Genomic DNA, 86,575 nt, shown 5'->3' on the forward strand with positions numbered 1-86,575 from the left:
GCCGGGGACGCGGGCCGTTGGCGTGCTGAGCCATCAGGGGATCCCTTCGGTCAGTTGGTGGTACGGCGGACGATGAGCCATGCGGTCTGGGCGGTGATCAGGTTCAGCAGCCACCACAGCTCCAGCGGCCCGGCCAGCGGCCCGAACCCCGCGGCCAGTGCCGCCCAGGCGAGCCCGGAGGCGCCGAGGGCGGCGAGCGTGATCCGCCAGCCCCAGACGGCCTTGTCAGCAGCGGGGCGGCGGCGCTGGACGAGGGCCAGCCACAGCGCCGGGCCCGCGGCAGCGGGGGCGAGCAGGAGAGCGGACCACCAGGCCAGCACGTGCAGCAGTGCGGTTACGGGGAAGGCCAGCAGCCCAAGGGCGAGCGGGGCGAGCGCGCGGCGGTGCTTCCACAGCCACAGCGCCGTGGCGTCCAGGGCCAGGCGGGTCAGGGTGGGGCGTTCGGGGACCACGACCACGAACGGGTCGTGGGAGCGGCGCCCGCGCTGTCGCGGGATGCGAACGGTCGTGACGCCCGCGGCCGTCTTCACGGTGCGGGCACGGGTACGGCTGGACACAGCGAATCTCCCTCAACAGGGCTGGAGTGAAGTGGTCAGGCGGCGCGCTGTTCCTCGGGGAAGGCGCAAAGGGTGCACATGCCGAGCGAGGGCGGGATGACGTACCCGGCGTCGCGTCGGCAGGCGGGGCAGATGCGGCGGGCAGCGTTCGCCTTGGCCAGCGCCGCCCACCGCGCCGGAGTCATCGGCCGGACCGGCTTCGCGCGGTCGATCCAGTACAGGTACGCGACCAGCGGGCCACGGCGGCGCCGGGGGCGTTGCAGCTCCGCGGCGACGTCCTGTCCGCCGGGGCGCAGGTCCATCGCGCGGAGCTGCCGACGCGTGGCCAACCCGTCCGGCGCCAGACGCCACCGGTAGACCGGCAGAGCACCCATCAGTCGGCCATGCGGATCAGCAGGTCAGCGGGTTCCGCCGGGGCGGGGTGAAGGGAGCGCTTCACGAGCGGGCTCCTTCCAGGACACGCCCTGTCGGCGGAGTGCTCGGGTGCCCGGCGTCCCGCAGTTCCTGGTAGCGGGTCGAGACCCAGCCGACCGACCAGCCGCACAGCTCGGCAGCAGCCCGCACCGCAAGCCCCGCCGCGAACGCGGCCTGAACGACATCGCGGGCCCGGTCCTCGGGGAACTTCTCCACCGCGGGCCCGGCAGCCAGCAGCGCAGCGCGTTCACGCTCGGCCCGCTCCTCGCGCTCCCGCTGTTCACGACGCGCGGCGGCTTCCCGCTCACGGGCCTCGTTCTCGCGGCGCTGGGCAGCCTCGCGTTCAAGGCGTTCACGCTCCCGCTCACGCTGTTCACGCTCGTGTTCATGGCGCTCACGGGCCTCGCGTTCGGCGCGTTCGCGGGCTTCGGTCCGATCCCGTTCCTGGCGGCGGGCTCGCTCCTCCCGTTCGGCTTGCTCACGGGCGAGACTCGCTTCGTGTTCACGCTGTTCACGCGCCAGCATGGCGGCGTGCTCGCGCTCCTCACGGGCCCGGCGCTCGGCCGCCTCGCTGCGGTCGGCTGCTGCCTTCTCGCGGGCTTCCCGCTCGGCGCGCTGCTCCGCGTCCAGTGCGGTCACGGCGGCGGTGATGGCGCGCCGGTAGGCCAGCCCGGTTTCCGCGGTGACGATGAGCAGCAGCGGCGCGACCGCGTGCACGGCCACCCCGACCAGGTCTTTTTGCAGCGCGGAGTCCGCGATGTTCAGGGCGAGGGTCATGCAGCCGGTCATCCACCGCAGTGCGACGGGCCACCGGCCGCCATGTCCGCCCAACCGGGCCAGCACCGCATCCAGCCGGACCACGATCACCACCGCCGCGTCCACCACCAGCGGCAGAATCGGCGCGGTCCAGTCCCACTTGTCGGGGGTGTGCTCCGCGGCGAGAGGGGTGACGGTGAGGACCGAGTAGAGCATGGCGCCCGCGACGATCAGCCAGGTGCCGATGGACAGAGCGCGCTCGGCTGAACGGATCTGAACGGCGTTCACTGGCCCACCCCCATGCGTGAACGCACCCGGACCGAGGCGATCAGGCGCACCGGGGAGGAGAGGTCGTCGGGGATGTCGGTGGTCTCGCACCACTCCCACTCGGCGCCCGGCACCGGCTCATAGCCCAGCGCGGTGAGCGCCGCCGCGCGTTCGGTGAACGTCGGCACCGGAGCGGCACGGCCGAAGTCGTGCTCCGGCCACACCTCGAAGGTGTTCAGCAACACCACGTACAGGCTCCACCCCCGAGTGCTGGTGAACATCTGCGCCGTGAACTCCTTGGCCATCAGGCCACCTCCGGCGCGGTCGCCCCGTCCCGGTTCGCCAGCGCCCGCCGTGCGGTCAGCACCTTGCGGCGGGCCCGCCGCAGCCGCCGCGCGTCCAGCTCGGACAGCGTGCGGTCAAGCGTCATGATCTGCGCGTCGAGCAACTCGACCTCGGCCGCGATGAGCGGCATCTCGTCCTCGATCGCGTCCAGCTCCGCGGCCGTCGGCTCACGGTCGGACAGGGCGGCGGTAACAACCGCCTGAACAGTGCCGATGTGGTTCATGGGTCGTGGTTCCTTCCAAGGTGGAACGGCCCGAAAGCGGCTCCGGTGTTGCAGCACCGGAGCCGCGCGCCGTTGGGAAAGGTGGGCCGGGTAGTTCGGCCCTTACCGCTCGGAGCTCCGAGCGGATGGCGGACGGGGAGGGAGTTGCACCCTCGTCCCCGCGGGGACGCTCTGCGCGCCGTCCGTTGGTCTGCCACCAGCCATGCCGTACACCTCCCATCAGCGGCTTTGGCTGGGACCTATGAAGTTCTTCAAGGAACGAGCGCTTCCTTTTCACCCCCTTGTGAAGGGCTTCCGGGCGCCTCTGGAACATCCGCGCATGCCGGATAAGCCCCCTGAAGGGCTCCCGGGCGCGAACCTCCCTAGGGATATTTAAAGCGCAGCTCCCTAGGGAGGTCAATGGGGGCATGCGAAAGGGGCCCGCCACTGGCGGGCCCCTTCGGGTTGAGATTGCGGCTCTGGTTAGCCGGTGACGTGGTACTCCATGACGTACACCCCGGCGTCCAGCAGCATTCGGTTGACCTCGACCGGCTTGCCTTCCTCGGTGAGGGCCGTGCGGTAGATCTCCACAACGGGAGTTCCCTCGGCCAAGTGCAAGCGCTCGGTTTCATCCTGGCTGGGCATCCGTGCCCGCAGCTCTTCCACGAAGCGGACAGGCTTGGCGCCAAGCTCGGCGAGGCGCGCGAACGTGCCGCCGGGGCCGGTGTCCTCCTGGGCAATGGCCGACTCCCTCACCAGCTCGGCAGGGAGGTACGAGACCGCAGCCTGTACCGGCTCGCCTTCCACGACGAACAGCCGGTCGCGAATCACCACGCTCGTACCCTCCTCCAAGTCGAGGGCGCGAGCCACGTCATCCGGCGCCGGAGCCTCGTAGACGCGCAGCCCGGTTACCGTCATGGGCCGCTCGCCGAGGTCGACGCTCCAGATCGAGCGGCCCTGGGTCCATCCTTCCTGGGCAAGTCGCCGGTTGGCGACGCGCCGAATCGGCTGGAACTCCCGGACGTACGTACCACTGCCGCGTCGGCGGACGGCCAGCCCCTCGGACACCAACAGAGTCAGAGCCCGGCGAGCCGTCTCCTTCGCGACCCCATACTGACGAACGAGGGCAGGCTCACCAGGAAGCCGGGCGCCGGGCGACAGCTCGCCCGAGCGAATGCGCTCTCGCAGATCATCGGCGATCTGCCTGGCGGTCTCCGCCATCAAGCTCCTCACTTCCCTAGGGTGGTCTCTCTCCAGCTTGGCATACGTGCGGCGGATTGCCTTCTGTGAGGGGAGTGGCGAGAGGGATCCCACTCCGAGCGGCTGGCCCTGGCCTGGCTGACGGAGGGATGGCACTGCCAGGTGCTGCGCGCCCCGGCGCTGGACGAGCAGCCGTGCGGCGCTCCTGAGGCGCGATTCGGGCGCCTGTGGGCCATGTGTGGGCCAGCTGCTCAGCGGCGACGCGTGGTCCCCGCGTATATGCAGCTCAGAGGCGGTATGGGCGCGGATACCGCATCGCTCTTGAAAACCGTCGTGACCACAGCGCTGCCAGCGCTGTGGTCACGACATCTGGGAGTAAGTATGGCGCAGGTACCCCCCGTATCGGGGCGGGCGGGCGCCGCCCCGATACGGGGGGTACCGGTCGCTACAGGGTCCTCCAGCGAAAGCACGGTGGCGCTGCCGAGCGATGCGGAACAGGCCCAGGAGCGACCAGTACTACAACTTGCCTCAAGCGGCAGTCGCTGCCGTCACTGCTTGCACGACCGCAGCCATCAAGGCCAACGTGGTCGCGAACGCGGCTCCCGCCGTGATGAGTGCCGTCGGGTACGAGGCTTCGCCCCGACGTGCCAGGTAGCACGCTGTCGCCCCCACCAGTGCCGCGATCAACACCGCGATAACGCAGCCCATCACGACCAGAACAGCCTTGTCCGACACGGCCTACCATCCTTTCAACTAGCGCAGCGGCAGTCGCTGCCGAACCGAAAGTGGCGGACGCGGCGTTCGCCGATGTTCACCGCGAACGACGACGAACAAGGATGAACGACAGCACCCGGAAAACGGAGCCGGACCTCATGGACGACCAACGCCACCCCGACGCGCAGACAGCGATCACGGCTGAGGGGGCACTCGCAGAGTTGCGCCGCCTCCTCAAAGCGGGTCGTTTGAAGAAGCATCTGACCATGGACCAGGTGAAGGCGCGTAGCGGTCTTGGGCGCACCGTAGTAAGCCAGGCCTTCAGTTCGTCCATGCCTCCGCCGAGCGGCGCGACCATCAGTGCGCTTGCCAGTGCCTTGGCTCTCGATACCGACCATCTGTTGCATCTACTCGATGTAGCGACTCAGGCGCGCAGCACGCCCCCCACGCCTGCGGCCGGCGTGGATGACGTGTCCGGAGCGGATCAACTGGGGCGGCTGATTACGGATTGGGATCCGCACGATCTGGAGATCCATCCCGCCGCTGATGCCCCTGCCCCCGGCAGTGGACGCGGGCGCCGCTGGTCGGCGAGACTGCCCACGTACGTACCTCGTCCTCACGACGATGAGCTAGCTGCTCTGGTCTCCGATGTAGGCATGGGACACAGCCGGATGGCGGTGCTAGTCGGTTCCTCATCGACAGGCAAGACACGGGCCTGTTGGGAAGCCGTTCAGCCACTGGCTGCGGAGGGGTGGCGGCTGTGGCACCCTTTCGATCCCACGCGTGCTGAGGCGGCACTCGCTGATATCGAGCGTGTCGGGCAGCGGACGGTGGTGTGGCTCAATGAAGCGCAGCACTACTTCGGTGCCAGCGGCGGGTTGGGGGAGCGTATCGCCTCAGCGGTCCATAGTCTCCTAACCGACCCGAAGCGCGGACCCGTCCTTGTTCTGGGTACATTGTGGCCGGAGTACGCTAATAGTTACACCACCCTCCCGGAAGCTGGTCGGACCGATCCGCATACGCATACCCGTGCACTGCTCTCAGGGCGGTTGATCGCACTCCCCGATAACTTCAATAGCGCTGAGATCGATAATGCTCAAGCCATTGCCGCGACTGGTGATCACCAGCTTTCCCATGCGCTGCAAAATGTACGCGACGGAAAGATGACGCAATTCTTGGCCGGAGCTCCCGAACTGCTGCGCCGCTACCAGTCGGCCTTGCCGCAATCCCGGGCGCTACTGCAAGTGGCCATGGATGCTCGCCGCCTAGGCATCGGCCCCCAAATTCCGGTCGCCTTCTTGGAGCATGCCGCAGAGGGTTATCTCGGTGACGACGAATACGATTCCCTTAGCGACAACTGGCTTGAACAAGCCCTCGCGGACAATACGCGACCTGTACATGGAAATCTAGCTCCATTGCGGCGCAACCGTCATCGTTCGCAAGGAACTGCCACGCCTTATCCCCAGGCGAACCCATCGTCGCCGACTTATCGACTTGCTGACTACCTCGAACAGCACGGACGCTATGAACACAGGCTTCGATGCCCTCCAACATCGTTCTGGCAGGCAGCCCACGACCACCTCGGTCCGGGGGATTTGATCAAAGCAGCCGATGGCGCCCATCAGCGCTATCGCACCCGCTGGACTCATCGACTGCTCCAACGAGCCGTCGAAGCAGGGCACGTTCCTGCTGTCACGCAACTTGCCTGGTTCCTGGAAATAATTAACCCTGAGCGGTCCCACCGGTTGTACGAACAAGCCGTAGAAGCTGGCGACACACACGCTATGAACTTGGTGGCCCACGCTCGGGACATGGATATGGATGCTCAGGGTGCCGATGAGATGCATTGGCGATCCGCTGACGCAGGCGACAGTGAGGCCATCGATGTTTTGGTTGACCGATTGGATATATACGAGGCTGTGGAGGGGATCGTACAGACCTATCAAAAACGCGTCGACGCGGGCGATACCCGAAATCTGAAACATCTAGTTGAATGGCGAAAGGAATTTAAGCGTCTAGAGAGTGTCGACTGGTCAGCTTGCCATTATCAGGATGGGGGGCGCGGCCAGGTGCTTATCTTGTTCGCGCAATGGCGCGAACAGGTTGGCGATAACAAGGGAGCCGAACGGCTATATCGGAAAGCTGCTGATGCGCGCAGCGGTATCACCGAGAGAGTAACTGGACGCGCCGACCGAGACATTTTCTCGGTTATCAGTGAAGGTCAACCCGAGCTTCAGAATTGGTTGAACGAGTTGGCAGAACAGGGCGTATCCCACAGTGGCGCCGAGCCAACTATTCTGAAAGTAGTTGATTCAGGAAATGTCGAGGCACTGCATTGGTTGCACTTCAATGTCAGTGACCGATGGCCTCATTTCATAGACCTCTGGCCCCATGGCTTGGAGCCGGATGGCAGCCCATCCCCACCGTGGTAACCGTCAACCCGTCGCTGGCTTGCTGAGGCCTCCACTTCCCCCAGGTGTTCCCCAAGGGTGGCGCAGACGGGTAAAGCGCCAGGCCACGGCGGTGGAAGGGGCCCGCTGTAAATCGGCCGGGTCGCTCCGACCCTGCCGCTAGCCGGGACGGGCCCTCGAAGAAGCATCGGTCCGCGGTTCTGCCGACGACGAGCTCCTCACCCAACCGTCCTGCGACGGGAGAAGGGCTGGTCCACACGCATAGCACTTGACACTTCTCGGACAGATTTTGGCGAGCGGTCCTTCAGCCGCTCGCGGTCTCCGAGACTAGGAGAAGTCGTCCCAGCCGTTCCCCCGGAGGTCTCATGCTCGTCCCGTCTGTGCCTACGGAAGTCGTGTATGTGAATGAGAACAACGTCACGCTGACCAAGCCCGTGCACGCCTGGGACGACGAAGGGCGGGCTTTGGTGCTGCTGCGGAACCGGCTGATGCGCGCCGACGAGATGGCAGGATTCAAGGAAGTCCGCGAGGCCAACCGGATCGTTGGGATTGCACCCGGTGGAGGATGGGTGATCACGTGGTTCGACAAGGACGAAGGCTGGGAGTCTTCCCAGCCGGTTGTGGCATGGGCAATCCGTGAAGACGGGTCCGCTGACGCCGTCGACACGGACCCGACGGGTGACGCGTGCGTCGTCTCAAATGTGGGCGGGGACCGGCGCTTCTCCCACCCCAATATGGAGTTCAAGAGCGCGCAGGGCGAGGAAGTCACTGGCAAGGAGTAGCAGCAGGCATCCAGTTGTTGTCCTGGTCTTTGTCCAGTGCGCTGACGTACGGCACCGTTCACCGACGTAGGCGTACCCCGTCTGAGCTGCTGCGTGAACGCCCACGTACGCCCCTGTACGGCGGTGCGGACAGTTGGAAAGCGTGATGAAGAGCCGACCGCACAGCGGTCGGCCCCTTCGCCACGTCTATCGGCGTGCCTTATGGGCTGGCCAGGACCGATCGGGGCGGCTACGAGCTACGCGGGGTCCCGGGGGGTGTCGAGCTGCCACTCCGGCCGGAAGCCGGGGTCGCTGGCCGCGATGGTGGCCAGGTGCCGCAGTACGCCGTATGCGCCGCCACGCAGGTTGGCCTCAGCCGAGGTTGCTCGCAAGGCCGCCTCACAGCGATCGGCGACGTAAGCGGCTGCATGGGCCCAAGGCTGGTCATCGCGCCATGCAAGCCACCGCGCTATGGCCTCGCGGACGAAGGTCAGCAGATCAGGCCAGTCTTCGTTGCTCTGTGTGCTGGCTGCAGCGTTGAAGGCGTACCCGGAGGTGATGATCACCTTGGCGAGTGCCTGGGCAGCGCGGAGGCGGGCGATGTCCCCTTCGCTGAGGTTCGTTGGCTCGGTCTTCATCTGCCAGACCAGCGTCGCCGCTGTGGGCAGTGGGCCATCTGCCGAGTAGCTCCGAACCTGTCGGTCGTTGCCGTAGAGGAGCTGGATCGCCCACGTAAGTTCGTCGCGGACTGCAACGGTGTCGAGAAGGGAGTCGCTGGGGCTCATTGAGTTCATGGTGAACCCTTTCGTGGTCGGCCCCGCGCCGACTTCAGTGTACGAAACGGCGCTGGCAGGGCTGCTGCGAGTTGCGGACTACCGGGTTATGGGGCTTCCGTGGCGGTCTATCTGCCTTGCCCTGGTAACCGTTCGGTGTCAACGTGCCGCGTGGACAAGCCCCTGCTGCCCCGGGCGGTCTCATTTCTGGTCTCGGTTGCCGCTCATTCTGTGGTCGTCCGGGACCGTCCACAGACGTCCGTCGCGTCACCTGACCTGCTGCGATGCCTGGTGGGCGGACGTCTCTGGACCACCTCGGACGAAGATCGGACAACTCGTAATGCGCAGGTGACCCGGTCGTGGAGTTCCATCGGAGTGCTGAGCACGCCCCGCTTCTGGGGACTACCACCGGGTGCACCACGAGTTCCGGCCCAGCCGTACTCGCGGTCGGCCCGGGTGGCCACGAAGGCGCTCACGTCCGGGCCCTTGGGTCCCCCCATAACGGCCCAGACACCACTGGCAACGTCCTCTGCCTGTGCCCGAACTGCCACGTGATGCTCGACGTCGGCGCCATCGTCATCGAAGACGACCTCACTGTGATCCGCAGCGGCCAGCCCACCGGCAGCCTGCGCACCCACCCTCAGCACACCATCGACATGGAATGCCTGCGGCATCACCGCGAACGCTGGCGTCAGTAGGCCCACGCTCGCACCCAATCGCGGCGGGCAGGATCATGTCCCAGTCTTGTATTACTCCCGCCGTAGGCGCCCCGTTGACCTGGCAACCCGGCATTATCCCGCCATGCAACCTGAACTGATCAGTGCGCTGGTCGGCGCGGGGGCCGCGACCCTCGTCGGTGGCCTTGCCCTGTACGGCGCCTTACGCCAGGCCCACGCCGCCCGTCGCGCTGCCGAAGTTGCCGCCGAGGCCTCCCAACAGGCGGCCGAGCAGGCGACCCATGCCGCGTACGAACAGTGGCGCCGTGCCAGTCAGCGCGATGCCGCCTTGGCCTTCACGCTGGCCGCCGACGAGGCCGCAGTCACCGCCCGCGACCTGCTGAATGGCTGGAACTCGGTCACCATGACCGACGAAGAATCAACCTTCCGCGCCATGTTCCGGGCCTTCGCCGTCGTTCGCGCCGAAGGCCCGCAAGCACTGATTGACTACGGCGAGGAGATCACCAGCATCGTGACCATCCTCTCGGAGTCAGCCGCGCTGTCCTGCATGGAGGTCGACGAAGGAGGGGCCGATCCAGACGGCGGGTGGACGCCGGATTACGGCGACTGCGAGAACGATTACAAGCAGACGATTGAAGAGTTCCGTCAGGCGCTGCGCGCGTTCCTGGATACACCGCCCACCGACCGCCCCGAGGACGACGAGCGGCAGGGGCTCATTCCCGCACCACGTCGCGCTTCCGCGTGACGCCGGCCACGAGCGGGCGAGTTCGCTGCGGCCCGTCCAGGCAGCGTGGGGTCCGCTACGACGGCGGGTGTTTGTCTGATTAACGGTGGGAGCCCCTGCGACGATGTCAGCATGCCGACGCCTGGAACGCCTCTCCCCGCTGCACTCATCCCCGACTGCACCAAACCGGACGCTCACCACGCGGCCTACAGAAGCGCCAAGACCAACGATGCGATCTTTGTGTGCATCGCTCGCCAGGGATCGCGCTGGAAGGTGGAGCTTGACGCTCTGGCCGGCAGTGGGCCCACCATCCCAGACGAGGCAGTGGCAGTCCTGCGGTCCGCGGTTGAAGTATTGGTATCTGCTGGCACGGTGACGCAGGCCAACATTGCACCTGACTACATCTCCATATGGGCGATCGAGAGCGAGCAGAAGGCACGCGAGATCGCGGCTGCGTTCCATGCCGCCATGCAGGGACTCCGGCAGCTATACATGGCCGTTCCAGTCCCGCGTAGAAGGGCCTAGCCTCCGAGGCTCGCGGTGCCTCAGGCCGAGGCGGGCGGTGCGGCCAGCGGAACACGGATCTGCGGACCACAGGCCGGCTCCGGCATCGCGCGCAGTGAGCGTGAGCGAGCCTTGCAGAATTCCTGGAGATGATCTTGCGTCGGGATTCCTGAGGCACTAACGGAGACCGATGCCCTCCAACCCTCTGACCTGCACCTTTGACCTAGTACAGATAGACGATCTTCCAGGGCCTAATTCGGGAAAAGAGGTCACCAGGTCGAGATGGTGTCATCACGCGGGAATGCTGACGCCCGACAGCAGATGGGCCCTCAGTTGCGAAAAGTCTGCAACTGAGGGCCCATCTGTGAGTCAGCCCATCTCCGACGAGTTGCGGGGTCCTCCACGGCCCCAGGGGCGTGAGGCTGTTTCTGGCGGGTTCCACCAGTCGATCCAAGGCGGGATCCGCGGCGGCGGCCCTCAGGTACAGCAAGGCTGCGGGCTAAGGACTGACGGCCACTAGATCAGCGCCGACCGGGGCGTGGGTGTCTAGTTGATGGACTCGGATTCGTCACTAGTGAGCTCGGTCCAGGTGTCGGAAAGGATCTTGTTCTCGACCTGGCCGATGTGCGCCGGCGTGTTCGAGGCTGCCGCTGCGACGACGGCCTCCCCAGTACTCTTCAGCTTCACCGTCTTCTTGGTGCCGCTTTTCTCCTGCAGGCAACCTGTGATCCGAATCCAATGCCGGCGGTCACGCCGCCAGTCGATGGCAGCCAGGCGCTGCTTGAACTCGTCAAAGGACACCGCCGGAGTAGGCACCGACTGTTCCGCGATGATCTCGGTGAACCTCTTCACCAACTGCTCAGTCGTGTCGTCTCCGGTTGCAGTCTCCTTCTGCATCGCGTCCATGATCGGCCCGAGTTTGTCGCGCCGCACCTGGTTGTAGGCCAGTGCGAGGGCCTTGAGGGCGAATGCCCATCCATGGACGTACAGCCGTCGGTAGGTGTCGGCCTGCTTGGTGTCGCTCCAGGCGCCGCCGAATTGACCTTCCAACATTTGCAGGAACTCGCGGCAGTACGGCAGCACCGCCTCGATGTGGTGGTGCTTGATGTGCTCGCGCTTGCGGTTGCCGTGGGAGATCACGTTGAGCAGCATCTGCTCGAGCGTCGATGCGTCGACGATATTTTGCACCGCGGTGAGCGTGGCTCCCGTACTGCGGCCATCGGCGACGCGGTTCTCGAAGATGGTGCCCTTGACTGCCTGGTTGCGCAGCTTGGCCAGGGCGGACGAGGTGTCGAAGGTCGCCACCAGGTTGGTGTTCTTCTTCGTGCCGCGTCCATTGCGATCTGCGAAACTCTGGGCCGCCGCGTCGACGTCAACCTTTAGTTCGACCTCAAGTGTCACGAAGAAGGTGTCAAGCGCACCGTTCTGGAGAGCGAGACGATTCTGCGCTGCCTCGAAGAGGGCGGCGGTCTGGGTCTGTCCGTCGGCCTGCATGATGGGCCGTTTGGGCAGGTAGATCTCGCCGTAGATGGCCACCGGGTTCGCTTCATCGAATGCGACGAAAATGGGCTGCGGGTCCTCCTCGAACTCCTCGACCGACTGCCATCCGGTGACGGTAGGCAGGTATGCGACCCGCTCACCGCGGATGGCCTCCAAGATGTACCGACTGAAGTCACCACGGTTGGCGGCCTTCGCGCCCTTGAAGTCGCTCTGCGTCTTGAGGTGGGCGGCCTTCATGCCGTTGGCCTCGTAGTCGACAGCGCGTGGCGGATCGGAAGGGTTATACCTTACGAGGTCCGTAAACTGCCGCAGGCTGGGATGGACTGTGACGCAGATGCGGTATCCGTCCTCCGCACCTTTTAGGCACAGCGTGCCGCGGATAGCGTGCCGCTTCTCACTCTCATGCTGGAAGCGGTAGCGATGCTGCTCGAAGTTGGCTCGTGCCTCCTCGTCAGAACTGACACGCAGGATGCGCAGGCCCCCGTATCTCTCGTCCTCGGGGATGTCGTCGGTGTTGATCAGCTTCTGCTGACTGATGAACGGCGTACTCATGGCGTCTCCTGCTGGTTGGGCTCGGCTCCCGTCGAGGCGAGCAGCCCGGACTGGCGGGGAATCGCGGGAAGCGATGTGGGTTCTGCATCGGTCGGGATGCCGCCTGCGTGGGCGAGGACGGGCGGCAGAGTGACTAGCTCGATCGAAAGGTTCAACCTTTCAACGGTGTAGACGATCTCGGGTTGAAATTCGAACGCTGCGATGACGCCACGGATTAAACAGTCCCTGCCGGCGGCTTCCTCAGCCCGGCGTGCCATGGCCACGTACACCAGGATCTGCCCAAGCGCCTCGTAGCTCGCACTGATCTTGAACTCCCACAGGCGAGTGACGTTGCTCCGATCGATCGTGCGCATATCCGCGCGCACGGCCGTGCCGTCGTAACTGTTCTCCCGGGCGATAAGCAACTCGCCTGGACGGTGCTGGGCCAGTTCCGAAGCGTAGTAGTCCCGCACTCTGCCCTCGCGCTCATGCAGCACTATTCGATCTCGCGTCATTGCGTCCAACTCTCGCGTCCGTCAACCCATGCCTCAAAGAGATTAATTGACATCTCTTCACATCGCAAATCCATCTCGGAGATGGATGCACACACCGCCGAGACGCTGCGTGCATGCACGGCTGGACATGGACCGGCAGCCTGCGTGAGTACTGCGCCCGGTACTCCACCCTCCGCAGACGCCGCGGGCCTCCGTTCTGTCCCGTGGCGACCAGACTCATCAGAGCGTGGAGGGTGTCGGTACCGATCGCGTCTGAGGACATGCGACAGCCTCATGACGGTGGGGGCTGGGACTGTGTGCAGTCGACTTCCCCGCCATCGTGGCTGACTGTCGTCAACCGAGGTTCTGACGGGGCGTGTCGAAGATCCTGGCCGTCAGTTGAGCGGGCCCAAGCTGGGTGGGGAGCTCCCGCGCGGGCTGTGACAAGGCGGAGTTGAACTGCTTCGCGGAGGGCACTTACCGCGTCCATGGAGAAATCCTGGAGATGATCTCGAGGTTGAGACCCCGGAGCGCCAACGGAGACCGGCGCATCCCGACACTCTAACCTGCAGTTTTGGCCTGGATCCCTGGTCGGCGATCTTCCAGGGCCTAATTCGGGACGAAGAGGTCGTGGGTTCAAATCCCGCCACCCCGACTGAAGGAACACAGGTCAGGGGCCTGATCCGCGAAAGCGGATCGGGCCCCTGACTCGTTTGGGGCGACCGGGGGACTGCCACCGTTCGCTACGAATTCGAGGAGCGCGGAGCGGGGTGGCGTCGCGCAGCCACATTCCGCGATGGCGGCGCTGCTGGCGCCCAGTGGATACCGTCAGGCTTGGCCAAGCGGGCCTCTGCCAGGTCCAGTTGACCGGGTGCGCGAGCGCTGCGCTGCGCCGGTGAGGTCATCGGTAGACGACCCTTCGGCGTCACCGGCGAGGTGGTGTGGCACGCCGAGCACAATCACCAGGTGGGCATCGTGCTCCGCGAGTGGGCTGAGCACGTGGACCTGCTTCCTCGGTTCCTGGAGCGTGTCGGTCAGGTTGTCACCGGATGTGTCACGAAGATCGCGCCGATCGGATTCTTCGTGCGCATCGCCGACTGCGTCGAGGGGCTCGTTTGAAGGCATCGCCCAGGATCTGCCCGCCCGGGAGGAGTTGGGCTGAGAGTGGGGCTGGCTACAGGGGTTCGCCGGGGATGGTCAGGTAGGTGTCTCGCAGGCGGGCGAGCTGGGGGTGTTCCGGGGGCAGCGGGGTCTCGTCGATGGTGGAGAGGGCGCGCACGCCGATGCTTGTGTTCGTGGCGAAGGCCGCGTGCAGGTGCTGGGTGTCGGCGGGGGTGATCGGGGCCGTGGTGTGGGCGGTGTGGTGTTGGAGCAGGGCCATGGTGACTCCGGGGAGGACGGATGCTTCGGGCCAGATCACGTCGTCGTCGCTGATGAAGCCGACGTTCCACGTCGGGCCCTCGGAGATCCGGCCGTCCGGGGTGGTGAACAGGGCGTCGTCGTAGCCGTCGAGCTGTGCGGCGCGGCGGGTGTGGAGGGAGCCGAAGAGGCCGGTGTGCTTGATGGCCGGGGCGTCGCGTTCGTAGCGGATGGTTTTCACCCGCAGGGGAGGCAGGGGCAGGGCGGGAGCGGGCCGGGCGGTGACCAGGATGTTCGGGGTGTTCGCCGTCGACGGGTGGCCCAGGTCGATGCCGGGGTCGAAGATCGTGACGCGGACGACGGACGCGCTGCCGCGATCGGCTGCCGCCTGGCGCACGTAGCGCCGGACCAGGTCGGGGTCGAGGTCGGCGCCGAAGACCGCCGCGCAGTCCCGCGCCAGGCGCTCGAGGTGATGGCTCAGGCCGCGTACACGCTGGTCATCGACGCGCATGCTGGTGAAGTGGCCGTAGTTGGTGAGCGCCAACGTCGCCAGGGCGTCAGGGTCTGCAGGCTGTCCGTTCAGTTCCGCCATGCGTTCAGGATGGCAGGGAGAGGTACGGGAACGGGGTCGGCCAACGTCCGGCGGGTGCCGAGTGAGAAGGCGATCACCTATCGGGAAGGACGTGCCCGGACCGACCCAGGCGCGGGTCTCGAGAGGTAGTCGGGCCGACCCCGTACCGCTTCAGCTTGCTGCATGGCGATCGCTATTGCAAGAGATTCGCAATAGTGGGGAGGTACGGCGGCGTGCGGTGGGGGTTGGGGTGGGGAGTAGAAAGGGCCTATGCCGCCCGATCACTTAGGCCCCCAGCCCGATACCGAGGCCGCCGAGCCCGACATTCCCGAGTCCGACGCCGAGGCGATGGTCACCGCCGTGCTGACCGCGTCCCGGCTGCTCATCGCCGTCTCCGCCCGGTCGTTGGCCGCGGTGGAGGAGTCCCTGACGCTGCCGCAGTTCCGGATGCTGGTCGTCCTGGACGCCGGAGGGCCGCTGAGCCTGTCCGGGCTGGCCGGGGAGCTGGGGGTCCAGCCGTCGACCGCCATGCGCATGATCGACCGCCTGGTCACGACGGGCGTGGTCGCGCGCGGCGTCTCCGCCGAGGACCGGCGTACCAGCATGATCTCGCTCACCCCGGACGGGCGGCGGGTCGTGGCCGAAGTCACCGATCGGCGCCGCCAGGAGATCGCGCGCATCGTCGACGTCATGCCCGCCGGACAGCGCCGTCATCTGATCGAGGCGCTGCAGGCGTTCGCCGAGGCGGGCGGCGAACCGTCCGTCGAGGCCGGGCCGCAGGCGCACGCCGCCTGGTGAGCCGGACGAACGTAACCCTGCGAGAATGATCAACTGCTCTGGGAGACCGTAAGACCGGTGGGTGGCCGGGGGGATGGGGACGTGTGATGAGGCTGCGGGACCGGCTGCGGTATTGGTTCGACGGCACGATGGACCGCGGGACGCCCGCCCTGATCGGCTGGCTCGGCCTCGCCTCGCTCGCGCTGATCGCCTTCGTCTCCACGCTGGTCGTCGCGTTCAGCCACGAGGACACCCGCAAGAGCGGCGGCTGGTCGGGCGTGGTGTGGATGAGTCTGCTGCGTACGCTCGATCCGGGCACCATGGGCGGGGACGAGGGCCGCCCGCTGTTCCTGGTGCTGATGCTCACCGTCACGATCGGCGGCATCTTCATCGTCAGCGCGCTCATCGGTGTGCTCACCACGGGTCTGGAGAACCGGATCCAGATGCTCCGTAAGGGCCGGTCGCGGCTGATCGAGCGCGGCCACACGATCGTGCTGGGCTGGTCGGACCAGGTGTTCACGGTGATCGCGGAGCTGGTGGAGGCCAATCAGAGCGCCCGCCGCTCCTGTGTGGTGATCCTCGCCGACCACGACAAGGTCGACATGGAGGACCAGATCCGCCACCGGATCCCCGCGACCGGCCGCACCCGGGTGGTCTGCCGTTCCGGAAGCCCGCTGGAGCGCGGCGACCTGGAGCTGGTGAGCCCCGACACCGCCAAGTCGATCATGGTGTTGCCGCCGGTCGGGGACGACACCGACACGGACGTCATCAAGGTGCTCCTGCTGCTCAACAGCCGGAAGTGGAAGGGCACGCGGCCGAACGTCGTGGCGGCCGTGGAGAGTTCGGACAACCTGCCCGCGGCCCGGCTCGCGTCCGGGTCGAACGCCCTGATCGTCGACGCCGACGACATCGCCGTACGGCTCATCGCCCAGGCGCACCGGCAGTCGGGTCTCTCCAGCGTCTTCAACGAGCTGCTCAGCTTCGAAGGCAACGAGTTCTACTTCCACGAGGAGCCCGCGCTGGCGGGTTCGACGTACGCGGACACCCTGGTCCACTACGGGCTGGGCATGGCCGCCGGGCTGCGCAGGAGCGACGGTGAGGTGCTGGTCAACCCGCCGATGGACACGGTCGTCCGGGCCGACGATCAGCTGCTGGTGATGGCCGAGGACGATCTGCTGATACGTCGCGCCGAGACCCGGCCCGAGATCGTCCCGTCGGCGATCACCACCGCGCCCGGACGGCCGCCGGTGCCGGACCGCACCCTGCTGATCGGCTGGAACTCCCGGGCGTCGAAGCTCATCACACTGCTGGACAGCTTCGTCGAACCCGGCTCGGCGGTGGACATCGCGGCACCGCGGCGGCCGCGCAAGGGCGTACCGGACGGGCTGAAGAACCTGACGGTCGGCCACCGGCGGTGCGAACCGACCCGCAGGTCGTCCCTGGAGACCCTCGACCTCGGCCGCTACCAGCACATCGTGGTGCTGTCCGACGACACCATCGACCCCAAGCGCGCCGACGACCGGACGCTGGTGACGCTGCTGCACCTGCGCGACATCGAGGTGCGGCTCGGCGACCCGTACTCGATCGTCACGGAGATGAACGACGACAGCAACCGGGAGATCGCCCAGGTCACCAAGGCCGACGACTTCATCGTCAGCACCAAGGTCATCAGCCTGCTGCTGACCCAGCTGACCGAGAACCGCGACCTCTACACGGTGTTCATCGACCTCTTCGACCCGGACGGATCGGAGATCTACCTCAAACCGGCCGCCAACTACCTGGTGCCCGGGGCCGAGGCCAACTTCGCGACGGTCATCGAGGCGGCGCGGCGGCGCGGCGAGACCGCCCTCGGCTACCGGCTGGCGCGCCACGCCGACGTACCGCCCGCCTACGGGGTCTTCCTCAACCCCGACAAGGCCGCGCCGCTGGTCCTGGACGAGGGCGACGCGATCGTGGTGCTCGCCGAGGAGTGACGCCGGTCTTTATTGACGGCTCAGGGAGCGGCTGACGCCCGCCGCCGTGGTGGTGGCCAGGATCCAGCCGGTGACGATCAGGAGGTACGAGAGCCACTGGTACCCGCCCTGCGGGGCGAAGGCGCCCTCCTGCCCGAAGCCGATGATGGGGAGGAGCAGGTCGAGGGTGTAGAAGACCGGGTTGAAGTCGGGGGCCTCGCCCGCTTTCAGGGGCCGCGGGTGGTGGACGGCGAAGGCGAGGGTGCCGGTGAGGAGCAGGGCGCCGAGCCAGCCCGCGGCGCGCAGGGGGCGGAAGCCGTAGCCGACGGTGGCGTCCTGGAGGTGGCCCCAGGCGCGGGCGTAGCGGGGCAGGGTGCGGCGGTGGCGGCGGAGCTTGGCGAGCTGGACGGTACGGGCGGCGGCCTCGTCGCCCGCGGCGCGGTAGGCGGTGGTCAACTGCTCGTACGAGGCCGGGAGATAGCCCTCTCTCTCGCGCTCCAGGAGCGGCAGCCGCTCTTCGGCGGGGAGGTGCGGGGCCAGGCTGCGGTAGCTGAGGCCGTCGATCCGTACGCGGTCGGGCCAGACCTCGGGGCGGATGTGCAGCAGGTCGATCTGGGAGCGGCGCAGGTTCACATCGCCCTCGATGAGGGCGGCTTCGCGGAACCACAGCTCGCCGATGACGCAGCTGCTGGCGCGCAGGGCCTGGTCACCGGGGTGGGACAGCCGGGCGTAGGCGAGGTTGAGGTGGCGCGGCACCCGGGCCCCGCTGAGGTTGACGCGGCCGTGGGCGCGCAGCCGCATGGCGCGCAGATCGGTGCCGACGGACAGGTTCTCGGCGTGCAGGGCGGTGCCGCCGGGGGCGTGGAGTTCGCTGTTGTCGAGGTTCACCTGGCCGGTGACGGTGGCCTCGTTGAGGCGTATCTGTCCGTGGGCGATGAGCTTCGTCGCCCAGATGTCAGTGCCGATGGTGGCGTGGTTGAGCTGCAGAACCGCTTCCTCGGACTCGGCCCCCGGGGTGCCCAGCCGCACGCTGTCCACGAAGAGCGCGCCGGATATTCGCGCACCGGCGAGCCGTACGGGGCCCGCTGTCCGGGAACCGGTGAGGCGCAGCGCCCCGTCCACGCGGAGGGCTCCGGCGTCGAGCCCGGGGAGTACGGAGTCGCTGATCACCAGCGCCCTCGTCTGCGCCCCGTGCAGGCTCGGCCGCTGCTCGAAGTGGCAGGACCGCAGGATGACGGGGTGCTCGGCCACGCCGAAGGTGAGCCGCAGCCGTCCGGTGACGCGTGCGCCGATGAGCCGCAGGCCCGCGACCTCGCCGTCCCTCACCGGCCCGGCCAGCAGCAGCGCGCGCAGTACGTCGCCGCGTATGGTCCGGTCGGGACCCCAGGACGCGCCGTCCTCGGGGTCGTCGTCCTCGCTGTCACGGAAATCGACGCCTTCACCCAGCGGGAAGGCCCGCCAGACGCGCCGCTCCGCCGGTGTCAGGTCCGTGATCTCCACCGGCGGGATCGTGTCGCGGCGCTGTCCGGAGTGTCAACCGCGTTGCGTTTCGCGGGCTTTCGGCTCGGTGGGTGCGGTGTCGGCGGCGGGGGCCGCGGCGGGCCCCGGACGGATGAGGCGGCGCGCCAGGGGCTCGGTGTAGCGCGCGGTGAGCGGGCCGATGATGACCAGGATCAGGACGTACGCCGTGGCCATGGGGCCCAGCGACGGTTCGATGCCCGCGGTGACGGCGAGTCCGGCGATGACGATGGAGAACTCGCCGCGCGCCACCAGGGTGCCGCCCGCGCGCCAGCGGCCCTTGACGGAGATCCCGGCGCGGCGTGCGGCCCAGTAGCCGGTGGCGATCTTGGTGCAGGTGGTGACGACGGCCAGGGCCAGGGCGGGCAGCAGGACCGGCGGGATGCTGGCGGGGTCGGTGTGCAGGCCGAAGAAGACGAAGAAGACGGCGGCGAACAGGTCGCGCAACGGGCTGAGCAGGTTGTGGGTGCCCTCGGCGACCGAGCCGGTGAGGGCGATGCCCACCAGGAAGGCGCCCACGGCGGCGGAGACCTGGAGCTGCTGGGCGATCCCGGCGACCAGCAGGGTCAGGCCCAGCACCACCAGCAGCAGCTTCTCGGGGTCGTCGCTGGAGACGAAGCGCGAGATGTGGCGGCCGAAGCGGACGGCGACGAAGAGGACGAGTCCCGCGACGCCGAGCGCGATGGCCAGGGTGACGCTGCCCGCGGCCAGGGTGACACCGGCCAGCAGGGCGGTGACGATCGGCAGGTAGACGGCCATCGCGAGGTCTTCGAGGACCAGGATGGACAGGATGACCGGCGTTTCGCGGTTGCCGAGCCGCCCGAGGTCGCGGAGGACCTTGGCGATGACACCGGACGAGGAGATCCAGGTGACCCCGGCCAGTACGACGGCGGCCACCGGACCCCAGCCCAGCAGCAGCGCCATGGCGGCGCCTGGCAGGGCGTTGAGCGTGGCGTCGACCAACCCGGCCGGGTACTGGGTCTTGAGGTTGCTGACCAGATCGCTCGCGGAGTACTCGAGCCCGAGCATCAACAACAGCAGGACGACGCCGATTTCGGCGCCGATCGCGACGAACTCCTCACTGGCCCCGAGCGGCAGCAGCCCGCCCTCGCCGAAGGCCAGCCCGGCGAGCAGATAGAGGGGTATGGGCGAGAACTGGAAGCGTCCGGCGAGTCGGCCCAGCAGCCCCAGCCCGAGGATGACCGCACCGAACTCGATCAGGAAGAGGGCAGAAGAGTGCATCCGTCTGTCACTCCCGCCCCAATATCGCCGCGGCGGCTTCCACGCCCTCGCGCGTGCCGATCACGATCAGGATGTCGCCGCCCGCCAGCCGGAAGTCCGGGGCCGGGGAGGGGATCGCGTCCGCCCGGCGCAGCACGGCCACGATGGAGGTGCCGGTGTCGGTGCGGGTCCGCGTCTCGCCCAGCACCCGCCCGTTCCAGTACGAGTACGGGGACAGCTCGATCCGCTCGGCGACCAGCCCCAGCTCGGTGGTGGACAGCAGCGTGGGGCTGTGGTGCGCGGGCATGAGCGCGCTGATGAGCGCCTCCGCCTCGCCCGGGGTGAGCCGGGTGGACAGCGCGCATTCGTCGGGATCCTCACGGCGGTACGCGCTCAGCGTCCGCCCGCCGTCCCGGTGCGCGACCACCGACAGGCGGCCCTTGTCCCGTGTCGTCAGGTCGTAACGGACTCCAATGCCCGGCAACGGCGTACTGCTCAACCGCGGAACACCCACAGCCATCCCCTCGTTCGAGCGCGCCTTCGCGCAGGTCGCGCAGGTCGAAGTGTCGTCCCGCCACCGTAACAAATGGTAAAGAGTAAGTAATGGGCGGAAGTGCTCCGGGGCCCGGTGGAACAATCCGCGTTCGGGTGTTCCTACCCCCGGAGACGCGCGAGAAAGACGGTGATCATGATCGAGTGGCGGCAGCTCAGCGTCGGTATGAGGCCCGTTCCCGAGCCCGTCGCCACCCCGGTCATCTGGTCCGCGGCGGTCGCCGGGGCCCTGCTGCTGGTGGCCGTCCTCAACTCGCTGGGCGGGCACGGGCGGCCGACGCTCGCCCTGATCGCGCTGTCGCTGTTCGCCTCGGTGCTCGGGCTGTGCGCGCGCTTCGTGGCGGCGCCGGGGACGGCCGTGCTGTGCTGGCTGTTCCTCAACGCCTTCGCCATCCCGCCCACCGGGGAGCTGACCTGGGCGGGCGGCCGGGACGGCGCCTGGCTCGCGTGCCTGCTCGGCGCGACCGTCGTCGGTACGGCGTGCGCCCGCGTCGTCAACGCCCGGGCGGGCTACCGGCGGATCACACCGCACGACCGCTGACGCGCCGAGACCAACGGGCCGGGGCGCTGGGCCCCGGCCGCGCCGGAATGCCCCTTACGAGGGCTCGTTGCCCTTACGAGGGCTCGTCGCCGTTAGGCGGGCTCGTTGTCGTAAGGCTGGGTGATGATCTCCATGCCATGACCGGCCGGGTCCATGAAGTACAGCCCGCGGCCGCCGTAGTGGTGGTTGATCTCGCCCGGCTGCTTACCGTGCGGATCGGCGTAATACGTGATGCCCTGTTCCCGTATCCGCTGGAACGCCGCGTCGAACTCCTCCTCGGAGATGAGGAACGCGTAGTGCTGCATGGTGATCGACTCGGCCGGGATACTGGCGAAGTCCAGGGTGACCCCATTGCTGGTGGAGACCGGTATGAACGGCCCCCAGGCGTCCCCCACCTCCAGGCCCAGAATATTGGCCAGGAATTCGGCGGATTCCCGATTGTCGCGGGAGTGGACGATGGTGTGATTCAGCTCGACTGACACTGTGGAATGCCTCCCAATAAGGCAATCTCACGGGCACCTCCATGCCTCACCCAGCCGGTGACCGACACGCGATGCCGTATCTCCGATCCTAGGCGCCGTCCCGCTCACCCGTCGAGCCTCGCTGAACCGTCGTCTGAACCGCCGCCACGCTGAAGATTCCGCCCTCGGCGTCGCGGAGCGCCGCGATGCGGCCATAGGGGGTGTCACCCGGCGGGGAAACGACGCTTCCGCCCAGTTCCACGGCGCGTTCGGCGACCCGGTCGGCGTCCTCGACCCGGAAATAGGCATGCCAGCGGGGGCGCACACTCGGATCGGGGGCGGCCTCCAGGGCGCCCCCGCGCAGCCCGGCCACCGCCTTCCCGTCGATGTGCAGGACCACCCGGTCATGCTCGAAGCGGACGTCGCACCGCTCGCGCGGCTGGGCGTCCCAGCCGAAGACATGGCCGTAGAAGAGCGCCGCGTCGAACGCGTCACGCGTACGCAACTCCAGCCACACCGGAGCACCCGGCCTGCGCTCACCCCACCAGGCGGAGGTGAGGTCCCCCTCCCAGATGCCGAAGATGGCGCCCTCCGGATCGGACGCCCAGGCGACCCGGCCGTTGCCGAATTCCAGCGGCCCGACCGCGACGGTGCCGCCGCGCTCCTGGACGCGCCAGGCCACCTCGTCCGCGCTGTCCGCCGCGAAGTACGTCGTCCAGGTGACGGGCAGCGCCACATCCGCCGACGGGGCGGACGCGCCGATGCCGACCGTCGCTACGCCATCGTCGGTGCACGCGATGGTGTAGCGGCCGTGCCCGTACCGCGTGGGGCGGAACGTCCAGCCGAAGAGATCTCCGTAGAAGGCGTGCGCGCGGTCCAGATCGGCTGCCATCAGGCTCACCCAGCACGGTGCTCCCTGGACAGCACGGAACCTCTCCCGCAAGCCGCTCACCTCACTCCGCTCACTCCGCCGCTCACTCCACCGGGCACTCGGCCGCACTCGGCCGGGGCGCATACCTCATCGACCGCGCGTCACGCCCGATATCTTCACTTTCCTCCGATCCCCCGGCCCGCGCCACCGCACTGATCACGAAGCGGCCCGGGCGGGCGGGCGCGGCAGGACCGCCGCGCGGCTGTGGTACATCACACCGGGACGCGTCTGCCAACGTGTGACGGACGACCCGCCGCGGCAGGGCAGTATTGCGCCCATGTCGAATCTCCGCTCGAACATCGTCACGTGGCTGGGCCGCAAGTACTTCACGAAGATTCAGAAGAACGGGTTCGATCTGTCCAAGATGTCGTTTCTTCCGGATGCCACGCTGGCACCGCTGAAGCGGGACGGACTCGACCCCGTGGCAGATCTCTCCATAACTAGGGCAAAGGAACCTATCAGCAAGATTTGGCTCCCTTTCGGGATCAATGGCTGGCTCGTCACCGGCTATGACGAGACCAAGGCGGTGCTGGGAAAGGCGAAGGGGTTCAGCTCCGACTTCACCAACCTCGCCGAGAAGACCGTCGGCCTCGCCCAACAGCAGAATCCCGGCGGTCTCGGCTTCAGCGATCCACCGACACATACGAGACTGCGGCGGCTGCTGACGCCCGAATTCACCATGCGGCGGCTCAGCAGGCTCACCCCGCGCATCCACGCCATCGTGGAGGAGCGGCTGGACGAGATGGCCGCGGCCGAGGGGCCGGTCGACCTGGTGGAGATGTTCGCGCTCCCCATTCCGGCCCTCGTCATCTGCGAACTGCTCGGCGTTCCCTACGAGGACCGCGAGGAATTCCAGCGGCACAGCACGGCGCGATTCGACCTGGGCAGCGGGGCGAACGCGTCCTTCGGCGCCATGTCGGACTCGCTCGCGTATCTGCACGGAATCGTCCGCAAGCAGCGTGAATCACCGGGTGACGGGCTGCTCGGCATGCTGGTGAAGGAGCACGGCGACGAAATCGACGACCAGGAGCTGGCGGGGCTGGCCGACGGGGTGCTGACCGGCGGTCTGGAAACCACCGCGAGCATGCTGGCGCTCGGCACGCTCGTACTGCTCCAGGCCCCCGAACAGTTCGCGGCGATACGCGACCAGGAGGACGTCGTCGACCGTTTCGTGGATGAGCTGCTGCGTTATCTCTCCGTCGTCCAGGTGGCGTTCCCGCGGTTCGCGCGCGAGGACATGGAGATAGCGGGCACGAAGATATCCGCCGGGGATCTGGTGCTGTGCTCGCTGAGCGGCGCCAATCGCGACGAGAAGCTGGGCCCGGACATGGATCGGGTCGATCCGCACCGGCAGGCGTCCTCCCACCTGGCATTCGGCCACGGCATTCACCGCTGCATCGGCGCCGAACTCGCCAAGATGGAACTCCGCGCGGCCTACCCGGCACTGATCCGGCGATTCCCGGAGATGCGGCTGGCCGTCGACGCCGACAAGCTCAAGTACCGGAAGCTGTCCATCGTCTACGGCGTCGAGACGCTGCCGGTGAAACTGCGCTAGACGAGCGCCGGGAGGGGTGGAGGGGGACGGGGCGGGGAATCGCGGGGTGGGTACGGGGAATTGGGGGATTGGGGGCTGGGGGTCTGACAGGTGGAACCTGACAGATCGAATCTGTCAGGTGGGGATCCGTCAGAAGCGCTCGGTCAGTTGGTCACGCCCGGCCGGAGGCTCGTACGCGGCGGGCCAGAAATCGGTGATCGTCTGGATCTTGCCGTCCGGCGCGGCGGTGAAGAAACTGATGCCCTGCGTCTCCTCCTCCTCGTCGCTGAACCGGACCCAGGAGACCGCCTGGGTGGCGTCGGCGACCACGCGCTCGACCTCCAGGCTCCACTCACCGAGCTGTTCGGCGTTGAAGCGGACCACACCGTCCCGGCCGACCACCCGCTCCCGGGTCTGTGGAAGCTCGTAGCGAACATCGTCGGCCAGCGTCGCGCCGAACGCCCTCCAGTCCCTGGCCTGGGCCGTCGCCCAATATGTCTCCACGGTCGCGGCTATGTCGCCCATCATCTCCCCCTCCATTACGGCCCCGTCTGTCCATGCCCGCCGCGAACGTTATCCACAGGCGCGAGGGGACGCCAGCGCGGATGTCGGGGTGCGGCGCAGAATGGGGTCATGACTGAGAGCACGGAGTCCATGCCGGACTGGGAAAAGCGGTTTCGGGCACCGCGAGTGGGGTTGCCGGAGTGGGCGGAGGACGCCCCCGACCGGTCGCTGTTCGTCTCGAACGCCACGGGCACATATGAGCTGTACGCATGGGACCGGGCCACCGGCGCGCAGCGCCAGGTGACGGACCGGCCGAACGGGACGACGGACGGGGTGCTGACCCCGGACGGCCGGTGGATCTGGTGGTTCTCGGATACCGATGGTGATGAGTTCGGGGTCTGGCTGCGCCAGCCCTTCGAAGGCGGCGCGGGCCGCGAAGCCGGGCAGCCGGAGACGGACGAGCCCGCCGCGCCCGGTCTCGAACCCTCCTACCCGGCGGGTCTCGCGCTCGGCCGGGACGGCACGGCGGTCGTCGGCCGGTCCACGGACGAGGAGGGCTCGACGATCCATGTGGTGCCGCCGGAGGGCGAGCCCCGGGAGATCTACCGGCACCGGGAGTCGGCCGGGGTGGGCGACCTGTCGCACGACGGGACGCTGATCGCGGTCGAGCACACCGAGCACGGCGACGCCATGCACTCGGCGATCCGGGTCGTCCGGCTCGACGGCACGGCGGTCGCGGAGCTGGACGACACCAAGGGCGGCACCGAGGAGCTGGGCCTGGCCGTCATGGGCTTCGCGCCGGTCGCCGGGGACACCCGGCTGTTGGTCGGGCACCAGCGGCGGGGCCGGTGGGAGCCGATGGTGTGGGATCCGCTGACCGGGGTGGAGACGGCCCTGGCCATCGACCTGCCGGGCGATGTCGGCGCGGACTGGTTCCCGGACGGCTCGGCGCTGCTGGTCTCCCACGACCACCAGGCGCGCGGCGAGCTGTGGCGGTATGAGCTGGCCTCCGGTGAGCTGACCCGCGTCGAGACCCCGGCCGGGTCGGTCGGGGGCGCCTCCGCGCGGCCGGACGGCGCGATCGAGTTCCTGTGGTCCTCGGCCGAGCAGCCGCCGCAGGTGCGGTCGACAACCGGGCGGACCGTGCTCGACCCGCCCGGGTTCAAGGCCCCCGTGTCGGTGCCGGTCACCGACGCCTGGGTGGATGGACCGGGCGGGCGGGTGCACGCGCTGGTGCAGAAGCCCGAGGGCGAGGGCCCCTTCCCCACCGTCTTCGACATCCACGGCGGGCCGACCTGGCACGACAGCGACTCGTTCGCGGCAGGCACGGCGGCCTGGGTCGACCACGGTTTCGCCGTCGTCCGGGTCAACTACCGCGGCTCGACCGGATACGGGCGGGCCTGGACGGACGCGCTCAAGCACCGGGTCGGGCTGATCGAGCTGGAGGACATCGCGGCGGTCCGGGAGTGGGCGGTGGCCTCAGGGCTGGCCGATCCCGAGCGGCTGGTCCTGTCGGGCGGCTCCTGGGGCGGCTATCTGACGCTCCTGGGTCTGGGCACCCAGCCCGAGGCCTGGGCGCTGGGCCTGGCCGCGGTCCCGGTCGCGGACTATGTGACGGCCTACCACGACGAGATGGAGGCCCTGAAGGCGATGGACCGCACGCTCCTCGGGGGCACCCCGGAGGAGGTGCCCGAGCGTTTCGAGGCGTCCTCCCCGCTGACCTACGTGGACGAGGTGCGGGCCCCGGTCTACATCTCGGCCGGGGTGAACGACCCGCGCTGCCCGATACGGCAGATCGACAACTACGTGGACCGGCTGGTGCGCCGCGGCGCCCCGCACGAGGTCTACCGCTACGACGCGGGGCACGGCTCGCTCGTGGTCGAGGAGCGGATCAAGCAGTTGCGCTTGGAGATCGATTTCGCTCAGCGTCATCTGAATCCGCCGAGTCCGAATCTTCCGAAGCCGAGCCTTCCGAAGCCGAGTCTTCCGGAGCCGCAGGCCCGTCAGGAGTGAGGCCGAGCGCGAGGTCGCGGGCGGCCTCGACCTCGCGCCGGAAGAGCCGGAACCACATGAAGACCACGAAGCCCGCGAAGACGAACCACTCACCGGTGTAGCCGAGGTTCTGGAACGCCTTGAGGTCCAGCCCGGTGCCCTCCGCCACCACGGGGGGCACCGGCCGCAGGGCCCCGGGGGCCTGGGAGGAGGTGATCCACGCGTCGTACACGGTGTACGGCACCAGATTGACCAGCGAGGCGTCGCTGATCATGCCCAGCTGACCGCGCGGCAGCGCGCCGCTCGCGGCCGACCCGCCGCTGCCCTCGTGCTCGGTCGCCTGGAGCGCTCCGGTGACCGTCACCCGGCCGGACGGCGGCGCGGGCACCTTGGCGGTGTCGGCCTTGGAGTCGGCGTTCCCGGGCAGCCAGCCACGGACGACGGGCAGCGCCTTGCCCCCGTCGGTGCGCAGCAGCGTCAGCACATAGAAACCGGTACGGCCGCCGAGCCGCCGGTCGGGTACGAGGAGTTGGTGTTCGGTGTCATACCGGCCGGTGGCGGTCGCCCGCCGCCCCGAGGTCTCCGTGGTGACCGGCAGCAGGTCGCCCAGCGGCTTCACCGCGGCCTTCTCGGCACCGGCCGCATCGTCCTGCTGCTGCTCGTGCGTGTCGATGCGCGTCTCGAAGCGGCTGAGCTGCCAGCTGCCCATGAAGAGGCAGAACGGGATCGCCAGCACGGTGAACACGTTGATCACCCACCAGCGGGGTGTCAGCAGAAACCGATACACACCCCCACGGTACGGGCCCCGCGCCGGGCCCCCGGCGGCGGGCCCCGGCTTCACGCCGCCGGGAGAACGCCGCGGACGGCGCTCAGGAGGAGGCCAGCAGGCCGGTGCCGTAGACCGTCCCCGCGCAGGCACCGTTCAGGGTCACGCCGCCGATCGCGGGCTCGCCCGCCTCCGGCGTATAGCTGACCTGGACACTCGCGGCAGGCTGCTCGCCACCGCCGCCCGGGGCGCCGCTCGGCTCACCCGAGCCGGGCTGGTCCGCCGGGCCGCCCGCGGCGTCCGGGGAGGGGCTGGTGGTCGGCGTATCACCGCCGGATGTGGGGCATCCGCTGGTGCCGCCGCCGGACGCCGGTATCCAGGCGAAGCGGACGTCGTAGCCCTGGCCAGGCTGCAGGATCAGAGTGCCCGGCTCGGTGGCCGGGTCGGGCAGCCCGCTGGCCGCGTCCCCCGCCGTGTGATCGACGAAGAAGACCTTCGCCGGGTCCGCCGCGCCCTGGGCGGCCACCCCGTAGGTGCCGTCGCCCTCGACCACGCAGGCCTGACCGGAGGTGTTCACGACACGGAACGAGCCGTAGATCCGGCCCTCGCCGTCCGCCGCTCCGGCCGACCCGCCGCCCCCGCCGAGCTGGGTGCGCGAGCAGGTGGGCGAGGTGGCGTTCAGCGTGCTGGTGGGGTCGGGGGCGGTGCCGCCCGAGTCGCCGCCCTGGGCGCCCTTGGACGGCTTGTCCTCGCCCTTCTCGCCGTCCTTGCCCTTGTGGTCGCGGTGCTCCGTGCGGGCCTTGTCGGAGGGCCCGTCGGGGTCCTTGCCGCCGCTGCCCTCGCCGCGCCCGCCGTTGTCGCCCCCCTGCGGGGTGCGGTGGCTGCTGGCCGCGTTGGCCGGGCGGTCGTTCGAGGCGTTGCTCGCGGACGTCACATGCACCAGGGCGGGCAGCGCGGCGCCGCCGAGCACCACCGCCGCCGCGGCCCCGACCAGGGCCTGGCGCCGCCGCGCGCGGCGGGCGGGCACCGCGCGCCGCAGCTGCTCCAGGGAGTGCGGGGTCGGCTCCAGGTCGTCCACCGCGTGCCGCAGCATCCGCCGTAGCGCCTGCTCGTCCATGCCACCCGCGCCGTCCGCGCCGGTGCTGTCCGAGCCAGCGCCGCGAGGACCCGCGCCGTCAGGACCCGCGCCGTCAGGACCCGCGCCGTCAGGACCCGTGCCGTCAGGACCCGTGCCGTCAGGACCCGTGCCGCCGGGGCTCACGTCGTCCCTCCGGTCGGGGTCCTCCGGGCCCGGCGTGTCGTTCTCGTGGTTCATGCGGGGGCCTCCATGGCGACGCGGAGCGCCGCGATGCCGCGCGAGCCGTACGCCTTGACCGAGCCGAGCGATATGCCCAGCGTCTCGGCCACCTGGGCCTCGGTCATATCGGCGAAGTAGCGCAGCACGAGGACCTCGCGCTGGCGGCGCTGCAGCCCTTTCATCGCCTTGATCAATTGGTCGCGCTCCAGCTGGTCGTACGCGCCTTCCTCGGCGCTGGCCATGTCGGGCATCGGCTTGGAGAGCAGCTTCAGCCCGAGGATGCGGCGGCGCAGCGCGGAGCGGGAGAGGTTGACGACCGTCTGCCTCAGATAGGCGAGGGTCTTTTCGGGGTCGCGGACTCTTTTGCGCGCCGAGTGCACGCGGATGAACGCCTCCTGCACCACGTCCTCGCAGGACGCGGTGTCGTCGAGGAGGAGCGCGGCGAGACCCAGCAGCGACCGGTAGTGGGCGCGGTAGGTCTCGGTGAGGTGATCGACTGTGGTCCCCGCTGCCATCGCCATCGCGTCGTCAGCGTCCTCGCGCCCTGTCGCGAGGGTGGCGGGGCGGGCGGTCGACCATGGCGCGATCACCGGCATGCCGCCTGATGTGCGCGGACGCGGGGGCCGCACTGCCGTGCCGCCGCGCCCTGGAACCGTTGCGATGCCGAATGCCTCTGCCACGTCTGTTGGACACGCTGTCCCCCGTCAGGGTTGTACGCGCGAGGCACCGCTTTTGACGCTGCACCAGATCCCCCCATGCGCCCCAACTCTCCCCTATGCCCAGTTTTCACAGCGCCCACTGGTGGGCGACCAGAAAGACGCTCCCCGCTCGCTGTCGGTTGCAGCAAGCGGGGAGCGGTTCGTCGGACAGGCCAGCTGGCCCGGATCAACTGGTCCAGGCCATTACCCAGATCACAGGATATTCACATTGTCCGGGGTGTGCACCTCGTGCGGCGCACTCTCCACGGGCGATCCACGGGGAGCCGCACGGGGCGCTACGCGGCGGTCAGTTCCGCCGCGACGACCTCCCCGATCTGCGCGGTGTTGAGCGCCGCGCCCTTGCGGAGGTTGTCGCCGCACACGAAGAGTTCGAGCGCCTTCGGGTCGTCCAGCGAGCGCCGCACCCGGCCGACCCACGTCGGGTCGGTGCCCACGACATCGGCCGGCGTCGGGAACTCGCCCTCCGCCGGGTTGTCGCACAGCACCACGCCCGGCGCACCGGCCAGGATCTCGTGCGCCGCCTCCACCGTCACCTCGTTCTCGAACCGCGCGTGCACGGCCAGCGAGTGGGTGGTGATCACGGGCACGCGCACACAGGTCGCGGTGACCCGCAGACCGGGCAGCCCGAGGATCTTGCGGGATTCGTTCCGTACCTTCAGCTCCTCCGAGGACCAGCCGTCCTCCTTGAGCGAGCCCGCGAACGGCACCACGTTGAGCGCCATCGGCGCCGGGAACGGCCCGGTCTCGCCGACCGCCCGCCGTACGTCGCCCGGGTGCGTACCCAGCTCCGTACCGGCGACCAGCGCGATCTGCTCGCGCAGGGCGTCGATGCCCTCCTTGCCCGCGCCGGAGACGGCCTGGTACGAGGAGACGATCAGCTCGCTCAGCCCGAACTCGGCGTGCAGCGCGCCCATCGCGACGATCATCGACAGTGTGGTGCAGTTCGGGTTGGCGATGATGCCGCGCGGCCGGACCCGCGCCGCGTGCGCGTTCACCTCGGGCACGACCAGCGGCACGTCCGGGTCCATCCGGAAGGCGCCGGAGTTGTCCACGACGATCGCGCCCTTGCTCACCGCGACCGGCGCCCACTGGGCCGAGACCTCGTCGGGGACGTCGAACATCGCGACGTCGACGCCGTCGAAGGCGTCCTCGCCCAGCGCGATCACCTCGACCTGCTCGCCCCGGACGGTCAGCTTCCGGCCGGCCGACCGCGGCGAGGCGATCAGCCGGATCTCGCCCCAGACGTCGGCCCGCTCGGACAGGATCGAGAGCATGACTGTGCCGACGGCACCGGTAGCACCGACGACGGCGAGCGTCGGCTTCCGGCCACCGGCGCCGCCGGCCCGGGTCATCGGCCGGTACCTCCGTACACGACCGCCTCGACGCTGTCGCTGTCCAGGCCGAACGCGCTGTGCACGGCGCGGACCGCGTCCTTCACGTCGTCGGCGCGGGTGACGACCGAGATGCGGATCTCGGAGGTCGAGATCAGCTCGATGTTGACCCCGGAATTCGACAGCGCCTCGAAGAAGGTCGCGGTCACGCCCGGGTTGGTCCGCATCCCGGCGCCGATCAGCGAGATCTTGGCGATCTGGTCGTCGTAGCGCAGCGAGTCGAAGCCGATCTGCGGCTTCGCCTTGGTCAGCGCCTCCATCGCCCGGTGGCCGTCCGTCTTGGGCAGCGTGACCGAAATATCGGTCAGTCCGGTCGACGCGGCGGAGACGTTCTGCACCACCATGTCGATGTTGATCTCGGCGTCCGAGATCGTGCGGAAGATGGCCGCGGCCTCACCCGGCTTGTCCGGCACCCCGACGACCGTGACCTTGGCCTCGGACGTGTCGTGCGCGACCCCGGAGATGATCGCCTGCTCCATGCCTTCTTCTCCTTCTCCCGCTTCCTGCCGATTGCGCACCCAGGTGCCCTGATGGCCGGAGAACGACGACCGTACGTGGATGGGGATGTTGTAGCGGCGCGCGTACTCCACGCAGCGCAGATGCAGCACCTTGGAGCCGCTCGCGGCCAGCTCCAGCATGTCCTCGTACGGGATTTCGTCGATCTTGCGAGCCTTCGTCACCACGCGCGGGTCGGAGGTGAACACTCCGTCCACGTCGGTGTAGATCTCGCACACCTCGGCGTCCAGGGCCGCGGCAAGGGCCACCGCGGTGGTGTCCGAGCCGCCCCGGCCGAGGGTGGTGATGTCCTTGCTCTCCTGGGACACGCCCTGGAAGCCCGCGACGATCGCGACCGCGCCGAGTTCGAGCGCGTCGCGGATGCGCCCCGGCGTGACATCGATGATCCGTGCTTTGTTGTGGACCGCGTCGGTGATGACTCCTGCCTGGCTGCCGGTGAACGACAGCGCCTCGTGACCGAGGTCTTTGATCGCCATGGCGAGCAATGCCATGGAGATTCGCTCTCCCGCGGTCAGCAGCATGTCGAACTCGCGCCCAGTAGGAATCGGGGATACCTGCTCGGCGAGATCGATCAGCTCGTCCGTCGTGTCGCCCATCGCGGAAACCACGACGACCACCTGGTGGCCGTTCTTCTTGGCTTCGACGATTCGCTTGGCGACCCGCTTGATGCCCTCAGCATCGGCAACGGAGGAGCCTCCGTACTTCTGCACGACAAGGCCCACGTGCGCTCCTCGCAGATCTCAATGTTGCGGTCGGCTCAGTCTAACGAGCGGCCGGAAAGTGCCCTCCCAATATCAGATAGCGAGACACACGCCTCACCACCCGACCAGGTCGGACCAGACGGACCCGGGCGGACCAGGGGGATCATGCGGCACAACGTCCCCGTACCGCGGATACTCCTGGCATCCCGCACCACTCGTTCAGCGACGAACCCTGCCCGCTTCCCGGCGAAGCACACGGGAACGTAACCCAGCTCACAGGGCGCGCGGGGTTCCCTGGGGCGCCTCAGGGGCGCCCCAGGGGCGCCCCCGGGGCGTCTCAAGCGCGGCTCTGGGGCGGCTCAAGGGGCGGCTCAGGTGCGACTCAGGGGCGCAGGGAACGCAGCCCCAGCGGCTCCGCGATCTCCGCCGCCATGACCCGCCCGGCCTCCTCCGCCAGCGCCTCGTCCCCGCCCGCGTTACTGTCCGTGTCCAGCCCGTCCAGCTCGTCCAGCGGGCTGTCCAGCCGGACGTGCGCGACGAGCGACTGGAGCGCGCGCAGGGCGGCGGAAGCGGTCGTACCCCAGTTGGAGAGGTACGAGAACTGCCACCACCACAGCGCCTCGCTGATCCGGCCCTCGCGGTAGTGCGCCATGCCGTGCCGCAGATCCGTGATGATCAGGGCGAGGTCGTCGGAGATGCGGCAGGGGACGGGCTCGCTGCGCGGTACGTACGGGTCGAACACCTCCGAGTAGATGTCCACCGGCTCCAGCAGCCGGGCGAACCGCTCCCGCAGCTCGTCGACGTCCGGCTCCGGACCGGCGTCCGGCTCGTACCGCTCGTCCGGTACGAAGTCCTCGTGCGCGCCGAGCCTGCCGCCGGCGAGGATCAGCTGGGAGAGCTCGAGCAGCAGGAACGGCACAGCGCTGTCCGGTTCGTCGCCCTTGGCGACCTCGGTGACCGCGACGATGAAACTCTCGATCTGATCGGCGATCTGGACCGCGAAGTCGTCCGGGTCCGGGTGTGCGTCGTGCAACGTTGCGTCAGACATCGAGAAGTCTTCTCCCTTCGAAGGCACGACCCAGCGTGACCTCGTCGGCGTACTCCAGGTCTCCCCCGACGGGAAGACCACTGGCCAAGCGCGTGACCTTCAGCCCCATGGGCTTGATCATGCGCGCGAGGTACGTGGCGGTGGCTTCACCCTCCAGATTCGGATCGGTGGCCAGGATCAGCTCGGTGACCGTTCCGTCCGCGAGCCGGGCCAGCAGCTCCCTGATCCGCAGATCGTCCGGGCCCACGCCCTCGATGGGGCTGATCGCCCCGCCGAGCACGTGATAGCGGCCGCGGAACTCGCGCGTCCGCTCGATCGCGACAACGTCCTTCGGCTCCTCGACCACGCAGATGACCGCGGGGTCGCGGCGCGGGTCCTGGCAGACCCGGCACTGCTCGGCCTCGGCGACGTTCCCGCACACCGCGCAGAACCGCACCTTCTCCTTGACCTCGGTCAGCGCGTGAGCGAGACGTCGGACGTCGGTGGGCTCGGACTGGAGGATGTGGAAGGCGATCCGCTGCGCGCTCTTGGGACCGACGCCGGGCAGCCTGCCCAACTCGTCGATAAGGTCCTGGACCACGCCCTCGTACACGCCTGCATCCAATCTCGCGCCGCCGCGCGGTGGCTGTACCGCATATGAATATTCGGTTGCGCCGGTCGAAACGGGGCACAGCGCCCGTCGAACGGTCTCAGAAGGGCAGGCCCGGCATCCCGCCCAGTCCCTGTGCCAGCGGGCCGAGCTTCGTCTGCTGGAGCTCCTGCGCCACGTGGTTCGCGTCGCGGACGGCCGCGACGACGAGGTCCGCGAGGGTCTCGGTGTCCTCCGGGTCCACCGCCTTCGGGTCGATCACCAGACCCTGCAGCTCACCGGCACCGGTCACGGTCGCCTTCACCAGCCCACCACCCGAAGACCCCTCGACAGGGGTACGGGCCAGCTCTTCCTGGGCCGCGGCGAGGTCCTGCTGCATCTTCTGCGCCTGCTGCAGCAGCTGCTGCATGTCAGGCTGGCCACCACCGGGAATCACGAGTTCGCTCCTGGCTGTCGACTGCGGTTCTCTTCGATAGCCCGAGCCTACGTGCTCCTACGGCGCCTTGCCCTACGCCGTACGGAGGAGACGGCCACGGCCCGCCCCTCCCTTACACGGCCCGTACGCGGCCGCTAGGTGACTGCTACGCGGCCGCTACGTGGCCTACTCGTTCGCGATCTCCTCGATGACCGTGGCGCCCAGCTCGCGCACGATGAGGTCATGCCCGCTCAGCGCGGTCTCGTCGAGATCCGGGTCGTCCTCGGCGGGCATGTCCTCCTCCGGCGAGATGGGCGGAGGCTCGGGCTCCCGGTACTCCCGGTACGCGGACGCCTCGGCGGGCGGCCCCGCGTCGGCGGGCGCGGAAGCCGGGGCCGGGGCCGACGGGGCGGCGGGGGCGGACGGGGGCGCGGGGGCGGGCGGCCGGGGCGGGGCGGGCTGACCGCCGCCCGCGCTGGCGCCGCCGCCTGTGCCTGCGCCGCCGCCTGCTCCGCCGCCTCCGCCTCCGCCACCGCCACCGCCGAAGAAGCTGCTGCTGCCGCCTCCGCTTCCGCCACCGCCGAAGCCGCCGGGACCGCCGGACGCTCCCGGCCCGGGCCCGCCCGGACCGCCGCCCGGACTGCCCTGTCCTCCGGAAGGATCGACGATCGCCTCGATGCGCCACTGCACGCCGATCGCGTCGTTGAGGGCCTGCCGCAGGATGTCCTCACTACCGCCGTTGGCGAAGCTGTCACGGGCGCCCGCGTTGGGGAACCCGATCTGGAGGGTGGTGCCGTCGAAGCCGGAGACCGTCGCGTTCTGGCTCAGCAGGATCCAGGTGAAGCGGCGGCGGTTCTTGACCGCCTCCAGGATGTCCGGCCACATCTGCCGCACCTGCTGGGCGCCCTGCGCCATGCCCGGTGTCGGCTGCGGCTGGCCGGGCCCACCGGCCGGACGCCCCTGCCCGGCCGCTGCCGGGGCCGGGGCCGGGGCGGGCGCGGCAGCCCCCGACCCCGGCGCGGAAGCCGAGGGCCAGGCCCCCGGCCGCTGTCCCCCGCCGCCCCCGCCCGCAGCGGGCGCACCGCCGGGCTGCTGCCCGCCGCCGCCCGCACCGGGCTGAGTGCTCGCAGGCCAGGCCCCGGGCCGCTGCCCACCGCCCGGCGCCGCCGTCTGTCCGGCCGCGCCGCCGCCTCCGCCGCCGCCGCCTGCCGCAGGCCAGGCGCCGGGGCGCCGCGCGCCACTGTCTGCGCCGCCGTCGTCACCGGCCGGACCGCCGCCGGGCGCGGGCTCCGCGCCCCCGCCGGAAGCGTCGTACGCAGGCGCGGAGCCCGCAGCGGGCGGCCCCTCGTCCGGCGCGCTGGGCTGTGCCACCGGGGCACCCGCGTCCGGCCCACGGCCGCCGGACATCGCCGCACGGGCGGCCGCCGGACCGGCGGGCCCGGCCGGTACGTGGGCGTCGGGCCCCGGTACGTACCCCACAGCAGGCCCAGCGGGCCCACCAGCGACACCGCCGCCACCGCCCAGACCGCCCGCCAGGGCACCCCGCTCCAGCCGCTCCAGCCGCGACTGGACGGACCGTTCGTCGTCGAAGGCGGCGGGCAGCAGCACCCGCGCGCAGATCAGCTCCAGCTGCAGCCGAGGCGAGGTGGCGCCGCGCATCTCCGTCAGCCCCGTGTTGACGAGATCGGCCGCCCGGCTCAGCTCGGCGCCGCCGAAGACCGACGCCTGCGCCTGCATCCGCTCGACCACATCGGCCGGGGCGTCGATGAGCCCCTTGTCCGCCGCGTCCGACACGGCGGCGAGGATCACCAGGTCACGCAGCCGCTCCAGCAGGTCGGCGACGAAGCGCCGGGGGTCGTTGCCGCCCTCGATCACCCGGTTCACGACCTCGAAGGCCGCCGCGCCGTCGGTCGCCGCGAACGCCTCCACGATCGCGTCGAGCAGCGAGCCGTCCGTATAACCGAGCAGCGAGGTGGCCATGGCGTACGTCACGCCGTCATCGGTCGCGCCCGCGAGCAGCTGGTCCATGACCGACATGGAGTCCCGGACGGACCCGGCGCCCGCCCGCACCACCAGCGGCAGCACCCCGTCCTCGACCGGAATGTCCTCGCGCCCGCAGACCTCGCCCAGATAGTCGCGGAGCGTCCCCGGGGGTACCAGCCGGAACGGATAGTGGTGCGTACGCGACCGGATCGTGCCGATGACCTTCTCGGGCTCGGTGGTCGCGAAGATGAACTTCAGATGCTCCGGCGGCTCCTCGACCACCTTCAGCAGGGCGTTGAACCCCGCCGAGGTGACCATGTGGGCCTCGTCGATGATGTAGATCTTGTAGCGGCTCGACGCGGGCCCGAAGAAGGCCTTCTCCCGCAGCTCCCGCGCGTCGTCCACACCACCGTGCGAGGCGGCGTCGATCTCGATGACATCGATCGACCCGGGCCCGTTCCGCGCGAGGTCCTGGCAGGACTGACACTCCCCGCACGGCGCCGGGGTGGGACCCTTCTCACAGTTCAGACAGCGGGCCAGGATGCGCGCACTGGTCGTCTTGCCACAGCCGCGCGGACCACTGAACAGATACGCGTGGTTGACCCGGTTGTTGCGCAGCGCCTGCTGCAAGGGATCGGTGACATGCTCCTGCCCGATGACCTCCGCGAAGGTCTCGGGGCGGTAGCGGCGGTACAGCGCGAGGGACGACACGCTTACGACGATATCGGGGCCCACCGACATCCGGACGCCGCCCGGGTCCCCGCCCACAACGCCCCCACAAACGAAAGGGCCCCCCACGCACCCGCCAGAGCCCACTTACCCTTGCTGCCTTCCGGCCCTGGGGGAGTTCGGTGAGATAGCGCCACGTGAGGGGCTGGCCCCCACCCTAGCGGATAGACCGGGGTGGGAACGAGTTCGCGAGCACTCCCGATCGTCTTGTAGAGTCTCCAGCGGAGGATTCGCCTAGAGGCCTAGGGCGCACGCTTGGAAAGCGTGTTGGGGGCAACCCCTCACGAGTTCGAATCTCGTATCCTCCGCCATTGCCTTCACCGGGCAATACGTCGAAGGGCCCCACCGCTCGCGGTGGGGCCCTTCGGCGTTCGTGGTCGCGGTTGGCGCCGGGGCTGCGGGGCGTCGTCGCAGTGGGCACCGGCTGGGTGCCCGCCGGGTCCGGTGCTCGGGGTCGCCTTCTATCCTCGCCGGGTGAGTACCACCAGTCACAGCCGCCGGCTCGGGAACACGCTGCGCGGCTGGGCGTTTCTGCCTCCCGGCGACGGGGGCACGGCGCAGAGCCTCGCGGCGCGGCCCGTACCGCGCTCGTCCCTCCTGCCGGCGCGCGCCGTGGACTTGGGGCTGACGGTCGTCGCATTGCTGCTCGCGGTGGGGAACAGTTTCCAGAACCCCTACCTGGGGCCGGCCGCTCCCTGGGCGAACCTGGTGATCGCCGCGGTGAGCGCACTGCCGCTGCTCGTACGGCGCCGGGCCCCCGAACTGGTACTCGTCGTCGGACTGCTGGCCAAGGTCCTTCAGGTCTCGCCCTTCGTATCGCCCCTCGCCTACTACGCGGAGGGCGCCTATCGCGGCCCGCACAGCCGCCGGATCGCCTGGGCCTCGGCCGGTGTCGGGCTGGTGGCCCTCGCGCCCTGGAACGCGGCAGCGTGGTCCAGCCTCCGGACCGTGGTGACCTGGTTCGCGGTGAACTTCGTCTTCTCCTGTCTGGTGCCGCTGCTGCTGGGGCTCTACGTGGGCCAACGGCGCGCCGTCGTCGCCGGTCTCGTCGAACGGGCGGAGCGCGCCGAGCGGGAACAGCGGCTCGTCGCCGAGGCCGCGCGGGAAGAGGAGCGACGGCGCATCGCCGGAGAGATGCACGACGTGGTCTCCCACCAGGTGAGTCTGATCGTCGTACACGCCAACGCGCTCAGCGTTGTCGCCCACGATCCGGAGATGACGGGCGAGACGGCGCAGATCATCCGGACGGCCGGTCAGCGCGCGCTCACCGAACTCCGCGAGATGCTGGGGCTCCTCAGAAACCGCCCGGCCGGTGACCCGGCCGATGGCCCTGCCACCGGGGCCGGGGAGCCGCCCGTCCCCGGCGCGGCCGTCGACAGGATCGCCGAGCTGGCCGACGGCTCCCGGACCGCCGGGCTGCCCGTCACCGTGATCGTCGAGGGCGCGCCGCAGCCGCTGGCAGAGCCGGTCGAGCGTGCCGCACACCGGGTCGTGCAGGAGGCTCTGACCAACGTGCACAAGCACGCCCCGGGGGCCCCGACACAGATCCACCTCGCGTTCGGCCCGCGAACCGTGCGCGTACGGATCGTCAACGGCCCGCCCGAGAAGCCCGCCGAGCCGACTGCCGACGGTGGGCCTCTGCTCCCCAGCGGGGGACACGGGCTGATCGGTCTGACGGAGCGGGTCCGGCTGGCCGGCGGCACCATCGGGTCCGGGCCCACCGGTGACGGCGGCTTCCGGATCGATGCCGCGCTGCCCACGTCGGTGACCGGAGCGCCCACAACCGGAGGTTGACTCTGCACCCGCCGCTCCGGCGATGAGTCAGGCGTTCAGGTCAGTCCGGCGTCGTGGGCGATGAGCGCGACCTGGGTGCGGTTGGCGGCGTCGAGCTTGGTCATGATCCGGCTGAGGTGGACCTTGACCGTGGACTGGCTCACGAACAGCTCGGTGGCGATCCTGGAGTTGCTGTGGCCCTGGGCGACCGCCACGGCGACCTCGCGCTCACGGGTGGTCAGCTCCGCCATCCGCGAGCGCGCTTGCGGGGCGACCGCGCCCGTGGCGAAGGCGGCCAGCAGCTTGGTGGTGATGCGCGGTGAGAGCATCGCCTCGCCGCGCGCGAGGACCCGTACCGCGTCGGCCAGTTCGCGCGGCGAGGTGTCTTTGAGCAGGAACCCGGCCGCGCCGTGCTGGAGTGCGGCGTAGACGTATTCGTCCACGTCGAAGGTGGTGAGCACCGCGACGGCGGGAGGATCGGGCAGCGCGGCGAGCTGCCGGGCGACCTCCAGGCCGCCGACGCGGGGCATCTGGATGTCGGTGAGCACGACGTCCGGGCGGTGCCTGGCCACCAGCTCCACCGCCACCGAGCCGTCATCGCCTTCGGCGACCACCTCGATGTCCGGGTCGGCGTCGAGGATCATCCGGATGCCCTTGCGCACCAACTCCTCGTCTTCGAGGAGGACCACCTTGACGGTCACTCACGCCACCACCTCGTCCGCGTACGGGCAACATCGCCTGCACACACGGTATCCGCCGTCACCTCGCGGTCGTCCCACGGCACGATCCAGGCCGACGTGCCGTACGACTTTCGGGCACGTCCAGCCGAGCGGAAAGGGGGACGCACCGAGGGTGCCGACCGGGACAGGCTGGAGGACGTCGGCGAGATACAGGAGGACAGATGGCCAAGCGTGGCAAGTGCGGCAAGGCGGCACTGTGCGCGGTGGCGGGGGCGATCACGCTCACCATGGCAGTGACACCAACGGCATCAGCGATCATCGGGGGACACGAAGCCACCTCTCCGTACCCGTTCATGGTGAGCGTGCAGAAGGACGGCCGCCACTACTGCGGAGCCTCCCTGATCAAACCGGACTGGATCGTGACCGCCGGGCACTGCACGGTGAACGTCAAGCCCCAGCAGCTTTCCGTGCGGGTCGGCGACCACGATCGCACGAAGGGTGCCCAAGCGAAGGTCACCAAGGTCATCGCGCACCCGGACTTCTCCTACGAGCCGTTCCGCAACGACGTGGCCGTCATGAAGCTGGACCACCCCGTGGACGCGAAGCCCATCAAGCTGGCCGCGAAATCCGCGCCGACGGGTGCCGACACGCGGATCCTCGGCTGGGGAATGACCTGCGAGGACGGCAGCGAGTGCCCGGACCTCCCGATCCGTCTGCAGGAACTGGACACCAAGATCGTCCCCGACGACCTGTGCAGCGAGAACTACAACGCGGACAACGAGCTGTGCACCGACAGCCCCACCAAGAACGCACAGGCGTGCATGGTCGACTCCGGCGGGCCGCTGATCAAGGGCCGTCCCGGGCGGTGGGAACTCCTCGGGGCGACCAGCCGCGACGGCGACGCCGATCCGAAGTGTGCCACCGGCCCCGGCATCTACACCGACCTGACGGCCCACCGCGAATGGATCGAGCGGGCCACCGCGAAGTGATCCGCGACGACTCCGTCCGCCACGGGCCCTTCGACATCGTGCCCAGTGAAGGCACTGGCGCAACCCGGGCTGGTTGGTATCGGTAGCGATAGTGTCTCTATCGGGACTATCTGCCGAACACGGCCCTACCCGCCGCCCCGGCGATCTGCGGCTACTGGACCCGCAGCAACGACATCGAAATCGACCTGGTGGGCGGCGATCACCGACGAGCCGGTACCGCTCGTGGCGGTCTCCCGCAGCGGGGTCGGCTGTTCCGGCCTTCAGGCGGCGTACGGCCCTGAGGAACTGCTCAGCGCTTGGCGCGGCACCCAGCAGCTGACCTGAGGCTCCATTCAGGGCAGGGGTGCGAATCCGGCCGACTGGTCGAGGTGGAACGCGGAGCCCGGGGCCGTCGGGGTCAACCGTCGCGCAGGGCGAGCTGAATGGCCTGGGCGACGGCTGATGGCAGTACGGGGTTGGCCTCGCGGCCGAGCCAATTGCCCGGGTGAGGTTGGTTGCTGGTCACCACGAGCGTCGTGCCCGGGTGGTCCGCGTGCTCGACCGCGTACGTGCACGGGGACCACGCCAGGCCTTGGCAGTAGGTGGGCCTGCGTCGCAGCCGCCAGCGGTAGGCCGTTCCGCCGACGACGAGGCGCCGGGCGCCCGTCCCCATTTCCTTCTCGTCAGCACCGTTCAGGACTTGGGCCTGATGCGGTGGGCCGTCAGGGCGGCGAGGGCGGCCAGGGTCAGGGTCAGGGTGAAGGTGGCTGTCAGGGCTGTGGTGGTGGGGGCTTCGTGGGCGTGGGACAGGGCTATGGCCGCGCCGCCGAGGCCGGTGAGGACGGCGGTGGCCAGGGTCTGGGCGAGTTGCATCGCGCCGCTCGCCTCGCCCTGCCGGTCGGCGGGGGCCTGCTCCATGGCGTCGGTGGTCGCGGCGTTGAAGGCGATGCCCATACCGACGCCGCCGACGGACCAGCCGATCACGGCGACCAGGGCGGACACCGAGTCGATCAGGATGCCCGCGGCGATGATCGCGACGCCTGCGGCCAGGACCGTGCAGCCGACGGCGATCGGCAGCGCCCGGGAGCGCCCGCTCCAGCGGTCGTCCGCCCGGCCCTGCCAGGCCGCGCCGAGCACCCAGGCGATGGCCCCGGCGGACAGGCCGAGGCCCGCCTCGGTGGTGGTCAGGCCGCGCAGTTCGGTGAGGCCGAGGGGCAGGAACGCCTCGCTGCCGAAGTACGCGCCGCACAGCAGGAACCGGATCAGCACGCCGGTCGGTACGCCGCGCCTGCCGCTCAACGTCCCCGTCGGCAGCACGGTACGCAGGCCCAGCACCGCGGCCACGGTGCCGAGCAGCGCGAGCGGCAGCAGCAGGGCGAGGTTGGTGAACTGCAGGCCGCCGAGCAACACAGCGGTGCCCGCGCTGACCAGGATTCCGCGGGCCACCGGGCCGCGCCACCACACCTCATGCACAGCGTCGGAGGCGGCGGGCGGGTTCGGGTGGCCACGGCGTGCCAGCGGGGGCACCGCCATGGCCCAGGCGAGCGCGATCAGCGGCAGGAGCAGGACGAACACACCGCGCCAGTGGAGGTGTTCGGCGATCAGCCCGGCGACGGCCGGACCGGCGAGCGAGGGGACCGTCCAGGCGCCGGAGACCAGCGCGAACATCCGGGCCCTGAGGTGTTCCGCGTAGTGCAGGCCGATGACGGTGTACGCCAGGGCCATCACGGCGCCGACGCCGAGGCCCTGTACGAAGCGCCCGGCGAGGAAGACCGGCCAGTTCGGCGCGGCCCCGGCCAGGGCGCAGCCGACCGCGAAGACGGCCAGGCCGACGCCGAGGGGCCTGGCCGGGCCGTGGCGGTCGGCTGAGCGGCCCGCGGCGACGGTGCCGATCAGGTTCGCGAGCATCAGCGCGGAGAAGCCCCAGCCGTAGGCGTTCAGGCCGCCCAGCTTGCCCGCGATCTCCGGGAGCACCGTGGCCACGCCCATCGACTCGAAGGCCACCAGGCCGACCGACAGGACGATTCCCCAGGTCAGGGCCGTGTACGGGGCCTGGAAGACGCTCTGCGCCTGGGCCGGGTCCGGTGATTCCGCGGCCGCGTCGGCGGCTCCCTCTTCGGTCAGTTCCCGCCGTGGCATAGGGGCCTCCGTTAATTTCATTACGTTACGGAACGGAACGAAAATGCATGCTACCTATACTGGGCGCCATGGCAAACCCCGGCAGCACCTCCGCCCGCACCGCCGAGCCCAGGGCGGCAGGGCGGCCTCGGGACGCGCGGCTCGACGGCGCGATCCTGACCGCCACCCGGGAAGTGCTCGCGGAGGTCGGCTACCCCGGCCTCACCCTGGAGGGGGTCGCCGCCCGGGCGGGGACCACCAAACCGGCCATCCGGCGCCGCTGGGCGTCACGGCAGCTGCTGGTCATCACGGCCCTGGGCGAGATCATGGGCACCGCCCCCACCCCCGACACCGGGTGCACCCACTGCGACCTGATCCTGGGCATCGAGACCATCGGCCAGGCCTTCGGGGGCGCCTTCGGCCGCCGTACGCTGCCCGCGCTGATCGCGGATCTGGCCGGGGACCCCGAGCTGGACCGGGTCTTCGCCGAGACGATCTTCCACCCCCGGCGGGCCACCACCAAGGCGGCGCTGCTCCGCGGCATCGAACGCGGTGACCTCCGCGCGGACGCCGACCTCGACCTGCTGCTCGACCTGCTGGCCGCCACCACGTACCACCGGGTGCTGTTCGGCCATATGCCGATCGACGACCGGCTGGCGCACGACGTGGTGATGACCGTCCTCGACGGCGCCGCGACGCCGCGCTGGCGCGAGCACTACCGGCAGCGCCACGACGGGTGACGACGGCTCTTCCTCCAGACGCTAGAGCCAGCCGTTGCGGCGGAAGCCCCGGTGGATGCCGAAACACGCGGTGACGATCACGATCAGGACCAGCGGGTAGCCGAAGCGCCACCGCAGCTCCGGCATGTGGTCAAAGTTCATCCCGTACACCCCGCACACCATCGTCGGCACGGCGATGATCGCCGCCCAGGCGGTGATCTTGCGCATGTCCTCGTTCTGGGCGACGGTCACCTGGGCGAGGTGGGCCTGGAGTATGGAGTTCAGCAGGTCGTCGAAGGCCGCGATCTGGTCGGTGACCCGGTCCAGGTGGTCGGCGACATCCCGGAAGTACTTCTGGATGTCGACGTCGACCGCCGGGAGGCGCTGCGTGGAGAGCCGTTCCATCGGACGGTCCAGGGGCGCCACGGCGCGCTTCAACTCCAGCAGCTCGCGCTTGAGCTGGTAGATCCGGCCCGGGTCGGCCCGGTACGCGGGCTCGCGGGCGAAGACGTCGGTCTCGACCTGGTCGATGTCGTCCTGCACCGCGTCGGCGACCGCGAGGTAGTCCTCGACCACGTGGTCGGCGATGGCGTGCAGCACCGCCGAGGGGCCCTTGGCCAGCTGGGCCGGGTCGGCCTCCAGCTCCTCGCGCAGCGGGCCCAGCGATCCGTGGCGGCCGTGCCGTACGGTGACCACGAAATCGGGCCCGGTGAAGATCATGACCTCGCCGGTGTCCACGACCTCACTCGTCGTGGTCAGCTCGTCGTGATCGACGTACCGGACCGTCTTGAAGACGGTGAACAGCGTGTCGCCGTACGTCTCCAGCTTCGGCCGCTGATGTGCCTGGACGGCGTCCTCGACGGCCAGCGGGTGGAGGGCGAACAGCTCGGCGATCCCGGAGAACTCCCGCTCGGTGGGTTCGTGCAGCCCGATCCACACGAAGCCGCGCCGCGCGCGCCGCACCCGCTCGATCGCCTCATCGGCCGGACAGTCGCCGGGCTGGCGCTTGCCGTCGACGTACGCCACGCAGTTGACGACCGACGTACCGAGCGGTGAGCGGGCGGGGTGGTTGAGATCGACGCGGCGGCGCCGACGGGCCAGGCGCGCCACTTTCCGGAGGTTGCCGACCATCGACATGCGGTACTCCTTCGGCTGAGCTGCGACCGGCGCCTACCCCCTCGCGAAGGGACGCGCCGGCTGCGACCACAGCGTACGTCCCGGCTTCCGTGTCGCCAGGGCCCCCACCGATGAGTTTGTGCGGGGTCCGCGGTCTGAGGGGAGGAAGGGTCATCCGTACCGCTCGTGGAGGGGCATCATGAGGAAGATCATCGCCAGCCTGTTCATCTCGCTCGACGGCGTCGTAGAGGCGCCCGATCAGTGGCACTTCCCCTACTTCAATGACGAAATGGGCGCCGCCGTCGACGCGACCTTCAGCGCGACCGACACCCTCCTCCTGGGGCGCGAGACGTACGACAGCTTCGCCGGGGCGTGGCCGGAGCGGGAGGCCGCCGGGGGCGAGGACGCCGATTTCGCGAAGAAGCTCGGTGACGCCCGCAAGATCGTCGTGACGCGTCAGGATCTGTCGCTCACGTGGCGGAACTCCGAGCAGATCAAGGGCGGGCTGGTGGACGCCGTCACCGCACTGAAGAACGAACCGGGCAATTCCGGCAAGGACATCGCGATGAGCGGCTCGGTCTCCGTCGTCCGGCAGCTGCTGGCGAACGGGCTGCTGGACGAGTTGCACCTGCTGGTCCACCCGATCGCCGTACGCAAGGGCATGCGGCTGTTCGAGGAGGGCGAGACCACGCTCCCGCTGCGGCTGCTGTCCTCGGCGACGTTCCGCACCGGGGTGCTGCACCTGGTCTACGCCCCGGCCGAGGCGCCCGGGGACGCCACGTACGAGGACGCGAAGGCGCACTTGCCCCAGGGCGAGGGGCAGTAGCGGCCGGGATCCGGTCTCAAAGGGGGTGGATTCGGCCCCATGTGTCCGTGGTCGGTGTCGGCCATGCCGCTGCCTGGTGAGGCTTCACCGGAGACGGCATCGACCCATTGACCGGGCAAGGGGAACCGTATGGGCAAGCAGGTGAAGTGCGGGTCGACCAAGACGGCTACGGGGAGGCCCTGCCAGAACCCCGCGATGATCGGCTACTCCCGCTGTCAGAAGCACCGGGGCGACTGGAGCAAGCCGCAGAAGAAGAAGGGCAAGGGGCGCTGATCCCGCCCCCCTCGACCGGGTCCCGAGGTGATCACCCGCCCCGGGGCCCATGCGCGGGGGTCGCGCGCCGGAGGCGCGGTGGCGCACCGGGCGGGCCTGCCGCGCCGCCGTTCTCGCTAACCTGCCCCGGTGACCATCGAGTTGACCGTCCTGTCGACGGTTTCGTATCGCGGGGAGGTGATCACCGCCCCGCGGCTGCGCGGGCTGCTCGCGCTGCTCGCCGGTGATCTGCGGACCGGGTGCAGCACCGGGCGGCTGGTCGACGGGCTGTGGCCGGAGCCGGACGAGCAGCCGGAGAATCCCGTCAAGGCGGTGCAGATCCTGGTCTCGCGGCTGCGGTCGCGGCTCGGGGCGGAGGTGGTGGTCAGCACGCCCAGCGGGTACCGGCTGGGGCTCGGTGAGGAGCGGGTGGACGCCTCGGCCGTTCTGCTGCATGCCGCCGCGTGCGCGGAGAAGGCACGGGCCGGGGACCATGCGGGGGCGCTCGCCGAGGCCGAGGAGGGGCTGACCCTCTGGGACGGGGGCGGGGGCGGGGTGGCGGGTGCCGTTTTCGGCGATCCGGTGGCGGCGCTGCGGGCCGAGCGGGCGGCGGCACACCTGACCCTCGTACGGGGGCGAGCGCTGGGCCTGGCTCGCACCGGGGCCCGGGAGGCGGCCGCCGGGCCGCTGGCGGAGCTGGTGCGGGAGTTCCCGAGGGACGAGGAACTGCTGCTGGAGCTGGTGCGTTGCGAGGCCGCGACCGCTGGCACGGCCGCGGCCCTGGCGACGTACGAGCGCTACCGGCGGCGGCTGCGCGACGAACTGGGCGCCGACCCGGGGGCGGGGTTGCGGGCCCTGCACGAGGAGCTGTTACGGGGCGAGGCGCCGGTGGTGCGGCGCGGGGTGCCGCACGAGCCGAACGCGCTGCTCGGCCGGGACGGCGACATCGCGGCCGTGGCCGGTCTGCTGCGGTCGTCACGGGTCACGTCGATCGTGGGCCCCGGCGGCCTCGGCAAAACCCGGCTGGCCGCGGCGGTGGCGCGGGCGGCCGAGCAACGGGTGGTGCACCTGGTGCCGCTGGCGGGTGTGACGAGGGATGAGGACGTGGTGTCCGAGGTCGCCTCCGCGGTGGGTGCGAGGGATGCGTGGCGACCGTCGGGTGGCGGTTTCGCGGCTGTGGTGGAGGGTGGCGGCGGTGCGTCTCCGGTGGCGGGCGGCGGTGCTGCCCCGGCGGCGGGTGGCGGCGGTGCTGACCTCATCGCGGGCGGCAGCGGTGCTCCCCCGGCGGTACGTGGCGGGGGTGTTGCCTCGGATGAGGTGTTGGGTGGGGTTGTCGGGGTGCTGGGGGTGGGGCCGGGGCTGTTGGTGCTCGACAACTGTGAGCAGGTGGTGGGCGGCGTCGCCGAGCTGGTGCGGGGGCTGGTGGCGGCGACCCGGGATCTGCGGGTGCTCACCACGAGCCGTAGGCCGCTCGGGATCGCCTCCGAATCGGTCTATCTCCTGCCGGAGTTGGACCCCACGACCACGGTCGAGCTGTTCGAGCAGCGGGCGAGGGCAGCGCGGCCGGATGTCGAGCTGCCCGCCGAGACCGTCGCCGGGCTCTGCCGCCGTCTCGACGGGCTGCCGCTCGCCGTCGAGCTGGCCGCGGCGCGGGTGCGGGTGCTGTCGGTGGGGGAGATCGCCCGGCGGCTGGAGGACCGGTTCGCGTTGCTGCGGGGCGGCTCGCGGGACGCGCCGCAGCGGCACCGCACCCTGCGCGCGGTGGTCGACTGGAGCTGGAACCTGCTCGCACCGGACGGGCAGGCGGCCCTGCGGGCGCTGTCCGTGTTCCCGGGTGGGTTCACGGGCGACGCGGCCGAACACCTCGTAGGGCACCTCGTAGGGCACCTCGTAGGGCACGAGGCGCTGGAGATCCTGGAGGATCTCGTCGGGCAGTCGCTGCTCAAGGTGACGGACACCCCGTCGGGCGGCGTCCGGTACCGGATGCTGGAGACCGTACGGGAGTTCAGCGCCGCGCACCGGGCGGAGGCGGGCGAGGACGAGCAGGTCACGGCGCGTTTCCTCGCCTGGGCACGGCACTTCGGTACGGCGTACCACGACGCGCCCTTCGGCCCGGACGCCGTCGCCGCCTGGCAGCGGATACGGGCCGAACAGGACAACCTGCTGCGGGCGCTGCGGATCGGGCTGGACGCGCGCGACATGCCGACGGTCGTGGCGGCCGCGGCCGTCCTCGGCGCGCTGTGGGCCACCGAGGCCCACTACACCCGGCTCAACGCACTGGCCGAGGACACCGGCCCGCTCCTGTCCCACTACCGGCCGGAGCCCGATGGCGTCGAGCCGGTCCGTACGCTCGCGACGCTGGTAACCGTCAACGCGTTCCTCGGCGCGGCGGGTTCGGGCGCGCCGCGCTTCCTCCGCGTCCTGCGACGGCTGCCCCAGGCCGCGCCGTCCACCCTGATCGGCGCGCTGGCCACGGTGCTCGGCCGGATACCCGAGGTGCTGGGGCCGGACCGTACGGTCCTTGAGCGGCTGTGCGCGAGCGACGAACCGCTGGTGGCGGGGGTCGCGGAGGGGGTGGCGGGCTATCTGTGGGAGAGCGAGAACGAGCCGGAACGGGCCATGGCCGCCGCCCGCCGGATGCTCGGCGCGTTCGAGGGACGGCGCGTGCGGGGCGTGCGGCGCGTGCCGTGGCTCGCGATCATGGCGCATTCGCGGCTGAGCGAGCTGTGCCTGCACGCCGAGCGCGGCGCGGAGGCGCGGGTCCACATGGCGGAGGCCATGCGGGTCATGGACGAACTCGGCGACTGGAACGACATGCTGGGCCTGCGCTGGGGCATGGTGCTGGCCAACCTCCAGACCGGCGACCTCGACGCGGCCGAGCGCTGGCTGGAACAGGCGGTGCTGCACCGGCCGGAGGAGGCCGTGGCCCTGCTCACGCCCGACCTCGGGGCACGCGCGGAGATCGCCCTCGCGCGGGGTGAGACGGAGCGGGGTCTGGCGTTGTGGCGGCGGGCCACGGGCGCGCTGGAGGCCGACGACGGCCAGGTGCTGGATCCCTGGGCGTTGGAGATCCATGCGGTGTCGGTGGCCGCCCACGCGCAGCACGGACGCCTCGACCTCGTGACGGAGCGGACGGCGGCGCTGCCGGAACGGCTGGCGGCGCTCCTGGGCGCGCGGGCGGACTTTCCGGTCTGCGGGGTGCTGCTGCTGGCCCTGGGGTACGTCGACCTGGCGGCGGGGCGGTGCGGAACGGGCGTACGGCTGATCGCGCTGGCGGAGCGGTTCCGGTGTCTGCGGAGCTTCCAGCCGACGACGGCGTCGGCCCGCTCGCGGAGCGCGGCGGAGGCCGCCGACGGGGCGGCGTACGAGGAGGCGGTGTCGGCGTACGCCACCCTGAGCCGGGACGAACTCCCGGACGCGGCGATCGCATTGCTGAAGCTCCGCGACTGAGCGGGGGGGGCGGGGTCGGGGCCGGGGCCGGGGGCCGGGGCCGGGGGCCGGGGGCCGGGGCTTCCGGTAGCCGAAGGGCCCGGCGCGGAGCGCGGCGTACGACGACGCGGCGTCGGCGTACGCCACCGTGAGGCGGGACGAACTCCCCGGTGCGGTGGTCGCGTTGCTGAGGCTCCGCACCTGGGCCGGGGCGCGTGAGCCGCGATCCGAAGACCGTGGCCGAGCCCCGGTGGCGGGGGCCGGGTACCGGGGCGCCTGGGCTGGTGGGGCCCGGTCGGTGACCGCAGGCCGGTGGCTTCCGGTGCCTGCCCCGGGACCGACGGCCCGGGAGCCGGTGTACGGCGACCGGGCGCCTGAGCCGATGGCGGGGGCGGTGGCCGGAAGCCGATCGCCAAGGGGCCGGGGTCAGTGGCCGCGAGCCGGTGGCTTCCAGAAACCGCAGGCCGGTGGGTCTCGGTGGCCCGGAGCCGGGGGCCGGGGCGCCTGAGCCAGTGGCGGGGGCAGGTGGCTTCCCGAGGGCCAGTGGCCGGAGTCTCGGTGGCGGGTAGCCAGTGGCTGGTGGCGGGGGTGGCTGCGGCCCCGTTGGCGGGTGGCGCATGGCCGGAGGTCGCAGGGCGGAGGTCGCAGGGCGGGGGGCAGGCCGCCGAGGGCCGTCCCCCGAGGCGGGTCGTCATAGGTGTACGGGGAGGCGCAGCAGGTGGAAGCCGTCGCCCGGCCAGTGGGCGAACTCCAGGGCGGGGCGGGCCACGGCGAGTCGCAGGGTGGCGCGGTGGACGAAGAGGCGGTCGAGGACGACGGTGGTGATGAGGCGGCCGAGCGCGGCGCCGATGCAGTAGTGGGCGCCGTGGCCGAAGGCCACGTGGCCGTCGCCTCGGCCGAACTCCCGGGAGATGTCCAGGCGTTCGGCCTCCGTACCGAACTCTCCCGGGTCGTGGTCGGCGGCGAGCAGCGCCACCGTCACCGCCTCGCCCCTGCGCAGCGCGGTGCCCGCGAAGTCGAAGTCCTCGGTGGCGTAGAGGGTCGCGCCGACGCGGACGATGGAGACGTACCGCAGGAGTTCGGGGACGGCGCGCGGGAGGAGGGCGGGGTCGGCGTGCAGCCTGGCCGCCTGTTCGGGGTGGTCGAGCAGGGCGAGGGCGGCGTGGGCCAGGAAGAGCGCGGGCGGGGTGATCCCGGTGTTGATGAGCAGGAAGACGATGCCGATGAGGTCGTCCTCGGAGAGCGGGTCCTCGTCGGCGCGGACGCCCTGGAGGAGGGCGGAGATCAGGTCCCCGGTGGGCTCGGCCCGGCGGCGGGCGATGAGTTCCCTGGTGTACTCGACGAGGGCGACGAGCGCCTCCCCGGCCCGGCTGCCGTCGCCGAAGGCGAAGTCCCGCATCCAGGAGCACACCTGGTCGCGGTCGCGTGCGTCGACGCCGATCAGTTCGCAGATGACCTGGGTGGCGAGGGGGTAGGCGAACTCGCCCAGGAGGTCCGTACCGCCGCCGCTCGCGTCGGCCTCGGCGATCAGGGCGTCCGCCGTCCGCTCCACGAAGTCGCGCAGGGCCGCGATGCGGCGGGCGGTGAACGCGCGGGTCAGCGGGGCGCGGCGGCGGGTGTGCTCCTCGCCGTCGAAGAGGGCGAGGTGTCCGGCGAAGTACTTCACGTACTCGGCGGGGAGCCCGGCGGAGGCCGCCTCCATCAACTCGTCCTGGGCGTCGGAGGCTTCGGCAGGCGGGCCGGGGATCCGTGTGCGGTCGCGGATCAGCCTCGGCTCGGTGAGCGCGGCCTTGACGTCGGCGTACCGGGTGACGAGCCGGACGGGGGTGTGGAGGCCGGGGAGGACCACGTGCGGGAGTTCGTCGCGGGTACGGAGGTCGGCGTAGCCGCGTACGGGGTCCTCGACCTGCTCGGGGGTGAGGTGGACGGGGGTCGCGGGGGTGGTGGCGATGGCCGGTGCGTTCGCTTCGTCTGGTGAGGTCATGCCTCAGAGAGTGCGGGCGGTCGGCTTCAGCCCGGCTTCATTCCGGTTCCAGCGCCGGGCCCGCGGGTTTCAGCGGGGGAAACCCGCGGGTGAGCGCTCAGAGGGAAACGGCGACCCCGTTGAACGTCGTCTCCGGCGTCTGCGGGCTGGTGAAGCGGGCGTTGACGAGGTACAGGCGGTCGCCCCAGCGGGCGGCGGTGGTGGGGACGTCGAAGCGGGGGTCGGTGATCGTGCGCCGCAGGGTCGCGGAGCGGGCCCCGGCGTCGAGGTCGAACACGCTGATGAGGTTCTGCCGGTTCTGCACGACGTACAGGGTGCGGCCGATACGGACGAGGCCGTCGCCGCCCGCGACGTCACCCGCGCCGTGCAGCGCGATCCCGGTGGCGTAACCGGTCCTCAGGTCCACGCGGTAGAGCCTGCCGGGCTGGCTGCTGACGACGATCAGACCTCGGCCGTCGGGGGTGGCGACGATGCCGTTGGCGTTGTTCACCTCGGGCGTCTGCACCCAGTCGCCGGTGAGCGGCAGGGAGCGGATCTCGCCGTCGCGGCCGCGCGGTACGCCGTGGAGCACGCTGTCGCGGGAGTCGGTGAACCAGGCGCGGTCGCCGAGCAGGACGACGTCGTTGATGAAGTGGCCGGTGGGGTCGGTCAGTTGGTGCGTGGCGACGAGTCGTCCCGTGCGGGTGTCGACGATCCGCGCGGTGCCTCCGCCGCCTCCGGCGATGTAGAGCAGGCCGTCATGGTCGGCCTTCAGCCCGATGGCGGCGGTGCCGGTGGCGCCTTCGTAGAGCGTCGTGCCCTCGCCGGTGCGCAGGTCGGTGCGGTGGACGGCGCCGTTGGCGCGCGAGCCCATGTAGGCGTACGGCCTTCTGCCGATGGTGATCCCCTCGGGGAGGAAGCCGTCGGGCAGCGGGAACTCGGTCGGCCACGCGCCCGCCGGGCCCGCCGGGGCGGCGGCGGAGGGGGCGGCGTGCGCCGGTGCGGTGGCGGCCGCCGTCACCGCGAGCGCGGCGAAGGCGCCACCGCCGAGGATGGCGCGCCGGGACGGCTGAGATGGGTTCCGGGTCATGGTTCCGGGCCTCCGTGAAGGTGGGCGAACTCAGCAACTCAGTGACTCAGTGACTCAGTGACTCAGCGAACTCTGTGAACTCTGTGAAACGTGCTGCGCATGCGGCGTTCCGTTCGCTCGTAACGAGGCGCCCCCGGCCGGAGTTCCCCCGGCTGTGCGTTGGCCATGAATGCCCCATGAATGCCGCGAAAATTGTTGACGATATTGCGGACGATCCATACGTTCACACACCGACGGGGTCACGGACAAGGACAAGCGGCAGGGAGATGTCAGTGAAGCGCAGGACCATGGTCATGGGAGGACTCGCCGCGGCCACCGCGGCGTCGACGGCGGGGGTCGGCGTCGGCGTCGCCGCCGCCCGCTCGCGGCAGCCCTCGGACACGGACGCGGAAACGGACACGCTGGTCTTCGACAAGGACGACTACACGGTCCTGACGACGACCATCGCCACGGCCGACGGCGACAAGGCCGTGACGTACCACTTCTACAAGGCCATCACGTACGTCGCACACCCGGTGGACGCGAAGTACCAGTGCCTGAACGTCAGCGTTCCCGTCGCCATCGACGGCACGGCGGTCGACACCACCCGCGCGCCGATCCTCTTCGCCAACTCGGTGGGCGGCTACATGCCGTCGTCCGTGGCGGACGCCACCGGGGTCGGCGGTTCCCCGATGACCCCGCCCGGCGGTGGCGGGGGCGGTGGTGGCGGTGGTGGCGGGCAGGCCGCCATGGTCAGCAACGCCAAGCTGGCCGTGGCCGCCGGTTACGTCGTCGTGGAACCGGGCGCCCGCGGCCGGACCCTCGTCGACGCGGACGGTACGTACTACGGCACGGCGCCCACCGCCATCGTGGACCTGAAGGCCGCGGTGCGGTACGTACGCTTCAACAAGGGCCGCATCCCCGGGAACACCGACCGGATCGTCTCCTCCGGAACGAGCGCCGGAGGCGCGCTGTCCGCCCTGCTCGGAGCGTCCGGCGACAGTCCCCTGTACGAGGCCCACCTCAGGGAACTGGGCGCGGCCCCCGCGAGCGACGCCATCTTCGCGGGCGGCGCCTGGTGCCCCATCGCCGACCTCGAACACGCCGACATGGCGTACGAGTGGAACTGGGGCGGCAACGCGCTGAGTTCCGGCGACACCGTCGACCAGGCCATCTCCGGCGCACTGCGCTCCGCGTTCGCCGAATACCAGGCCTCCCTGAAGCTGAGGACCCCGCGCGGCTCCGGCCCCCTCACCGCCCGCAACTACGACGCACACCTCGTGAAGACCTACCTCGAACCGGCCGCCACCACCTACCTCAAGGCCCTCCCGGCCGCCGACCGTTCGAGCTATCTGGCCAAGAACACCTGGCTCACCTGGTCCGGCGACCGGGCCAGCTTCGCGTGGGCCGACTTCCTCACCCACGTCGGGGCCCGGAAGAAGAACACCCCGGCTTTCGACCCCTTCGACCTCTCCGCACCGGAGAACAACCTGTTCGGGACGGGAACCACCAAGGCCCGCCACTTCACCCTCTACAGCCTGCGCCACGCCACCGGCAACGACAGCGCACGCCTCGACGGCGACCTGCCCCGCAAACTCGACCTGATGAACCCCATGTTCTTCATCCGCCACCGGAACCCCGGCCGGGCGAAGCACTGGTGGATCCGCGTCGGTACGAAGGACACCGACACCTCCCTCACCGTCGTCGGCAACCTCGCCGCCGGTCTGGAGAACCTGGGCGACGACGTCAACGCCCTCATGTACTGGGACGCCGGGCACGGAGCCAACCAGGACGCGGCGGACTTCATGACGTGGATCGGCCGGGTGACGGGCTACACGACGTGACCTGACGCCGGGGGCCTGTGGCGACGAGACGGCCGTCCGCGTAGAGGCCGCCGAGGAGGGCGCGGTGGGCCGGGCGGGCGAGTCTGTATCGGCCGATACACCGGCGCCGGGCGCTCACCCCGTGCACCGTGCGCAGGCTGCGCCGGGACCGCTTCCTGGCGCTGGTCGAGGACGCCGCCCCGGACGCGGCCCCGGTACGCGCTCACGTCCTGCGCGTCCTGGCCGGGCAGGCGCGGCGGCAGCAGGAGCGGTTCATGGCCACCGCCGCCGGGTCCGCCGAGGCGCGGCTGGCGGCCTGGCTGCTGGAGGAGGCCGCGACGGCCGCCGGGGGCCGGGTCCCGCTGCCGGGCACCCAGCAGGTCCTGGCCGACCCGGAGCTGCTGGGGCGCCGCGCCGCGGGCTGAGCCGCCCGAAGGCGGGGGCTCAGTAACGGCGGGCGGGGCGTACGGCGGCGGTCGCCGAGCTGGGCTGGTACGGGGCGGACGTGCCCGCGTACGTGGCGCGGTAGCCGTGGTGGCGCAGGTCGTCGTAGCGGGCGCGCGACCCGGTGCGGAGGGTGGCGTCGCAGCGCGCCTTGCCCTGGGCGTTCGTCACCGCGGTGCACAGCTTGCGGGCGCCGGTGGAGTCGGTGAACCGGACCGTCTGGCCGCGCAGCGGGGCGCCGTCGGCGGTGGTGAGGGTGGCGGACAGCCCCTTGACCCGCAGGGACGCGGGCGAGGTGTGCCGTTCCACGGTGGCCGGGCTCGCCGTGAGGCGGGTGGGCGCGGGGTGGGACGGCGGGAGGGCCAGTCCGACCGGGCTGCTCAGCCCGGCGATGGGCACGGTGGACTGTTCGCCGCCGTCCGCGGGGACCTGCACCACCCGGTCGTTGCCGAAGTCGGCGATGAACAGGTTGCCGTACGCGTCGACCGCGAGCCCCTGCGGGGTGTTGAGGCCGGTCGCGGGGACGGTCCGCTGCGGGCCGCCGTTCGCCGGGATCTTCACCACGCGGTCGTTGCCCGAGTCGGCCACGTAGAGGTTTCCGGCCCGGTCGAACGCGAGCCCGGTGGGCTCGGAGAGCCCCGCCGTGGGGACGGTGAACTGTGGCCCGCCGTTCGCGGGCACCACCACGACGCGGTCGTTGACGAAGTCGGCGATGTAGAGGTTGCCGCGCGCGTCGAGCGCCAGGCCGTCCGGGTGCATCAGGCCGGTGGCGGCGACGGTGGTCTGTTCGCCGCTGTCCAGGGAGACCTCGACCACCCGGTCGTTGAAGCTGTCGGCGATGAACAGGTTCTCGTCGGCGTCATCGGCGTCACCGGCGTGGTCGCGCTCGACAGCGAGACCGATCGGGCGGGAGAGGCCGGTGGCCGGGACCGTCTCCTGGCCGCTGCCGTCCGCGGGCACCGTCACCACCCGGTTGTTGCCGGTGTCGGAGATGTAGAGGTCGCCGTCGCCGTCGAGGGCGAGCCCGGTGGGCCGGGCGAGGCCGCTGGTGGGGACGGTGGACTGGCCGCTGCCGTCGGTGGCCACCTTCAGCACCGTGTTGTCGGTGTACTCGGAGACGTACAGCTGCGCGGGGCTAGGCGCCGCGGCCGCCGAAGCGATCCCGGAGGCGAGCCCGTACGCACACAGCGTCAGAATTCCTGCCAGCGCGGTCAGTCGGTGCCGTACGGAGAAGCGGCTCATTCCACACCCACCCGTGGTTTCTGGACGGTCGGCCCATTGCCGTGGGACGACAATAAAAACCCACCGCCCGCCCCGCCCCACACCACGCCACCACCCCACCCGGATTCCACCCGAGCGGCAGGCGCCGGAACGGCCGTACCCAGGTGGCGGGGACGTCAGAACACTGGCATGGCGGTCACGGAGCCCATGCGCGCCAGGAAGACACGATTGCCCGCACCCGTCATCAGCCACTCACCGCCTTGACCTCGTGAGTACGTCCAGGCCAGGTCGCCCGAATCCTTGTTGAAGACGGCGACGCCCTCCTCACCAGCGATGTCCTGGGTGGCCCAGAGCGATTTGCCCTGCACCACCGGGGATACAAGCTGCGGCTTGATGTCGCCCTTCGTGTGCCGCGTCCAGTCGGTCTTCCCGTCCCGCTTGTCGCGGCGGCTGATCTCCGTACCGTCCTGGGCGTACAGCGCGTCGCCGTCGATGACCGGAGGTCCCCAGCCTCCCGTGGTCTTCGACTGCTCGCTCTTCGCGGGCAGGGACCACACCTCTTCCCCACTGACGGCCTTACGGGCCGTCAGGGTCGGTCCGCCCAGGTAGACGACTCCCTCGGAGACGGCGGGAGCGACCGGGTAGATCACCGTCGTGCGCCGGGTCAGCTTCCAGGCCACTTTCCCGGTGCGGGTGTCGAGCGTGACCACCTTTCCGTTCTGCCCGCAGATCACCAGGCGTCCGCTGCCCGCGGCGATCAGAGGCGGGGAGACCGTCGAGCACTTCACGGGCATGGGCACCGTCCAGCGGACGCGGCGATCCGCGATGTCCAGCGCGCCCAGGCGATCGGGGTCGGCGCTGCTCTCGTCCGTGCCCGACGCCATGAAGTAGACACTCTCGGCATCCGCCCCGATGACCTGCAAGGCGTCGGCGGACACCTTCCACTTTCTCCTTCCGGTTCCGCTGTCGAGCGCGATCAGCGCCCCTTCACTGTCGTCCAGCGAGGTGCCGATGGTCACCACGAGCCCGTCCGAGGGCGCGGCACAGCGGGCGTTGTAGCCGCATTCCACCGTCCATTTGCTGCTGCCGTCGGCCACGTCATATCCGCCCAGGACCGTGGACCTCTCCACCACGACCACGCGGTCACCGGCGACCACGGGCCGGGGAGCCATGGGGCTCGCGCCCTGCGGCCCCCACAGGCTGGGCGGCGCGGTGCCCTTCTCGTACTGCGAGGGCTTCAGCCGCTTGGCGTCCCACGGCTTGCGCGCCACCACGGCCTCCTTCTCGTCCGCGATGGCGTTCCGTACGGCGTCGTCGTCCCCCGACAGCAGCCACCAGGCGGCCCCGCCGCCGCCCGCCGCCAGCACCGTGCCGCCCGCCGCGAGCGTGGTGAGGAGCCTGCGGCGGGACGGCGCGGCCGGGTCGGCGGGGGTGGGTATCTCCGGGAAGGTGGTCAGCCGCTTCGCCGCCGCCTCGCGCCGCTTGATCTCGGCGGCCAGCGACCCCAGCTGCCACACCCGCTTGGCCTTGGCCTTGGCTCCCGGCGGCGGGGCGAACGCCGCCGCGATCTGCTGCGGGAGCGGACGCTGCGCCGGATCCTTGACGAGACAGGGCCCGATGAGCACGCGGACCGACTCCGGTACCTCCGACAGCTCCGGCTGTCCGTGCACCACAGCGTACTGCACCGCCGCCACATGCCCGCCCTGGTACGCGCGCTCCCCGCTCGCCGCGTACGCCAGCACCGCGCCCAGCGAGAACACGTCACCGGGCGGCCCGACGCGCTGCCCCATCACCTGCTCCGGCGCGCCGTAGCCGGGCGTGACCGGGATCTGGCCGGTGGAGGTGAGGGTGAGGCCGTGCTCGGGGCGGGCGATGCCGAAGTCGATGATGCGCGGGCCCGAGGACGTCATCACGATGTTAGACGGCTTGAGGTCGCGGTGCACCAGCCCGGCGGCGTGGATGTCCTGGAGCGTACGGGCGAGTTCGCGGGCCAGCTCCGCCACGCCCGGCTCGTCGAAGGGCCCCTGCTGCTCGATGGCGTCGTCCAGCGTGGGCCCGGCCAGGAACTCGGTCGCGAGCCACGGGCGGCCGCCCTCGGTCCACGCCCCGAGGACGCGGGCCACCCCGGTGCTGGTGACCGCCTGCGCGGCCTGGGCCTCGCGGACGAAGCGCTGGGACATGTGCGCGTCGTGCGCCAGCTCCGGGCGGAGCACCTTGACCGCGGCGGCCCGGCCGGAGCCGTCCCGCCCGAGGTACACCTTGCCCATGCCGCCCTCGCCGAGCACACCGAGGAGGCGGTAGGGACCGAGGCGGAGGGGGTCGCCGGATGCGAGGAGGTTCATGAGGTGGGTGTCTTCCTGCCGGTGATCCGGCTGCCGTTGACGGACGTGGGCGTACTCGAACGGGAGTGGGCTTAGCCGAAGCGGACGTGGGCCTACTCGAAGCGGATGGCGCAGACGAATTGCCCGCTGGTCCACGCCAGGGTCCCGGCCCGTTCATGAGCCACCAGGCCGAGGTCGAAGTTCCCGGGTACGCGGAGGACCCAGGCGACCTTGTGCGTCCGCAGATCGACGGCGCCGATCTTCGCCCGGCCGTCGAGGGCGACGTAGGCGTACTTCCTGCCGATGACCGGCGTGACGTTGCTGTTGGGCACGGCGTCGCCGAAGCCCGTCTCCCACAGCGGCTTTCCGGTGTCCGCCGCCACGGCGACGAGCCCGCGGGTGCCCTCGGTGACGTACACCACGCCGTCCCGCACCGCAGGCCTGCCGTACGGCCGGTCGCCGTCCTCGACATCGCCCTTGTCGCGGCCCTCGCCGAACTCCCAGGCCTTGACCCCGTCGGAGACGCGGAACGCCTTGAGCTGCCAGCCGACCACGTAGACGCGTGCGTCGTCCGCGACCAGCTGCCCCGGATCGAGGAACGAGTCGTCAAGCCGTTCCCTGGGCAGCGTCCAGCTCCACAGCTTCTCGCCGGTGCGGGTGTCCCGGGCGCCGAGCGCGTCCTCCTCCGTCGAGTGGTCGACGCGCCGGACCAGCAGAAGGCGCTTCCCGGCGACCTCGGCGACGGTGTTGTCGTCGAGCGCCTCGGGGCTGTAGGTGCCCGAGAAGGGCTGGCGCCATAGCTCCTTACCGGTGCGCAGCCGGATGGCCACCGTGTGCCAGCCCTCGTCGTCCTCGACATTGGAGTCGCTGTCGCTGGAGTTCCTGAACTTCCTGGCGATGACGTACAGCACGCCGTTCGCGACGAACAACGGATGCGCCGGGCCCGTGAGGGACACGTCGAAGTCCCGGAAGGGCCCCGCCACGAGGTGTGGCTCACCGTTCGCGGGGTCGATGGAGTGGACCGTGAGCCCCGGCCCGGACTCCTGCTCGGGTATGCAGGCGTACGCCCGCTTGCCGTCCGAGACGACCCGCCACTGGGCCTTCCCCCGGTCGCGCACGGTCTCCCACTCCCGGGTCCAGCGTTCCTCGCCGGTCTTCGCGTCCACCGCCACCAGCGCGTTCTCGCACAGCACCAGGATCAGGTCACCGGCGAGCAGCGGATTGAAGCCGTCGTCCGCCTCATCGACCTTCGCCCACCACACCGCGCGCGAGGGCACATTGGCCGGGCGGGGTCCGGGCCCCTTGTCCCGGGTGGACCACGCCCACGCCCCCGCGCCCGCGGCGGCCACCCCCAGGGCCGACCCCCCGCTGAGGGTCAGGAACTTCCGCCGGGACAGCCGGGACATACGGGCCTTCGGCGCCGCGCCCGGCATCACCGTGCCGGGCGGTGCGGGCAGCCGCTCCGGCTGGATCCGCCACACCTCCGTCGCCCGCCGGGCGATCTCCGCGAGCACCGGGGCGGGCAGCAGCTCCCGGAACGCCTCCGGGTCGTCGGGGAGGCGGGCGTCGAGGAGGCGGTCGTCGGGGAGGCGGGCGTCGGGGAGGCGGGCGTCGGGGAGGCGGGTGTCCAGCTCCCGGGCCAGCTCCGCCGTACCGGGGCGCTGGGCGGGGTCCTTGCTGAGGCAGCGGGTCAGCACCGGCAGCAGGGCGGTGGGTACGCCGGTGAGGTCGGGTTCCGCGTAGCGCACCCGGTACAGCAGGTCGGCCGCCTGGCCGCCGCCGAAGGGGCCGTGTCCGGTGGCGGCGAAGACCAGCACCCCGGCGAGGGCGAACACATCGCCCGCCGCGGTGTGTTCCATCCCGGTCGCCTGCTCCGGCGACATGAAGGCCGGGGTGCCCGCGGTCGCGCCCACCCGGGTGAGCCGGTCGTCGCCGAGGGCACGGGCGATGCCGAAGTCGATGACCTTGGGCCCGAGGTCGGTGAGCAGGAGGTTGGACGGCTTGAGGTCGCGGTGGACGACGTCCGAGCCGTGCAACTGACCGAGCGCCGCGCACAGGGCGGCGCCCAGCGCCCGTACGGTCCGCTCCGGAAGCGGACCGCACACCGCCACCGCGTCGTCGAGCGGCGGGCCGAGCACATACTCGGTGGCCAGCCAGGGGATGTCGGCGAACGGGTCGGCGTCCACGACCGCCGCGCCGTGCCGCCCCCCGATGACGCGGGCGGCGTCGATCTCCAGCCGGAAGCGGGTGCGGAACTCCGCCTCGGTGGCGATGCGTTCGTGCATCGTCTTGACCGCGACCGTACGCCCCCTCGGCGAACGGCCGAGGTACACGTTGCCCATACCGCCGCCGCCGAGCCGGGAGATCAGCCGGAACGCGCCGAGCTGCTCGGGGTCGTCATGGTTCAGGGGGTGGGCCATCAGATCCGCCCCAGGGCCGTGGGCTCGTACGACGGGCCGCCCGGCGTCTCGCCGCCCGCCACCGGTCCACCCGCCACGTCCGTCTCCACGGCCAGCAGCTCGGCGGACTGCCGGACGAGCGCCCCGATGACCGCGCCGGGCAGCCAGCCGGGCCCGAGGGCCGCGACCGCCCCGCTTCCGGCCGGTGCCTCCTCCGTACGCGTCAGCTCCGCCAGCAGCCGGCCGCCCTGCGGGCGGGACGCCGGGTCGCGGGCCAGGCACCGCGCGATCGTCGTACGCAGCCCTTCGGGCAGTTCGCGGCGCTCCGGGACGGTGTGCCCGGTCGCGGCGTACGCCAGCACCGAGCCCAGCGCGTAGATGTCGCCCGGCGGCAGCGTCTGCCCGCCCGCGACCTGCTCCGGCGGCAGACTGCCCGCGCCCGCCCCGGGCGGCCCGGACCGGTGCGCGCCGAAGCACGTCAGCCACGGCCCGTCGGCGGTGAGCAGCACCGCGCCGGGCGAGACACCGCCGTGCGTCACGCCCCACGCGTGCGCGGCCGCCAGCGCCTCGGCGAGCGCGGCGCCCACGGCGCGGACGGTGCGCTCCGGCAACGGCCCGCCGTGCGCGGCGAGGGCGCCCGGGAGCGGCAGCGCGGGCAGATACGGCGAGGCGTACCAGAGCGCCTCGCCCGTCCCGCCGAGGTCGGCCACCGGCGCGATCCAGTCCCCGGCCAACCGCCGCCGCGCGGCCTCCGCCTCCACCGCGAACCGCGCCGCGTCGGCGCCGGGCAGCGGGGTGCTGATCACGACCGTGCGGTTCCCGCCCGGCAGCCGCCCGATGAAGCGCCGCTCCGGCACCGCCACCCGCCCGCTGGCCCCGGGCTCCTCCGTATCGAACCGGGCCACCAGGTCATACGGACCGATCCGCCGCGGATCGTCCGAGCGCAGCGGTTCCATGACGTACGACTCCCCCCACTCACGACACAAGCCCGCCAACCCTACTCACGCCGGACGGACAGCCCCGGAGCCGCCCTCACGGGTTCGGCATCGGGCGGGCGCAGCTCATGTACAGGACGAACACCGAGGCCGGGGCCAGGGAGGCGTAGAGGACACGGCGGCCGATGTGGCGCCGCCGCCGGGGTATGGCCCAGGCCGCGGTCAGCAGGCCCAGCGGGAGGGCGAGGGCGCAGCGGAAGACCACGGAGCCGGGGGTGAACACGAGGGCCCAGAAGGCCAGGAAGGGGGTGACGACCGTGGAGAGCAGTGGTGCGATCCACTGCCAGGAGACCCGGTCGTCGGGGCCGCGCTTGGGTGGCGCGTTCTCGCACACAGCGTTGTCAGCCATGCGTACCAGCCAACCCGAGGGCGGGGCGGGGTGCATGAGTGTGGGTACTCAGGTGCCCCGCCCGGGGCGGTCAGTCGATGACCAGGCCCTTGGCCTTCAGGACCGGTTCGAGGCCGCAGACCTCTATGACGCTCTTGCCGGAGCGGTAGGCGGCGATGAAGGCGTCCTCGGCCTCGACGCGGGCCTGGCATTTGGCGATGACGTCCGCCAGGTCCTCGTGGCGGACGATCACGACACCGTCGGCGTCGGCGCGGACCACGTCGCCGGGGCGGATGATCTCGCCGCCGATCAGGACGGGTTCGGCCATCGGGCCGACGGTTTCCTTGACCGTGCCCTTCATGCAGACGCTGTAGGAGAACACCGGGAAGCCGAGTTCGCGCAGCTCGCGGGTGTCGCGGACGCCGGTGTCGGTGACCAGGCCGCCCAGGCCCTTGGCGACGCAGGCGTTGGCCAGGACGTCGCCGAAGGAGCCCGCCTCGGCGTATTCGCCCGCGGAGACGGTGATGACGTCGCCGGGGTGGGCGTAGGCGATGGCGACCTGGAGCATGATGTTGTCGCGGGGCGCGCAGACCACGGGGAAGGCCGGGCCGCACAGGGACATCGCGGGGTCGACCGGCTTGATGGTCGAGTCGAGGGCGCCGAGGCGGCCCTGGGCTTCGTGGATGGTGGCGGCGGAGTAGCCGCTGAGCTGCTTCACCAGGTCCGGGTCGGGGCGGGTGAAGGCGGTGTTGACGCGGATCATGCGGGCGATGGCTCCTTCGGGAGGTCAGGAGAGGTCGGCGCGGGCGCGGGCTATGGCCTCGCAGGCCGCGGTGAGGACGTCGTTCGAGGTGGCGAAGGAGATGCGGAAGTAGCCCGGCGAGCCGTACGCGGCGCCGTGGATCACCGCGACGCCCTGCGACTCCAGCAGATGGGCGGCGACGTCCTCGTCGGTGCGGATCTCCTGGCCGGAGGGGGTGCGGGTGCCGAGGAGGCCGGTGCAGTTGACGAAGGCGTAGAAGCCGCCGTCCGGCGGGGTGCAGGACAGTCCGGGGATGTCGTTGATCAGCTTGACGACGGTGTCCCGGCGGCCCCGGTAGACGGCGACGCTGTCGCGGACGAAGGACTGGTCGCCGCTGAGCGCGGCGGTGGCGGCGGCCTGGCTGATGGAGGAGGGGCAGGAGGAGATCTGGGACTGGAGGGTGTTGATGGCCCGGATCAGCTCGGCGCTGCCCGCGCCGTAGCCGATGCGCCAGCCGGTCATGGCGTACGTCTTGGAGACGCCGTTGGTGTAGAAGACTCGGTCGGCCAGGCGCGGTTCGACCGCGGCGAGGCTGTGGACCTGGCCCGTCTCGTAGAAGATCTCGTCGTAGATCTCGTCGGTGAGCACGTGGACGTGCGGGTGGGCGAGCAGCACCTCGGCGAGGGCGCGCAGCTCGTCCGCCGTGTAGACGGCGCCGGTCGGGTTGGACGGGGAGTTGAGGACGACCCAGCGGGTGCGGTCGGTGAGGGCGGCGGCCAGCCGGCCGGGGGTCAGCTTGAAGCCGTCGGCCTCGGGGCAGGGCACGATGACCGGGGTGCCGTCGTTGGCCAGCACCATGTCCGGGTACGAGACCCAGTACGGGGCCGGGATGACGACCTCGTCGCCCGCGTCCAGGGTGGCCATCAGGGCGAGGAAGATGATCTGCTTCCCGCCGCCGCCCACCGCGATCCGGTCGCCCGGGTAGTCCAGCCCGTGGCGCCGAAGGAGCCGGTCGGCGATGGCGGTCCGCAGTGCGGGGGTGCCGTTGACCGGGGTGTATTTGGTGACGCCCTGCCGGATCGCCTCGATGGCGGCGTCCTTCACATGGTCCGGGGTGTCGAAGTCGGGTTCGCCCACGGTGAGGTCGAGGATGTCCCGGCCCTGGGCCTTCAGTTCGCGGACCCGCTGGGCTGCCGCGGTGCTGGGGGAGGGTTTGATGCGCCCGACGCGCTGAGCGGTGCCGTGCTGAGCGGTGCTCATCTCAGTCGGCCCTCCGCTCGAAGTTGAGCCCGCCCGGCACCTGGAAGGTGGGCAGGATCTCGATGTGGCCGATGTTGACGTGGCGGGGCGAGGAGACGGCGAATTCGATGGCGTCGGCGATGTCCTCCGGCTTGAGCGATTCGTAGCCGTCGTAGAACCGGCGCTGGGCCTCTTCCATGTCGCCGAGCAGCCGTCCGAAGATTTCCGTCTCGACCCGCCCGGGGCAGATCTCGGTGACCCGGATCCGGCGCCCGTAACCGTCCACCCGCAGCTGCCGGGAGAGGGTGTGCACGGCGGATTTGGTGGCGTGGTAGATGGTGTTTCCGCCGAAGTTGTAGACACCGGCGATGGAGCTGATGTTGACGATATGGCCGAGGTCGCGCTCCACCATTCCCGGCATGACCAGCCGCACCAGATGCAGCACCGCCTGGATGTTGACGGCGACCTGCTCGTCCACGGCGAACTCGTCGGCCGTGAGGATGTTCCCGGTGCGCGACACCCCGGCGTTGTTGACGAGGATGTCGACCTTCAGGTCCCGCAGTTCCGCGGTGAGCGCGGCGGTGTCGGTGATGTCGACGGCGTGCGGGACGCAGCCGGTGCGCCGGGCCAGTTCGTCGAGCCGGTCGGCGTTGCGGGCGACGGCGTGGACCTCCAGGCCCTGCTTGACCAGCCGCTCGACGACCACCGCGCCGATTCCGGTGGAGGCACCGGTCACCAGTGCGGTCTTGTAGTCGGAAAAGGGCATCGTGACTGCGCTCCTCTGTCAGAAACGGAAGTGGGGAAAGCAGGGGGGAATTACGCGTCGCGCAGCGGCAGATGCGCCTTGTCCGTCACCCGGGATACGGCGATGAGCGTGCCCAGGGCGGTGACGACCGCGTAGAAGGCGGGCATGTTGACGTTTCCGGTCTCGGCGATGAGATACGTCATCAGCAGCGGCGCGGTACCGCCGAAGAGCGCCGAGGAGACGTTGTAGCCCAGCCCGTAGGCGGAGTAGCGCACCCGGGTCGGGAAGAGTTCGACCAGCAGGATGTGGATGACGCCGGTGTGACCCGCGAAGACGACGGCCATCACGCATGCGCCGATAACGGCCAGCGCCACATTGCCGGTGCCGATGAGCAGGTAACAGGGAATGCCCAGGGCGGCCATGGCGATCGCGGCCCCCGACAGGACCTTCTTCCGCCCGATCCGGTCGGACAGCTTGCCCATGAACGGAATGGCGAGGGAGATGGCCACCAGGCTGGCCGAGGTGACGAGCAGCCCCTGCACCTTGCTGAAGTGCAGCTCGGTGCTCATGAAGGTGGGCATGTAGCCGAACAGCACGTAGTAGCCGGAGCCGTTCATCAGCGGGATGAACAGGGCGAGCAGCATCGCGCGGCGGTGCTCGGAGGAGGTGAACGCCTCCTTGAGCGGGTTCTTCGACAGCCCACCCGATTCCTTCAGCCGGTTGAAGTTCGGGGTGTCGCTGATGCGCTTGCGGATGTAGAGGCCCGCGACGCCCAGCGGGACGGCCAGCAGGAACGGAATGCGCCAGCCCCACGACTCCATCGCGTCCGACCCGAGGCCGCTGTTCATGCCCGCGGCGACCAGCGTGCCGGTGAGCAGCGACAGGAACGAGGCGATCTGGGCGTAGCTGGTGTAGAGGCCGCGCTTGCCCTCGGGGGCGTGCTCGGCGAGGAAGCTCATCGCGCCCGACGCCTCACCGCCGACGGAGAAGCCCTGGAGCACCCGGAGCAGGATGAGGAGGATGGGGGCCGCTATGCCGATACTCGCGTACGTCGGCAGCATGCCGATCGCCGCCGTCGCCACGCTGATCAGCATGATCACGAAGACGAGCATGCGCTGGCGCCCGATGCGGTCGCCGAGGTGACCGCAGATGATGCCGCCGAGCGGGCGGAAGAAGAACGAGACGGCGTAGCCGAGGAAGACGAGCTGTACCTGCACCGCGTTGGACGCGTCGGGGAAGAAGACGACACCCAGGGTGCCCGCCATGAAACCGAAGATGCCGTTGTCGTAAAGCTCGGCGAAGATCCCCACGCATCCGGCGAGGGTCACCTTCCGCGCGGTTCTCGGATCGACGACGTTGGGGGTTGGCTGAGCGGCGGCGACGGCGGTCATGATGTCTCTTTTCTGCAGGCGGGGTCAGCCAGGTGGGGACGGGTCACTCACAACGGGGGAAGGGGACGGGATTTCAGACGGGGGAAGGGGCAGTGGGGGCGGGGATGCGCAGCTCGTGGAAGACGGTGCGGACGCGGGCGGCGAGGGCCCGTACGGCGTGGCGCTCGGCCCGGTACGCGGCCACCGCCTCCTCCACCGTCCGGTGCCGGAACCGGACCGACTGGCCGGGCCGGGCCTGCCCGAGCGCGGACAGGCCGGTGGCGGTGACCACGGCGAGCACCGGGTATCCGGCGGTGACGCCGCGGCCCCGGTGGAGGACGAGCAGTTCGTCGCCCGCGGGCACCTCGACCGCGCCGACCGGCACACCGCGCGAGAGCACCTCGCCGGTCGCCACCCGCCTCGGTACGTCGCCGCTCATCCGCAGGCCGATGTGGTTGCTCCGGGGGGTCACGGTGAACGGCGACCGGAACAGCCGCTCGGCGGTGTCGCCGAACTCGTCGAGGTCCGGCCCGTCGGTCACGTCGACCGTCCATGTCTCGCCGTCGGGCCCGGGGTCGGCGAAGCGCGCCACCGGGGCGTGCACCCGGAACAGCGGAATGCCGAACACCGGGTGGTCGACCGGCGGGCAGGAGGCCCGCAGGGCCAGCTCGTCGCCGTCGCTCAGCGTGGGTCCGAAGCCGAGGATCGTGTCGGGGGCGCAGCTGCCGAGCAGGGACGGGGTGTCCACCGAGCCGAGGACGGCCAGATAGACGCGCAAGCCCAGCCGGATGCCGGAGACGGTGATGCTCTCGCCCGCCCGCACCGGCAGCGGTTCCCACTGCGGCCTGGGCACACCGCCCACGGTGACGTCGGCGGGCGCGCCGGTGACCGCGATGAGGATGTCGGTGGAGGGGGTGCAGCCGAAGTCCAGGGCGGTGATCTCCAGCAGCGGCGCGCCCTCGTCGTTCCCGGCCAGCACGTTGGCGACGCGGGCGGAGTGCTGGTCGAGCGCGCCGTTGACCGGCAGGCCGTAGCGGGAGTGGCCGAAGCGGCCGAGGTCCTGCACGGTCGTCAGGCCCGCGCGGTGCACGGTGAGGGAGCCGGTCGCCTCGAACGTCTCGGGCGCGGTGAGGGTGTCAGTCATGACACGCCGCCAGGGGTGCGCCCGCGTGCTCGTCCCACTGCTCGGGGGCGATCGGTACGAACTGGAACGTGTCCCCCGGCCGGTACGGGGTCAGCGGCCGGGCGTCGAGGTCGAGCACCCGCAGCGGGGTACGGCCCAGCAGCGGCCAGCCGCCGGGGGACGGCATCGGCGAGATGACGGCCTGCCGCCCGGCCACGGCGACCGACCCGGGGACGACGCTGGTACGCGGCGAGGCGAGCCGTGGCACCGGCCGGGGGAACGCCGGGCCGTCCATCATCGGGGCGGCGGCCGGGGCGCCGAAGCAGCGGACGGTGAGCGGGGCGCGCGAGTGCAGCGCCACCACCTCGTCCTCGGTCAGTCCGAGCTGACCTGCGACGACGGGCAGATCGGGGCCGTACTCGCCGCCGTACACCACCGGCACCACGAAGCGCCGGGGCGTGGGCCCGGGGCGGGGGCTGTCGGCGAGCCGTCCGCTCTCGTAGCGCAGCAGCCGCCGGAGCGTGGTGTGGTCGGTGGTGGCGCAGTCGAACTCGACGAGCAGCGTGTCGTACGTGGGCACGATGCCGTACACCCCGCCGGGGCGGGCGGCCTCGACCGCGTCGGCCAGCGCGTGGACGGTCTCCCAGGCCCGGTCCGGCGCCAGCCCTGTGGCCTTGACGACGACGGCCGAGTCGCCGCAGTCCGCGATGGTGACCTCGCCCGCCATGTCAGGCGCTCCCGTCGGCTATGGCGCCGTTGGCGTCCAGGACCTCGGTGAGCGGGGCGATCTTCACCCCGGCGGTGAGCAGTTCGTCGCGGATGCGGCGGGCGAGGGCGATGGCGCCGGGGGTGTCGCCGTGCAGCAGGACGGTGTCGCACGCGACCGGCAGGTCGCGGCCGCCGACGGTGCGGATCACGCCCTCGGTGACCATCCGGACCGTCCGCTCGGCGATCTCCCGCGCGTCGTGCAGCACCGCCCCGGGCTCGCTCCGGGGCACCAGCGTGCCGTCGTCGCGGTACGCCCGGTCGGCGATGCCGACGATGCCGACCCGCAGGCCCAGGGCGCGGGCGGCGTCGGCGAGTTCACCGTCCTGGGCCAGGACGATCAGCGACCGGTCGAAGGACGCCACGGCCCCGGCCACCGCCTCCGCGTAGTCGGGCCGGGTCGCGACCAGGTTGCCGAGCCGCCCGTGCGGCGCGATGTGCCGTACCGGGGTGCCGTACGCGGTCGCGAAGCCGTGCAGCGCGCCCAGTTGGTACAGCGTGTCCGTGCGGACCTCGTCCGGGGTCAGATCCATCGCGCGGCGGCCGAATCCGACGAGATCGGGAAAGCTGTGATGCGCGCCCACGGAGACACCGATTTCGGCGCAGCGGCGGACGGTCGCGTCCATGATTCTCGGATCTCCCGCGTGGAATCCGCAGGCGATATTGGCCGATGTCAGCACGTCCAGCAGCGCCTCGTCGTCGCCCATGGTGTAGGCACCGAACCCCTCGCCGAGGTCGGCCACGAGATCGACGGCATGCTTCATGACGTGCCTCCGGGAAAAGAAAGAAAGCGGCGTTGTCGCCATTCATGGGAGAGCTGCGCTAGAGGGATCTGCGCGACGAGAAATTCGCGTTCCGGTGAACGTAATGCGCACAGGAGAAGGCGGCAAATATGCGTTGGGTGTGACGTAATCGCCGCTGGTTATGACCTGGCCCACTCTCGACGCCGCCCGGCGGTCGTACGGCGCCTACCATGAGGGCCCCCCGAGGCTGGAGGACCGTGCATGGACACCAGGCGTCTGTACTCGTTCGTGAAGATCGTCGACGCCGGGAGCATCACGCGCGCGGCCGACATCCTGCACATCGCGCAGCCCGCCCTCAGCCAGCAGCTCTCCCTGCTGGAGTCCCACTTCAAGCAGCAGCTGCTGATCCGCAGCAAGCGCGGCGTAGCGCCGACCGAGGCGGGCCGGGCGCTGTACCGGCACGCCCAGCTCATCCTGCGCCAGGTCGAGCTGGCGCAGGCCGCCGTCGATGTGTCCGGGCGGGCGCCCGCGGGCAGCGTCTCGGTGGGCCTGGCCCCGTACAGCATGGGCGCGGCGCTGGCGCTGCCGCTGCTCACCAGCGTGCGCGAGCGCTATCCGGACATCGTCCTGCACATCAACGAGAACTTCGGCGGGGTGATCAGCGAGGCGATCATGACCGGGCGGATGGACATGGCGTTCATCTACGGGGCGGGGCCGCTGCGGGGCGTGCAGTTCGAGCCGCTGCGCACCGAGGACCTGTTCCTGATCGCGGCGCCCGGCCGGACGATGGAGCCGGGCGGGGGCGCGGACGTCCCGCTGGAGGAGCTGGCGGACGTGGAGCTGCTGCTGCCCAGCCGCATCCACACCATCCGCCAGGTCGTGGACGCGGCGTTCCAGCAGGCCTCACTGCAGCCACGGGTGGTCGGCGAGATCGAGTCCGTCCTGACGCTGGTCAGCGCGGTGGGCGCGGACATGGGGGCGACGGTGCTGCCGTGGTCGGCGGCGCGCGCGATCCTCGACGTGCAGAAGCTGGTGGTGCGGCGGATCGTGAACCCGGCCATCCCGGTCAAGCTCAGCCTCTGTACGTCCGACAGCCAGCCGCTGTCGGAGCCCGCCCACGCCGTACACGATCTCTTCCATGAACTGATCGCCGACTTCGGCTAGCGGACCGGTTGGCGGACCGCCAGAGATCCGCTGCGGTCCTGGGCGGGCTTGCGCAGCAGCAACAGCGCCGCGTCGTCGTGCAGCCGCCCGCCCACGTGCGCCAGCAGTTCGTCGTGCAGCCCGGCCAGGGTCCGGGACGGCTCGTCGCTGACATGTCCGGGCACCCGCTCGACCAGCGGGAAGTACTCCCGGCCGCCGTCGCGCGCCTCGATGACCCCGTCGGTGTACAGCAGCATCTGGTCGCCGTCGGCGAACGGCACCACCTGGAGGCTCGGCGCCTCGCCGCCCAGCGAGGCCAGGCCCAGCGGCGGCGCCGGGCGCACCGGCTCGACGGGGACGACCGCACCGGCCGGGCCGATCAGCAGCGGCGGCGCGTGGCCGCAGTTGACGATCTCCATGCGCCCCTCGGCGGGGTATCCGGCGACGACGGCGGTGACGAAGTCGTCGGCGGCGAGGTTACGGGCGAGGCTGCGCTCGATCCGGCCGACGACGTCCAGCAGGTCCGGTTCGTCGTACGCGGCCTCCCGGAACACGCCGAGCACCAGCGCGGCGGTGGACACGGCGGGCAGCCCCTTGCCGCGCACATCGCCGACGATCAGCCGGACCCCGTACGGGGTGGACACCAGCGCGTACAGGTCGCCGCCCACCCGGGCCTCCGCCGCGGCGGCGCTGTAGCGGACCGCCACCTGGAACTGGCCGACCCGCGCGGGCACCGGCCGCAGCAGCGCGTTCTGCGCGGCCTCGGCGACCGAGCGGACGGCGGCCAGCACCCGTTCCCGGCGCCTGCGCAACACGCTGGCCAGGCAGCTCGCCAGGGTCACGGCGACGAGCGTCGACAGCACGACCGCCTGCCCGTGGACCGGCGCCGCCAGCCACGAGCCGAGCACCGCGCCCAGCGCGACGGCCAGGAAGCCGATCCGCAGCACCGCCCAGGGGCGGCACGCGGCGGCGGCCAGCGCGGGGCCGACGGCGAGCAGCGGCAGCCAGCTCGTCCCGTCGCCGGTGACGAAGGCGATGACGGCGACCACGCCCAGGATGAGTACGGGAACCCCGGCCGCGAACGGCGCGGGGGGATAGGGCTGGTCCAGATGGGTGCGGGCCTGGATCATGTCCGGGTCGACTGCTCTCTCTCGCTCACTGGGGCTACACGGCGTGATGCCCGTTATCTCCAGAGAAACAGCGGTTCACGGTGAGCGACAAGGGCCGGAATTTCAGATAGTGAGCGAAAGGCCCCTGGTCACGCGGTCGGCCGTCGGCAGCAGCCGCTCGCGTATCTCCTCCAGCCGGGCGGCCCGGTCCGCCTGACCGGCCTGGATCGACACCCCGAGCGAGCCGAGCTGGTCCCCGCTGTAGACGGGCACCGCGAAGCAGACCGTCCCCAGCGCGTACTCCTCCAGGTCGGTGACCGGCGCGCCCGTGGCCAGGGTGTCCAGCCGCCGCAGCAGCTCGGCGGGGCGGGTGACGGTGCGGGGGGTGAGGTCGGCGAGCGGATGCCGGGACAGATAGTCACCGCGGGCCTCGTCGTCCAGCTCGCGCAAGACGCACTTGCCGAGCGCGGTGGCGTGCCCGGCGTCCTCGAACCCCACCCACAGATCCACCCGCGGCGCCCGCGGGCTGTCGACGATCTCCGCGACCCGGATCTCGCCGTCCTCGTAGAAGGTCAGATACGCGGCCGCCGACAGCGCGTCCCGCAGCCCGGCCAGCGTCGGCCGCACCCGGTTGAGCAGCGCCTGCCCCCGGCTGCCGACCTGGAGCGTGTGCAGCTTGTCGCCGACGACGAAGCCGCCGTCGGGCAGCCGGTGCACATAGCCGTCGTGGACGAGGGTCCGCAGCAGGTGGTACGCGGTGGCCAGCGGCAGCCCCGCCTCCCGCGCCAGCTGTTTCGCGGGCGCACCGCCCTCATGCGCGCCCACGGCTTCCATCAGGCGGAAGGCTCGCTGCACGGAGGTGATGAGCGTAGGGCCTCCTGGAGTCCCCATACGACCAGCTTGCGCCTGGCGGGGCGGCCGGGCAAGGGCGTACGGGGCGGGGCCGTGGCGTACGTACGCGAGGGCGTCGGCCGACCCGGATAGTCGGCCGACGCCCTCGGCTCCGGGGCGAAGGCGGTCAGCCGGGGCTGATACGGCCCCGCCAGCCGCCCTCTTCCTGGCCCCGGTGCTCGATGAAGTCCTTGAACCGGTGCAGGTCGCCCTTGATCCGGCGGTCGAGCGTCCCGGTCATGTCCGCGGCCTTCTCCGCCATTCCGGTCGGCTCGAAGACCAGGGCCAGATTGACCTCGGTGTGGGTGGCGTCCAGGGACCGGAAGGTCACCAGGCCCTGCTGCTGGACATCGCCCGAGGTCGTACGCCAGGCGATGCGCTCGTCGGGGAGCTGGTCGACGATCTCGGTGTCGAACTCGCGGTGCACACCGGCGATGGAAGTCGACCAGTGGTTGTGACGGTCGTCCACCTGGGTCACCTGGTCCACGCCTTCCATGAACCGCGGGAACTCGGTGAACTGCGTCCACTGGTTGTAGGCCGTGTGCAGCGGAACCTCAACCTCGACGGTCTCCCGCACGGTGCTCATCGGTGACTCCTTTCGACGCTGTCACCGCACCGGGTAACCGGGCCCGCGCCCCCTAAAACGTCAACGGACGTCACCGGAGCGGATGCAGCGCGGCCAGTTCGGCGGGCGCGGTGCCGGTCGCGATGGCGTCCGCCAGCAGCCGCCCGGTGAGGGGGCCGAGGGCCACGCCCCACATGCCGTGGCCGCCGTTCACGTACACCCGTGGCGAGCCGGTCGGGCCGACCAGCGGCAGCCCGTCGGCGGTGCAGGGGCGCGAGCCGACCCATTCGTCCCGGCGGGCGTCCCAGTCGACGTCCCGCAGCAGCGGGCGGGCCGCGCCGATGATCGCCTGGATGCGGCGCGGGTCGACCGGCCGCTCCGGGGGCGCCAGCTCCATCATCCCGGCGACCCGCACCCGGCCGTCGCCCAGCGGGGTGCACACCACCTTCTGCCCGGCCAGATACGTCGGGCGCGCCGGTGCGCCCTCGGCGGGGACGCTGAAGCTGTAGCCGCGTCCGGACTGCACGGGCACCCGCACCCCGAACGGCCGGACCAGCCGGTCCAGCCAGGCCCCGGTCGCGACGACGGCGACGTCCGCGCGCAGGTCGCCCTGGGACGTGCCGACCGCGACGCCCGTGCCCAGGTCGCGGATGCCCGACACCTCGGCCCGCTCCACGATCTTCCCGCCGCGCTCCCGGACGGAATCCGCCAGCGCGCGCACGAAGTTCCCGGGGTTCAGCCGCCGCTGGCCGTGCAGCGCGAGGCCCGCGCCGACCGCGTCGCTGAGCACCGGCTCCAGGGCCCGCGCCCGGTCGCCGTCGAGGACGTCGTACGGGATCTCGTACCCCGCCGCCCGGGCGTGCTCCAGCTCCTCGACCATCCCGGCGCGCTCGGCCGCCGTCCCGAAAGCGAGCAGCATCGGGTCCACGGGCACGGTCGGCTCCGCGACGCCGCCCGCCGCCAGCTCGTCGTACGCCGCGAGCGCGTGCCGGTTCAGCGTGGCGAACGCGGTGGCCAGCACCCGCCAGCGGCGCGGGGTGCAGTGCCGGGTGAACGACAGCAGGAATCGCGCCAGCCGTGGGTCCGCCCGGGGCGGGATGTAGACGGGCGAGGTCGGCGAGACCAGGCTCCGCACCCCGTACCGCAACGCGGCGGGCTCGGGCAACGGCAGCGCCAGCGCGGGCGTCAGCCACCCCGCGTTCCCCCACGAGGCCCCGGCCGCCGGTCGCCGCCGCTCGGCGACGGTGACCTCGACCCCACGCCCCTGCAACGCCCAGGCGGTAGCGAGCCCGACGATCCCGGCCCCGACGACGACGGCACTGCGCGGTGTGGACACGGTGGCGTTCCCCTTCCCCTGGCTTCCCCTGGTTTCCCTGGCTTTGCGTGCTGCGTACGCATCATGGGCGCGCGGGGACCCCCACCGCACTGTCCCCGAGACCGATGCCGCAGGTCCGGCTGTTGTAACCCGGCACAAAGGGGGGCGGCAGGCGGCCGGGCAATCCCCCCCCCGCCCCTCCCCGAACCCGGGGCTCCGCCCCGGACCCCGAGCCCCGGCGAGCGAAGGCGCGGGGCGCAGACCGTGGGCCGGAACGCGCTCAGTCGCAACGCCGCGTGTAGCGGGCAGCTCCCCCCGGGGGCGTCCGGGGACGCCCAGGCGAAAGGCGAGAGCGCACCCGGCCCGCCGGGGCGAGGCCCAGGCGTGCGCCATGTGCCGGGCACAGGGTGCGGGGCGCAGCCCCGTAGGCCGGGACGTGCCAGGTCGCCCCCGGGCAGCTACCCGGAGACGCCCGGGCGAAGGGCCGGAGCGCAACACCCGATCGGCCGGGGGCGGTGCCCACGTGTGGCGCGAGCGAGGTGCCGGGGCGGGCCCGCGTGCGCCGGGCGTCAGGTGCGGGGAGCGGGTGGCGGGCTTCAGCGCGCGGGCCTTCGTGCGGGCATGCACCGGTTGCCGAACGCGGTACGCCGCATGCGGGCCGGGGGCCCGCGCATCGTGTACCGGGGGCCGGGGCCGGATGGCCCGCCCCCGAGGCTCCGCACCGGACCCCGGGCCTGGGGCGAAGAGCCGGGCCACCCACCCGGTGCGCCAGGGCGGGCCCGCGTGCGCCGGGCGTCAGGTGCGGGGAGCGGGTACCGGGCTTCAGCGCGCGGGCCTTCGTGCGGGCATGCACCGGTTGCCGAACGCGGTACGCCGCATGCGGGCCCCACGGGGCCGGGTTCCGCCGGGGGCTACGGGAGGCGGAGGGATCGTAGGCGGAGGCGGAGTTGGATTTCGAACTTGGCGGCTGGGTCGGCCAGGTCAAGACCGGCGATCTCGTGGGCGCGCCGCAGCCGGTAGCGGAGGGTGTTGGGGTGGATGTGGAGCTGGCGGGCGGCCAGGCGGGCGTCCTCGCCGGAGGCGAGGTAGCGGGCCAGGCTGTCGAGGAGGTCCGTGCCGCGCTCGCGGTCGTAACGCTCCAGGTCGGCGATCGCGCCCAGCGGGTCGTGTCCGGCCTCGTCGGCCAGGTCCACCGTCTGCATGAGCAGCGCGTCCAGGTGGACATCGCGGATGTGGGCGGCGGTCCCGCCCGCGCCGCCGCCCAGCCGGGTGAGCAGCCGGACGACCAGGTCGGCGTCGGCCCGTGAGCGGTCCAGCAGGTCCGGGCCGGGGACGGTACGGCCCACCCCGGCCAGCAGCCCGGCCCGGCCCGGGAGTTCGCGGACCACGCGGGCCAGCCGCTGTTCGTCGCGTACCGGCAGGACGGCATAGCCCGCGCTGTCGGCCTCCCCGTAGACACCACCGTCGGTGAGCGCCGCGAGGGCACGCCGCAGCGGCTCGCCCGATGGGGCCGGGGTCGTCGGGCGCAGGGCGACGACGGCCAGCGGCCCGGGCGGCAGCGGCAGTTCGGCGGCGGCCTCCGCCGCCTGCGGCCCGCCGCCCAGGAGGGCCCGTACCGCCTCGGTCCGCCGCGCCTCCTCGCCGCGCCGCCGCGCGATCTGCCGGGCCAGCACCGGGGCGGCCAGCGCGGCCGACTCCTCCAGCGCCGCCCGCTGCTCGCGGGAGGGCGCGGTGGGCACGATCGCCCAGATGGAACCCACCGACAGGTCGTCCACCCGGATCGGCATGACCGCGCGCGGCAGCAGCCCGGACGCGCGGAAGTCCGCGTACAGCGGGGCGGACGAGCCCGCCAGCCGTACGTCCAGCCGCTCGTGGCGCAGCAGCGGCCGGTACCGGTCGGGCACCCGGCGGCTGAGGATCGTCGCGACGCGGGCGTCGTCCGAGTACTCCTGGCCGGGCGAGTAGGTGATCAGCTCGGACGCGTCGTCCTCGATGGTGACCGGCGCGCCGACCAGCCCGGCGATGCTGTCGGCCAAGGCGAGGAGGCCGTCCGGGGAGTCGTCGTACATGGCTCCTCCGCTCATGAGCGCGCCGCCGGTTCCGGGATCCCGGGTCAGCTACCCGGGTCGGACCGCGTCGATGCGCTGAGGCGGAGGTTATCCATCCGCGGTCACACGCTGCCAGGGGTGTCTTACCCCTTGATCTGGCCCTTAGTTCTGGCCCTGGAGCCGCGGGCGCCGCCGTCCGTACCCGGTGGCCTGCTCGAAGGCGTGGCCGATCTGCAGGACGGCGAAATCCGCCCGGTGCGGGCCGACGATCTGCGCCCCCACCGGCAGCCCGCCGGGGGTGAACCCGGCCGGGACGGACAGCGCGGGGCTGCCCGTCGCCGTGACCAGGTACGCGGAACGCATCCACTCCAGGTAGTCCCGCATCGCCACCCCCGCCACCTCCGCCGGGTACTCGACGCCGATGTCGAACGGCGGCACCTGGCTGACCGGGAGCAGCAGCACGTCGTACCGCTCGAAGAAGGCGCGGACGCGGTGGAAGAGGGCTGTGTGCAGCACCTCCGCGCGGGCCACCTCGGGCCCGGTGAGGCGGCGCCCCACCTCCGCGTTCTCCCGGATCGTCCGCTTCAGCTCCTCCGGGTGACGGTCCATGAGCGGGCCGAACGCCACCTCGAACAGCGCGGCCCGCTGCGTACGGAACACCTCCTCGCCCTCCGACAGGTCCGGGCACGCCCGCTCCACCGCGCACCCCAGGTCCTCGAAGACCCCCGCCGAGGCCTCCACGACCGCCGCCACCTCGGGTTCCACCGGCACCAGCCCGCCCAGATCCGGCGACCAGGCCACCCGCAGCCCGGCCAGATCCCGGTCCAGCGGCCGGGCGAACGCGGCGCCGGGCTCCTCCAGCGCGATCGGCGACCGGGCGTCCGGGCCCGCCATCGCGGACAGCAGGAGGGCGGTGTCCGCGACCGTACGGGCCATCGGGCCCTTGACCGAGAGCGTGGTCCACGCGTTCGACGCGGGCCAGGTCGGTACGCGGCCGGGCGACGGGCGCAGCCCGACCACGTTGTTGAACGAGGCCGGGTTGCGCAGCGATCCGCCGGTGTCGCTGCCGTCCGCGATCGGGATCATGCCGCTGGCCAGCGCGGCGGCCGCGCCCCCGCTGCTGCCGCCCGCGCTGCGGTCGGGGTCGTACGGGTTGTGGGTGGCGCCGAAGATGGGGTTGAAGGTGTGCGAACCGGCGGCGAACTCGGGCACGTTGGTCTTGCCGAGGGTGATCGCCCCGGCGTTCCGGATCCGTTCGATGATCAGGTCGTCCTGGTCCGGTATGCCGTCGGCGAGCGGCGAACCGTGGCTGGTGCGGATGCCCGCCGTGTTGTGGGTGTCCTTGTGCGCGATGGGCAGCCCGTGCAGCACCCCATCCGCCCCTTCGGCCACGATCCGCTCGTCGGCCGCCGAGGCGGCGGTGAGGGCGCGGTCGGCGACGAGGGTGACGATCGCGTTGACGCCGGGGTTGACCCGCTCGATCCGGTCCAGATGCGCCCGGACCACCTCGCGCGCCGACAGCTCACGGCGCCGCAGCAGGGCGCTCAGCTCGCGCGCGGTCTTGTAGCACAGCTCGTCGTCGTGATCCGTCACGGTTGCCCACTCACTCTCGTAGCTCGTCGGATTGTCCCCGGAGGCCTGCGGCGGCGTTGTTCCCCACCCCGCCCCTTCCCGAACCATGGGCCCCGCCCCTGGACCCCGCCCCGAGCCGCCGGGACACGGCCCGGCAGCGCGGCGCGGCAGGCAGCCGCAGGGACACGGGCACCGCGGGGCAGCGCGAAAGCACACGCCGCAACGGCAGGCCCGGGGCGGCCAGCCCAGGGGGGCGACCGCCAGCCCCGAGGCGGGGTACGGCACCCCGCGAGGGGATACGTCGAGGCGCCCCTGCGGCGCTGACCGCCGCACCGCGCGCACCGAGTTCCGAGGCGGAGCCTCGGCGGGGTCCGGGCGCGCGCCCCCGGTTTCGGGAAGGGGCGGGGGACACAACACGCCCCCGACCACCACGAGGGGCCTGCCGACCGCGCGGCGCTGCCGCACCTCGGCGGGGTCCGGGGCAGGGCCCCGGTTTCGGGAAGGGGCGGGGTGGGGGAAACAACACTCCCCCGGCCACCGCCAGGGGCCTGCCGACCGCGCGGCGCTGCCCGCGCCTCGGTGGGGTCTGGGGCGGAGCCCCCGGGGTGGGCGCGCGGGTGGTCATCCGCGAGGCGGCTCGTCGGAGCGGCGCGCCGCGGTGGCCACGGCATCGTCGGGGCCGGGTCGCGGGGCGGAGGCCCGGTGGGGGGCCGGGGCGGGGGCCCCGGTTCGGGAAGGGGCGGGGTGGGGGAAGAGCAGCTGGGCCAGCACCGCCACCGCCAGGTTCACCGCCAGCCCCACCAACCCGGCATTCACATGCCGCACATCCACCTCCGCCAGCGTCAGCCACACCACCACACCCTCCCCCGCCGCCAGCCCGGCCAGCGCGGCACGGGCCGTGAGCAGGCGCCGGGCGCCGAGGACGGCGAGCAGGCCGGGGACCAGCTGGATGAAGCCGCTCACGGTGAGCAGTTGCAGATCGGCCAGCAGCCCGGGCCGCAGGATGCCGAGGGTGAGGGCCAGCCCGATGGCCAGGACGACGACGCTGTGGTTGACCCGCATCCGGGCCGACTCCCGCCCCGGGGGCAGCAGGTTCTGCGCGACCAGGGTGGAGATGCCGATGCACATCGCCCCGGCCGGAACCATCGCCGAGGCCGCCGCGGCCACCACGACGAGCCCGGTGGCCCAGTCCGGCAGCGCGCCCTGCGCCAGGGTGAGCAGCACCCCGTCGCCGTCGCCATCGACCTTCGCGACGACCCCCGTCAGCCCGATCATGATCGGGATCATCAGCGCGACCTGGTACAGCGGCATGAAGACGTTGTTCGTACGGATCGCCCGCGGCCCGGCCGCCGCCATCAGCGGCGGCCAGTGGTGCGGCGTCGCCATCAGCCCGCCCGCGATCGCCGAGACCAGCACGCTCGTCGTCCACCACACCTGGTCCTGCGCCCCGCCGTGCACGGTCAGCAGCTGCGGCTGCGCCTCGTGCACCCGCCGGAACACCTCGCCCACCCCACCGCCGCCGACATAGTGCAGCGGGACGACGACGGCGAGCACCGCGATGACGCCGACCGTCAGGACGTCCTTGAAGTAGGCGCTGTTCTTCAGCCCGCGGATGCCGGACCACAGCACGAAGGCCGCCGTCAGCACCGAGGCCAGCACCATGCTCAGCCGCCCCGACGCCGTGCTGCCCGTCACCAGCCCGACGACCATGCCGAGCCCGGTGAGCTGGAGCTGGATGTACGGGAGCAGGAAGACCAGCCCGATGACGGCGACGACCTTGCCGAACAGCGGGCTGCCGTAGCGGTCGGTGAAGTAGTCGGCCTGGGTGAGGTAGCCGCGGTCCTTGCCCAGCCGCCACAGCCTCGGCTGGACGAAGTAGAGCAGCAGGAAGGCGAGCGCCAGATAGACGACGGCGTACGTGGCGGCGTTGCCGCCGGTGTACGCGACCCCCGCGATCCCGAGGAAGCTGAAGGTGGTGAACACCTCGCCCGCCTGCAGGAACCACATGGCGGCGGTGCCGAAGTTACGCCGCCCGACGGCCCATTCGGCGAGGTCGGCGGAGCGCCCGGTCCGGCCGAGGAAGCCGCACAGGGCCAGGGCGCACATGCCCAGCAGCGATACGGCGAGGACGACGCTCACGGTGCCTCACCCGCCGCCACCCGCTCACGGTGCCGGAACAGCCCCCACTCGACGGCGGCCAGCGCCGGGGTGAGCGAGAGCACCCAGCCGCCGACCCATACGTACAGCGAGGGCATCCCGAACCACAGCCGCTCGGCGTTGACGAACGGCAGCCACACCGACGCGAGCAGGGCCAGCGCCGGGACCACGGGCAGGAACAGGAGCAGATTGCGCCGCGACACGGTACCTCCAGGGCGCGAGGGGATTGCGCGGCATTCAACAGGCCCCGCCCCGCACCCGGCTTCGTACCGGGCGGCCAACATGCGACGGCCCCGCCTTGTCCGCCAGAACAAGAGGACAAGGCGGGGCCGTACACAGCCGTACGCAAACCCCCGCCGCTACCGGCCCACGGCCACCGGAAGCCGCGCGGCCGACGTGCCGAGCCCGGTCGGCCCGAGCAGCTGCCGCGGCCCCCCGGGCGGGCGCCGCAGCTCCTCCTCCCGGTACCGGGCCACCTCCCGGTGCCAGGTCATGATCCCGGTCATCCAGTCCTGGAGGTCGCGCACATACGCCTCCAGGGCCGCCCGGCCCGCCGCCGACAGCCCGAAGTCCTCGTACAGGACGGGGAACTCATGCGCCGCGACGTGCTGGAACTGCCGCATCCGCGAGTCCATCAGGTCATGGACGACGGCCACCCCGGTCGGGTAGTCGCAGTCGAAGAAGTTCTGCACGACCAGGACACCGTTGTGGACCTCGCCCTCGAACTCGATCTCCTTCTGGTACGAGAAGACGTCGTTCAGCAGGGTGGCGTAGTCCATGGCCGCGTTCTCCAGCGAACGGACCGGCCCGCTGCCGTAGACCTCGGGCGGGAGGCGCCGCCCGTAGGACAGTCGGCACAGGCTCACGGTGAGGTGGGAGCCGAAGGTGTGGCGGCGCATCTCGACGTAGTCGACCGGGTCGGGGATCCGGTTCTGCGCCTGGTTCGCCAGCTCCCACAGCCAGCTCTCCAGCATGTCGTCGACGGCCTGCCGGAACGCCCGGCGCTCGCCCTCCTCCATGGGCCCCGCGGTACGCGACCACAGGTCGGCGAGGGAGCGTTCGAGCCCGCTGACCGGGGCGGGGGCGGGGCTGGCGTCGACCGGCATGAGGGCCTTGAGCCGGTCGTTGCACAGCTTCGCGCCGGTGAGGTCCCGCCTCCGGCCGAAGACCTGCGGGTAGTAGTCGTCCGCGTACGTCCCCCAGGCGAGCCAGCCCGACGTCAGATCCAGCTCGTCGGGGGACGCCTCCGGGTGGATGCCCGCCGCGCACAGCGGAAGGTCGGCGGCGAGCAGCTTGCGCTCGTCCCAGACGTACACGTCGGGGACGCCGGGCTGCGGCCCGAGGATGCCCATCCGGTGCGACCACTCGACCAGATGGCGGCGCGCCCGGTCCAGATGCGGGCTGAGCCGGGCGGTGAACGGCAGGTCGAAGTCCGGCAGCCGGGACGGCCCGACCCGCGCGTACGGCACATGGCTGAAACCGCGCGCCCGGGCCCGCTCCGCCCGGCCGGTGGTGAGCCGTATGTCGGCCGCCGACACGCCAAGGCCGCTGCCGCCCAGACCGCTCACGGAGAACGGCGACCAGGCGGCGGGCTCGCTCCCGGCCGCCCCGCCGCCGTTCATGTAGCGGCTGGACCGCAGGTGCCACTCATGGCCGCCCGACTGCCAGTCCTGGAGCCCCCGGACGTACGCCATGACATCCGCGCAGGCCGCCACGGACAGGCCGTGCTCGGCGAAGAGCGGGGCCAGCTCGGTGAACGTGGTGTTCTCGAACTGCTGGAGCCGCGAGGTGAGCAGGTCGCCCACGGCGTCCGCCGCCTGCTGGGTGGTGCAGCCGAGGAACGTCTCCAGGACGAGCACACCGTTGCTCCGCTCGCCCTCCTCCTCGATCTCCCGCTGGTACGAGAACAGGTCGTTGCGCAGATGCACCGCGTCCGCGAACGCGTCCCGCAGCACCCGCAGCGGACGCGACTCCGCGATCGCCGCCGGGACCTCGGCCCCCACCGCGTGCTCCACGAGCCCCGCCGACCAGGGGGCGCCGCCGACCTTGCGGCGCATCTCGATGTACTCCACCGGATTGGGGGTCCGGCCCGCGTTGATGTTGGACAGCTCCCACAGCGACTCGTTGAGCAGGTTCTCCGTGGACTCCCGGAACCGGGCCCGCCAGTCCGGCGACATCGCGGGCACCGTCCGCACCCACAGATCCTTCAGGCCCGCCTCGACCGGATTGACCGGCTCCGGCATCCCGGCCGCCGGGTCCATCGGCATGAACAGCGGCAGCCGGTCCAGATACGCCTTGCCGCCCGCGCGGTCCTGCGACCGTTTGAACCGCTCCAGGAAGTGGTCGTCGAAGAAGAACACCCACACATACCAGTCCGTGATCAGCGCCAGCTCCGGGCCGGAGCACTCGGGGTGGGTGTAGGCGCACAGCAGCGCGTAGTCGTGGGCGTCGAGGTCGTCCTGCTCCCAGATCCCGGATCCTTCGAGCATGCCCATCTCGCGGGCCCACCGGGTGGAGTGCTCCCGCGCCTCCTGGACGTGGGGATTCAGCCGGGACGGGTACGGCATGTAGAAGTCGGGGAGTTGAAAAGGCTGTGTCACGGCCCGGCCCTACCCAGGGGCCTGGCGGCCTATCCGACAGCCCGATCAGTCACATGAGCGTGCGAACGTTTCCGGCCCCGCCGCGACGGGACGGGCGCGGCGGGGCGCGGCGGGGCCGGACGACGCGGCTAGCTCGACGGTCTCGTCACCTGGGACGGCACGGTCGCCCGTGGCTCGGTCGCCCGTGGCGCGGTCGCGGCGGCGCCGGAGACCCCGGAGACGAGCGCCCGCGGGCTGGGTACGGCGGCCCCCGACCCCGAACCGGACCCGGCTACGACCTTGGCGGCACCGCCCGCCGCCGACGCCGACCGGAACGCCCACTCCATCCGCGGCTCCATCGCGAACCGGAGCATCCGCCGCACGAGCGGCGAGCACAGCGCCGTCACCACCACCGCGGCGATGACCGTGACCGCGATCGCGCCCGCCGGGGTGTGCAGCCAGGCCGGTTCGTACCAGCCCGCGAAGTGGGAGCCCTTTATGAGCAGGCCGTGCAGCAGATATCCGTACAGCGTCCCGGCGCCGAGCGCGGTGAACCACATCGTCCGCCCCGGCACCCAGGCGAAGAAGCACGCGGTGAGCGCCATGGAGCAGCCGAAGAGGGCGAACGTCATCACCATGCCGCTCCACCACGGCGCCCCCAGCTCCTGGGCGCTGTCCCGGTGGTAGAACCACCCGGCGTTCATGCGCGGCACCGCCCAGTAGGCGAAGACCAGCGCGGCGGCCACCACGGGCAGGGCCAGCAGCCGCACCTCGCGCCGCCGCACCACCCGGAAGTGCTCCGGCCGCATGTGCAGCCCCGCCACGAAGAAGGGCAGGAACTGCAGCACCCGCTGGAGGTCGAGATCGTCGCCGATGTCGGGCGAGCACGAGGCGAGCGCGGCGATCGCGAGCGCGACCGGCACCGGATGGCGCACCATCCGCCACACCGGGGTGGTGACCCGCCAGACGAAGAGCGCGATCAGGAACCAGGTCAGATACCAGGGGTCGAGCAGGCTCACCGGGTACGAGAGGTCGCCGCCCGCCCAGCCCTTGAGCAGGCTGTAGACGGTCTCGAAGATGACGTACGGGACGACGACCCCGGTGAGCAGGCGCTTCAGCCGATCCGGCCGGAAGTCGAAGTTCCGCGAGAAGTAGCCGGAGATGAGGATGAACGCCGGCATGTGGAACGCGTACACGAACATGTAGAGGGCGGACGCCGCCCTGCTGCCGTTCCGCAGGGGTTCCCAGGAGTGCCCCATCGCGACCAGCACGATGGCCAGGTACTTGGCGTTGTCGAAGAACGCGTCACGCTGCTTGGGAGCGGTGGGGGGTGCGGCGGGCGCGGGCGGAGAGGCAGGGGCGGGGGCGCGCTGCGCGCGACGTAAGGACGAGAGGTTCATCACATACGCCGCCCCGTGGAACCGACAGCGGCGATCCCGCCTCTTTGTGGGGTTGAGGAGAGGGCTGCGGAATGGAACATTCCCCGCACGGTAGTAGCGGCCACGAGATCACGGGCGGAATGACTCAGCTCTTGCGCACGACGGTTCACGCCCCCGCCGCCACTGGCACACTGCCCCATCTCCTGGCGCCCCGCCGCCGGTAATCGCCCCCGTCGCCCCTTTGGCCCGGCTGTGCGCGCGGCCCCCGGCCGCCTCGCCCATGCTGGCCGTGAGGAGGGGTGACCCGGCGACCCGAGCGTTGCGTCGCGTTGCGAAGGGCAGGGCCCGATGAGGCTTGTCGTCGATCTCAACCGCTGCCAGGGGTACGCGCAGTGCGCGTTCCTCGCCCCCGACGTCTTCACCCTCCACGGTGAAGAGGCGCTGCTCTACACCCCGCACGCGGACGAGGCCCAGCGGGAGAACGTGGCGCGCGCGGCCGCCGCCTGCCCGGTCCAGGCCATCCTGGTCGACGACGAGGACCGCTCCGTCGATGATGCGGACCTCTCCGGTGTCCGCTGACGGCGCGCCGCACACGCTGCGGCGCGACGGGCGCATCGTGATCGTGGGTGCCTCGCTGGCCGGGCTGCGGGCCGCCGAGACGCTGCGCGAGGAGGGGTTCGCCGGGTCGCTCACGATGATCGGCGACGAGCCCCATGAGCCGTACGACCGGCCACCGCTGTCCAAACAGGTGCTGCTGGGCAGGTCCCCCGCCGACCACACCGCGCTGCCCCGGCGCCGCGCGATCGACGCGACGTGGCGGCTCGGCGTCGCCGCCACCGGGCTGGACATGACGGCCCGGCGGGTGCGGCTGGCCGACGGCGACGAGGTCGGCTACGACCGGCTCATGATCACCACCGGGGTGCGCGCCCGGCCCTGGCCGCACCCCCTGGAAGCCGAGCTGGACGGCGTCTTCGTGCTCCGCACCCGAGAGGACGCGGCCGCGCTGCACCGCCGTCTGTCGGCCGCACCGCGCCGGGTGCTGGTCATCGGCGCGGGCTTCACCGGTTCGGAGATCGCCTCCGCCTGCCGGGAGCGGGGGCTCGCGGTCACCGTCGCCGAACGCGGCCCCACCCCCCTGGTCGGCGCGCTCGGCGGGGTGCTCGGCCAGGTCGCCGCAGACCTGCACCGCGCCCACGGCGTGGATCTGCGCTGCGGCGTCATGGTCACCGGGCTGGAGGGCGACGCCGCCGGGCGGCTGCGGCGCGCCCATCTGTCCGACGGCACCGCCCTCGACGCCGACGTGGCGGTGGTCTCCCTCGGCATCACCCGCAACACCGAGTGGCTGGCCGGTTCCGGGCTCGGCGCCGGGCCGCGCGGCATCGCCTGCGACGCGGGCTGCCGCGCGTTCGACGTACGCGGCATCGTCACCGACGACGTCTTCACGGCCGGGGACGTCGCCCGCTCCCCGCATCCGCTCTTCGGCTACCAGTTCCTGTCCCTGGAGCACTGGGGCAACGCGGTCGCGCAGGCCGAGATCGCCGCGCACAACATGATCAGCGCGAGCGCCGACCGGCGGCCGCATCTGTGGGTCCCGGCCTTCTGGTCCTCCCAGTTCGGGGTGAACATCAAGTCGGTCGGGGTGCCGTCGCTGGGCGAGGAGGTCCTGATCGCGCAAGGGTCGCTCGCCGAGCACCGCTTCACCGCGGTGTACGGGTACCAGGGGCGCGTCATCGCCGCCGTCACCTTCGACCAGAGCAAGTGGCTGGCGTTCTACCAGCGGCTGATCGAGACCGCCGCGCCGTTCCCGCCACCGTTCACCACCGTCGACCGCCGCGCCGAAGGGCTGCGGCCGGTCCCGGCCGACTTCCCGGACCCCACGCTGCCCACCCACGGCCCGACCGTCACGCTCAGCGGCTACTCGCCCGCCGACCGGCGCATCACCTTCACGCCCGCGCGCCACTAAGGCCACTGAGCCCCCGTCCCCGTCCCTGATCCCCGTCCCGGAAGGACTCCGCCATGGCCCAGGGCCCCCTCCTGCGGAAGATCACCGACTACGCGAACCGCGCCGACCCGTACCCGATCTACGCGGAACTGCGGAAGACCCCCGTGGTGCACGAGGAGGACGGCCCGTACATCGTCAGCACGTACTGGGAGATCCACGCCCTGCTGCACGACCCGCGCATCAGCTCCGACGCGCGCAACCTCGACCCCGGCCTCGCGGGCGAGCCGGACGGCGCCGAGGCGGAAGAGGACGACCCCGGCCTGCCCCCCGCCTTCCTCAAGCTCGACCCGCCCGAACACGACCGGCTGCGCCGCCTCGCCATGACCCCCTTCGGCCCGCCGCACACCCCCCGGCGCATCCACGCCATGCGCGGCGAGCTGTCCCGCATCGTCGGCGAACTCATCGACGGCTTCGGGGACCGGGACCACATCGACCTCGTCGACGACTTCTCGTACCCCTTCCCGGTCACCGTCATCTGCCGCCTGCTGGGCGTGCCGCGCGAGGACGAACCCCGCTTCCACACCTGGGCCGACACCCTCGCCGCGAGCCTCGACCCGGACCCCGAGCAGGACGCCGCCGAACGCCGCCGCGTCACCCACCAGGCGCGCGCCGAACTCGGCCGCTACCTCTCCGAACTCATCGAGGAACGCCGCCGCTCCCCCGGCGACGACATGCTCTCCGCCCTGGTCGCCGGGCACGGCCCGGACGGCAAGATGAACCATACGGAGCTGCTGAGCACCGCCGCGCTGCTGCTGGTCGCGGGCCACGAGACCACCGTCAACCTGATCACCAACGGCATGCTCGCCCTGCTCCGCAACCCCGATGTCCTGGCCCGGCTGCGCGCCAAGCCCCATCTGGCCGTCCCCCTGGTCGAGGAGCTGCTGCGCTACGACCCGCCCGTCCAACTGCTCCCCCAGCGCACCCCGCTCTCGGACATCGACATCGCCGGGGTGACGATCCCCAAGGGCGCCCCCGTCTGGCTGGTCCTGGCCTCCGGCAACCGCGACCCGCAGCGCTTCCTCGACCCCGACCGCTTCGACCCCCAGCGCCGCGACAACCAGCACCTCGGCTTCGGCAGCGGCATCCACAGCTGCTTCGGCGCCCCGCTGGCCCGCCTGGAGGCCCAGCTGGCCCTGACCGCGCTGGCCCAGCGCCTGGAGAACCCCCGCCTCCTGGAGGACCCCCCGCCCTACCGCCGCAACGCCGTCCTAAGAGGCCCCCGCCACCTCCCCATCACCCTGGACGGCCTGCGCTAGCCAGCGCAGCGCCCCGGGCCAGCGCGGGGCGTGGTGGGTGCGCTGTTGTTCCCCAGCCCGCCCCTTCCCGAACCAGGGGCTCCGCCCCTGGACCCCGGGCGCCGTGCCGCCACGGCCCGCCTGGCTGGGCGAGGTGCTACGGGGCCGGGCGCTGCGGCGTGCGGCACGAGGTGTCCTCGGCGGTCGCTCACCGAGCGGGCGCGGCGGTCAAGCGAGCCATGGCGGCGCAGACCAAACCGCGTCCGGGGCCCGGGGCGGAGCCCCGGTTCCGGGAAGGGGCGGGCCAGGGGAACAACCACCCACCGCAGACGACAGCGCACCCCGGCCCGCCACATCCCGCCCCGTCAGGCAGACGTTGCGGCACAGACCGGACCGCGTCCGGGGCCCGGGGCAGAGCCCCGGTTCCGGGAAGGGGCGGGCCAGGGGAACAACCACCCACCGCAGACGACAGCGCACCCCGGCCCGCCACATCCCGCCCCGTCAGGCAGAAC

The 86,575-nt window shown here is 71.3% G+C and carries 77 protein-coding genes, 1 tRNA gene, 1 other RNA gene and 2 pseudogenes (1 of these 81 only partly in view); 25 read left to right on the forward strand and 56 right to left on the reverse strand.

Translation table 11 applies throughout. The features are described 5' to 3' along the window. From traA to ACWC5C_RS08070, 8 genes are all read right to left on the reverse strand, one after another. Nucleotides 1-34, reverse strand: the beginning of a protein-coding gene (traA, locus tag ACWC5C_RS08035; RefSeq protein WP_450874608.1) for a plasmid transfer protein TraA. It extends 542 nt beyond the left edge of the window; only the first 34 of its 576 coding nucleotides appear in the window; it begins with the start codon at nt 32-34; its stop codon lies beyond the left edge, outside the window. Nucleotides 35-50: 16 nt separating this feature from the next. Then, on the reverse strand, nt 51-557 hold the full coding sequence (locus ACWC5C_RS08040) for a hypothetical protein (protein ID WP_450874609.1): 507 nt from the start codon (nt 555-557) through the stop codon (nt 51-53). 35 nt (nt 558-592) lie between these two features. After that, the gene (locus ACWC5C_RS08045; RefSeq protein ID WP_450874610.1) at nt 593-931 is read right to left on the reverse strand and encodes an RRQRL motif-containing zinc-binding protein; all 339 of its coding nucleotides are present in this window, start codon (nt 929-931) and stop codon (nt 593-595) included. A 61-nt stretch (nt 932-992) separates the two neighbouring features. After that, the gene (locus tag ACWC5C_RS08050) at nt 993-2,015 is read right to left on the reverse strand and encodes a DUF2637 domain-containing protein (protein ID WP_450874611.1); all 1,023 of its coding nucleotides are present in this window, start codon (nt 2,013-2,015) and stop codon (nt 993-995) included. After that, nucleotides 2,012-2,299: a DUF6303 family protein gene (locus tag ACWC5C_RS08055; RefSeq protein ID WP_450874612.1), complete on the reverse strand. Its 288-nt coding sequence runs from the start codon at nt 2,297-2,299 to the stop codon at nt 2,012-2,014. Before ACWC5C_RS08055 ends, ACWC5C_RS08050 begins: the two co-directional genes overlap by 4 nt. Continuing rightward, on the reverse strand, nt 2,299-2,562 hold the full coding sequence (locus ACWC5C_RS08060) for a DUF6284 family protein (RefSeq protein WP_450874613.1): 264 nt from the start codon (nt 2,560-2,562) through the stop codon (nt 2,299-2,301). Before ACWC5C_RS08060 ends, ACWC5C_RS08055 begins: the two co-directional genes overlap by 1 nt. 462 nt (nt 2,563-3,024) lie before the next feature. Continuing rightward, entirely contained in the window at nt 3,025-3,762 is a 738-nt protein-coding gene (locus tag ACWC5C_RS08065; RefSeq protein WP_450874614.1) for a GntR family transcriptional regulator, read from the reverse strand. Nucleotides 3,763-4,269: 507 nt separating this feature from the next. Further along, complete coding sequence (locus tag ACWC5C_RS08070) at nt 4,270-4,476, reverse strand: hypothetical protein (protein WP_450874615.1); 207 nt, start codon at nt 4,474-4,476, stop codon at nt 4,270-4,272. Nucleotides 4,477-4,577: 101 nt separating this feature from the next. Here ACWC5C_RS08070 and ACWC5C_RS08075 point away from each other — a divergent pair, with 101 nt between their 5' ends. Together ACWC5C_RS08075 and ACWC5C_RS08080 are read left to right on the forward strand one after the other, a co-directional pair. Continuing rightward, nucleotides 4,578-6,887, forward strand: a complete 2,310-nt coding sequence (locus ACWC5C_RS08075; protein WP_450874616.1) for a hypothetical protein — start codon at nt 4,578-4,580, stop codon at nt 6,885-6,887. A gap of 380 nt (nt 6,888-7,267) precedes the next feature. Then, nucleotides 7,268-7,648, forward strand: coding sequence for a hypothetical protein (locus tag ACWC5C_RS08080; RefSeq protein ID WP_450874617.1), 381 nt, complete (start codon nt 7,268-7,270; stop codon nt 7,646-7,648). 236 nt (nt 7,649-7,884) lie between these two features. Here the strand turns inward: ACWC5C_RS08080 and ACWC5C_RS08085 are convergent, their stop codons facing one another. Next, on the reverse strand, nt 7,885-8,412 hold the full coding sequence (locus tag ACWC5C_RS08085) for a hypothetical protein (protein WP_450874618.1): 528 nt from the start codon (nt 8,410-8,412) through the stop codon (nt 7,885-7,887). A 347-nt stretch (nt 8,413-8,759) separates the two neighbouring features. Between ACWC5C_RS08085 and ACWC5C_RS08090 the strand changes: the two genes are divergently transcribed. The 3 genes from ACWC5C_RS08090 to ACWC5C_RS08100 all read left to right on the forward strand — a co-directional run bounded on the left by ACWC5C_RS08090 (nt 8,760) and on the right by ACWC5C_RS08100 (nt 10,326). After that, entirely contained in the window at nt 8,760-9,098 is a 339-nt protein-coding gene (locus ACWC5C_RS08090) for an HNH endonuclease (protein WP_450874619.1), read from the forward strand. Between the two features lie 103 nt (nt 9,099-9,201). Then, nucleotides 9,202-9,822, forward strand: coding sequence for a hypothetical protein (locus tag ACWC5C_RS08095; RefSeq protein ID WP_450874620.1), 621 nt, complete (start codon nt 9,202-9,204; stop codon nt 9,820-9,822). Between the two features lie 111 nt (nt 9,823-9,933). Beyond that, the gene (locus ACWC5C_RS08100) at nt 9,934-10,326 is read left to right on the forward strand and encodes a hypothetical protein (RefSeq protein WP_450874621.1); all 393 of its coding nucleotides are present in this window, start codon (nt 9,934-9,936) and stop codon (nt 10,324-10,326) included. Nucleotides 10,327-10,851: 525 nt separating this feature from the next. Here the strand turns inward: ACWC5C_RS08100 and ACWC5C_RS08105 are convergent. After that, nucleotides 10,852-12,357, reverse strand: coding sequence for a DNA sulfur modification protein DndB (locus tag ACWC5C_RS08105; protein WP_450874622.1), 1,506 nt, complete (start codon nt 12,355-12,357; stop codon nt 10,852-10,854). Next, nucleotides 12,354-12,809: a hypothetical protein gene (locus ACWC5C_RS08110; RefSeq protein ID WP_450874623.1), complete on the reverse strand. Its 456-nt coding sequence runs from the start codon at nt 12,807-12,809 to the stop codon at nt 12,354-12,356. The genes ACWC5C_RS08105 and ACWC5C_RS08110 overlap by 4 nt, the downstream gene beginning before the upstream one ends. A gap of 987 nt (nt 12,810-13,796) precedes the next feature. On the opposite strand from ACWC5C_RS08110, the gene ACWC5C_RS08115 reads away from it, so the two are divergent. Then, the gene (locus tag ACWC5C_RS08115) at nt 13,797-13,949 is read left to right on the forward strand and encodes a hypothetical protein (protein WP_450874624.1); all 153 of its coding nucleotides are present in this window, start codon (nt 13,797-13,799) and stop codon (nt 13,947-13,949) included. A gap of 55 nt (nt 13,950-14,004) precedes the next feature. Here ACWC5C_RS08115 and ACWC5C_RS08120 read toward each other — a convergent pair whose 3' ends face one another. Beyond that, nucleotides 14,005-14,781, reverse strand: coding sequence for an aminotransferase class IV family protein (locus ACWC5C_RS08120; protein WP_450874625.1), 777 nt, complete (start codon nt 14,779-14,781; stop codon nt 14,005-14,007). A 249-nt stretch (nt 14,782-15,030) separates the two neighbouring features. Here ACWC5C_RS08120 and ACWC5C_RS08125 point away from each other — a divergent pair, with 249 nt between their 5' ends. Beyond that, on the forward strand, nt 15,031-15,558 hold the full coding sequence (locus ACWC5C_RS08125) for a MarR family winged helix-turn-helix transcriptional regulator (protein ID WP_450874626.1): 528 nt from the start codon (nt 15,031-15,033) through the stop codon (nt 15,556-15,558). An 86-nt stretch (nt 15,559-15,644) separates the two neighbouring features. Beyond that, nucleotides 15,645-17,510, forward strand: coding sequence for a CASTOR/POLLUX-related putative ion channel (locus ACWC5C_RS08130; protein ID WP_450874627.1), 1,866 nt, complete (start codon nt 15,645-15,647; stop codon nt 17,508-17,510). Nucleotides 17,511-17,519: 9 nt separating this feature from the next. Here the strand turns inward: ACWC5C_RS08130 and ACWC5C_RS08135 are convergent, their stop codons facing one another. From ACWC5C_RS08135 to ACWC5C_RS08145, 3 genes are read right to left on the reverse strand one after another with little or no spacing between them, the layout of a single operon-like run. After that, on the reverse strand, nt 17,520-18,989 hold the full coding sequence (locus ACWC5C_RS08135; RefSeq protein ID WP_450874628.1) for a membrane-associated oxidoreductase: 1,470 nt from the start codon (nt 18,987-18,989) through the stop codon (nt 17,520-17,522). Nucleotides 18,990-19,022: 33 nt separating this feature from the next. Continuing rightward, complete coding sequence (locus tag ACWC5C_RS08140; RefSeq protein ID WP_450874629.1) at nt 19,023-20,249, reverse strand: cation:proton antiporter; 1,227 nt, start codon at nt 20,247-20,249, stop codon at nt 19,023-19,025. Between the two features lie 7 nt (nt 20,250-20,256). Then, nucleotides 20,257-20,748 carry a cation:proton antiporter regulatory subunit gene (locus ACWC5C_RS08145; protein ID WP_450874630.1) on the reverse strand — a complete coding sequence of 164 codons (492 nt, stop codon included), beginning with the start codon at nt 20,746-20,748 and terminating at the stop codon, nt 20,257-20,259. A gap of 168 nt (nt 20,749-20,916) precedes the next feature. Here ACWC5C_RS08145 and ACWC5C_RS08150 point away from each other — a divergent pair, with 168 nt between their 5' ends. After that, the gene (locus ACWC5C_RS08150; RefSeq protein WP_450874631.1) at nt 20,917-21,321 is read left to right on the forward strand and encodes a hypothetical protein; all 405 of its coding nucleotides are present in this window, start codon (nt 20,917-20,919) and stop codon (nt 21,319-21,321) included. Between the two features lie 92 nt (nt 21,322-21,413). Here the strand turns inward: ACWC5C_RS08150 and ACWC5C_RS08155 are convergent, their stop codons facing one another. Together ACWC5C_RS08155 and ACWC5C_RS08160 are read right to left on the reverse strand one after the other, a co-directional pair. Further along, nucleotides 21,414-21,803 (reverse strand): VOC family protein, encoded by a 390-nt coding sequence (locus ACWC5C_RS08155; protein ID WP_450874632.1) that lies wholly within the window; start codon nt 21,801-21,803, stop codon nt 21,414-21,416. 88 nt (nt 21,804-21,891) lie between these two features. After that, nucleotides 21,892-22,674, reverse strand: coding sequence for a VOC family protein (locus ACWC5C_RS08160; RefSeq protein ID WP_450874715.1), 783 nt, complete (start codon nt 22,672-22,674; stop codon nt 21,892-21,894). 316 nt (nt 22,675-22,990) lie between these two features. On the opposite strand from ACWC5C_RS08160, the gene ACWC5C_RS08165 reads away from it, so the two are divergent. Then, nucleotides 22,991-24,268, forward strand: a complete 1,278-nt coding sequence (locus ACWC5C_RS08165; RefSeq protein WP_450874633.1) for a cytochrome P450 — start codon at nt 22,991-22,993, stop codon at nt 24,266-24,268. 129 nt (nt 24,269-24,397) lie between these two features. On the opposite strand, the gene ACWC5C_RS08170 is transcribed toward ACWC5C_RS08165, so the two are convergent. Beyond that, entirely contained in the window at nt 24,398-24,772 is a 375-nt protein-coding gene (locus ACWC5C_RS08170; protein WP_385436365.1) for a nuclear transport factor 2 family protein, read from the reverse strand. Between the two features lie 129 nt (nt 24,773-24,901). Here ACWC5C_RS08170 and ACWC5C_RS08175 point away from each other — a divergent pair, with 129 nt between their 5' ends. Then, the gene (locus tag ACWC5C_RS08175) at nt 24,902-26,764 is read left to right on the forward strand and encodes a S9 family peptidase (protein ID WP_450874716.1); all 1,863 of its coding nucleotides are present in this window, start codon (nt 24,902-24,904) and stop codon (nt 26,762-26,764) included. Nucleotides 26,765-26,897: 133 nt separating this feature from the next. Here ACWC5C_RS08175 and ACWC5C_RS08180 read toward each other — a convergent pair. From ACWC5C_RS08180 to ffs, 10 genes and pseudogenes are all read right to left on the reverse strand, one after another. Next, nucleotides 26,898-27,452 (reverse strand): annotated as a pseudogene (locus tag ACWC5C_RS08180) (SURF1 family protein); the annotation flags it as partial. A gap of 160 nt (nt 27,453-27,612) precedes the next feature. Continuing rightward, the gene (locus ACWC5C_RS08185) at nt 27,613-28,824 is read right to left on the reverse strand and encodes a hypothetical protein (protein WP_450874634.1); all 1,212 of its coding nucleotides are present in this window, start codon (nt 28,822-28,824) and stop codon (nt 27,613-27,615) included. Continuing rightward, complete coding sequence (locus ACWC5C_RS08190) at nt 28,821-29,402, reverse strand: SigE family RNA polymerase sigma factor (protein WP_450874635.1); 582 nt, start codon at nt 29,400-29,402, stop codon at nt 28,821-28,823. The genes ACWC5C_RS08185 and ACWC5C_RS08190 overlap by 4 nt, the downstream gene beginning before the upstream one ends. A 398-nt stretch (nt 29,403-29,800) precedes the next feature. Then, nucleotides 29,801-30,877 carry an aspartate-semialdehyde dehydrogenase gene (locus ACWC5C_RS08195; RefSeq protein ID WP_450874636.1) on the reverse strand — a complete coding sequence of 359 codons (1,077 nt, stop codon included), beginning with the start codon at nt 30,875-30,877 and terminating at the stop codon, nt 29,801-29,803. Continuing rightward, nucleotides 30,874-32,154 carry an aspartate kinase gene (locus tag ACWC5C_RS08200; RefSeq protein WP_450874637.1) on the reverse strand — a complete coding sequence of 427 codons (1,281 nt, stop codon included), beginning with the start codon at nt 32,152-32,154 and terminating at the stop codon, nt 30,874-30,876. Before ACWC5C_RS08200 ends, ACWC5C_RS08195 begins: the two co-directional genes overlap by 4 nt. A gap of 361 nt (nt 32,155-32,515) precedes the next feature. Then, nucleotides 32,516-33,181 (reverse strand): DUF5063 domain-containing protein, encoded by a 666-nt coding sequence (locus ACWC5C_RS08205; RefSeq protein ID WP_450874638.1) that lies wholly within the window; start codon nt 33,179-33,181, stop codon nt 32,516-32,518. Continuing rightward, nucleotides 33,174-33,773, reverse strand: coding sequence for a recombination mediator RecR (gene recR, locus ACWC5C_RS08210; RefSeq protein WP_009716708.1), 600 nt, complete (start codon nt 33,771-33,773; stop codon nt 33,174-33,176). The genes ACWC5C_RS08205 and recR overlap by 8 nt, the downstream gene beginning before the upstream one ends. Nucleotides 33,774-33,870: 97 nt before the next feature. Beyond that, nucleotides 33,871-34,206 carry a YbaB/EbfC family nucleoid-associated protein gene (locus ACWC5C_RS08215; protein ID WP_009716707.1) on the reverse strand — a complete coding sequence of 112 codons (336 nt, stop codon included), beginning with the start codon at nt 34,204-34,206 and terminating at the stop codon, nt 33,871-33,873. 165 nt (nt 34,207-34,371) lie between these two features. Then, nucleotides 34,372-36,879: a DNA polymerase III subunit gamma and tau gene (locus ACWC5C_RS08220; protein WP_450874639.1), complete on the reverse strand. Its 2,508-nt coding sequence runs from the start codon at nt 36,877-36,879 to the stop codon at nt 34,372-34,374. A gap of 72 nt (nt 36,880-36,951) precedes the next feature. Further along, nucleotides 36,952-37,046: signal recognition particle sRNA small type (gene ffs, locus ACWC5C_RS08225), an RNA gene on the reverse strand. A gap of 74 nt (nt 37,047-37,120) precedes the next feature. On the opposite strand from ffs, the gene ACWC5C_RS08230 reads away from it, so the two are divergent. Both ACWC5C_RS08230 and ACWC5C_RS08235 read left to right on the forward strand, forming a co-directional pair. Then, nucleotides 37,121-37,208: transfer RNA gene (locus ACWC5C_RS08230), tRNA-Ser, on the forward strand. 163 nt (nt 37,209-37,371) lie between these two features. Further along, nucleotides 37,372-38,691 (forward strand): sensor histidine kinase, encoded by a 1,320-nt coding sequence (locus ACWC5C_RS08235; protein ID WP_450874640.1) that lies wholly within the window; start codon nt 37,372-37,374, stop codon nt 38,689-38,691. 35 nt (nt 38,692-38,726) lie between these two features. On the opposite strand, the gene ACWC5C_RS08240 is transcribed toward ACWC5C_RS08235, so the two are convergent. Further along, nucleotides 38,727-39,371, reverse strand: coding sequence for a response regulator (locus ACWC5C_RS08240; protein WP_450874641.1), 645 nt, complete (start codon nt 39,369-39,371; stop codon nt 38,727-38,729). Nucleotides 39,372-39,571: 200 nt separating this feature from the next. Here ACWC5C_RS08240 and ACWC5C_RS08245 point away from each other — a divergent pair, with 200 nt between their 5' ends. Together ACWC5C_RS08245 and ACWC5C_RS08250 are read left to right on the forward strand one after the other, a co-directional pair. After that, nucleotides 39,572-40,339 carry a S1 family peptidase gene (locus ACWC5C_RS08245; protein WP_450874642.1) on the forward strand — a complete coding sequence of 256 codons (768 nt, stop codon included), beginning with the start codon at nt 39,572-39,574 and terminating at the stop codon, nt 40,337-40,339. A gap of 110 nt (nt 40,340-40,449) precedes the next feature. Further along, nucleotides 40,450-40,663: pseudogene (locus tag ACWC5C_RS08250) on the forward strand (ATP-binding protein); the annotation flags it as partial. A 73-nt stretch (nt 40,664-40,736) separates the two neighbouring features. On the opposite strand, the gene ACWC5C_RS08255 reads toward ACWC5C_RS08250, so the two are convergent. Together ACWC5C_RS08255 and ACWC5C_RS08260 are read right to left on the reverse strand one after the other, a co-directional pair. Beyond that, nucleotides 40,737-40,991 carry a hypothetical protein gene (locus ACWC5C_RS08255; protein ID WP_450874643.1) on the reverse strand — a complete coding sequence of 85 codons (255 nt, stop codon included), beginning with the start codon at nt 40,989-40,991 and terminating at the stop codon, nt 40,737-40,739. Nucleotides 40,992-41,011: 20 nt separating this feature from the next. Further along, nucleotides 41,012-42,457, reverse strand: coding sequence for an MFS transporter (locus tag ACWC5C_RS08260; protein WP_450874644.1), 1,446 nt, complete (start codon nt 42,455-42,457; stop codon nt 41,012-41,014). Nucleotides 42,458-42,525: 68 nt separating this feature from the next. On the opposite strand from ACWC5C_RS08260, the gene ACWC5C_RS08265 reads away from it, so the two are divergent. Continuing rightward, on the forward strand, nt 42,526-43,176 hold the full coding sequence (locus ACWC5C_RS08265; RefSeq protein WP_450874645.1) for a TetR-like C-terminal domain-containing protein: 651 nt from the start codon (nt 42,526-42,528) through the stop codon (nt 43,174-43,176). A 21-nt stretch (nt 43,177-43,197) separates the two neighbouring features. On the opposite strand, the gene ACWC5C_RS08270 is transcribed toward ACWC5C_RS08265, so the two are convergent. Then, complete coding sequence (locus ACWC5C_RS08270) at nt 43,198-44,292, reverse strand: magnesium and cobalt transport protein CorA (RefSeq protein WP_450874646.1); 1,095 nt, start codon at nt 44,290-44,292, stop codon at nt 43,198-43,200. A 178-nt stretch (nt 44,293-44,470) separates the two neighbouring features. Here ACWC5C_RS08270 and ACWC5C_RS08275 point away from each other — a divergent pair, with 178 nt between their 5' ends. The 3 genes from ACWC5C_RS08275 to ACWC5C_RS08285 all read left to right on the forward strand — a co-directional run bounded on the left by ACWC5C_RS08275 (nt 44,471) and on the right by ACWC5C_RS08285 (nt 48,799). Next, nucleotides 44,471-45,097, forward strand: a complete 627-nt coding sequence (locus tag ACWC5C_RS08275) for a dihydrofolate reductase family protein (RefSeq protein WP_450874647.1) — start codon at nt 44,471-44,473, stop codon at nt 45,095-45,097. Nucleotides 45,098-45,226: 129 nt separating this feature from the next. Beyond that, entirely contained in the window at nt 45,227-45,370 is a 144-nt protein-coding gene (locus tag ACWC5C_RS08280; protein ID WP_450874648.1) for an HGGxSTG domain-containing protein, read from the forward strand. 129 nt (nt 45,371-45,499) lie between these two features. Next, nucleotides 45,500-48,799, forward strand: a complete 3,300-nt coding sequence (locus tag ACWC5C_RS08285; RefSeq protein ID WP_450874649.1) for an ATP-binding protein — start codon at nt 45,500-45,502, stop codon at nt 48,797-48,799. 670 nt (nt 48,800-49,469) lie between these two features. Here ACWC5C_RS08285 and ACWC5C_RS08290 read toward each other — a convergent pair. Together ACWC5C_RS08290 and ACWC5C_RS08295 are read right to left on the reverse strand one after the other, a co-directional pair. Next, nucleotides 49,470-50,762, reverse strand: coding sequence for a cytochrome P450 (locus ACWC5C_RS08290; RefSeq protein WP_450874650.1), 1,293 nt, complete (start codon nt 50,760-50,762; stop codon nt 49,470-49,472). A gap of 97 nt (nt 50,763-50,859) precedes the next feature. Further along, the gene (locus tag ACWC5C_RS08295; protein ID WP_450874651.1) at nt 50,860-51,831 is read right to left on the reverse strand and encodes a superoxide dismutase; all 972 of its coding nucleotides are present in this window, start codon (nt 51,829-51,831) and stop codon (nt 50,860-50,862) included. A 266-nt stretch (nt 51,832-52,097) separates the two neighbouring features. Here ACWC5C_RS08295 and ACWC5C_RS08300 point away from each other — a divergent pair, with 266 nt between their 5' ends. Together ACWC5C_RS08300 and ACWC5C_RS08305 are read left to right on the forward strand one after the other, a co-directional pair. Further along, nucleotides 52,098-53,654: a subtype B tannase gene (locus ACWC5C_RS08300; RefSeq protein ID WP_450874652.1), complete on the forward strand. Its 1,557-nt coding sequence runs from the start codon at nt 52,098-52,100 to the stop codon at nt 53,652-53,654. 128 nt (nt 53,655-53,782) lie between these two features. Further along, nucleotides 53,783-54,058: a hypothetical protein gene (locus tag ACWC5C_RS08305; protein ID WP_450874653.1), complete on the forward strand. Its 276-nt coding sequence runs from the start codon at nt 53,783-53,785 to the stop codon at nt 54,056-54,058. A 19-nt stretch (nt 54,059-54,077) separates the two neighbouring features. Here the strand turns inward: ACWC5C_RS08305 and ACWC5C_RS08310 are convergent, their stop codons facing one another. The 12 genes from ACWC5C_RS08310 to ACWC5C_RS08365 all read right to left on the reverse strand — a co-directional run bounded on the left by ACWC5C_RS08310 (nt 54,078) and on the right by ACWC5C_RS08365 (nt 68,089). Continuing rightward, entirely contained in the window at nt 54,078-55,319 is a 1,242-nt protein-coding gene (locus tag ACWC5C_RS08310) for a hypothetical protein (RefSeq protein ID WP_450874654.1), read from the reverse strand. 155 nt (nt 55,320-55,474) lie between these two features. After that, a complete protein-coding gene (locus ACWC5C_RS08315; RefSeq protein WP_450874655.1) occupies nt 55,475-57,640 on the reverse strand; it encodes a serine/threonine-protein kinase in 2,166 nt (721 codons plus the stop codon). Between the two features lie 92 nt (nt 57,641-57,732). After that, the gene (locus tag ACWC5C_RS08320) at nt 57,733-60,039 is read right to left on the reverse strand and encodes a protein kinase domain-containing protein (protein WP_450874656.1); all 2,307 of its coding nucleotides are present in this window, start codon (nt 60,037-60,039) and stop codon (nt 57,733-57,735) included. Further along, nucleotides 60,039-60,974 (reverse strand): serine/threonine protein kinase, encoded by a 936-nt coding sequence (locus tag ACWC5C_RS08325; RefSeq protein WP_450874657.1) that lies wholly within the window; start codon nt 60,972-60,974, stop codon nt 60,039-60,041. Before ACWC5C_RS08325 ends, ACWC5C_RS08320 begins: the two co-directional genes overlap by 1 nt. 76 nt (nt 60,975-61,050) lie before the next feature. Continuing rightward, nucleotides 61,051-61,362 carry a hypothetical protein gene (locus ACWC5C_RS08330; protein WP_450874658.1) on the reverse strand — a complete coding sequence of 104 codons (312 nt, stop codon included), beginning with the start codon at nt 61,360-61,362 and terminating at the stop codon, nt 61,051-61,053. Nucleotides 61,363-61,432: 70 nt separating this feature from the next. Next, the gene (locus tag ACWC5C_RS08335; RefSeq protein WP_450874659.1) at nt 61,433-62,104 is read right to left on the reverse strand and encodes a 4-carboxy-4-hydroxy-2-oxoadipate aldolase/oxaloacetate decarboxylase; all 672 of its coding nucleotides are present in this window, start codon (nt 62,102-62,104) and stop codon (nt 61,433-61,435) included. A 24-nt stretch (nt 62,105-62,128) separates the two neighbouring features. After that, on the reverse strand, nt 62,129-63,343 hold the full coding sequence (locus tag ACWC5C_RS08340; protein WP_450874660.1) for an aspartate transaminase: 1,215 nt from the start codon (nt 63,341-63,343) through the stop codon (nt 62,129-62,131). A 1-nt stretch (nt 63,344) separates the two neighbouring features. Then, entirely contained in the window at nt 63,345-64,088 is a 744-nt protein-coding gene (locus ACWC5C_RS08345; protein ID WP_385436187.1) for an SDR family oxidoreductase, read from the reverse strand. Nucleotides 64,089-64,138: 50 nt separating this feature from the next. Then, entirely contained in the window at nt 64,139-65,458 is a 1,320-nt protein-coding gene (locus ACWC5C_RS08350; RefSeq protein WP_385436186.1) for an MFS transporter, read from the reverse strand. A gap of 73 nt (nt 65,459-65,531) precedes the next feature. Next, nucleotides 65,532-66,581 (reverse strand): 5-oxoprolinase subunit C family protein, encoded by a 1,050-nt coding sequence (locus ACWC5C_RS08355; RefSeq protein ID WP_450874661.1) that lies wholly within the window; start codon nt 66,579-66,581, stop codon nt 65,532-65,534. Continuing rightward, the gene (locus ACWC5C_RS08360; RefSeq protein WP_450874662.1) at nt 66,574-67,287 is read right to left on the reverse strand and encodes a 5-oxoprolinase subunit B family protein; all 714 of its coding nucleotides are present in this window, start codon (nt 67,285-67,287) and stop codon (nt 66,574-66,576) included. The genes ACWC5C_RS08355 and ACWC5C_RS08360 overlap by 8 nt, the downstream gene beginning before the upstream one ends. Before the next feature lies 1 nt (nt 67,288). After that, nucleotides 67,289-68,089, reverse strand: coding sequence for a LamB/YcsF family protein (locus ACWC5C_RS08365; RefSeq protein ID WP_450874663.1), 801 nt, complete (start codon nt 68,087-68,089; stop codon nt 67,289-67,291). A 240-nt stretch (nt 68,090-68,329) separates the two neighbouring features. Here ACWC5C_RS08365 and nac point away from each other — a divergent pair, with 240 nt between their 5' ends. Beyond that, nucleotides 68,330-69,232: a nitrogen assimilation transcriptional regulator NAC gene (nac, locus tag ACWC5C_RS08370; RefSeq protein ID WP_385436182.1), complete on the forward strand. Its 903-nt coding sequence runs from the start codon at nt 68,330-68,332 to the stop codon at nt 69,230-69,232. On the opposite strand, the gene ACWC5C_RS08375 is transcribed toward nac, so the two are convergent. From ACWC5C_RS08375 to ACWC5C_RS08420, 10 genes are all read right to left on the reverse strand, one after another. After that, nucleotides 69,229-70,341 carry a PP2C family protein-serine/threonine phosphatase gene (locus ACWC5C_RS08375; protein ID WP_450874664.1) on the reverse strand — a complete coding sequence of 371 codons (1,113 nt, stop codon included), beginning with the start codon at nt 70,339-70,341 and terminating at the stop codon, nt 69,229-69,231. The two genes, nac and ACWC5C_RS08375, sit on opposite strands and share 4 nt — an antisense overlap. Nucleotides 70,342-70,443: 102 nt before the next feature. Beyond that, the gene (locus tag ACWC5C_RS08380; RefSeq protein ID WP_450874665.1) at nt 70,444-71,211 is read right to left on the reverse strand and encodes an IclR family transcriptional regulator; all 768 of its coding nucleotides are present in this window, start codon (nt 71,209-71,211) and stop codon (nt 70,444-70,446) included. 127 nt (nt 71,212-71,338) lie between these two features. Further along, nucleotides 71,339-71,797, reverse strand: coding sequence for an SRPBCC family protein (locus ACWC5C_RS08385; protein ID WP_385436179.1), 459 nt, complete (start codon nt 71,795-71,797; stop codon nt 71,339-71,341). A gap of 70 nt (nt 71,798-71,867) precedes the next feature. Continuing rightward, entirely contained in the window at nt 71,868-73,112 is a 1,245-nt protein-coding gene (locus ACWC5C_RS08390; protein WP_450874666.1) for an NAD(P)/FAD-dependent oxidoreductase, read from the reverse strand. Between the two features lie 890 nt (nt 73,113-74,002). Beyond that, nucleotides 74,003-75,160, reverse strand: a complete 1,158-nt coding sequence (locus ACWC5C_RS08395) for a PucR family transcriptional regulator (RefSeq protein ID WP_450874667.1) — start codon at nt 75,158-75,160, stop codon at nt 74,003-74,005. A gap of 141 nt (nt 75,161-75,301) precedes the next feature. After that, nucleotides 75,302-76,732, reverse strand: coding sequence for an amidase (locus tag ACWC5C_RS08400; protein ID WP_450874668.1), 1,431 nt, complete (start codon nt 76,730-76,732; stop codon nt 75,302-75,304). Between the two features lie 600 nt (nt 76,733-77,332). Next, nucleotides 77,333-78,850 (reverse strand): sodium:solute symporter family protein, encoded by a 1,518-nt coding sequence (locus ACWC5C_RS08405; RefSeq protein WP_450874669.1) that lies wholly within the window; start codon nt 78,848-78,850, stop codon nt 77,333-77,335. After that, entirely contained in the window at nt 78,847-79,071 is a 225-nt protein-coding gene (locus ACWC5C_RS08410) for a hypothetical protein (RefSeq protein ID WP_450874670.1), read from the reverse strand. The genes ACWC5C_RS08405 and ACWC5C_RS08410 overlap by 4 nt, the downstream gene beginning before the upstream one ends. 156 nt (nt 79,072-79,227) lie before the next feature. Then, on the reverse strand, nt 79,228-81,468 hold the full coding sequence (locus tag ACWC5C_RS08415) for a terpene synthase family protein (RefSeq protein ID WP_450874671.1): 2,241 nt from the start codon (nt 81,466-81,468) through the stop codon (nt 79,228-79,230). A gap of 128 nt (nt 81,469-81,596) precedes the next feature. Next, nucleotides 81,597-82,847 carry an acyltransferase family protein gene (locus tag ACWC5C_RS08420; protein ID WP_450874672.1) on the reverse strand — a complete coding sequence of 417 codons (1,251 nt, stop codon included), beginning with the start codon at nt 82,845-82,847 and terminating at the stop codon, nt 81,597-81,599. A 327-nt stretch (nt 82,848-83,174) separates the two neighbouring features. Here ACWC5C_RS08420 and ACWC5C_RS08425 point away from each other — a divergent pair, with 327 nt between their 5' ends. The 3 genes from ACWC5C_RS08425 to ACWC5C_RS08435 are packed head-to-tail and all read left to right on the forward strand — an operon-like array spanning nt 83,175 to nt 86,084. Continuing rightward, entirely contained in the window at nt 83,175-83,405 is a 231-nt protein-coding gene (locus ACWC5C_RS08425) for a ferredoxin (protein ID WP_450874673.1), read from the forward strand. Beyond that, nucleotides 83,377-84,789, forward strand: a complete 1,413-nt coding sequence (locus ACWC5C_RS08430) for an NAD(P)/FAD-dependent oxidoreductase (protein WP_450874674.1) — start codon at nt 83,377-83,379, stop codon at nt 84,787-84,789. The genes ACWC5C_RS08425 and ACWC5C_RS08430 overlap by 29 nt, the downstream gene beginning before the upstream one ends. A gap of 53 nt (nt 84,790-84,842) precedes the next feature. After that, a complete protein-coding gene (locus ACWC5C_RS08435) occupies nt 84,843-86,084 on the forward strand; it encodes a cytochrome P450 (protein ID WP_450874675.1) in 1,242 nt (413 codons plus the stop codon). Nucleotides 86,085-86,575: the final 491 nt, after the last annotated feature.

The sequence above is a fragment of the Streptomyces sp. NPDC001700 genome (genome assembly GCF_053596435.1).

Excerpts from the sequence above, each read along its gene's own strand:
- ACWC5C_RS08045 (WP_450874610.1), bottom strand. The coding sequence starts at position 931 with ATGGGTGCTCTGCCGGTCTACCGGTGGCGTCTGGCGCCGGACGGGTTG.
- ACWC5C_RS08055 (WP_450874612.1), bottom strand. The coding sequence starts at position 2,299 with ATGGCCAAGGAGTTCACGGCGCAGATGTTCACCAGCACTCGGGGGTGG.
- ACWC5C_RS08060 (WP_450874613.1), bottom strand. The coding sequence starts at position 2,562 with ATGAACCACATCGGCACTGTTCAGGCGGTTGTTACCGCCGCCCTGTCC.
- ACWC5C_RS08065 (WP_450874614.1), bottom strand. The coding sequence starts at position 3,762 with ATGGCGGAGACCGCCAGGCAGATCGCCGATGATCTGCGAGAGCGCATT.
- ACWC5C_RS08075 (WP_450874616.1), top strand. The coding sequence starts at position 4,578 with ATGAACGACAGCACCCGGAAAACGGAGCCGGACCTCATGGACGACCAA.
- ACWC5C_RS08085 (WP_450874618.1), bottom strand. The coding sequence starts at position 8,412 with ATGAGCCCCAGCGACTCCCTTCTCGACACCGTTGCAGTCCGCGACGAA.
- ACWC5C_RS08095 (WP_450874620.1), top strand. The coding sequence starts at position 9,202 with ATGCAACCTGAACTGATCAGTGCGCTGGTCGGCGCGGGGGCCGCGACC.
- ACWC5C_RS08100 (WP_450874621.1), top strand. The coding sequence starts at position 9,934 with ATGCCGACGCCTGGAACGCCTCTCCCCGCTGCACTCATCCCCGACTGC.
- ACWC5C_RS08105 (WP_450874622.1), bottom strand. The coding sequence starts at position 12,357 with ATGAGTACGCCGTTCATCAGTCAGCAGAAGCTGATCAACACCGACGAC.
- ACWC5C_RS08120 (WP_450874625.1), bottom strand. The coding sequence starts at position 14,781 with ATGGCGGAACTGAACGGACAGCCTGCAGACCCTGACGCCCTGGCGACG.
- ACWC5C_RS08125 (WP_450874626.1), top strand. The coding sequence starts at position 15,031 with ATGCCGCCCGATCACTTAGGCCCCCAGCCCGATACCGAGGCCGCCGAG.
- ACWC5C_RS08130 (WP_450874627.1), top strand. The coding sequence starts at position 15,645 with ATGAGGCTGCGGGACCGGCTGCGGTATTGGTTCGACGGCACGATGGAC.
- ACWC5C_RS08140 (WP_450874629.1), bottom strand. The coding sequence starts at position 20,249 with ATGCACTCTTCTGCCCTCTTCCTGATCGAGTTCGGTGCGGTCATCCTC.
- ACWC5C_RS08145 (WP_450874630.1), bottom strand. The coding sequence starts at position 20,748 with ATGGCTGTGGGTGTTCCGCGGTTGAGCAGTACGCCGTTGCCGGGCATT.
- ACWC5C_RS08150 (WP_450874631.1), top strand. The coding sequence starts at position 20,917 with ATGATCGAGTGGCGGCAGCTCAGCGTCGGTATGAGGCCCGTTCCCGAG.
- ACWC5C_RS08160 (WP_450874715.1), bottom strand. The coding sequence starts at position 22,674 with ATGGCAGCCGATCTGGACCGCGCGCACGCCTTCTACGGAGATCTCTTC.
- ACWC5C_RS08165 (WP_450874633.1), top strand. The coding sequence starts at position 22,991 with ATGTCGAATCTCCGCTCGAACATCGTCACGTGGCTGGGCCGCAAGTAC.
- ACWC5C_RS08170 (WP_385436365.1), bottom strand. The coding sequence starts at position 24,772 with ATGGGCGACATAGCCGCGACCGTGGAGACATATTGGGCGACGGCCCAG.
- ACWC5C_RS08175 (WP_450874716.1), top strand. The coding sequence starts at position 24,902 with ATGCCGGACTGGGAAAAGCGGTTTCGGGCACCGCGAGTGGGGTTGCCG.
- ACWC5C_RS08185 (WP_450874634.1), bottom strand. The coding sequence starts at position 28,824 with ATGAACCACGAGAACGACACGCCGGGCCCGGAGGACCCCGACCGGAGG.
- ACWC5C_RS08190 (WP_450874635.1), bottom strand. The coding sequence starts at position 29,402 with ATGCCGGTGATCGCGCCATGGTCGACCGCCCGCCCCGCCACCCTCGCG.
- ACWC5C_RS08195 (WP_450874636.1), bottom strand. The coding sequence starts at position 30,877 with ATGACCCGGGCCGGCGGCGCCGGTGGCCGGAAGCCGACGCTCGCCGTC.
- ACWC5C_RS08205 (WP_450874638.1), bottom strand. The coding sequence starts at position 33,181 with ATGTCTGACGCAACGTTGCACGACGCACACCCGGACCCGGACGACTTC.
- ACWC5C_RS08245 (WP_450874642.1), top strand. The coding sequence starts at position 39,572 with ATGGCCAAGCGTGGCAAGTGCGGCAAGGCGGCACTGTGCGCGGTGGCG.
- ACWC5C_RS08255 (WP_450874643.1), bottom strand. The coding sequence starts at position 40,991 with ATGGGGACGGGCGCCCGGCGCCTCGTCGTCGGCGGAACGGCCTACCGC.
- ACWC5C_RS08260 (WP_450874644.1), bottom strand. The coding sequence starts at position 42,457 with ATGCCACGGCGGGAACTGACCGAAGAGGGAGCCGCCGACGCGGCCGCG.
- ACWC5C_RS08265 (WP_450874645.1), top strand. The coding sequence starts at position 42,526 with ATGGCAAACCCCGGCAGCACCTCCGCCCGCACCGCCGAGCCCAGGGCG.
- ACWC5C_RS08270 (WP_450874646.1), bottom strand. The coding sequence starts at position 44,292 with ATGTCGATGGTCGGCAACCTCCGGAAAGTGGCGCGCCTGGCCCGTCGG.
- ACWC5C_RS08275 (WP_450874647.1), top strand. The coding sequence starts at position 44,471 with ATGAGGAAGATCATCGCCAGCCTGTTCATCTCGCTCGACGGCGTCGTA.
- ACWC5C_RS08280 (WP_450874648.1), top strand. The coding sequence starts at position 45,227 with ATGGGCAAGCAGGTGAAGTGCGGGTCGACCAAGACGGCTACGGGGAGG.
- ACWC5C_RS08290 (WP_450874650.1), bottom strand. The coding sequence starts at position 50,762 with ATGACCTCACCAGACGAAGCGAACGCACCGGCCATCGCCACCACCCCC.
- ACWC5C_RS08295 (WP_450874651.1), bottom strand. The coding sequence starts at position 51,831 with ATGACCCGGAACCCATCTCAGCCGTCCCGGCGCGCCATCCTCGGCGGT.
- ACWC5C_RS08300 (WP_450874652.1), top strand. The coding sequence starts at position 52,098 with ATGTCAGTGAAGCGCAGGACCATGGTCATGGGAGGACTCGCCGCGGCC.
- ACWC5C_RS08310 (WP_450874654.1), bottom strand. The coding sequence starts at position 55,319 with ATGAGCCGCTTCTCCGTACGGCACCGACTGACCGCGCTGGCAGGAATT.
- ACWC5C_RS08315 (WP_450874655.1), bottom strand. The coding sequence starts at position 57,640 with ATGAACCTCCTCGCATCCGGCGACCCCCTCCGCCTCGGTCCCTACCGC.
- ACWC5C_RS08320 (WP_450874656.1), bottom strand. The coding sequence starts at position 60,039 with ATGGCCCACCCCCTGAACCATGACGACCCCGAGCAGCTCGGCGCGTTC.
- ACWC5C_RS08325 (WP_450874657.1), bottom strand. The coding sequence starts at position 60,974 with ATGGAACCGCTGCGCTCGGACGATCCGCGGCGGATCGGTCCGTATGAC.
- ACWC5C_RS08330 (WP_450874658.1), bottom strand. The coding sequence starts at position 61,362 with ATGGCTGACAACGCTGTGTGCGAGAACGCGCCACCCAAGCGCGGCCCC.
- ACWC5C_RS08335 (WP_450874659.1), bottom strand. The coding sequence starts at position 62,104 with ATGATCCGCGTCAACACCGCCTTCACCCGCCCCGACCCGGACCTGGTG.
- ACWC5C_RS08340 (WP_450874660.1), bottom strand. The coding sequence starts at position 63,343 with ATGAGCACCGCTCAGCACGGCACCGCTCAGCGCGTCGGGCGCATCAAA.
- ACWC5C_RS08345 (WP_385436187.1), bottom strand. The coding sequence starts at position 64,088 with ATGCCCTTTTCCGACTACAAGACCGCACTGGTGACCGGTGCCTCCACC.
- ACWC5C_RS08350 (WP_385436186.1), bottom strand. The coding sequence starts at position 65,458 with ATGACCGCCGTCGCCGCCGCTCAGCCAACCCCCAACGTCGTCGATCCG.
- ACWC5C_RS08355 (WP_450874661.1), bottom strand. The coding sequence starts at position 66,581 with ATGACTGACACCCTCACCGCGCCCGAGACGTTCGAGGCGACCGGCTCC.
- ACWC5C_RS08360 (WP_450874662.1), bottom strand. The coding sequence starts at position 67,287 with ATGGCGGGCGAGGTCACCATCGCGGACTGCGGCGACTCGGCCGTCGTC.
- ACWC5C_RS08365 (WP_450874663.1), bottom strand. The coding sequence starts at position 68,089 with ATGAAGCATGCCGTCGATCTCGTGGCCGACCTCGGCGAGGGGTTCGGT.
- nac (WP_385436182.1), top strand. The coding sequence starts at position 68,330 with ATGGACACCAGGCGTCTGTACTCGTTCGTGAAGATCGTCGACGCCGGG.
- ACWC5C_RS08375 (WP_450874664.1), bottom strand. The coding sequence starts at position 70,341 with ATGATCCAGGCCCGCACCCATCTGGACCAGCCCTATCCCCCCGCGCCG.
- ACWC5C_RS08380 (WP_450874665.1), bottom strand. The coding sequence starts at position 71,211 with ATGGGGACTCCAGGAGGCCCTACGCTCATCACCTCCGTGCAGCGAGCC.
- ACWC5C_RS08385 (WP_385436179.1), bottom strand. The coding sequence starts at position 71,797 with ATGAGCACCGTGCGGGAGACCGTCGAGGTTGAGGTTCCGCTGCACACG.
- ACWC5C_RS08395 (WP_450874667.1), bottom strand. The coding sequence starts at position 75,160 with ATGTACGACGACTCCCCGGACGGCCTCCTCGCCTTGGCCGACAGCATC.
- ACWC5C_RS08420 (WP_450874672.1), bottom strand. The coding sequence starts at position 82,847 with ATGAACCTCTCGTCCTTACGTCGCGCGCAGCGCGCCCCCGCCCCTGCC.
- ACWC5C_RS08425 (WP_450874673.1), top strand. The coding sequence starts at position 83,175 with ATGAGGCTTGTCGTCGATCTCAACCGCTGCCAGGGGTACGCGCAGTGC.
- ACWC5C_RS08430 (WP_450874674.1), top strand. The coding sequence starts at position 83,377 with ATGATGCGGACCTCTCCGGTGTCCGCTGACGGCGCGCCGCACACGCTG.
- ACWC5C_RS08435 (WP_450874675.1), top strand. The coding sequence starts at position 84,843 with ATGGCCCAGGGCCCCCTCCTGCGGAAGATCACCGACTACGCGAACCGC.